General features: G+C 43.9%; 78 protein-coding genes, 1 pseudogene and 1 riboswitch (2 of these 80 only partly in view). Of the genes and pseudogenes, 26 read left to right on the forward strand and 53 right to left on the reverse strand.

Annotated elements, in window-relative coordinates; genetic code table 11:
* Nucleotides 1-191, forward strand: partial view of a hypothetical protein gene (locus dnm_RS25410; protein WP_207679689.1) — the 3' portion only. It extends 451 nt beyond the left edge of the window; only the last 191 of its 642 coding nucleotides appear in the window; the start codon falls outside the window, past its left edge; the stop codon is at nt 189-191.
* Nucleotides 192-488: 297 nt separating this feature from the next.
* On the forward strand, nt 489-1,808 hold the full coding sequence (locus dnm_RS25415; protein WP_207679690.1) for a phthiocerol/phthiodiolone dimycocerosyl transferase family protein: 1,320 nt from the start codon (nt 489-491) through the stop codon (nt 1,806-1,808).
* Nucleotides 1,809-1,827: 19 nt separating this feature from the next.
* Here the strand turns inward: dnm_RS25415 and dnm_RS25420 are convergent, their stop codons facing one another.
* The 10 genes and pseudogenes from dnm_RS25420 to dnm_RS25470 all read right to left on the reverse strand — a co-directional run bounded on the left by dnm_RS25420 (nt 1,828) and on the right by dnm_RS25470 (nt 27,374).
* Nucleotides 1,828-2,298, reverse strand: a complete 471-nt coding sequence (locus tag dnm_RS25420; protein ID WP_207679691.1) for a hypothetical protein — start codon at nt 2,296-2,298, stop codon at nt 1,828-1,830.
* Between the two features lie 491 nt (nt 2,299-2,789).
* On the reverse strand, nt 2,790-3,818 hold the full coding sequence (gene pspF / locus dnm_RS25425; RefSeq protein ID WP_246556089.1) for a phage shock protein operon transcriptional activator: 1,029 nt from the start codon (nt 3,816-3,818) through the stop codon (nt 2,790-2,792).
* Nucleotides 3,819-3,877: 59 nt separating this feature from the next.
* Nucleotides 3,878-8,725, reverse strand: a complete 4,848-nt coding sequence (locus tag dnm_RS25430; RefSeq protein WP_207679692.1) for an SMP-30/gluconolactonase/LRE family protein — start codon at nt 8,723-8,725, stop codon at nt 3,878-3,880.
* A 139-nt stretch (nt 8,726-8,864) separates the two neighbouring features.
* A complete protein-coding gene (locus dnm_RS25435) occupies nt 8,865-9,770 on the reverse strand; it encodes a hypothetical protein (protein ID WP_207679693.1) in 906 nt (301 codons plus the stop codon).
* 115 nt (nt 9,771-9,885) lie between these two features.
* Nucleotides 9,886-10,323 (reverse strand): annotated as a pseudogene (locus tag dnm_RS31035) (DUF29 domain-containing protein).
* A 13-nt stretch (nt 10,324-10,336) separates the two neighbouring features.
* Complete coding sequence (locus tag dnm_RS25450; protein WP_207679696.1) at nt 10,337-12,919, reverse strand: IPT/TIG domain-containing protein; 2,583 nt, start codon at nt 12,917-12,919, stop codon at nt 10,337-10,339.
* Between the two features lie 176 nt (nt 12,920-13,095).
* Complete coding sequence (locus tag dnm_RS25455; protein ID WP_207679697.1) at nt 13,096-16,596, reverse strand: IPT/TIG domain-containing protein; 3,501 nt, start codon at nt 16,594-16,596, stop codon at nt 13,096-13,098.
* Nucleotides 16,597-16,832: 236 nt separating this feature from the next.
* Nucleotides 16,833-24,137, reverse strand: coding sequence for an IPT/TIG domain-containing protein (locus tag dnm_RS25460; RefSeq protein WP_207679698.1), 7,305 nt, complete (start codon nt 24,135-24,137; stop codon nt 16,833-16,835).
* Nucleotides 24,138-24,163: 26 nt separating this feature from the next.
* Nucleotides 24,164-25,522 (reverse strand): OmpP1/FadL family transporter, encoded by a 1,359-nt coding sequence (locus dnm_RS25465; protein WP_207679699.1) that lies wholly within the window; start codon nt 25,520-25,522, stop codon nt 24,164-24,166.
* 187 nt (nt 25,523-25,709) lie between these two features.
* A riboswitch (cyclic di-GMP riboswitch) is annotated at nt 25,710-25,790 on the reverse strand.
* A gap of 1,104 nt (nt 25,791-26,894) precedes the next feature.
* A complete protein-coding gene (locus dnm_RS25470) occupies nt 26,895-27,374 on the reverse strand; it encodes a hypothetical protein (RefSeq protein WP_207679700.1) in 480 nt (159 codons plus the stop codon).
* A 248-nt stretch (nt 27,375-27,622) separates the two neighbouring features.
* Here dnm_RS25470 and dnm_RS25475 point away from each other — a divergent pair, with 248 nt between their 5' ends.
* A complete protein-coding gene (locus dnm_RS25475; RefSeq protein ID WP_207679701.1) occupies nt 27,623-29,290 on the forward strand; it encodes a hypothetical protein in 1,668 nt (555 codons plus the stop codon).
* On the opposite strand, the gene dnm_RS25480 is transcribed toward dnm_RS25475, so the two are convergent.
* Together dnm_RS25480 and dnm_RS25485 are read right to left on the reverse strand one after the other, a co-directional pair.
* Nucleotides 29,291-31,981, reverse strand: a complete 2,691-nt coding sequence (locus dnm_RS25480) for a tetratricopeptide repeat protein (protein WP_207679702.1) — start codon at nt 31,979-31,981, stop codon at nt 29,291-29,293.
* Nucleotides 31,982-32,571: 590 nt separating this feature from the next.
* Nucleotides 32,572-33,465 carry a hypothetical protein gene (locus dnm_RS25485; RefSeq protein ID WP_207679703.1) on the reverse strand — a complete coding sequence of 298 codons (894 nt, stop codon included), beginning with the start codon at nt 33,463-33,465 and terminating at the stop codon, nt 32,572-32,574.
* 850 nt (nt 33,466-34,315) lie between these two features.
* Here dnm_RS25485 and dnm_RS25490 point away from each other — a divergent pair.
* The 4 genes from dnm_RS25490 to dnm_RS25505 all read left to right on the forward strand — a co-directional run bounded on the left by dnm_RS25490 (nt 34,316) and on the right by dnm_RS25505 (nt 37,399).
* Nucleotides 34,316-34,687: a response regulator gene (locus dnm_RS25490; RefSeq protein WP_207679704.1), complete on the forward strand. Its 372-nt coding sequence runs from the start codon at nt 34,316-34,318 to the stop codon at nt 34,685-34,687.
* Between the two features lie 78 nt (nt 34,688-34,765).
* Nucleotides 34,766-36,445 (forward strand): sensor histidine kinase, encoded by a 1,680-nt coding sequence (locus dnm_RS25495; protein WP_207679705.1) that lies wholly within the window; start codon nt 34,766-34,768, stop codon nt 36,443-36,445.
* 116 nt (nt 36,446-36,561) lie between these two features.
* Nucleotides 36,562-36,996, forward strand: a complete 435-nt coding sequence (locus dnm_RS25500) for a response regulator (RefSeq protein WP_207679706.1) — start codon at nt 36,562-36,564, stop codon at nt 36,994-36,996.
* A gap of 10 nt (nt 36,997-37,006) precedes the next feature.
* A complete protein-coding gene (locus dnm_RS25505; RefSeq protein WP_207679707.1) occupies nt 37,007-37,399 on the forward strand; it encodes a response regulator in 393 nt (130 codons plus the stop codon).
* A 316-nt stretch (nt 37,400-37,715) separates the two neighbouring features.
* Here dnm_RS25505 and dnm_RS25510 read toward each other — a convergent pair whose 3' ends face one another.
* The 6 genes from dnm_RS25510 to dnm_RS25535 all read right to left on the reverse strand — a co-directional run bounded on the left by dnm_RS25510 (nt 37,716) and on the right by dnm_RS25535 (nt 46,061).
* Nucleotides 37,716-40,013, reverse strand: coding sequence for a FecR domain-containing protein (locus dnm_RS25510; RefSeq protein WP_207679708.1), 2,298 nt, complete (start codon nt 40,011-40,013; stop codon nt 37,716-37,718).
* A gap of 100 nt (nt 40,014-40,113) precedes the next feature.
* Nucleotides 40,114-41,916, reverse strand: coding sequence for an adenylate/guanylate cyclase domain-containing protein (locus tag dnm_RS25515; protein WP_207679709.1), 1,803 nt, complete (start codon nt 41,914-41,916; stop codon nt 40,114-40,116).
* A 53-nt stretch (nt 41,917-41,969) separates the two neighbouring features.
* The gene (locus dnm_RS25520; RefSeq protein WP_207679710.1) at nt 41,970-42,983 is read right to left on the reverse strand and encodes a ribonuclease Z; all 1,014 of its coding nucleotides are present in this window, start codon (nt 42,981-42,983) and stop codon (nt 41,970-41,972) included.
* A gap of 250 nt (nt 42,984-43,233) precedes the next feature.
* Nucleotides 43,234-43,650, reverse strand: coding sequence for a hypothetical protein (locus dnm_RS25525; protein WP_207679711.1), 417 nt, complete (start codon nt 43,648-43,650; stop codon nt 43,234-43,236).
* 140 nt (nt 43,651-43,790) lie between these two features.
* Nucleotides 43,791-45,467: a single-stranded-DNA-specific exonuclease RecJ gene (recJ, locus tag dnm_RS25530; protein ID WP_207679712.1), complete on the reverse strand. Its 1,677-nt coding sequence runs from the start codon at nt 45,465-45,467 to the stop codon at nt 43,791-43,793.
* A 327-nt stretch (nt 45,468-45,794) separates the two neighbouring features.
* Nucleotides 45,795-46,061: a hypothetical protein gene (locus dnm_RS25535; protein WP_207679713.1), complete on the reverse strand. Its 267-nt coding sequence runs from the start codon at nt 46,059-46,061 to the stop codon at nt 45,795-45,797.
* A gap of 585 nt (nt 46,062-46,646) precedes the next feature.
* Between dnm_RS25535 and dnm_RS25540 the strand changes: the two genes are divergently transcribed.
* The 3 genes from dnm_RS25540 to dnm_RS25550 are packed head-to-tail and all read left to right on the forward strand — an operon-like array spanning nt 46,647 to nt 48,842.
* Nucleotides 46,647-46,904 carry a DUF4911 domain-containing protein gene (locus dnm_RS25540; RefSeq protein ID WP_207679714.1) on the forward strand — a complete coding sequence of 86 codons (258 nt, stop codon included), beginning with the start codon at nt 46,647-46,649 and terminating at the stop codon, nt 46,902-46,904.
* Between the two features lie 26 nt (nt 46,905-46,930).
* Entirely contained in the window at nt 46,931-48,355 is a 1,425-nt protein-coding gene (gene miaB / locus dnm_RS25545; RefSeq protein ID WP_207679715.1) for a tRNA (N6-isopentenyl adenosine(37)-C2)-methylthiotransferase MiaB, read from the forward strand.
* Nucleotides 48,345-48,842 (forward strand): bifunctional nuclease family protein, encoded by a 498-nt coding sequence (locus dnm_RS25550; RefSeq protein WP_207679716.1) that lies wholly within the window; start codon nt 48,345-48,347, stop codon nt 48,840-48,842. The genes miaB and dnm_RS25550 overlap by 11 nt, the downstream gene beginning before the upstream one ends.
* On the opposite strand, the gene dnm_RS25555 is transcribed toward dnm_RS25550, so the two are convergent.
* The 8 genes from dnm_RS25555 to dnm_RS25590 all read right to left on the reverse strand — a co-directional run bounded on the left by dnm_RS25555 (nt 48,839) and on the right by dnm_RS25590 (nt 57,233).
* Complete coding sequence (locus dnm_RS25555; RefSeq protein ID WP_207679717.1) at nt 48,839-49,072, reverse strand: hypothetical protein; 234 nt, start codon at nt 49,070-49,072, stop codon at nt 48,839-48,841. The genes dnm_RS25550 and dnm_RS25555 overlap by 4 nt on opposite strands.
* A 561-nt stretch (nt 49,073-49,633) precedes the next feature.
* Nucleotides 49,634-50,062, reverse strand: coding sequence for a response regulator (locus dnm_RS25560; RefSeq protein ID WP_207679718.1), 429 nt, complete (start codon nt 50,060-50,062; stop codon nt 49,634-49,636).
* Nucleotides 50,063-50,197: 135 nt separating this feature from the next.
* Nucleotides 50,198-50,872 carry a histidine kinase dimerization/phospho-acceptor domain-containing protein gene (locus dnm_RS25565; RefSeq protein ID WP_207679719.1) on the reverse strand — a complete coding sequence of 225 codons (675 nt, stop codon included), beginning with the start codon at nt 50,870-50,872 and terminating at the stop codon, nt 50,198-50,200.
* 51 nt (nt 50,873-50,923) lie between these two features.
* Nucleotides 50,924-51,289: a response regulator gene (locus tag dnm_RS25570; protein ID WP_207679720.1), complete on the reverse strand. Its 366-nt coding sequence runs from the start codon at nt 51,287-51,289 to the stop codon at nt 50,924-50,926.
* Between the two features lie 129 nt (nt 51,290-51,418).
* A complete protein-coding gene (locus dnm_RS25575; RefSeq protein ID WP_207679721.1) occupies nt 51,419-53,140 on the reverse strand; it encodes a sensor histidine kinase in 1,722 nt (573 codons plus the stop codon).
* A gap of 35 nt (nt 53,141-53,175) precedes the next feature.
* The gene (locus dnm_RS25580) at nt 53,176-54,393 is read right to left on the reverse strand and encodes a response regulator (protein WP_207679722.1); all 1,218 of its coding nucleotides are present in this window, start codon (nt 54,391-54,393) and stop codon (nt 53,176-53,178) included.
* 14 nt (nt 54,394-54,407) lie between these two features.
* Nucleotides 54,408-56,534 carry a SulP family inorganic anion transporter gene (locus dnm_RS25585; RefSeq protein ID WP_207679723.1) on the reverse strand — a complete coding sequence of 709 codons (2,127 nt, stop codon included), beginning with the start codon at nt 56,532-56,534 and terminating at the stop codon, nt 54,408-54,410.
* 99 nt (nt 56,535-56,633) lie between these two features.
* Entirely contained in the window at nt 56,634-57,233 is a 600-nt protein-coding gene (locus dnm_RS25590; protein WP_207679724.1) for a TetR/AcrR family transcriptional regulator, read from the reverse strand.
* Between the two features lie 425 nt (nt 57,234-57,658).
* On the opposite strand from dnm_RS25590, the gene dnm_RS31400 reads away from it, so the two are divergent.
* Nucleotides 57,659-57,784, forward strand: coding sequence for a hypothetical protein (locus dnm_RS31400; protein WP_276571829.1), 126 nt, complete (start codon nt 57,659-57,661; stop codon nt 57,782-57,784).
* Here dnm_RS31400 and dnm_RS25595 read toward each other — a convergent pair.
* The 9 genes from dnm_RS25595 to dnm_RS25635 all read right to left on the reverse strand — a co-directional run bounded on the left by dnm_RS25595 (nt 57,781) and on the right by dnm_RS25635 (nt 63,722).
* A complete protein-coding gene (locus tag dnm_RS25595; RefSeq protein WP_207679725.1) occupies nt 57,781-58,371 on the reverse strand; it encodes an HD domain-containing protein in 591 nt (196 codons plus the stop codon). The genes dnm_RS31400 and dnm_RS25595 overlap by 4 nt on opposite strands.
* Nucleotides 58,372-58,419: 48 nt before the next feature.
* Nucleotides 58,420-59,175: an SIR2 family NAD-dependent protein deacylase gene (locus tag dnm_RS25600; protein WP_207679726.1), complete on the reverse strand. Its 756-nt coding sequence runs from the start codon at nt 59,173-59,175 to the stop codon at nt 58,420-58,422.
* Nucleotides 59,176-59,396: 221 nt separating this feature from the next.
* The gene (locus tag dnm_RS25605) at nt 59,397-60,011 is read right to left on the reverse strand and encodes a Uma2 family endonuclease (RefSeq protein WP_207679727.1); all 615 of its coding nucleotides are present in this window, start codon (nt 60,009-60,011) and stop codon (nt 59,397-59,399) included.
* 332 nt (nt 60,012-60,343) lie between these two features.
* Nucleotides 60,344-60,736 carry a toxin-antitoxin system TumE family protein gene (locus tag dnm_RS25610; RefSeq protein WP_207679728.1) on the reverse strand — a complete coding sequence of 131 codons (393 nt, stop codon included), beginning with the start codon at nt 60,734-60,736 and terminating at the stop codon, nt 60,344-60,346.
* A complete protein-coding gene (locus tag dnm_RS25615; RefSeq protein WP_207679729.1) occupies nt 60,724-61,026 on the reverse strand; it encodes a hypothetical protein in 303 nt (100 codons plus the stop codon). Before dnm_RS25615 ends, dnm_RS25610 begins: the two co-directional genes overlap by 13 nt.
* 365 nt (nt 61,027-61,391) lie before the next feature.
* Nucleotides 61,392-61,694 (reverse strand): hypothetical protein, encoded by a 303-nt coding sequence (locus tag dnm_RS25620; protein WP_207679730.1) that lies wholly within the window; start codon nt 61,692-61,694, stop codon nt 61,392-61,394.
* Nucleotides 61,675-61,959: a BrnT family toxin gene (locus tag dnm_RS25625; RefSeq protein WP_207679731.1), complete on the reverse strand. Its 285-nt coding sequence runs from the start codon at nt 61,957-61,959 to the stop codon at nt 61,675-61,677. Before dnm_RS25625 ends, dnm_RS25620 begins: the two co-directional genes overlap by 20 nt.
* 115 nt (nt 61,960-62,074) lie before the next feature.
* A complete protein-coding gene (locus dnm_RS25630) occupies nt 62,075-62,284 on the reverse strand; it encodes a hypothetical protein (RefSeq protein ID WP_207679732.1) in 210 nt (69 codons plus the stop codon).
* Entirely contained in the window at nt 62,274-63,722 is a 1,449-nt protein-coding gene (locus dnm_RS25635; protein ID WP_207679733.1) for a DUF11 domain-containing protein, read from the reverse strand. The genes dnm_RS25630 and dnm_RS25635 overlap by 11 nt, the downstream gene beginning before the upstream one ends.
* 729 nt (nt 63,723-64,451) lie before the next feature.
* Here dnm_RS25635 and dnm_RS25640 point away from each other — a divergent pair.
* The 6 genes from dnm_RS25640 to dnm_RS25665 all read left to right on the forward strand — a co-directional run bounded on the left by dnm_RS25640 (nt 64,452) and on the right by dnm_RS25665 (nt 72,673).
* Nucleotides 64,452-65,123: a DUF8196 domain-containing protein gene (locus dnm_RS25640; RefSeq protein WP_207679734.1), complete on the forward strand. Its 672-nt coding sequence runs from the start codon at nt 64,452-64,454 to the stop codon at nt 65,121-65,123.
* Nucleotides 65,124-65,403: 280 nt separating this feature from the next.
* Complete coding sequence (locus tag dnm_RS25645; RefSeq protein WP_207679735.1) at nt 65,404-67,443, forward strand: 3-hydroxybutyrate oligomer hydrolase family protein; 2,040 nt, start codon at nt 65,404-65,406, stop codon at nt 67,441-67,443.
* A gap of 660 nt (nt 67,444-68,103) precedes the next feature.
* The gene (gene metF / locus dnm_RS25650) at nt 68,104-68,982 is read left to right on the forward strand and encodes a methylenetetrahydrofolate reductase [NAD(P)H] (protein ID WP_207679736.1); all 879 of its coding nucleotides are present in this window, start codon (nt 68,104-68,106) and stop codon (nt 68,980-68,982) included.
* A gap of 110 nt (nt 68,983-69,092) precedes the next feature.
* Nucleotides 69,093-69,536, forward strand: coding sequence for an iron-sulfur cluster assembly scaffold protein (locus tag dnm_RS25655; protein WP_207679737.1), 444 nt, complete (start codon nt 69,093-69,095; stop codon nt 69,534-69,536).
* A 103-nt stretch (nt 69,537-69,639) separates the two neighbouring features.
* The gene (locus tag dnm_RS25660) at nt 69,640-70,023 is read left to right on the forward strand and encodes a CGGC domain-containing protein (protein ID WP_337833588.1); all 384 of its coding nucleotides are present in this window, start codon (nt 69,640-69,642) and stop codon (nt 70,021-70,023) included.
* Nucleotides 70,024-71,362: 1,339 nt separating this feature from the next.
* A complete protein-coding gene (locus dnm_RS25665; RefSeq protein ID WP_207679738.1) occupies nt 71,363-72,673 on the forward strand; it encodes an alginate export family protein in 1,311 nt (436 codons plus the stop codon).
* Nucleotides 72,674-72,965: 292 nt separating this feature from the next.
* On the opposite strand, the gene dnm_RS25670 is transcribed toward dnm_RS25665, so the two are convergent.
* Nucleotides 72,966-74,354 (reverse strand): hypothetical protein, encoded by a 1,389-nt coding sequence (locus dnm_RS25670; RefSeq protein WP_246556091.1) that lies wholly within the window; start codon nt 74,352-74,354, stop codon nt 72,966-72,968.
* A gap of 1,155 nt (nt 74,355-75,509) precedes the next feature.
* Between dnm_RS25670 and dnm_RS25675 the strand changes: the two genes are divergently transcribed.
* From dnm_RS25675 to dnm_RS25685, 3 genes are all read left to right on the forward strand, one after another.
* Nucleotides 75,510-75,947, forward strand: a complete 438-nt coding sequence (locus dnm_RS25675; protein ID WP_207679740.1) for an iron-sulfur cluster assembly scaffold protein — start codon at nt 75,510-75,512, stop codon at nt 75,945-75,947.
* 70 nt (nt 75,948-76,017) lie between these two features.
* The gene (locus dnm_RS25680) at nt 76,018-76,872 is read left to right on the forward strand and encodes an ATP-binding protein (protein ID WP_207679741.1); all 855 of its coding nucleotides are present in this window, start codon (nt 76,018-76,020) and stop codon (nt 76,870-76,872) included.
* A complete protein-coding gene (locus tag dnm_RS25685; RefSeq protein WP_207679742.1) occupies nt 76,869-77,735 on the forward strand; it encodes a P-loop NTPase in 867 nt (288 codons plus the stop codon). The genes dnm_RS25680 and dnm_RS25685 overlap by 4 nt, the downstream gene beginning before the upstream one ends.
* Before the next feature lie 443 nt (nt 77,736-78,178).
* Here the strand turns inward: dnm_RS25685 and dnm_RS25690 are convergent, their stop codons facing one another.
* From dnm_RS25690 to dnm_RS25700, 3 genes are all read right to left on the reverse strand, one after another.
* The gene (locus dnm_RS25690; RefSeq protein ID WP_207679743.1) at nt 78,179-80,470 is read right to left on the reverse strand and encodes a C13 family peptidase; all 2,292 of its coding nucleotides are present in this window, start codon (nt 80,468-80,470) and stop codon (nt 78,179-78,181) included.
* A gap of 100 nt (nt 80,471-80,570) precedes the next feature.
* Complete coding sequence (locus tag dnm_RS25695; protein WP_207679744.1) at nt 80,571-81,527, reverse strand: PEGA domain-containing protein; 957 nt, start codon at nt 81,525-81,527, stop codon at nt 80,571-80,573.
* 453 nt (nt 81,528-81,980) lie between these two features.
* Nucleotides 81,981-83,312: an OmpP1/FadL family transporter gene (locus tag dnm_RS25700; RefSeq protein ID WP_207679745.1), complete on the reverse strand. Its 1,332-nt coding sequence runs from the start codon at nt 83,310-83,312 to the stop codon at nt 81,981-81,983.
* A 629-nt stretch (nt 83,313-83,941) separates the two neighbouring features.
* Between dnm_RS25700 and dnm_RS25705 the strand changes: the two genes are divergently transcribed.
* Together dnm_RS25705 and dnm_RS25710 are read left to right on the forward strand one after the other, a co-directional pair.
* Nucleotides 83,942-84,247 (forward strand): integration host factor subunit alpha, encoded by a 306-nt coding sequence (locus dnm_RS25705; protein ID WP_207679746.1) that lies wholly within the window; start codon nt 83,942-83,944, stop codon nt 84,245-84,247.
* 2 nt (nt 84,248-84,249) lie between these two features.
* Entirely contained in the window at nt 84,250-84,858 is a 609-nt protein-coding gene (locus tag dnm_RS25710) for a hypothetical protein (RefSeq protein ID WP_207679747.1), read from the forward strand.
* A gap of 303 nt (nt 84,859-85,161) precedes the next feature.
* On the opposite strand, the gene dnm_RS25715 is transcribed toward dnm_RS25710, so the two are convergent.
* From dnm_RS25715 to dnm_RS25725, 4 genes are all read right to left on the reverse strand, one after another.
* Nucleotides 85,162-86,070, reverse strand: a complete 909-nt coding sequence (locus dnm_RS25715; protein WP_207679748.1) for a substrate-binding domain-containing protein — start codon at nt 86,068-86,070, stop codon at nt 85,162-85,164.
* Between the two features lie 283 nt (nt 86,071-86,353).
* Entirely contained in the window at nt 86,354-86,479 is a 126-nt protein-coding gene (locus dnm_RS31405; protein ID WP_276571830.1) for a hypothetical protein, read from the reverse strand.
* A 59-nt stretch (nt 86,480-86,538) separates the two neighbouring features.
* The gene (locus tag dnm_RS25720) at nt 86,539-92,469 is read right to left on the reverse strand and encodes an AAA family ATPase (RefSeq protein ID WP_207679749.1); all 5,931 of its coding nucleotides are present in this window, start codon (nt 92,467-92,469) and stop codon (nt 86,539-86,541) included.
* Nucleotides 92,470-92,530: 61 nt separating this feature from the next.
* Nucleotides 92,531-92,674 (reverse strand): hypothetical protein, encoded by a 144-nt coding sequence (locus dnm_RS25725; protein WP_207679750.1) that lies wholly within the window; start codon nt 92,672-92,674, stop codon nt 92,531-92,533.
* Between the two features lie 641 nt (nt 92,675-93,315).
* Between dnm_RS25725 and dnm_RS25730 the strand changes: the two genes are divergently transcribed.
* Complete coding sequence (locus dnm_RS25730; RefSeq protein WP_207679751.1) at nt 93,316-95,190, forward strand: GNAT family N-acetyltransferase; 1,875 nt, start codon at nt 93,316-93,318, stop codon at nt 95,188-95,190.
* Nucleotides 95,191-95,636: 446 nt separating this feature from the next.
* Here the strand turns inward: dnm_RS25730 and dnm_RS25735 are convergent, their stop codons facing one another.
* From dnm_RS25735 to dnm_RS25780, 10 genes are all read right to left on the reverse strand, one after another.
* Nucleotides 95,637-96,638: a stage II sporulation protein M gene (locus dnm_RS25735; protein ID WP_207679752.1), complete on the reverse strand. Its 1,002-nt coding sequence runs from the start codon at nt 96,636-96,638 to the stop codon at nt 95,637-95,639.
* A 51-nt stretch (nt 96,639-96,689) separates the two neighbouring features.
* Nucleotides 96,690-97,319, reverse strand: a complete 630-nt coding sequence (locus dnm_RS25740) for a 2Fe-2S iron-sulfur cluster-binding protein (protein ID WP_207679753.1) — start codon at nt 97,317-97,319, stop codon at nt 96,690-96,692.
* A gap of 64 nt (nt 97,320-97,383) precedes the next feature.
* Entirely contained in the window at nt 97,384-99,957 is a 2,574-nt protein-coding gene (locus dnm_RS25745) for a methyl-accepting chemotaxis protein (protein ID WP_207679754.1), read from the reverse strand.
* Nucleotides 99,958-100,107: 150 nt separating this feature from the next.
* Nucleotides 100,108-102,030: an NADH-quinone oxidoreductase subunit NuoF gene (locus dnm_RS25750; protein ID WP_207679755.1), complete on the reverse strand. Its 1,923-nt coding sequence runs from the start codon at nt 102,028-102,030 to the stop codon at nt 100,108-100,110.
* Nucleotides 102,031-102,047: 17 nt separating this feature from the next.
* Entirely contained in the window at nt 102,048-102,581 is a 534-nt protein-coding gene (nuoE, locus tag dnm_RS25755; RefSeq protein WP_207679756.1) for an NADH-quinone oxidoreductase subunit NuoE, read from the reverse strand.
* A 191-nt stretch (nt 102,582-102,772) separates the two neighbouring features.
* Nucleotides 102,773-103,240: a Crp/Fnr family transcriptional regulator gene (locus dnm_RS25760; RefSeq protein WP_207679757.1), complete on the reverse strand. Its 468-nt coding sequence runs from the start codon at nt 103,238-103,240 to the stop codon at nt 102,773-102,775.
* 63 nt (nt 103,241-103,303) lie between these two features.
* Nucleotides 103,304-104,692: a UTP--glucose-1-phosphate uridylyltransferase gene (locus dnm_RS25765; protein ID WP_207679758.1), complete on the reverse strand. Its 1,389-nt coding sequence runs from the start codon at nt 104,690-104,692 to the stop codon at nt 103,304-103,306.
* Nucleotides 104,693-104,822: 130 nt separating this feature from the next.
* A complete protein-coding gene (locus tag dnm_RS25770; RefSeq protein WP_207679759.1) occupies nt 104,823-105,884 on the reverse strand; it encodes a branched-chain amino acid aminotransferase in 1,062 nt (353 codons plus the stop codon).
* A 34-nt stretch (nt 105,885-105,918) separates the two neighbouring features.
* Nucleotides 105,919-106,356: a PPC domain-containing DNA-binding protein gene (locus dnm_RS25775; protein WP_207679760.1), complete on the reverse strand. Its 438-nt coding sequence runs from the start codon at nt 106,354-106,356 to the stop codon at nt 105,919-105,921.
* Nucleotides 106,357-106,950: 594 nt separating this feature from the next.
* Nucleotides 106,951-107,358 carry a threonyl-tRNA synthetase editing domain-containing protein gene (locus tag dnm_RS25780; protein WP_207679761.1) on the reverse strand — a complete coding sequence of 136 codons (408 nt, stop codon included), beginning with the start codon at nt 107,356-107,358 and terminating at the stop codon, nt 106,951-106,953.
* 1,271 nt (nt 107,359-108,629) lie between these two features.
* Here dnm_RS25780 and dnm_RS25785 point away from each other — a divergent pair.
* From dnm_RS25785 to dnm_RS25795, 3 genes are all read left to right on the forward strand, one after another.
* Nucleotides 108,630-109,340 carry a carboxypeptidase-like regulatory domain-containing protein gene (locus dnm_RS25785; protein WP_207679762.1) on the forward strand — a complete coding sequence of 237 codons (711 nt, stop codon included), beginning with the start codon at nt 108,630-108,632 and terminating at the stop codon, nt 109,338-109,340.
* 874 nt (nt 109,341-110,214) lie between these two features.
* On the forward strand, nt 110,215-110,586 hold the full coding sequence (locus dnm_RS25790; RefSeq protein ID WP_246556092.1) for a response regulator: 372 nt from the start codon (nt 110,215-110,217) through the stop codon (nt 110,584-110,586).
* Nucleotides 110,587-110,977: 391 nt separating this feature from the next.
* Nucleotides 110,978-115,343 carry the 5' portion of a response regulator gene (locus dnm_RS25795; RefSeq protein WP_207679763.1) on the forward strand. It continues 2,828 nt past the right edge of the window, so 4,366 of the gene's 7,194 nt are visible here — the first part of the coding sequence; the start codon lies at nt 110,978-110,980; the stop codon falls past the right edge of the window.

Here is a 115,343-nt window from a genome sequence, read left to right on the forward strand (position 1 = left end):
TTTTTGCTAATTATCTGCTCAGAAAAATGATTGTCGAACCAGAGGAATATATCTATTGGATTCCCGCGTTAAAAGTATTTTACACCTTTTTATATGAAAAAGGCTATCTTGAAAATCCTGATCCCATTATCCGCCTGATTGATGAGATTGAGCCTTATTTTATTAAAATTCTCAAAAAAAAATTCGGATAAACTAAAATTTTTCGACCTGTGCGGTTACAATTTTTGTAGGGTGGGTTCCGCTTCGCTCCACCCACCCTACAGATTTTTTTAAATTTCAACCGGAAAAAAAAGCCGGGTTTCTTTTCCGGACAGATATTAAAAACTTATGGTTAGGTACTGATGAGATGACATATTTCAGCCGTCTGCGTTCAGAAAAATTCCGGGATTTCGGCTCTGAAACTTTCCAAAAGAAGGCGTTTTGCAGAACCGGCTGAATTCGGAGTTTCCTCCAAATTCGTTATAATCGGAAATAAGGAAAGGAGAACGATGTTTCAGTCAGACCCGCGGCGTTTTGCCTCCACAATGAACGACCAGGGCATTTTCTGCGGCCGCGTGATCGGTGACATGCTCATCCATTGTGTTGTCTCATTTGACAACGGAATTGATGAGAACCGCATGAAAAAAGCCGTGAGGCTGTCTCTCGATGCTGAACCGATCCTCGGATGCCGGTGTGTGACAGGCTGGTGGCGAATGTACTGGGAGCGTCGAACCGACTTGGATAATATCGGGCTGTTCAGATTCGCAGCGGCTGAGGACACGGAAAAGGAAGTTATCCGCTTTCTGACGGCTCCGGCGGATCCATGCGAAGATCCTCAGATACAGCTTTTGCTCATTCGTTCTGAGAGAGACACGCTTTGCATAAAGGTAAATCATGTGGCCGCAGATGCGGGGGCAGTGAAGGCTTATGCGTATCTGCTTGCGTCCGTGTATCAGAAACTCGGTGACAATCCAGGATACACACCGGAAATCAACCTCAGCGGCACCCGAAGTATGCGTCAGATCAGCAGCCGCTTTGGCTTTTCAGACAAATTCAGGATGCTCCGCCGGGGGCTTCGTGATCTGAAAAATATCTTTCTCCCCCGCATGAACTACAGTTTTTCCCTCACCAAAGGCAGCGTTTCTGACCGGACGTTCCTCCTCCGCAGAATTCAATCAGAACAGTTTCGCAGACTCAGGGATTATGGCCGTCAACACGGGGCTACAATTAACGATCTCCTTCTCACGGCGATTTACCGGGCATTTTTTGAGCTTATTCGTCCTGAGCCAGGTATTCCTCTGCGTCTGGTGACCACAGCGGACCTTCGCCGCTACCTTCCGACAAAGAAAGCCGGGGCGGTCTGCAATCTATCCGGTCTTGTTTATCTGAATATGACCCGGAAATCCGGTTCAGCTTTCAATGATACCTTGTCAGAAATCCGCGACAGGATGAATTTTATCAAAAAGGATTTCATCGGACTGGGGCAGCCTCCCTTATTTGTGATACCTTCCAAGATACTTCCTGCCGCGTGGAATCAGTGGCTGGGGAATCGGATGTTCAGGCAGTCGCTGAGTATCGGAAAAAACATCACTCATGCTTTCACAAACATGGGGATCATTGACACGGAACAGCTTGTGTTTGGCAGTGTCAAAGTGAGCGACGCTTTTCTCACTGCCCCTGTGGTCTTTTCTCCCTTTTTCCTTATCGGCCTGAGCGGCTTTGGCGAGTCCCTCACAATGAGCGCAGGCTTCTGCGATACCGCGGTCAACAAACCTGTTGTTGAACATCTTCTCAGCCTTATCGAAAATGAACTGCAACAGATACGATGAACTGCCGGAAACACGGCGTTTATTCAAACAGAAAAGCTGGTTCGTCGTCTTCCAAAACTTTTTCCTCTATCATTGATGTATCAACAGGCACCGGTGGGTAGTCTCCCCATACTTCAACGGTTTCGCATAATACAGCTCTTTTGATTTGCAGGTCAAAATCGTTGAGCAGCGAATAGAAATCTTTATAAACAGGGGGGCGTGTCTGAAGAAAAATTCTATATTTTTCAGACACATGGCAGCATTTGGCAAAATGATGTATCAGAAGATAAAAACATGCGGCTGAGAGATATTTTGATTCAGTCTGTTTCGCGAGTTCCGGGTAAAACTTTGCCACATTAATTTGGTTTGAATAGCGATTTAAAGATAAAACTAGGGCGCGGGAAATATTTTCATGGGTGATTTTGTCCGTAATGAAATATTCAATACAGTCTCCTTCTTTATGGTAAGAAAGTGCGTATCTTCGCAAAAGAAGCGGGACATTCTTCTTCATGAACGCTGATTCTGCGGAATTAATCGGGGAGTCTTCCATATAATGACCGTCCTTTCATGTTCCTTGCTTAATTTGGGTACTGTCAGAATCTGCAGGGTAACACGGCCTCAGTATTGGGGGGCGTCACAGAGAGATTGAGAAAAGCGGAAATGACATTAAAAAAAGACTTTTTAAATCATAAATTTATTTGTGTCAAGGGATTTGTGATTTGTGATTCGTCATCTTTTTGGTTCTTAATTTCCAAAGCTTTTTTCTGATTATAACGGATTCAGGGGATGCCCCCGCCATTCCGGAAAATCGTGATATTTTCAAATGCCGGACCATGTGCAATTTTTTTTAACCGAAAAGACAATGCCACAAAGACACGAAGACACAAAGACACAAAGAGCCTTCGTGGCATTGCAAGTCGCACATCGCTCCGGTTTTCCCCGGAATGATATCCGTGACATAATAATTTCAGCATGCCGCGCCCTTCCCTGAATCCTTTATAATCAGGCTTTTTTGTATTTACGATGCAATCCCCGAAACTGATGATATGTCAGGCCCAAAATCCGGGCTGCTTTTTTCTGATTGTATTTTGATTCTTTAAGCGCATTGTTCAGGAGAAGAATCTCCAATTCTTTCACCGCCTCTTTTAAAGGCTTTCGCATAAGCTGATCCGTGGATAGCATATTGGTTTCAATTTTCGGAAAATTTTCTTTTGAAAAAGGCTGTTTCGCATATGGAGAATCAAACGGGTCAAAGACAATATTTGTAATCAGAGAAGAATCTGACCGATATACCGCACGTTCAACCACATTTTTCAATTCTCGTATGTTCCCTTTCCAGGGACAGGTTTCCAGAGCAGTGACAGCTTCGGGGCTGAACTGAGGAATGTCCTCTCTGCCCAGTTCAAATGCCATTCGGGCTGCAAAATGATTCGCCAGCAAAAGAATGTCTTCTCCGCGTTCTCTCAGCGGCGGCAGAAAAAGCACCTCAAATGAAATGCGATCCAGCAAATCCGGTTTGAACAGACTTTTAGCCACTTTTTCCCTGAGATCAGCATTGGTCGCGGAAATGATTCTCACATCAACGTCAATACGTTCCGAACTCCCCACCCGTTCAAATGTGCCGTATTCCACGACCCGCAGTATTTTCTCCTGAACCTCCGTTGGGATGGTGCCGATTTCATCTAAAAAGAGAGTTCCGCCATCCGCAGTCTCAAATCTTCCGGTACGCCGTCGTTCTGCTCCGGTAAACGCCCCTTTTTCATAGCCGAAAAGTTCCGCTCCGATAAGCGAAGGGGTAAGGGCTGCGCAATTGAGCGCCACCAAAGGGCCTTGCCACCGGTCCGAGAGAAAATGGAGTCTGGAGGCTGCCAGCTCCTTGCCAGTTCCCCGTTCGCCAATTAAAAGCACTGGCCGGTTAATCCGCGCGACCCTGGAAAGGCGTTCCTGAAATTCCAGAAACGCTTCTGACTGTCCCAATGCCTCGGCCATTCCCACAGAAGATTTCTGAGCATGTTGTTTGGAAATACGCAAAATATGCCCTCATGATAAAATGAAATGATGAGTTACGAGTTTTTGTAATTGGTGAAACATTACTTTGCCGGAGCAAACCCATCCACTCCGGTTGGATCCGTGCGATATCCGCCAGTATTGTAAAACTCGATTGCTCGTAACAGTTCACTAAGATCAATGATCCAATCCTTCCTGCATCCGGTATTCTGGTCATCATAGTCCGAATTATGGGGAATACAATTGTAATCATATTCTGTATATACAACGCCGTCTTCATTAGGCGCAAATCCGTCAATTCCTGTGTCATTACAATGATAGCCACCTGCATTATAAAGCTGTATGACACGGTTTAATTCATCAAAATCAATATCATCGTCTCTATCAGTATCTGCGGTATGATATTTTCGACGTAATTCAAAATAGATATCGGGTGTTATTCCGCCATTACTGATGAAAATTTCATTCGGTGCAGGTGATTCATAGCCGACAGCTTCAACTTTAATTTTAGATGCTCCGACAACATGGGGAATAATAAGATAGCTTTCTTTATTTTTATTGGGAGGGGTATAGGCCGGCACCTCGGTATTATCAATCATAAACTTTGCATTTTCAATTTTCTTTCCAGAATCAGTATCTGTTACAATACAGGTCAGTGTTCCGGTCAGTTCAGTAGCTTCGGGAAGATATATTTGAAGATCATATCGCGTGTCTGAACATGAGCCTGACGAACTGAGTTTGACATAATAAAACCCTTCCTTATCTTCAGGGCATCGCCAGTCCGTCGTATTTCTTCCATCAGCTTCTAATGTTACACCATCAGCAGCATAAACTTCAATAAAGACATCACACCCCTCTTCTCTGTTGCGTGTCTCAATCGTATAAGTTTTACCGGCAATGCCGTAAAACATTACCCAGTCACTCTCATCTCCGTCGTAAAAATTGTGCTGATGAGGTTTATCACCTGAAAGAAAAAAACTTGCGCGGCTGAAGTCATCATCCTGTTCATAGCTATCCTGCCCGGCTGACTGATAAACAGGAATTTTTTGACACAGTGATATGTTACCTGATGAGTCTTCGGCATAAATAAGTACCTGATAAGTACCAAAAGCATTAAAACATTCCTCGCAGATTCCTTCGTATCTGTCTTTGCTTAATGAAAATTTCTGTAAACCTGCCGCGGATTCATTAACCTCACAGGAATTATAATTAGGAGGAATGACAACTCCCCATATGCTTTTTATTGTTCCGCTGGTTGTCATATTTTTTACTTTTATGGTGGCTGAGGTTTCTCCTCTGTTTAATTCAATAGGTTCTGCTGCTTTGGCAATGGTTTCATCTCGTACCATTCTGATTCCTGCACCAATGGTATAATTCATGGCAATCTGTCCGTCTGATCTTTCATTGGCCGTACCATTACCGTTATCATCCAGTCGGGAGGTTTTATAGCGGGAACTGGAGAAAAAATTTAACGCATTTCTGGCGTTAAGGAATGCATCACGAACATTTACACCGTTTGAGATGCTTTTCCAAAAAAAAGCAGAAAATGAAATGGCATCCTGTGAAGAAAAAATGGCTGGCTGATCTCCTGATGTACCGGAGATAACAATACGGTCTTTATCCTGAGGAGAGGTCAGTGATGAAATAAAACTTCCTGAATAGTCCGCATCATAAATAACCGTCACCTTACCCGGAATACCCGCCTGAAAATCATCAAGCCATTTATCCAGGTCTGTAACTGACAGAGCCTCATCTTCATTCATATGAAATTTTCCTGGTTTACCGTTTCCCACCAGATAAAGAACAAGGTCATAGGTATTCTCCTGGTTTGCCCATCTCTCAATCACGTCATGCAGATTATCCGGACTGGGCATTTCGGTTTCAACACCTGTGAGAAAGGCTTCCGTGGCCATAAGGTAGATCGCATCATCCGTGTAATATTGCATTTTCAGAGCGTTGTAAGCCATCTCAGCATTTTTCTTTATAACCGGCATATGGGATTGGGATTCTCCGGCAACAATGATTGCCCTGCGTATCATTGGTTCTCCGACTGATACCTTAATCGGCGATTTCAGCACAGATGTATTTCCATTGCTGTCTCTGGCATGAATAATCACCTGATATGTGCCCTGGATGTTGAATTGATCGTAAGCAGCTTCGTAACGCCCTTCATTTCCATTATATGCCAAATCAACACAAGGGAATTCCAGAACAGGATTGCCTGATGATTCTCTGTCACCATAAGAAGGAGGAATGATCATTGCCCACACATGATCAACAGTATCGCCGTCATTATCCCTCACCTTTGCATATAAGCGGGCAGAGGAACTGTTGACGGAATATTCGGAAGGCGTGCCATATATTTCCGGCCCCTCCCAGTTCATTTGCGTGCCGCTGCCGAGAAAAATCTCATCGGTCTGATCATTGTCAGAAGGATACATCAGCGGAATCTGTTCAGATTCCGTAGCCCTTTTGACAGCTTTTCGAGCTTGTTTAAACGCATTTTTCAGATCATCACCGTTGAAGATGTTTGTCCAAAAAAAGCCGGAGAAAGAAACCGATCCCTGAGCCATAAAATAGGCACTCTCTTTGTCAGATGTGCTGGTGATAACGATGTGCTTTCCCTCTGTAAGTTTTTTCAGGGAAGAATGAAAAGTTCCGGATTCACATGCGTCATAAACCACAAATATCGTACCGGAAATTTTATCTGCGAATTTTTTTAACTCTGACCGTAGTTTGTAAGCAGAGAGAATCTGAGTCTCATTCATACGAAATATCTTTTCTCCGCCATGATTCACAAGATAAACAACAATATTTTTTATATCTTCTTCTTCACTTTGATTCAAGATATGTGATATGATCTGATAAAAGTTATTTTTTGTGGCCTCTCCGTTTATATCTGGTTCACCGTCACCGTCCAGATCAAGTTTCGCCACATCTGGTTCGCCGTCGCCATCTAAATCAAGTTCGGTGTCGGCAGTCAGATAATAAATGTCGTCTTTGCCAAATCCCTGATAATTCAGCACCCGGTAGGCATAACTCGCAGACATTCTGGTGGCATTCCACAAATTGTTGCCAGGATACGGCCCGCCCCCCGCGATGATAATGGCTTTTGAAATTCCCTCTGACGAATCTGTTTGCCTGAATACCTGAATGCGGTTGTTCAGGGTATCCGCGACATAGACACTGCCATTGGTGTCCGTACATAAATAAGTCGGTGAATTCAACTGTCCAAGTCCTGATCCGGATTCTCCCAAGCTTGTCACAAAACTTCCGTCCGGTCCGAACTTCTGAATGCGATGAGTCAGAGGATCCGAAACATAGACAAAGCCGTCATTGTCAACAGTCACTCCCACAGGATTTGCAAATACCCCGTTTCCGGAGAAGCCGAATGTCCCCCACATCTCAGAACTGCCGTCAGCATTGCGTTTCTGAATACGGCTGTTTTCCGTGTCTGTCACATATATTATTCCCTTGTGAACCGCCACTCCCGAAGGTTGGGAAAATGTCTCTTTAAATCCTTCCCATTTCTGATTAAAACTGCCGTCCGGATTAAATTTCCAGACAAGATCATTTTGCGTATCTGTCACATAGATGGAATCATCTTCACCGATCGCAACATCTGAGGGACCGTCAAATGCTTCCTGCTCAATATCAGAACTTGCCCACCTGACAAAATTACCGTCTGAATCGAATTTCAGAATCCTGTCTTTATTTATGTCTGCCACATAGACAAAGCCCTGAGAATCAACAGCCATCCCGTAAGGCCAGGCAAAAGTATCTTCTTTGCCATCATTTTTCCATGATTCCCATTTTCCTTCAAATTTCCCTTCCATGCTGAACTTGAGAATACGCTTGTTCTCCGTATCTGCCACATAAACATGCTTGTTGATGTGATCAATTGTCACACCAAAAGGACGGTGAAATTCCTGGTTTCCATTGCCAAAACTTCCCCATTTGACAATAAATCTTCCAGTATCCGAGGTCAGTTTGTGGATACAGTGATAGTTCCAATCCGCGACATAAAGAAAGCCTTCACGATTTGCCGTGATTCCGGCGATGTCGTAGAAATATTCTTTGCCGCTGTTTTCATTTCTCCAGTTCTCTACAGGATCGCCCTCTGAGGTGAATTTCAGGATGTTTCGATCTGCCGCATTTGTCACATAGACAAAACCGGCTTCATCAACAGCCACTCCGGAAGGCAAGGCCGTTGTTCCGTCTTCTCCGGAACTAAGTGACCACTTCTTTTGAAATTCGCCTGTTGTGTCGAATTTTTGAATTCGGCTTCTTTCGGTGTCCGCGACATAGATAAAGCCCTTATTGTCAACCGCTATGTCAGAATAAATCCCTTCGTCAGAAACTTCCTCCGCGCTGCCTTTAATATTCCAATCTTTTTTCACAACCTGTCCGTCTGTGGTGAATTTCAATATCTGGCGTTTCTCCGGGATGAAAACATAAACAAAGTCTTCGTTATCAACCGCGATCCCGGGAACTCGGGAGTAACCTTCGCTACCCTCTTTTTCTTCATACCGCCATTTTTGCTTAAACTGGCCGTCTGAATCGAATTTTTGAATACCGTATGTATCTGTGACATAAACATAGCCTTTATCATCAACCGCGATCCCGGCAATTTCCGGTATGATTCTTTTTCCTCCGATTTTCCACGGTTCAATCTTCCATTTGGCTACAAATTGTCCGTCTCTTGTAAATTTCTGAACACTGTGGCTTCCGCTGTCTGAAATATAAACATATCCGTCCCTGTCCGCTGCCACGTCCTTTGGCTTGCTGAAATACCAGGGGTGCTGCAACGTGGGCCACATGCGTTCGAATGTATATGTTTCTTCAAAATCTTCCTCAGCCATTAAGGAGGAAACAGGTAAGGACAGTAAAAAAATAAGACTGACAACAGCAAGCAGGACAGGCTTTGACATATTCTTTTTTCCGAATTTCACTTTGCGTATTTCCTTTCTTTGGTGATTCCCAATCACATTCCCAACAGCAGAAAAATGATCTGTAAAATTACTCTGATTTTTTCATAATTATGGGCTTTTCTGAAATATTAAAAGCAGTTCAATGCTTCGGAAAAAGTCGGGTTTCGATTTCGGACAAAGCTGCTTTCAATTCATCAAGGGTTTTTGTTTCCAGTTCCTCCTGAGAATACAGGTTTCGTTTCAACAGACGTTGAGCCATAACGATTTCACCGATTACTTTGCCTCTTGCTTCTCCTTCAGCCTTGCCCCTTGCCTCACCTTCAGCTTTTGCGGCCTGAATTTTATCATACCATTCGGGATAATGATCTTTTATAAACATTTCTTGTGTATATGGCATATCAATTCCCTCCAACGCGTAATATTTATAAAGCTTCTCAATATACGAGCTGACTTCCCCAAGCAGCCATCCATCCTTTTCAAGTTTGTTCCGGCTTTTTACGATCTGATCCGCATTGTCGGAAAACAGGCCAAGAATCGGATGATTGGTATCCCGGGTGATAATAAAACGCACAGGTGTCAGCACGTTGAAATCATAAATTGTTTCAGTGATACGGTCAATAAGATTTTTCCCCTCGAACCGGGAAAACAAATCTTTCGGAAAATGATGGGTTACGACATACAGATTCACTGTACTTTTGGAGTGTTCTCCAATAGTTTTCATTTTTCTGTAATTGGTGAAATGTCCGTATAACTCTTCAAGTGCTGTCATATTAAACACTTCCCGGAATGACTTGAATGAGATGAGATTATGTTCGTTCAGTTGCTCAAAGCCCTCATAATAATTCGGATCAGCAAGCACATCATAGCGAATTTTTTCTTTTCTTCTGACCACCACCATATCAAGCCGCTGGACTTTGGCGGATAAATCCATTTCCACCACGGTTTCACATCCCAGTCGTTCGAACAGGGGTGTCATCATCAGACCCCACAGACGATGCCAGTCTGTGCGGTCAGGTTTCTCTGAAAGTTTTCGAGTATTCATCATTGTTCCCTATCGTAATCCGCCCAGCTTCAAAATATAAATCGCATCTGCTAACCCGATCTTTAACTTTTGGCAATCCTGTCCCTTCTTTTCATTTTCCGCTTTTCGCTAAAATTCATCAGGATAAAAATCTCTTGTCCAAAGCCTGTTCCATGGAATAGGGACAGGTTCGGGGAAAATCAGCTTGGGGAATACCTGTTTCGAGCGCGGCATATTCCACGGCATTTGCATAGGCTTTTTTCACTTTTTCGTCAATTCCGTGCTTCAGGCTCGGACTGGTTTCCAGCAACTGGATGATCTGCTGTCTCTGTTCCACAATGCTTCTTTTCCAGGTTTTTGAACGCTAATCCGGTTCAAATTCCCACCTGAGCAGATGGGCAAACAATATTTTCAGGCGATTGGTCAGTTCCCGATGCTGGCTTTTTCCCATTGTCTCAAGTTCCTCTGCTATGTTCTCCGTGTCAATTTCAGATACCCTGCCCTGCCTCAGAAGCCCTGGGTTGCGCTCAAGCCATGCACAAAAATCATTTTCGTATTCGGTTGTCAGATTATTCATAAGAAACCTCTCCTTATTCTGCTCCTGCCACTTTTTTCAGAATATAAATGATATCCGCCAAACTAATCTTTTCATCCCCGCCGACTTCGATATTTGAGTCAATATAATCCGGGCGGATTGTCAGAGAATCGTTTGTTCCGGCCAGCAGTTTTAATACAATAACAGCATCCCGCAGGTCAACACTGTTATCTCCGTTCACCTCACCTTTGCAGGTTTGAATAACTGTGCTTTCAACAGGTGAAGCCTGATCTCCTTTCTCATCTTTAAGATAAATGAAAATTTTATAAATCCCTGTCTGGGTAAAATTTTCATAATCAGCTTCATAAGTTCCGTCATTGTTGTCGTCGGTCAGATCCACCGAAGGCATATCTGTTATCGGAATCGTGGGATCATCTGAAGCTTGAGGAGGGATGATGATTGCCCATAGTCTTTGAATGGGATTCAGAAAAGCAATGTCACTGGCCCAGAGTGTTATGGAATTTTCACCGCACCCCAGCGTTTCTTTTTCAAAGACCTTTCCAATATGGGGAAGCTCGGTTCTCACAGATCGCCCCAGCCCCACCATTCGCTTTTCAATCTGGTTTTTGTCAGTGTCTTCGTTTCCAATCCCGTTTCCATCTGAATCAAGCATTGCTGTCTGATCAGCCTTCATTGTTTCCTTAGCGTTGACAAAAGCAGAATAAAGATTACCGGTGACTCGCAATGTTTCCCAAAAAACATAAGAAAAAGACGTTTTGCCGTCATTTAGAAACCATGCCCGTTCCGTGGCAGAAGAACTGCTGATGAAAATTCGTTTTTTTTCCGATGGCGGTGTCATCAGAGGAAGAAAGCTCCCTGACATGGCAGAATCATAGATGAGTATGACTTTTCCATCTCTGGTTTGTTGAAATGTGTCCAACCAGCCATCCAGTTCGCCAGCGTTCAATATATCCATCGTTGTGGTCGAGTTAAGATTGAAGGTATTGTCTCCGCCGTGTCCTGTCATATAAAGCAAAAGTTCGTCAGCGTCTTCAGCCCAGTTCTTTATGGCTTCGGACAAATTTTCCAGCGTGGTATCCCCGTCAACGTCTGTCACGCCATCTCCTGTAATATCAATACCAGTTTCCGGGTTCAGATAGCAAATGGTATCATCTGTATATCCCTGATTGATGAGCGTGTGGTAAGCTTTGTTCGCGCATGTGAGCGTGGCGTTCCAAAGTGCATTCCCGGAATAGGGGCCGCTTCCCGCGATAATGATTGCCTTTTTTTGTTTCTGTTTTTCCATATCTTCGGAAGCTTCAAAAACAAGGGCATCAGATAATTCGCAGGTTTCACTTTCTGCGGATATTTTCAGGGAATATGCTCCTGGTTCTGAAATATCAGCAAGTGTCAGCCCAAGTTCTGTTTCACTGACAAGATTTATATCCGTGATCTCCTTCTCATCTCCGACCAGTTCCCCGTTCTCATCTTTTCGGAACACCGCAGCACTTGCATTCTCACCAAACCCCGTGCCTGTCAGCGTTATGTCGAGATTTTCATTGGTCACTCCGATTTCCGTGTGGACCGAACTGACGCTCAGGCTCATGTCTTGGGAAACACAGCAATTTCTCTGACTGCCTTCCCATTCTTCACCGATTTGTTTGCTGCTGAGAAAATCCCGCACATCGCTGTCTTTTGCCCAGAGACAGTTTCCGCGGAAATCACTTTGCCTGTCCGCAAGATTGAGAAGATTTGATATTTCTTTGGGAACAGAACCGCTCAGATAGTTGGTCTTTAAGGAAATAACCTGAAGTTCGGACAAATTTCCCAGGGCTGCGGGAAGTTTTCCTTCAAGGTGATTGTTGTCCAGACGAATTTCAACGATATGGGTTCGTTCCTCATTGCAGGTGATGCCTTTCCATGAGCATTCAGTTCCGCGGTCTCCGAGCCAGTTGATGTTGTCGTACCAGTTTTCTCCGTCAGTATTGTTGTAAAGTTCCATCAGGGCTTCTCTTTCAGACAAAGGGCAGCCAGTAAAATAAGTGTAGCATTGCTCGCAGATGTCTGCCTCCTCGTCCGGATGGCTGACAATGACATCCACGGTACCTTTTTCATGTTCCGGAGTTTTGCAGTTTATTTCCGCGTCTGATACAATTTTAACCTCCGTGGCCTGAATCCCATCAAAAGTAACGCTTGCTCCTTTTTTAAAATTGGCTCCTTTTAGCGTCACCAATGTGTTGCCGGAAATATGTCCCTCATCCGGAACCAGGGGCGGTATGATGACGGGCGTTCTCACAGCTTTATATAGGAATCCTTCGTCCGAGTCTGTCACGGCGGACTGTCCCTCCGGATTGATCACCGTCACTTCTGCCTTGCCTGCTGTATTTCCAGGAACGATGCAATCTATGCCAGAAGCACTCCTGAATATTACCACCGTTGCCGCTATGCTGCCAAAGAACACTTCTGCCCCCTCGGCAAAATTTTTTCCAATAATTGTCACCTCTGTTCCGCCGGACGCTGGTCCCTGATTTGGAACAATCACGTTTATATCCGGAACGGCGGCAGCATGGGCATTGTCCCTTATAAAAGCTCCTATTGTCAATAAAACAAGACCAGCCATGATGATTTTTTTTGCCATTTTTTCCTCAATGTTTTATTGTCTCTGAAATTATAGAACTCCCTTTTCAAAAGTACAGGGAAAGCAGATAAGAAAAGGAAAATGCGCCTTCCCTTTCTTATCTGATTTCCCTGTACTTTTTCAACAAAATCCGTTACAATCACATAAATCCGGCAGAGATGGTTCGGATTTGCCAATCAGCGCAAACCCGCCAGCGACTGCAAAAGATAAATTCCATCTTCCAATCCGATTTTATCATCTCCGTTCACGTCAACAAAGGGCAGATATCGTTCTATGGATGAATCTGTGATGGTCATTCCTCCTGTTATTTTCAACACAAACAGTATATCGCTGAGTCCAATATTCCCGTTTCCGTCAATATCGCCTTTGCATTGTTTGGTGATCGTGATTTCTTTGGGCAGGGATTCGTTAAGCCCTGTATCAACCGCATATACGATAGCCCGGTACATCCCCAGTTCGGTCAATCCTTCATAAGTGGCTTCATAAGTGTCATCTTTCCCCTCAGCAGGAGAAAGTTTGATGGAAGGAAGATACGTGACTTCTTGTTCAGGCAATTTTCCCTCAACATAGGAAGGCGGGATGATTCTGCCCCATACAACAAAAATATCGTTCAGACTGCTAAGGGCGCTGACCGAAATCGTTGCAGAAGTTTCTCCGCAACTCAGAGTGATATTTTCAGATACAACATTTTCGATCACAGGATAACTAACGGCCGCCACACGTCCCCTGCCGATAATGATATCGTCAGATATTATCAATTCACCTTTGTCGTCGCTAATGATATTTATCTCGCCATCACCGTCAATATCAATAAGGGAAGTCTGCCCAATCATCATATTTTTGCCGTCAACAAAGGAACTGTAAAGTCTTCCTTTGTTTTCGACAGCATTCCAGAAATGATAGGAAAATGAAAATTCACCGTCATCCAGAAACCACGTCCGCTCCTCCGCGCTCGTGCTGGCAATCACATAGCGTTCTTTTCCGGCTTCAGGTGTAAGAAGGGAAAGAAAACTGCCGGAAACACAGGCATCATAAATAAAAATCAGCTTGCCGGGCATAGTTTGCTGAAGATCATTCAGCCATCCGTTCAGCACCGTTGCTTCGAGGATTTCCCCATCTCTCAGCTCGAAAGTGCCGTCTCCGCCGTGTCCGGTCATGTAGATCAGCAGTTCGTCAGCACCAGGCTCGATGGTTTTGGCCCATATTTTTATGGTATTTTCAAGATTTTTTTGCGTGGGTTCTGCATCCACATCACTCACACCGTCACCGTCCACGTCAATGTATATTTCCGGGCTGAGATATTTGATGCTGTCATGCGAATAGCCCTGAGACATGAGTGCGAGATAGGCACGGTTCGCACAGTTTTTCGTGGCGGTCCAAAGGACATTGGCGGAATATGAACCGCCGCCTGCGATAATGATCGCCTTCTTCTTTTCCTGATCATCAACCTCGCTTTGATAAGCTTTTATGGTTATTGCCCCCTCCAGCACATCATTTTCATCATTGGAAACCTTCAGGGCATATTGCCCTTCTTCCTTCTGCGCGGGAATGGTCAGTGTTATTTCCGTGCTGCTGACCACCGTAATCATTGTAATCTCAGTTTTCTGTGACTCGTCCCCGGATTTGAAGATATAAACCTTTGTGGCTCCGTCAAATCCGGTTCCTTTCAGGGTTGCGGTAAATTCCTTGTTTGTTGTCCCGATATTGGGATAAATGCCGGTGATGCTCACGCCCTGATCAGTGTCAGATACGAACACGGTTACGTCTTCCGGGTTCACATTATTGAAATTTCCGTCCGAACTGATTGCCGGGGCAGTCAGAATTGTACAGGTCTGCAATCCGTCAGCAATTTCGTCTTTTTCGGGAATCACATAAGCCTTTGCGCCATGGTTCCAATTCTCGGCACTGAGTGTGACAGAGGCAGGATATACGTTGCACTCACTGAGGTTTGAACTGTAAAGTTTCACGATGACATCGCTCTTGTATTCAAGACCAGGAGCGGGCTTCACAGTGAAAGAAAAAAAGAGATCGTCTAGCTGGCTTTCATCTTCAGGAATCTCGGCATATTGGGATTCATCCACATTAAGACTGGCCGGTATCACGAGAAGAGATGTTTCCGGGAGCTTACAAAACGATCCGTCCTCCTTTTGCTGGACAAACCGGAAATCTTTGTTGCCTAACTGCTTCTGGTTGAGGAATTCCGTGAGCGGTTCTCCGTCGTCGATGCAAAGATGATTCCATGAGAAATCACTCTGCCCGTCTTTCAGATTGAGATCGAGTATTGTTTCCGGAATCGGCGTTCTCGCCTTGTTGTTTTTTATTGAAATCACCTGAAGATTTGAAAGGTCTGCAATGCTTTCGGGAAGTGTTCCGTCAAGGTTGTTGTTGTCCAGAATCAGTTTTTCCACATGCTCCTGCCCCGCGTCGCAGACCACGCCTTTCCATGTGCATTCGGTGTACTTATTGCCGAGCCAGCCTGTTTTGTCTGTCCAGTTCTGACCGTTTGTGTTGGTGTAAAAATCAATCAGTGCCTGCCTTTCTGCGTCAGAAATGCAGGTATATTTGTAGCAGTCCGAGCAGGTGAAAGACTGGCTGCTGTTGTTTACCACCACGTCGGCAATCCCGATATCCGAAGCCAGAGGCGTCGTGCAGATAATCTTATCGGGGTAAACACTGACATCGCTCGCGGAAATACCGCTGAAAGTAACTGTTGTTGTCCCGCCTGTGAGAAAACTCACAGATTCATCTCCTGGTTCAATTGTCACTGTTGTGCCGCCGTATGCCGGTCCCTGGGCAGGACTCAATTGAAGGGGGATGACAAGATAGGTATAAGTGCTTATGTCGCATTGCCCGTCAGCGTTTCTCACCTCCACATCCACCTCAATCTTTCCATCCGGATCGCTGGGATCACATCCTTGGCATAAAGGGGTCGGACAGGTTATCGTTGTATCTGAAACTACATTGATATTTGTGGCTTTCTCACCGCCAAACGTCACCATGGCTCCCTCAAAAAAGTTGGCTCCGTTTATGGTCACAAATATCCCTCCGGAGATAGGCCCCTTGGAGGGTTCTATTGCCATTATTGCCGGTGGGGGCTGTAGAATATAATAAAAACCTCTCTCGTAAGTGGCTGTTTGTCCGTCCGGATTGGTTACAACGATATCAGTTGAGCCGTTCTCATTCGGAGGAGTTGTACAACTTATCTCCGTGGATGACAGGACTTGAACATTTGTGGCTAGAATGCCATCGAAAGCCACTATGGCTCCGTCAGTGAAGTTATTGCCTGTGATTGTTATGTCATCACCGCCAAATTCGTAGCCATTGTCAGGATTCACTGTGTTTATTGTGGGCGGCGGATCATAAGTGTAAGACACGCTGCCGGATGAAGAGTCATCCGGGTTTGTCACAATCACCTGGACCACCCCCGGAATATGGGCGGGCGTGGTGCAAAACAGCTTTGTTTCGCTGACCATCACCTCTGTGCCTTCGATTCCTCCGAATGTCACACGGGTTCCCACTTCAAAATTGGAACCGGTGATTGTGATTTGAATGCCGCCGGATGCGGGGCCGTGCCCTGGGTCAATTGAACTGATGATGGGTGTGGCTGCATGAGCATTTCCGAAAATACTTACTGACACTGCTAACAAGATAAGAAAAATACTGATCATTCTTTTCATGAAGTTGTTCCTTTTGATTTAGAGGTCTTGGATATCCGGACATCCTTTTCTGACCTGTAAAACAATTTTGCTGATTGTAACGGATTTCGGGAAGGTCAGTATGACAGCGGATTTTAGGATTGACCGGATACCCCAGGTCGGGATCGGCCCGAAATATCCGTTTCATCCTCTTATCCGATGTCATATTCCCGGGCCTCCCCGAAATCCGTTATAATCAGGCAATTTTTATGTTGCTACTACATCTCCCCTGCCAGCTTTTTCAGAATATAGACCGCATCCGCCAGACCGATTTTTCCATCCCCGTCTGCGTCGGTTCCATTGTTGTTGATCAGGGATTGATCAGAAACATCAGCTCCGGCTGCCATTCGCAAAAGGATAATCGCATCTGCCAGTTCAACCGTTCCGTTTCCGTCAAAATCGCCTTTGCAGTAATTTCTGACAATTTTTGTATCTTTGGGAATAGATTCATATAATCCCGTATCAATTGCATAAACGGCAACCTTGTAAGTTCCAGGTTTGCTAAAGTCCTCATATATACCTTCATAGTTATCGGAATCATCTCCTAGTGTAAGCTTTATGGAAGGAAGATGGGTAACTTCTTTTTTAAGCTCTTCTTCAGACAAATTTTCAGAAAAATAAGGCGGTATAATCTTTCCCCATACTACAAAAATATCGTTCAGCGATTTGGCAACATTTGCGCGGATACCTGAAGATGTTTCGCTACAAGACAGAACTTCTTTGTCCGCAAGCAAACTGACTATTTGGGGACGCTGTCCGCCGCTAGCAGCCACACGTCCCCTGCCGATAATGATATTGTCAGATATTATCAATTCCCCCTTGTCGTTGGTAATAACATTTATCTCGCCATCACCATCAATATCAATAAGGGAAGTCTGCCCAACCATCATATCTTTGCCGTCAACAAAGGAACTGTAAAGCCTTCCTTTGTTTTCGACTGCATCCCAAAAATGATAAGAAAAGGAAAATTCACCGTCATCCAGAAACCATGCCCGCTCATCCGCACTGGCGCTGGCAATCACATAGCGTTCTTTTCCGGCTTCGGGTGTAAGACGTGAAATAAAACTGCCGGAAACACAGGCATCGTAAACAAAGATCAGCTTGCCGGGCATTTCGGTCTGGAGATCATTCAGCCATCCGTTCAGCACTGTTGCCTCAATGGTTTCCCCCTCTCTCAATTCGAACCTGCCGTTTCCGCCGTGTCCGGTCATGTAGATCAGCAATTCGTCAGCAAGAGGCTCACTGGTCTTGGCCCATTCCTTTATAGCATTTTCGAGATTCTTTTGCGTGAGTTCTTCGTCCACATCACTCACACCGTCACCGTCCACGTCAATATATTTTTCTGGATTCAAATAGTTGATGCTGTCATGCGAATACCCCTGAGACATGAGTACGAGATAAGCCCTGTTCGCACAGTTCTTTGTGGCTGTCCACAGGACATTGCCGGAATATGAGCCGCCGCCTGCGACAATGATCGCCTTCTTTTTTTCCTGTTCATCAACCTCGTCTTGGCTGGCTTTAATGCTTATTGCTCCTTCCAGCACATCATTTTCATTTTTTTCATCATCGGAAACTTTCAGGGTATATTGCCCTTTTTCCGTCTGAGCGGGAATGGTCAGCGCTATTTCTGTGCTGCTGACTGATGATATCTGCGTAATCTCTGTTTTGTTCGAATCATCTTTATCTTTGAATATATAAACTTTTGTACTACTCTTATCAAACCCGGTTCCCCTAAGTGTTGCTGAGAGTTCCTGGTTGATGACACCAAGATTGGGATAAACCTGCGTAAGCGTCAGCCCCTGATCGCTGTCACTTACGAATACGGTCACATCTTCGGGATTCTCGTTATTGAAATTGCCGTCCGAACTGATTGCCGGGGCAGTCAGAATTGTACAGGTCTGCAATCCGTCAGGAATTCCGTCTTTTTCGGGAATCACATAAGCCTTTGCGCCATCGTTCCAGTTTTCCGAATTGAGCGTGACAGACGCAGGATATACGTTGCACTCACTGACGTTTGAACTGTAAAGTTTGATGGTGACATCGTTCTTGTATTCAAGACCAGGAGCGGGGGTCACAGTGAAAGAGGAAAACAACGTGTCCAGCTCGTTTTCATCTTCGGGAATCTCGGCATATTGGGATTCATCCACATTAAGGCTCGCCGGCATCACGATAAGAGATGTTTCCGGGAGCTTACAAAATGACCCGTCCTCCTTTTGCTGAAAATAGCGGAAATCTTCGCTGCCCACCTGCTTTTGTTTGAGGAAGTCCGTGATCGCATCCCCGTCTTCCGTGCAGAGATAATTCCATGAAAAATCACTCTGCCCGTCTTTCAGATTGAGATCGAGTATTGTTTCGGGAATTGGCGTTCTCATCTTGTTGTTTTTTATCGAAATCACCTGAAGGCTTGACAAGTCAGAAATGCTTTCGGGAAATGTTCCAACAAGGTTGTTGTTGTCCAGAATCAGCTTTTCCACATGCTCCTGCCCCGCGTCGCAGAACACGCCTTTCCATGTGCATTCAGTGTACTCATTGCCGAGCCAGCCAGTTGTGTCCGTCCAGCCACCTCCGTTTGTCTTGGTGTAAAGATCAATCAGGGCCTGTCTTTCCGTGTCAGGAATGCCAGTATATTTGTAGCACTCTGAGCAGGTGAAAGACTGGCTGCTGTTGTTCACCACCACATCAGCAAGCCCGGGTTCCAAAACTGCGAGGGTCGTGCAGATGATCTTATCGGGGTAAACGCTGATATCGCTGGCAGAAACACCATCGAAAGTCACCGTTGTCGTACCACTTTTAAGAAAACTCACAGAGTCATCCCCCGGTCTGATTGTCACTGTTGTGCCGCCGTATGCAGGCCCTTGAGCAGGAGTCAGTCTGAGGGGGATGACAATAAAGGGATAAGGTTCTGTGTCGAACTGCCCATCAGTATTTTTCACCTCCACATCCACGTCAATTTTTCCGTCCGCATCGTTGGGATCACATCCTTTGCACAAAGGGGTCAGGCAGGTTATGGTTGTCTCTGAAACCGGATTGACATTTGTGGCTTTTTCACCGCCGAAAGTGACCGTGGCTCCTTCGAAAAAGTTGCGTCCTGTTATTGTCAGAAATACACCGCCGAACATGCTGCTTTCTTCAGGATCGAAAGAGATTATCTCAGGTTTGGGGTTGGCCATGTAATAAAATTGACCGCAGGTATCTCCATCTTCACATGATTGTCCGTCAGGATTTGTTACAACGACTTTGGCAGAACCATTATCATTTGGAGGATTTTTACAGGTTATCTTCGTGGATGACAGGACTTGAACAACTGTAGCTGATATCCCACCAAAAGTCACTGTGGCTCCGTCAACAAAATTCTCCCCGGTAATTGTTACGTCGTCACCACCGAATTCGTAGCCGCTGTCAGGTTGCACCCCCTTCTCGTTTATCGAAGGCGGCGAGTCATAGGTGTATGTGGTGACGGGAGTGCAGTCTCCGCCTGCGTTGCTTACAACAACATTTACCTTCCCTGCTGCATGAGCAGGAGTTTCACATTCTATGCCTTTGATTATTCTTGATTCCAAAATATACTTGATATGCTCAATCTTTGTACCTCCGAAGCTGACTGTGGAACCATTGAAACCGGTTCCTGTTATTATGACTGTTGTGCCACCAGTAGCAGGCCCATTGGAAGGGTCTATTCCGGTAACTGAACAGTCTATAGGACAATCGTATTGGAAATAGCCGCTGTCATCATATTGACCATCTTCATTTGTCACCTTTACATCAACTTCTCCTGGAGCATTGGAGGGAATCTGGCAGGTGATTAATGTAGCTGACTTGCTTATAATTTTCTGAACTGGAGATATGCCGAACAAAACAGAAGTGTTATCCTTAATATCGAAATATTTACCTGTTATCTCTACTTTGTCACCAGCACCGGCACAATCATCACCTGGTGTTAAGACGCGAGTTATGCTTTTAATTTTAGGCGGCGGGTTGTAAGTGAATGAAAGAGCCTCTGAAGTTTGCTTGTCCGGATTAGTCACTATGACTTTGACTTTACATGCTGGCTTGCTGGGATCATCACATGCTATATTGACGGGAGCAGTGCATGTTATTATTCCTCCGGAGCCGCTTGATCTGACAGGATCGTTTTCGCCGAAAACAACTGTCGCCCCGGAGACAAAGTTGCTTCCTGTTATCTTTACGTTTTTGCCAAGAGATGCAGGACCAAAGTTAGGTTCTATGCTGGAGGCAATTGGTGGAGGGTTGTAGGTGTAACATTCTGTAGGGCATGGCTCGCCTTGACTGTCCTCATCCATGGCCCGCACATAAACCTCACCTGCCGAATGAGCAGGAGTTATCACCTCTTCTATTTTTGTCTCGGAGGTGATAAAATTGCCAGTAGCCTTCGTGCTGCCAAACCTAACTTCCACGACATTGCTAAGGTTTTCTCCAATTATGGTTACTGCTTCTCCGCCACATGCAGGTCCGTTATCTTTTTCTACTCGTATTACAATGGGAACAGGTTTGGTTGTTGAGGCAGAAACTTTTTTTGTAGGCTTACTGATAAGCGTATTCCCTTCATCTCCGTCATACCTTTTATAAAAAGAAACGGCTTGAAGGTAAAACCAGTATGCCGTATCAGGTGTCAAACCTTTCACTGTAATTCTCTCTTCTTGCAGGCTTTCTGTTGCCGGGAAGGGGGAATCCTCTGAGAAACGAGGAAAGTCCGGATTTTGGGGATCATAGAGTTTATAACCACCTAATTCAGAAGTGGAATAATACACCTCGTAGCCCCCGTTGCCAAAATCGTATTTTATAGCATCCCATGCTAAAGAAATAGATGTGGAGGTTGTTTTCGTTTCATCTACAAAAAAATTGGCATCTACCGGGGCAACAGTTTGGGTATTTTCCCAGTTACCGCCGATTTGTTGGCTCGTAAGAAAATTATGAGTACCACCATCACCAATATTCGTATAAAGTTTATTGAACCGAAAATCGCTGCTCGGTGTCTTCGCCAGACTGTCTTGGAGACGTTGTAAATCCGAAGGCACTGGACCTTCCAACATATTACCATTTACCCATATAACTCGCAATGCCGGGAGATCACCTAATTCCGCCGGAATGGTCCCCTCCATATGATTATTATCCAGTTTGAGTTCTGTCAGTCTTGTTATTTTTTCTAACTCTGGAGGAATTTTACCAGTCAGTTCGTTATTACTGAGATAGAGCAAAAAACCACCCTCTCCAGCTTCTTGATCAATAAAAACATCTCTTGCAAGAATTCCCGATCCCAACTCCACAGGAATTTTACCTGTCAAACCACAGTCATTCAACCGAAGTTCTGTTAATTCCGATAACTGATTTAATTCTGAAGGAATACCGCCTGTCAAATTTTTATTGTCGGACAAATTAAGCTTTGTCAGTTCTGAAAAATTTCCGATGGATGTAGCAGGAATTGATCCGCTTAGAGTTTGGGAAGACAAATCAATTTCTGTGACATGATTTTCTTTGCCAGCCTCACCGTCATTATTATCACAAGTTACGCCCGGCCAATTGCATTCTTCCCCAGGGTCGCCGAGTTCACCGGCGATTTGATCAGATTTGCCCGTGCTGTTGAAAAGATTAATCAGAGCATTTCTTTCATCAAGCGGGATACACGAAGTGCTGAAAGTAACTACTTTAGTATATTCACTTTCGATAAGATTTGAGTTGGAAGGGTGAGAATTTGCTATTGTGCGGATCCGAAAAGAATACTCTGTACATGCTTCCAAACCATCTGTACCGGTAAGTGGAAGAGAAACAGTGTTTAAATCCGTTGTCTCTTTATACCAAGAGGTATCAGCAGGATTGGTATATTCAATTTCATACTTCCCACCTCCGGAACCGTCAAAGGGAATTTTATTCCATTTTAAAGTAATCTTATATGGCTCCGTCAATGCGCCACTTTCATTGGCTCTTAATTCCTGGGGGGCAAAAGATTGATAATTTCTCCATTGATCCCCATACTTGAAATTGCTTGCAATCCATCCATCTAAACTGTCATCCAATTTATAAAGAGCATTCCACCGAATATTACTTTCTGTGGCGTTTAGATCGAGCACACTCAAGTCAGAAGATATTTCTTCTGTGAGTTTATTTGAAGCAACATTAAGGATATCCAGATTGGAAAGGGTTTCAAATTCTTTGGGAATACCACCTGTCAGGCGATTATCGTTGAGATAAAGCTCGGTCAAACTTGAAAGGTTTCCAAGGTCTGATGGAATATCGCCTGTCAACTGGTTGTTAGACAAGTTAAGCTTCTGCAAATTGGGCAGATTACCCAAATCAGGAGGAATCCCGGAATCATTATCGCCCAACTGATTATTGTTGAGATAAAGCTCGGTCAAACTTTCGAGGTTTCCAAGCTCTGGTGGGATATCACCTGTCAGCCCGCATCCCGATAGATTAAGCGTCAAAAGTTTTTGAAGATTCCATGTTCCTGAAGGAATACTCCCTGAGATATCCGGATTTTCCGATAGATCAAGGCGTTGTAATTTCTCAAACTTATTAATAACATCAGTTCCGGGAATGGTTCCGTTAAGGCCGCTTCCATTTAAATTGATTTCCACAACATGCTTTTTATTATCATCTTCAATACAGCTAATTCCCTGCCAGCCACCATCACATTCGCCTCCGGCCTTATCAATATCCCAGTCAGTCCACTCTGTTCCGCCGCCTGTGCTGGTGTAAAGAGCTTCCAACGCTTCCCTCTCGTCGGGAACAATACCTTCCGTTATCACATCTACAGTGTTAGAGTCATCACTTATCAAATCAACATCAGCAGTGAGGACGGTGCGAACTGTGAAAGAATACTCTGTGCCTTGTGTTAAACCACTTATCTTTGTTTGTATTTTATCTGCTATCGGAGTAATATTAATATCATCCTGACAAACGTCTTCACCATTATTGAAATATTGATAGGTTATATTATCGTAGCTATCACCCGGCCATTCCAGCGTTATTGAGTCTGCTTTAGCTGCCACAGTTATATTATCAGGTGCAGAGACAGATAAAGAGGGACAATCAGACAAAGATAAATCAGCAATATTCCCTAACGTCAACGGAATGCTTGTCAAACCTGTATTTTTAGACAAATCCAGCTTTGTCAGATTTGGCAGTTCCCCTATTTCAGCAGGAATGCTTGTCAAATCTGTGTTTTCAGACAAATCCATCTCTGTGAGATTTATAAGCTTGCTTATAGAAGAAGGAATTGAACCGGTGAGATTATTTTTGGATAACTTAATTTTTGTAACTTTAGTTTTAAAAACATCGCAGGTTATGCCATACCATCCACAACAATTACTGCTGAGATTGACGATATCCCAAACATCTTGGCCCTGAGTAGTGTTAGTCCAATTACTGCCCCCGGTGCTGTTATAAATCTCGACCAAGGCTTCTCTTTCATCACTTGAAATAGCTGCGTGGGCGTTTAATAAAACACCTCCCCCGAATACCAGTAAAAAAACAAGTACGAGTACGGTTAAATCTTTCCTTATCATTTTACTCTCCTTTCCCCTTTTGGGTTTTAAAAATGTATAATCACAGACGAATAAACTGTATGTTCTTCAACATCCTGTGAAAAATCAAAATCCCTGAGCATATATTCTCCGGTGTCATTTCCGAATCTGTATTGATAGGCAATATCAAAGATAAACCAGTCTATCCCGAATCCGGTTCCGACACTGAAACCGAAAAAGTCATCCGGGCTTCCCTGGGCCGGAGCAGGATCATAAAAAATTCCAAGCCTTAGCGGAATCACATAGCTGTGAGGCTGAATAAAAAGATATTCCACCCCCACTCGTATTTGATGGGTCGGATCAACATCACATTCATCAATATCCAGCCCCGTGACTGCTGATTTTTCTTCTTGTTTTTCTTCATTATGTATAATAAAATCATCCCATTCAGTTCGATAAAAATCTGCGGCGATTGTCAGCCTGTCAGAATGTCTGTAAGCAATGCCAATGCCGTAAGACATGGGCATATCTATGGTTTCCTTACAATTAGAAGAGTTGCATACTTCATCCTCCGGTTCTGATCCGACATACTGGAAAGATGTGCAAAATAATCGGTCATGCTCCAAATCCGCCTCAAAAGGAGTCTTGAAAACTGCTCCGAGAGTGAACTCCTTGTCATTTTTAGAAAAAAGCTTCCACATCACCCCAAAATTCATATTAAACCCTTTAAACGAATATTGGTCCTCTCTTTCTATTTTGTGGGTAAACATGGCACCTTCATGGAATCCGTTTCGCTGTTCAACTAATTTTTGTTCCCATTCATTTTTGCCCACATCATTATCCCAGAAATTTAATGTAAATCCAAAAGAAAGCTGGCGTCCGAGCATCACACTGTAAGCAATTCCCAAAGCAGTCAGACGTCCCTCCTGTTGGTAATCCATATATTTATTCATGGATAAACGCTCTGATTCCAGGTCAAAAGAAAAATCAAATTCACGGGTAAAATCATAGAGATGCTGATGATTCAGCGAAATGATCATAGGAAATTTTCCCAAATTGAAAGGATAGGCAGCGCTGAGGTAGTTCAACTGGAATTCAGACACACTGTCATGTCCGTTTCCTTCGGAGTGAGTGCCGAAAGACTTGTCTTCAATACGATGAAACCCGGCCCCCACCATTGAAATCTCCCGAAAATCCAACTGAATAAGTCCGCCCGGATTCCATGATGCGGCTGTTGCATCGTCTGCAATTGCGATAAAAGCGCCTCCCATTCCAAGTGCCCTGGCACCTGAACCCACAGGGTTGGGAGATGACGCAATCTCAATTTCTCCCTGAGCAAAAGAATTCAGACAACTCGTGCAGATTATGATCATAAAATACGCAGTGAAAACAGTAACCTTTTGGATTGATTCAGCATGTTGTTTCATTAATCAAAACTTTTCTTTTTAGTGGTTAAACAGATTTTAAGTTTTTGGTAATTATGGTGTGAAAGAAATGGAAGATAACACGGAGAGTATAATGAGGATAATTTTTATCTGAAATCAGGCACATCTCACACCTATCTCCTGCACGAAATGGAGCAGGCTCCGGAAGAAGCACCTGCAAACCATTTCATCCGGCAACCCGCCATCCAAAGATAATTTTGGACCGAAAGCTTTGCGTCCCAATCTTACGATTGGTTTGCCTTTTACGAACAATCTGGTTTAATAGAACTTATATTTTATCTTTATTAATATATCTCATAAAGCTTTGTCAAGCCTAAAACCTTGAATTTCACAACGCATATATTTTATTTTTTAAACGCAACACTATGTTTTTTACATAAAAAATCGAAAACGCCTGCACTGTCAAATCAAATTTTGACATCCTTCATAGAAGCTAATAAGCAGTTTGCACTTTCCGGCCTGTAGAACAATTTTGCAAATTGTTCTACAAAAAAGTGTGAACTGGCAAATGAAAGAAGCTCAATTTTCAACCCCCCTTATTTATGAATATGCAAGGGGGTCTTATTTTCTTATAAAATAAATTTAAAAAAGTTATCAAAAGGATTGGTTTTGGATTATAATTGTCTGTAAGAATTGAGAATATTTTTTTTTAAAACGGGTCTGATTTTTTGTATCTGAGAGGGGGGTTGAAAAGTCCCGTATGGACGGGTATCTTTGTAGCAATGACATATCCCCGTGTTTCCGAGTTCCGTGGGGACGGCATATTTACAGCAAATGACAGATTTTGTGTTTCCGAATCCCGTGGGGACGGTATATTTGTAGCAATGACATATCCTCGTGTTTCCGAATCCCGTAAGGATGGCATATTTGTGACAATGATATTATGAATAAATATGCCGTCCCTACGGGACTCGGACAGGGGCAGACATCTTTATACTACAAATATGCCGTCCCTACGGGACTCGGGAACTGGCTTTAAGAAAAAATTCTGATTATAACGGATTTGGGGGAGGCTGGCCAAGCCCCGTAGGGGCGGCATATTTGTAGTAATTCATTATCCCGGGCCGGTCAAGCCCCGTAGGGGCGGCATATTTGTAGTAATTCATTATCCTAGGCTGGTCAAGCCCCGTAGGGGCGGTATATTTGTAGCGAATATGCCGCCCCTACATGGCTTGGCGGGGGCTTGCAAACCTGCTGCTACAAATATGCCGCCCTTACAGGGCTTGACCGGCCTCCCCCAAATCCGTTATAATTAGAAAAAATTAATTGTTGAGGGAAATATTACCCACTGTTGTGAAGGATACCTGAAGGGATATTTGGAAAGGAAAAGCCCAATAACTGATGTTGGCGGAAGTTATGTCTGACTATTTATAAACCGCTTGAATGCGCTGATAAAGCACATTGTGATTATACCTAAAATAGCCCATAGCAATTGCCCTATCTTTTCTTTGGCCACGGAGAATACAGTGAATTGTAATGTTATTATCACTATCATCAGTATAAACGCCCCAAGAGATGTTAAAATCCATTGATTTTTTAGCGGGGTATTTTTCGGCTGATCTTTTCGGCCATTCTCCGGAGTGAGTCCGTACAATCCTGAACCTATAGCAAAAAAGCCTATTTCCGGATAATCCTTTAATGTCGTCAGACCCCCCATAAAAAGTACAGCAAAAAAAATTCTCTGATACAGTTTTTCTTTCTTCTGACCTTGCTTTTCCTGGTCTTGTTCGAGGATTTTATGCTTTAGATCCTTATCCTTTTTATCCTGATCAATTTCATTTTTCAGTTGATCGTGACCCAGGTCCCAGTAACGTATATGTTGCCAAAATTTCATCAGGTTTGCCGAAAATAAGTAAAGTTGGTTAGCGGTTTGTTAATGCTTTGTCTGAAGAGTGTTAATTTTGAAAAAAAATTAACACTGAAGATTTGAAATGTCAATGTCAAACAATATCTTTATATTTCAGCAGGATTCATTTTTAAAAAATAGTTGAAATCAAGAGGAATATAGAGTAACAGAGAAGAATGTGTCTGAATATCTGAATTTGGAAAAATTTCTTATCTATGTGTTAATTTAAGGTAAAAATGAATAATAACGATATAGAATCAAAATTAAAAAAAATTACAGAAGATGAACTTATTATTCTTGCTCAGATGCTTGGTATAAAAATAAATTTTCCTTTCTTTCCGAAAAAACCAGACCTTATTAAAGCGATTCTTGGCAAAAATAAAAAAGAAGTTGAAAAATGTTTAAATCTGATTTTTATATTAAGAGCAGCAGATACGCACTGGCTCACGAAAACATTTGAGTTTGAACTGGGTATAAGAAAGGAAACTTCTGCTGAGAAAGCCTCGGAAATTTTTTCAAAAGAAAATATAAAAGTCATTAAAAGGATTGCAAAAGAGGTTGAATATGAAAAAATTCCTAAAAAAATATTCCCCAAAAATTTAAGCGAGATTATCATTGGCGGATGTTTAATTACTTTTATACTATCATTTTATTCAGACTTTGCTTATCTGGCAGCTATTGTAAGCGTCAGTGCACTCGGATTTGTTTTGTTTACAGCCGCATATACCTCTCCGTCAGCTATAAAAAAACAAATAACCATTGAGCATTGGCAGCTTATATCTATAGCCATAGCTGTCAGTATTGTATTATTATTATTTGATACATTATTTAGTAATTATCCTAAATTTGAACAGAAAGATTTTATTAGTAACTGGGCAGGAAATGTGGCAACTGTTATTGGTTTTTTATTTGGTTCCATATTATATTTTTGTGACAGGCAGAAGCTAGAAAATTGGTGGAGAAAACATTCTGGAAAAATTATGTGGAGTATCATTTTTACGGTAGTCTTAAGCTATCTTTATGTTGATAACGGTATAATTGCCGGAAGACTTTCTTCTAATGAAGATGATACAAGTATGGGCAATGTGACAATAAAACTAAGAGGAGCTTCGAGATTTCAGGATTGGCTTTGTTATGATGAACCTTCCCCTGAAGAGATTCGTAAAATTTGTAATATAATCAAAATGGAAGATGGCTTAAATAATAACTGTGATGCTGATTGGTTAAAAAGTGATGAGCTTTATAATAAACTGAAAGAAAAATATGCTAAACGACTCCCTGCATATATTGAAAAAGAATCTGATCCTGGCAAAAAAAACAGATTGATGTTAGAACTAATTTATCCAGATAAAATTCCTATGAAAGAAAAGAGCGGCTGGTTTTATGAAAATTTTGTTAAACCAAATAAGCTATGTGTGACAGAAACGAAAAGCACTGAAAAAGAAGACAACGAACCTAATTTTTCCTTCCGAGCGTTTTTTTTAAAAGAAAAATATGTCACATTTCAGACCAGCTATGAAGGAAAAAATTATTCTGAAGTTAAATCTGTAAAGTTCGGTGGGAAAGATATAAAGATCGAAATTCGGAAAAAACCGTTACAGGGTGAATGGATGTTTGATGGTGGCGATGTTCTTTGGAAAATTGTTCAAGGGGATAAAGATATAACTATCACCCAACTCAAAGGAGATAAAGTCAACGGCTACCATTTTCACGAAAAAAAATTTGATTTAAAAGAAGATAATATTTTCTCATATCAGCCAGGATTAATAGATCAAGGTTATATTTATGACAGAGTGACTATTCGGGGTAACGAAAAAGGTGATATGCTATATGTAGACTTTTATTCTAATGAAAAAAAAGACAACGATCTGTCTTTTACTTGCGAAAGACAAGGCAGTCCTTAATTATTCGGTTATAGTTTGGCTCCAAATTCTTTCCGCTTTTTTTGGTTCAATCAATATTGCCTTATTATTTTTTGGCTCAATGATTCGAGCTAAAGCAAATTCCTTCCCAGTTGTCTCCTCGGAATCGAAAAAAGTTATTACTCTATAGTTTTTTCTGAGCTTAGGATGTTGAAGATCAGTGATTATTACATTATCTTTTTCAACTCCAACAACATTGCCAACCAGCAAAGGGAATTCTACACTGAATTTGTTAGCGATATCTTGGGCCAGCCTGTCTAAATCGTTACCACGAATATAAGTGTCTATAGATGGCATTTTTTCAATAGACAAATCCGTTTTAGCCGTGTCAACCACATTTATTATGACCTCAGTGAAAAGGTGGCCTTTTTTCCTTTCTTTTTTAAAACTCCCTCTGACAAAACATCTGATACCTTTGTCTCTGCAAATATTTTTGAATTCTTGCACTTCTTTCCCATTTTTTTCGTCAGATGTTGTTATTTTATGGTACAAAACCTCATCAATATTCTCCCTACTTATATTGAATCGACACTTTTCCTCTGTACCAAACATACGAAAGCATGAAAGTTTTTCCTTTAATTTTGTCTTAAAATTGGAATCATTCCTCTTCAAATTCAAAGGCAAAATAAAAACACTATATCTCATATTCTCATTATAAGGTTCACATTCTTCTTGCTTAACTGTAACTGATTCACCATTGAATTCAATTTCAGCTTTATCATCAAAGATGCCAGATATAACTTCTTTTGATGTAATCGTGTTGTTTTTTTCTTTTACTTTAACAATTTTAGAAACCTTGCCACCCTTGGGCAAATCAATATAATAAGGAAACTCAACAGCTTGATAATTTTTCTTGAAATCAACGTCTGTATCCCATCTCTTATTAAAACATACTTCATCAAAGCATATTTCTTTTATAAAATTCTGAGCCTTATCCACTACTATCTTAACATCTATTTTATTCAGACGTGATTTTATCTCTTGACACTCGGTCAGATTTATATACAATCCCCTTGATTTGGGGACATATTCTGAGTAAATTTCCTCTAAAATCAGTCTGTTGAGTTTTTTTATTATTTTTTGCTCGTTATCGCTGAGATTTGAAAGTTTTTTATAGTATTTAGAAAACTTACCATTTTTATCTATTTGCTTATAAAGCTGGGCATCTATTAACAGTTTATTAAGAAATTGAATATTATCAATATGTTCAAAATGAATATCTTTCATATCTTTCTTAATTTCGTCAACTAAAATTTGCTCTGATTTACCGTCAACTTTAAATTCCTCCTTACAAAAATCCAAATAATCTCCGGTGTCACATAATTTGCAATCTTCCCTCAATACCTTGATTTCAATGGATGGAGACTTTTTAGCAGGTTGACCAACGAGGCGGTTATCTGCCATCACACCTGCACTGGCGAGTAAAGGAGGTGAACTCTGAGTGGCAGACGGCATCTGAGTAGATATCATCCGATTTCCAAGCCGATCATAAGCTATTAATTCAAGTCGCCGATCAGAGCTGGCTATTGTTGCACTGAAGAAAGCCCTGTTGCCGTCATGCTGGATAGGAATATTTTTTCCATTAATGAAAAGATCAGAAATCCCTGATTCATCCTCAAGAAGACCATTAATGATGATTTTTTCATCAGATGACTGGGCATATCGGATTTCTTCAACTGCAAGAGACGGTCCATAATTATCAACTTTAGCTCTTATCATCTCCGGGACAGCAGATTCCCCCATTATATTCTTCGCCTCCACTTTAACTGTATGCTGTCCCTGTGGAAGATATAATTGTTTTTTAAAAGGCACTTTTCTGTTAAACTGCTCATATAATTCTCTGTCTTCCAAGCTGTTCAACAAAAATACCGGCTCCCCATTAACGCTTATTGACTTTATATAGTTCTCATCTTTAACATAACCGGAGATCGTTACAATATTGTTTCGGGTTTTTGATAAAAGGATTTTATCCTGAGCATCTGTTCCCTTTTGAACAGCATCCATTTCAATTATCGGTTTTGATATTTTTATAGAATTCAGGCCCAGTTTAGTCAGCTTTTCCTGCCCTATTCCATTTTCAAGCAACTCGTTTTTATACTCAACCAAATTTTTATAGACAGGCTCAATGTAAAACAATGCTTTTGCACTGGGCTGTCCATCTGTTTTTTTGCTCTTGTCACCTTCCAAGGATATCATCAGTTCATCCAATGCGTGTTTCATTTTCAGAATTGCCTGATTTTTTTTAGTTTCATTTTCTGCCTGATCATAGTCCTCCTGAGCATGATAATAATAAGCAATCCCCAACTCCCGATGTGGAAAATAATCTATAAAGTGCATTCCATAAGTCCGGGCATCCCACTGATCCTTATACCGCTGTCTGATTGCCTCTGTCAGATCGTTTTCAGCCTCTTCCCAGCATCCGTTTTCCGCAAAAAACAAAGCACGGTTATAATAATGCCACCACCTGTGGCGAAAAGGCCCTTTATATTCAATCAGACCCTTATCGGTCTGAACACAGTCTCTATCCTCGGCTGATTTATCATCACGAATTAGTTCAGCATTTGTTTTCTGGCATTTTGGGGAAGCCGGCAATTTTATCCATTCACATCCTGCTAGGCATAATACTGCTCCTAAAAACACAATAACTGATAAATAAAGCACATTACGAAACATTTGGACACCTCCTGTAAAAAGCATTTTCAGCGAAAAGATCAAATTATAAGTTATAATTATATCAACTTCTGACCAACAGAGCAACAAAAATTTTTTTTATGTTCTTCCTCATGGGCATGATTGAAAAAATGAAACCATTCCAGCGGGAATTTTGTTCCCGCACTTCTCTAACATCCGCCTCATCTTGGGAAGCTCGAAAATGTGCAGACACATGCCTTCTGTCAGGCGGAGGTCAGGGAGATTCCGTTCTCTCAGTTCGAACGGCTATAGTGCCTGACCGCATTAATAATGTAGTGGATTCCTGCTTTCGCAGACTTCGGCGTGAGCTCAGATTTCGGCGAGTTCAGTCGAGTCGTCGAACGGAATGACAGAAAAAAAACTGACCGTTGAGTTAAAACAAAATGTGAACAAAGCGTCTGGCGGAGAAGCTGAGGAATGAACTGGATAAAACAGGAAGTCAGGATGATTGGAGAGTCTCCTGAACAGGATGAGGAGCATGAGAATGCTGAACATGAAACACAGTGCGAAAAAATATCTGTTTCGCCCATTATGTGAGCGAATCTGAAATTCTTCACTCAGTTTGCTTTGAATTATTCCGCAATCAGGTTTTTCCCTGAAAGCAGGTCTATGCCGAGATAGTCGGCGAGCTGATGGATGCCGGGCGTTATCATCACTGCGCAGTCTCGTACAATCTGCACCTGTTCATCTCTGGTGAGGACACGGCCCAGCTTTCTCATTTTATGGCTGGCAGCGGATTCGTACAGAGAGATGCCTTGCAGCGCGAGTTCGCTCAGATGATCACGGAGCTTTCTGGCCTGGGATTTGGTGAGGCCCAGTGTTTTTACGATTTCGGCTTTTACCATGTCAAAGAGTTCTTTGTAACCCGCATTGGTTGCCCCTGCAAAATCTGGCCGGGTCTTACAGGTATCCGCCAAAGTGCTGCTGAAGATCAGACGGTGGCCGACACCTTTCAGACGCATGTCAATCCACCTGTCATCACGCTGTTGTTTCCGATATCCGGCAACAGCCTCTTCCATGGCCTTATCCGGGTTTTCCGCGTTCAGTTCTTCTCGCAGTCTGTCCCGTGCGCCGTCCTTGTTGGTCCGCAGATGATCAGCAAACACACCTGCCTTGGCGAGATAGTCCTTTATCGCCCGGAGCGCGGGGCGATTTTTAGTGACACGGAGGTTCTGAGCGATCAGGTAAAGGCCGTGGTCGTCGGTATGATCTTTCTGATACACACGCCCATTCGGCGCAGTATGAGACAATTGTTGATTTGAAATCAACAGTTGCTTTTGAAGTTTTGCCCATGAGAGTTGGGCTTTCCGTACATCGCATCCTGTGATCCCGACAATCCAATCCTCAATAGCATAAAAATGTTCCCCTTCCACAACATGGAAATTCAGCCTGAACTCCCATTTTTCCGCAACAACAAGAGGCAGAGGGGTACTGTCTGATTTGGCTGTGACATTCTGATCTTTCATAATAAAATCCTTTTTATTTTGAAGGTTGTCCGCTGTGAGGTGGGTGGGGCAGGCCGCACTGGTTTCCAGCTTTTCGGGGACATCTTCCCTAACCCTACAAAACGGATATTTATCATTATCTGTTTTGGATGTCAAATATAACTGATATGAGAAAGAGATGTGAGTTTCAAACTCACATCTCTTTTTCGGAAATCCCGCCAGGCAATCTGAGCTTTGCGGGCAGTGCATCCTGTAATTCCTGTAATCCAATCCTCAATAGCATAAATGAGTCAGGTTATTTTACGGCCAGATAAAATGATTCAAAAAATAATGAAAATTTATTTCCGTTTTTTTTACAACCTGTAAAAAAATGATTCAAAAATGATGAAGATTTATTTCCGTTTTTTTTACAACCTGTAAAAAAAGCTGACACCATTCTGCTGACATTTTTTTTGAATTTTTTGTTTTGCCAGAATTATTAATAATTATTTCAATTTTTTATTAATAATTATGGTCAAATTCCTATCCTGGCACACGGATTGCAATAATTTTGACAGAACTATTTTTTATTAAGGGAATCCCAAAAATTAATATGCCCGTAAAGCAGCCCTGACCCCCCTGAGGGGGTCAGGCAATGCTGTTGACTTAAGAGTAAGCGGGGTTTTCCGATATTTTTTCCGGAGTGCGAAAAATGCTTTTTCGCAGGCGCAAAAATAAAATTTTTGCACTCCGGATTCGCTCGGAATTACCTAAGTCAACAGCATTGAGGGGGTCAGGGAGGCCCGCGTGGATAAATGATTTGTTGGAACATTCCTCAATAAACCAAAGGTTATCTAAACATGACGCGGTCCGTTTAATTAAAAGGAAGGCCGTGAAAAAAGAATTTGAAATACTAATTGCAGATCGAAATCCGCATGTCAGGGAATTTCTCAGACGTGAGATGACAGCAGAAGGTTATCATGTCCGACTGGCAGAAAACAGCCGTCAGGTCATTGAATGGGTGTATCAGCATGAATCACTTGACCTTCTGATCCTGGACCCGGATATGCCCGATGCGGATGAATCGTTCCTGCTGAGGAAGCTGCACAATCGGATTCCTTATCTGCCAGTGGTTATCCATACCTTTCTATCCGATTACACATCAGATAGTCTGAATGCATCCGCTCTTGTGGAAAAGAAAGGAAACAGTATTGAACACCTGAAACAAGTTGTTTTTGATATTTTAAAGAAATCTGAAATCTAATTTACTTAAATCGGGACATCAAATTATTGCTTAATCATATAGTTGAATATCCCTGCCAGACATCTGTCTTAATTCATTATGGAGCAAAATAAAAGTTTAAATACATCGTATTACAGATCCCTGACCAGAAACATGGTTCTGATTGTCATCATTGTGTCATTTACACCTATGATCCTTGTGGGAGGCGTTATCTATGATCAGTTTCATGAATCTTATCATGAAAAAGTTTATGCTCATCTCGAGGTGTTGGTCAAAAAGCATAAACAAAATATAGATGCTTTTCTGAAAGAAAAACTGAGTGACATTCGTTTTTTTTCCGCGGCGTTCAATTTTCAGGAATTAAGCAATGAAGCTTTTTTAGAGGAAAAATTATTAACGCTTCGGGAGGAATATAATGAGGTTTTCGAAGACCTCGGGGTTGTCAATGATCAGGGAATTCAGACCGCTTATGCCGGACCCTTTAAGCTGGTAAAAGCAGATTATTCTGAAGCTGACTGGTTTAAAAGAGCGGTGAAAAGCGAATACTTTATCAGTGATGTTTTCCTGGGCCTGCGAGGTATGCCCCACTTTATCGTGGCTGTTCGGCGCACATGGGAGGGAAAACACTGGATATTAAGGGCTACCATCAATTTTATGGCTTTTAATTCGATTGTGGAAAACCTTCGTATTGGTAAAACCGGCATCGCCTTTATACTGAACAGAGAGGGACAGTTTCAGACAAAACTGCATTCAGGAATTGTATCAACAGAGGGCTGTGTGAATTTTTTAAGGAGCCTGAAAAGAAACGGAGATAAAATACATATTATTGAGAAATGCGCTGATTCCGGAAAAGCAACTATTTATGTGACAGCGTTTTTAAAAGGCGGAGACTGGCTGCTGATATATAAGCAGGACAGGCTGGACGCTTTTTCTGACCTGAAACACTCTCAGATGACCGCAATCCTGATTTTCATCATCGGCGGTTTGTGCATTATTACCATGGCAATTGTATTGTCCAGAGGAATGGTGAGCCGTATGGCAAATGCTGACCAGGAAAAAGAAATGATGAATCAGCAAGTGATCGAAACCGGAAAATTGGCGTCCATCGGGCAACTGGCCGCCGGAATAGCCCATGAGATCAATAATCCTGTTGCCATTATGGTTGAGGAAGCAGGGTGGATACAAGATTTGCTGGAGGAAGAAGACCTTAAGGAAACTGAAAATCTCAATGAATTTCAAAGAGCGCTGAAACAGATTAACACTCAGGGCAAACGTTGCAAGGAAATTACCCATAAATTGCTGAGTTTTGCAAGGAAAACAGATTCCACTGTTCATGATGTTCATATAAATGAGATGATTGAGGATGTTGTCGGACTATCCGCACAGAGCGCAAGCTATAGTAAAGTTGTTATAGATACAAAAATTCAAAAGGACATGCCTTCTGTACGGATGTCTCAGACAGAGATGCAACAAGTGCTGCTTAACCTGATCAACAATGCGCTTGATGCCATGAATAAAAAAGGCGGAACCATTGATATCAGTAGCTGGTCAGAAAATAAACACGTTATAATTGAAGTGTCAGATGACGGCCCCGGCATTCCCGGTGCCAATCTCGCAAGGATATTTGATCCGTTTTTTACGACCAAACCAGTGGGCAAAGGAACAGGTCTGGGATTGTCTATTTGTTACGGTATCATCAAAAGAATGAATGGGGAAATAGATGTGAATAGCGTGGTAGATAAAGGAACCACGTTTCGTATCCGGATTCCCCTTAGTTGAAACTTGAAACTCGAAACTCGAAACTTGAAACTCGAAACTCGAAACTTGAAACTTGAAACTCGAAACTTGAAACCGAAAACTGGAAATTTGTTTTAAATAAGAAAGGAGAACTTAAAATGACTATCGCAAATGTGCTTTTGGTGGATGATGAGGTCCCCTTTGTGGAAACCATGACAAAACGTCTGAATAAGAGAGAACTTGATATTGTATCTGCTTTCACCGGAGAAGAGGCGTTGCAGAAATTGGAAAAAGGCCACAGTATTGAGGTTGTTATTCTTGATGTCAAGATGCCGGGGATGGACGGTGTTGAAACGCTGAGAGAGATAAAAAAAAGATTTCCTTTGGTAGAGGTTATCATGCTTACGGGTCATGCCACTGTTGAAACCGGTATCGAAGGAATGAAACTGGGGGCCTTTGACTATCTGATGAAACCCTGTGATATCGGAGACCTTGTTTCCAAAGTGGGAGAGGCCGCAGCCAAAAAGCGAAGCCATGAAGAAAAGATCATCAATGCACGCATGAAGGAAATTACCAGCCGTCGTGCTTATTAGGGAGGATGTGATGGCCGGGAAGGAGGAGGGTCAGACGGGCCGCATTCAGCTTCTTCTTGTTGATGATGAAGAAGGTTTTGTGAATGTTGTCGCAAAACGAATGGCTAAGAGAGGCATTGACGCTACAAAGTCTTACGGCGGGTCTGAGTCCATTCAGGCCCTCCGAAAACAGGAGTTTGATGTGGCGGTTCTGGACCTGAAAATGGAGGATATGGATGGCATTGAAGTTCTTAAAATATTCAAAAAAATGGATCCGGAGATGCCTGTGATAATGCTCACGGGACATGGCTCGGAGCAGGCAGCAAAAGAAGGGATGGAATACGGAGCCTTCGACTATCTGACAAAACCATGCAGATTGGAGGAACTGATTGAAAAAATCAGAGAGGCGGTTGCCAAGGAATAAATCCGAAAACCTGAATCGTCTGTTTTTATAATAATAAAAATGTTTTTCATTGGTTCTGATGCTTTTTAAATTATGAGAAATAAACATCATATAAAAAATCTTATTGTTTTATATAACATACAAAAAGAGTGAGTTTCAAATGTCGGAATCTGACTTTCACCACATACTCCCTCTGTTCCGGTAATGCGTCAGTTTCCCGCCTCTGTAAGAAGAAGCTGAGAAAACCGAAACAATATCCCCTTTTTGTACAATCTCAGTTTGTTACATTTGTGAAACAGCGTCATTGGGACACAGGCTGTTTATCTTGGAGAAAAGCCTAAAAATCATATTCTTTTTCATTTCCGTAGTAATCTGACAGTTTCACATAACTCAGTGCGATTTTACCTTTGGCCTTTTCAGGCAGATTGATCGTTCCCTGATAGGTTCGCGTGATCTTATTTAATTTTAAAAATCCGGTATGGACATATTCCCCGGCCCGAATTTTAAACTCAGCCGCCTCTTTCAGACCGGACTCGTCTTCGGCCGATATGCTGATTTTTAAGCGTTCCCCGCCGGATGCGGCTCCGGAAGACAATTCAGACTTTATGAACTTCGGGGGGAACTGGTCAAAAATAACTTTCCGGTCTAAAAAGGAAATATTTCCAACCTGATCCCACGCGGTCAGATGAATTGAATTCACTCCGGGACTGAGTTCGACTGTTCCGTCAAACAATGCCTTGGCTTTCTTTTTTGCTGAGAGATTAAGGGCGAGATCACACTGAATCCTTGTACCGTTTAACGAAACAAAACTTTTTTCAGAAACACTTCCGTAGAGATGAATATTCTTGACATCAGATACCGCGGGGGATTCGTTTGTGAGACGGATTTCAGGAGGCTGTTTGTCAATCTCTACAGTAAAGCTGTCCCGCGTGACATGACCGCCGAGGGATGTGACAAGAAGCCTGCATTTTGTTTTGGCTTTTTTCAGCGACAGATTAAGCCGGAACCGGCCGTCATCATCAGCAAAACAACGCGGGCTGAGACTTCCGGGGACTTTGCCATCCGACCGGACGGTAATAACTGTGCCAGGCTCAGTCTGACCGGACAGGGTAAATCCTGATTCTCTCGTAATAAAATGTTTCGGAGCAATCTGAGGTAAATTTGAATCATAACGGATTTCCACATCTCTGTTCGGAGAAAAAATAACCGAACGGCTCAGTTTTGTGATGTTACCTGCTTTGTCAGTTGCTTCCAATGAAATTTTGTTCACCCCTTTTGTCAGGGGACAGTCAAACTTAAATGAGCCATATTCCGAAATCCTGACAGGCTTTCCTTGAAAAGATATGGCCGCGTCCTGTTCAATTTCTCCTGTCACGCTGACAGGACTGTTCACTAATATGGCATCTGTCCGGGGGGAGTGAATGACCACATAAGGGGGTTTGTCATCATTGGTGACTTTGAAAAAGCGTACTTTGCTGTTCTTGCCTGGAAAACCGACGCTATTAACGGCTGATACGCGCCAATAATAAATCCCGTCTTTCAGATGTTCCTGCCTGAAAGCGGTTTTTCTGAGGTTTTTCTGATTGAGAATCACCTTTTTAAATCCCCGGTCCGCGGCAATTTCCACCCAGTAACCGCTGGCATCAGTGACCGGTTCCCATTTTAAAATAATATGATTCTGATCTGATCTGAAAAGAGCAGTTGTCCCATTTACAGGGGAAACAAGAGATGGTCGCGACAGGAGTTTCCCTGATATTGCGGATGATTTCTCACCTTTGCCCGGAACAAAGAATTGGCGATTACCATTTAACAGAATATAGGCATCCCCTTTTGTCAGGCTGACAGTCGGAGATTCTGTGTTTTTTAACACCGTCATCTGCACTTTGCTGATAACGATCTGAGAATTTTCATTGAGACGGACTCGCTTGTTGTCTTTAAACTGAATCTCAGCATATGACTCCGACAAGGTGCGAACTTTTTCACCCTCCATCAATGTGGCGTTCACAGCCAAATCCTTCCAAATCAGATCCGATGGTTTACGGCCCTGAACGCTGCCTTTTCGGTCCTTCAGGAATGCCTCTCCGGCTTCAGCACTTTGGGTCAGACTTTTTTGGATAGCATCTTTGGCTTTTTCCGATGCAGCACGGGCCAGTTGAAAACAGTCATCCCAGTCCCCGCTTTTTCGTCTGGACATCGCCTCGCTATGTAAGTCAATGGCTTTGGCAATAATATCAGGCGCAAAAACCTGAGCCCCGATCTTTGACGCGTTGTCTATTGTCTCCCGAGCTGCTTTAAGTTCGGTTTTGGCTTTGTTGATAATTGTCGGTAATTTTAAAGTCATATTCGGTCTGACATCAGCAGGTGAGTTCAGATTATTTTTTCTCAGAATCTCCATCCAGAGATTCGGATCATTTAAATATTCATCTGCCAAGTCCCTGACATTCTGGCCTTCCCTGACAATAATCGTTTTTATTTCCTGATGTTCTTCCGACGCTGGTTCTCTGACATTCCGGCCTTCCGTGACAACAATCTCTTTTACCGTGTCATTCTGTTCTGACGCGCATAAAAAAAGCGGGAAAAACAGAACCATTAAAAAAAAGCAAAATGCTAAAAACTTCTCGTGTAACATTTTCATAAGTCACTCCTTTTTTGAATTGAGAATTAGAAAATAGCCTGATTTCAAATCCCGAATCTCAAATCCCAAATCTCAAATCTCAAATCTCAAATCCCAAATCTCAATTTTCCACCCTATAGACCTGGATGCGTTTTGATTTTCCTTTCACCTGAATTCTCTGATGTTTCACAATGGACAGAAAACGGGTTTTTAATAAAAATTCAGTTTGTTCAGCAGTGATATGAGAATAGGAATTTTCTGACAGAATGATCTCGCTCGGGCCTGCGTAGGAACACAAACGAGCGCCCAGATTAACACTGTCCCCTAAAATCGTATAATCCATCCGTTCTTCGCTTCCCATGGCCCCCATGACCATTTCGCCTGTATTAATGCCGATCCCTACACGTATGTCCCATTCCGGATGATTTTCATTTAACACTTCAATGGCCTGATGAATATCAACTGCACAAAGAACGGCATTTTTAACCATATCCGGGTCCTGAAAAACAGCAATTAACTCATCACCGACATATTTATCAATATCGCCTCCGTACTGACGGACAATTTTTGCCTGGCTGCGAAGATATGTATTGATCATATTAATTACGATTTCAGGCTCATTTTTTTCCGAAAACGATGTAAAGCCCCGAATATCTGAAAAAAATACCGTTGCAGTTTTGCGTTCGCCCCCGAGCCGGATTCCGCCATTATCAGCCCGTTTGATTGCATCCATGGTCTGATCGGAGACAAATTTTTCCAGTTGGAAACGCTCACGCAGCCCTTCTGTCATTTTATTTATCCGTTCTCCCAACTCACTGATCTCATCCTTTAAAAAACGCTTTGAAACTCGCTCTGATACTTGGGTATTGAAATTCCCCTCTCCGACATCCCGGGCCACTTTCCCGATTTCAAGAACAGGCTGACTTATGCGCTTGGAAAAGATGACAGACACGATGACCGCAATTACCAATCCGATCACGGCCAGCCCAAAGAGCGTATTCTGCATTTTGCTGACAGCGATGTAAGCTTTTAGCATGTCCTTTTCCACGATCACTGTCCAGTTAAAATTTGAGGGAAATGTATAACCGGCCAACATTTTTTTTCCAGAAGGAGTGACATAAGGGGTCACACCCGTAATCGGTGTTCCCGCGTTTAAAAGGTTTTTGGTGATCTGAACAATTTTATAATCACTTAAAGTGGTCTGATTCTCGTCAAATATGCGCATTCCCCGGCTGTTCAGCAGTATGATATTTCCATTCTTATTGAAAGGATGGCGATCAATATTTTCTTTGATTCGGTCAAGTTTGATTCTGGCGGATAATATAGCTTTCCGGTCGGAAATTTTTTTCAGAGGAATAATGACAGAAATCAGCCACACCCCGATTTCAGGAATATATTCCGGATCGCTGGTGATAATCCCGCTATCCGGTTCTTTCCGGAGCGATGACGGATCACAAGACAAAACAGTCTGGTGGTCTGACTTTTGTTTTTGAAGGCTTCTGATTTGTTCAGGTGTCAGGGTAAGAACAGTCACAGGATCCAATGCCGCCTCATATAACCGGGACGTAAAACTGTCCTGGGTAATTAAAGCAGGAGCTGCGGTTCCTTCAATCGTAACTTGCAGGGATACAATATCAGCAACATCTCCTATGTTTGAAAGAACCGACATTTTTTCCGAGGACCCGAGTTCCTCACTCTCCACAACCCGTTTCATCATTAACAACGGAGACAACCATGTATGGGTACAGAGGTTGTCAATGCTTTGAGCAAGCTGTTCAGCAGTTACAATCAGCTCATCATTGAGAAAACTCTTCAGTTCATCCCGGGTAATACGGATCATAAAATGACCGGCAAATACCAGGGGAATCAATGCCAGAATAACGGAAAAAAAGAGCAGTTTTTTGCGTAAGGTAAATTTTAACATAATTTTTTTATCAACAGTCAGTTGTCATCTGTGATTTGACAGTTGACAGCTGACTACTGGTAACGGGTCTCTGAAGCTGCTTGTTCTGCCTCTTTTCGTAAAATATGTTCCAGGCCGGTATGTCTCGGAGAGAAATGGAATAACGTGAATTGCTTTACATTTGCCCTGGCTGCGATGACACCTGCCTGCCAGGCGGTGAGATGATATTTCTGCCTTGCGATATCTCTGTCTTTTTCAAGAAACGTCCCTTCAATAAACAGTTGATCCGAATCCTTCGCGAACTCAGTTATTTTCGCGGCATTGGACGGGTTATAAACAACATCTGTGATATATGTGATTTTCTGACCCGGGGTGATGATGGCGATTCGGTCCGTAAGTTCACCAAGGAGAAATTTTTTTTTCAGGATATTTTTTTTTCCGATCCTGACCTCAAACACCGAATCAGGATCCTGACTGTTAAACAATGCCTGTTTAAAAACTTTCAGCCAGGGACCGATATCAAGTCCCAAATCAGCAAGATTTTCTTTTATGATATTCACATGAAACCGCTCTTTCATGCTGAATCCGAGGCAGGGAATCCGGTGATCAAGTATCACCGTGGAAACAGACAATGCAGGTTCTTTAAGCAAAATCTTGTCAAACGGATGCCTTACGGCTTCCCGGACGGGCTGGAATTTATTATGAAGCAGGTATTCCTGTGTCATAAGACCGGTCGGATGAATCTCCGTGGCCCGCAGGACAAGATGGTTGGTGAAATTTTCCACAAGATTCCACGAATACCCGGCAAGTTTTCCCTCGACATTTTTCAAAAAGTCTTCGGGGCCGTATAAATGAATCTTTTTTTCGCGGCCAAGAAACAGACGCAGTAATCTGTCAAATCCCCCGAAATGATCCATATGCGTATGGCTGACAAACACATGGCTTATTTTGAGAATATCCCTGGCCGAAAGAGAATAAATATCGCCCAGGTCAAAAAGTATGGCACGATTCTCAAAAAGAAAGGAGATGAATAATCCGGGATCGTCAAAAGGTCCGTTAACCAGTCTGGGATAAAAGGAAGGGCGCATTTCGTTGTTAATTTGTTTAAGATTTTTTAATAATAGGAAAAAATATCAGTTGGTAAGCCCTGAGTCCGAAATTTATCCGGACAGGACAGCCCGGTTCCTGATTTGCAGAGGGGTAATGACACAAGGCCGCAACTTCCCCTCTCCGCAGGCTCAGTAATCCCGTGGAACTCAGAAGCATTATATGTTTGTCATGCTGAAAGAAAATTCAGGCATATTTTCGTTACCTGTATTTGCCGCGGGAATTTTTGCCTCAGAGATAATGAACAACCTGCTGATTTATACAAAAATATATATCTTCGTCAGAACCGAAAATATCAATGATATCTCTGTGATTGATAAGCTCTTCCACAACAAATGCCGTAAGATAAAGGCTTACCACGTGCGGTTGCTTCAGAAGATTTCTGAACGGTGCCACCTGATAATCAATGTCAAAGTCTTCAGCATGGCTTAATTTATCCAGGCATCGCCATATCTGTTCCTCAAGACCGTTTTTATTGTGAGTTTCCACAAGATCATTTTCAAGCAGTTTCATGGCGACGGCATTGCTTAACGGATCAATACAATCTTTAATTCCTTTGATCGCCTTACGTCGCGCATGTTCTTTTGATGATTCGATTTTTGACAAAATACTTGCTTCGCGTGTGCTTGGCCGGAATACCTTTGCCATAGCCCCCCCTTTTTTTTTCTCAATGAAATTAGGTGAATGTGTTAAAAAACAATTTTATTCCTGATTAAGTACAATATAATCTTATTGGGTTGCAAGAAAATTTATTTGTGATTTGTGATTTGTGATTTGTGATTTATCACTTATATTTCTTCAACAATAAGTTGTGCTGTTTTTCTGCCGTTCCAGCGGTTCCAGCCCAGCCGGAATGCCATTTGGTCAAAATGCTGTCTGAGCCCCTTGTCTGTGTCAATGTTGAAATGAATCGCGTTAATGGCTTTGGTGGATCTGCCTGAAACCTGCTGTCTTAACGTCATACGTCTGTGGTTTTCACCGACAATTTTTGAAGATGCGACGCTGATATTTCTGGCAATAAAAAGCGGTTCCGGATTGCCTTCGCCATAAGGAGCCAGAGATTCCAGCTCGTCAATGAGTTCATCTGAAATATTATCAAAATCAAGTTCATAATCAATTGAAATGGTCTGTAAAAAATCACCAGGTTCGCTTGCTTCCCGAACAGCGGTCTCAAAATGTTCCTGAAACTGACTGACATTATCCGCTTTTATTGTCAGTCCGGCCGCCATTGAATGCCCTCCGAAAAATTGCAGATCATCTGAACACGCCACAAGCCCTGCATGAAGATCAATCCCGGGGATACTCCTGCCTGACCCTTTTCCAAGACCGTTTCTTGTTGAAATCAGAATCACAGGCCGGTAATATCTTTCCACAATCTTGGATGCGACAATTCCGAGGACCCCTTCATGCCATCCGGGATGTGACAAAACCAGCGAATGCTGCCGGAGCAGATGCGGGTATTCTTTTAAGTATTCAAGGATTTCCTCAACCATGTCTTTTTCGATTTCCTGCCGTTTCTGGTTCATTTGGTTGAGTGTCCGGGCGATTTGTTTTGCAGTCTCAGCATCGTCTGTTGTCAGGAGTCTGACAGCGGTTTTGGCATGGCCCATCCTGCCTGCGGCATTTAACCGGGGCCCCAGTCTGAAGGCAATGTCTTCGGTACGCACAACATTATTGCTGATGCCGCATGCCTTGATGAGCGCATTGACACCGGGCCGGCGGCCGGAACTGATGACTTCGAGTCCTGTTTTTGAAAGTATTCGGTTTTCATCAACAAGGGGAACCACATCCGCGACCGTTCCGATGGCAACAAGGTCACAAAAGTTTTTCAGATTCGGTTCTGAGCGATTCTGCCAGAAATTCATCTCACGCAGATATTTTCGAAGACAGACCAGGAGAAAAAAAGCCACTCCCACACCGGCAAGGTTATTAAACCCTGCGTCACAATCCGGGCGTTTGGGATTGACAATGGCAATGGCTCCGGGCGGGCCGTCGGATATGTTGTGATGATCTGTGATAATGACATCTGTTCCGGAATCCTGCGCCAACTTGACAGCCTCATGGCTTTTGGAACCACAGTCAACTGTGATAATCAGCTTTATCTTATTTGGTACTGCGTAATCTGAAATATGCCCGGACTGAAGACTGTATCCTTCTTTTATCCGATGGGGAATGTAAAAAGACACGTCTGCCCCGGTATAACGTAAAAATTCAAGCAGGACAGTCGTGGCAGTGACACCGTCCGCGTCATAATCCCCGAAAATGAGTATTTTTTCGTTATTTTTTATGGCAGCATAAATACGACGAACCGCGACATCCATATCTTTCATGGAAAAAGGGGGGCGTAAATTGCTGAGTGAGGCATTACGAAAACGTAAGATATCCGATTCGGAAAGCATATTCCGATTTGCCAAAATTGCTGCAACTACAGGACTGCAATTGAGAATATCTCGGATTTTTTTCACAGAATTTATATCCGGTTGCAGGATTTTCCAATTTTTATTCATTATGATATAAGAAATTATAAAATTTTCCCCTGCCTGCTTCGGATTGACAAATCTGAATTTCGGAGATTTGTCAATTCCCTGAGAGTGCGGGGAAATCAGATTTTGTTCTTGTATAAGAAATTAACGCTATGTGCAACTTATAATGCCACGAAGGCACAAAGGCACGAAGTCCCACGAAGGTTCTCTGGGTGTCTTTGTGTCTTCGTGGCATTGTCTGTCCATGTTCTCTCCGGTTAAAAAAAGTTGCACATGGCGTAAATTATAAAACAGGCTTTTAACTCTGAACTAACCGCATTCAGGATCACCTGTGAGCATAACCATAGATTTCAGGCGGAGATTGCCAGTAAATATCATTTCAAGCTCCGGCACTTCTCCGCTAATGCTAATGCTTTCGATCAAAGAGCCTTCATTGAGACCCCGGTCTATTTGAGGGCCGCTATTAGAACTGCCGAACAGAATTTTTTTGTCCTTTTCTATGCGCCAATCCCAATCTGCTGATATACATGCTTCTCCGTTTTCATGATGCTGGCGGACATTTTCTAATGGGGTCAATCTGCCGATTTCCAAATAAATTTGTGAGCCGTACCCTTTCCATGCCAGAGAAACCGGCAGGTTTATCAGTCCATTAATATAAGGTCGAATATTTTTTATTAATTTTTCCATAAATTAATGTTCAATATACAACATCTATGCAGGCTGGGTTTGCAACCCCGTCCTGCAAAAATTCTGAATGAAATTCAGCAGATGGAAAAATTCAGATACATCCTCGTTCCCATGCTTGGTGTGGGATGCCTTTCGGACGCTTCGCGTCCCGTGCGGCAGGCGGATTCGTGACGCGAAGCGTCTGTTCTGCATTCCCACGCGAAGCGTGGGAACGAGACCAATTTACTTCAACATTAACATAGAGAGTTGGCTGTGGACATGCCCACAAATTTATTATATATCCTATAATAATAATTTGAACAATAGCAAATTATATGTTTTTCAATTTCACAGAACAAAAAAATCCCAAATAGCAAATCCCGAATCCCAAATCCCAAATCCCAAATCCCAAATCCCAAATCATTTTCATAATTTTTTTATTGAAAAAGAAACAGAGATGATGATACTGAATAATATATAAAAAAAAGGATAGGTTTGAAAACAATAAAAAAATATTACCGTGTTGACCGGAGAGAAATCTGTTTTTTGAGATTTATTTTTGAAGCCTATGATGGCATTGCAATGCTGAGTACCGTTGATTCGGATCTGGGGTTGGTTGTTATCCGTATTTCCCCCGGATGTGAAGCTGATGTGGAAATGGTCTTGCAGGATTTTAAAAATGATATTATGATTGAACCTGTCAGTGATCTGTCATCTGTGGTGAGAATGGAAAAAGTTAATGACGGATTCTGACTTCCGGCCAACCAGCAACGGACAACATGACTAAGAACTTATATATTCATACCATCGGATGTCAGATGAATGTTTATGACGCCGAACAGATGGCAGGCGGCTTAATGCCCCTGGGCTACCAGCTTGTTTCATCCCCTGAAATGGCGGACCTGATTCTTGTGAACACCTGTGCGATTCGGGAAAAGGCAGAACAGAAAGTTTTCAGCTTCCTGGGACGCCTTGCCAAATTGAAAAAAAAAAAACCAGGACTTATTATCGGCGTGGGAGGATGCGTGGCCCAGCAGGAAGGGAAAAAAATCCTGGAGCGTGTGCCGTACATTGATGTTGTTTTCGGGACACATGCGGTGGGCCGTCTGCCGAAAATCATTCAGCAGATCGAATCAGACAGAGGCCGGATAATTGATATTGAAATGTCGGACGAAATTCAGGAGCGTGAATTTGCCATGACCTCGCAGCATGAGGGAAAGGTCACCAGCTTTGTAACCATCATACAGGGATGTGACAATTATTGCACCTATTGTGTGGTGCCTTATGTCCGGGGAAGGGAAATGAGCAGATCACCTGAGAATATCATTCAGGAAATCCGGCAGCTTGTCAAAGCCGGGGTACGGGAGGTGACGCTGCTGGGTCAGAATGTGAACAGCTATGGAAAAAAAGAGGGATTGTGTTCATTTTCCGAACTGCTGTCACAGGTGAATGATATTGAGGGACTTCTGAGAATCAGATTCACCACTTCCCATCCCAAAGACCTTTCAGAAGAGCTGATTCATGCGTTCAGACGCCTGGACAAGTTATGCAAGCATATTCATCTGCCTGTTCAGTCCGGTTCGAACAGGGTTTTAAAAAGAATGAACCGGAAATATACCAGGGAACTGTATCTTGAGAAAGTGGAAAAACTGCGTGATGTATGCCCGGATATCGCTATTACCTCTGATATGATCGTGGGATTTCCCGGGGAAACCAGGGCGGATTTTGAAGACACTCTGAATCTGATCAGAACAGTGGAATACGACAGTTTGTTCGCGTTTAAATATTCTGACCGCCCCAACGCGTCCGCGGCCCGTTTTTCAGATAAACTTTCAGAACAGGAAAAAAAAGAACGCTTACAAATTTTGCTGGATTTGCAAAAACATTTCACAATAAAGAAAAATGAAGACTTGGTGGGAAAAACAGAGGAGATACTTGTTGACGGTCTGAGCAAGAGGCAGACATCCAGCGAATCTCGCCAGATATCTCTCAACCCGGAATCCGATATCCAGTGGGCAGGACGAACATCAGCAAATAAGATTGTAAACTTTATACAGGGTAATGACTGTCGTTCGAATGATAAAATTTTAACAGGTCAGCTCATTCGTGTGAGAATTGATAAAGCGCTTTCCCATTCACTCTGGGGAGAACCTGTCAAACTTGAACCTTTGGGTTCGGAAGGAGAAAAAAGTTATGCTGCATAAAGTGAACATAGCAGGCATGACCATGGATCCGTCATCAAACACCCCCATTATTATCCTGAAATCGGAAAAAGATGACCAGGCGATTCCCATCTGGATTGGTCTGCTTGAGGCAACATCCATCGCGTCGGCACTTCAGAATATTCATTTTGACCGGCCCATGACCCATGATCTTTTCAAAAATTTTACGGAAATGCTGAATATCATGGTATCAAAGGTTGAGGTCTGTGATTTAAAAAACAACACCTTTTACGCGAGAATATATTTTCTTTCCAATGAAAGAGAATTCAGCATGGATGCCCGCCCAAGTGATGCGATTGCCATTGCGCTCCGATTTCAGGCACCGATTTATGTGGATGACAAGGTGATTGAAAAATCAAAAACAGGAGACGAGGTGGGCGAACCTCAGGACAACAGCGAAGAAGGGAAAAAATGGGCCGAATATCTTGAAAAACTTTCTCCGGAAGATTTTGGTAAATACAAAGTCTAGTCTGACAGGGCTTCGTGATACGCTGAAATTTCATCGGCACAATCTTCAGGTATGACAGTGCCGAGTTCTCCGGGAGAAAAGGGCATATAGCTGAAGATTCTGTCTTCCTGCTGTTTTGTTTTTTTCCCGAGCCAGCGAATACGCTCCCGGAGTTCCGGCTTGTTTCCGTATTTAATTATAGGTTCCCCAAAGGTGTTTTTTTGAAAACTTGTGTCAGGTGCTGGCAACAAGGAAATAAATATGTCTTCTGTTTTTGATTTGGTAAGTTTCAGGCGTGAGAATTTTTCAGATAGGAAGCCGCCACAAAATAGGTAGACATTTTTCTGTCTGAATCCCGGTTTTCCAAAGTTGAGGAATTCGAATAGAGAAGATTTGGAATCGAACTATGCTGACAGACTGATTTGTCGCAAAATAAGTCAGAAATATATGATAGTCAGCAGATCAGAAACTTTCTAATTCATCCGGAAAGCTCAAAGTTCCGCCATCAGGTTCTTCTTTGTGAAAACAGATACTCCTGCCTGTATGACAGACCGCCTGAAGGCGGAATCTCGAACTTTTTTGATCTGCTGATACTGAGTCACCAATCACTGTTTGAGGTGCAAAAATAAAGTAAAGTGCGACGGAGCGTTTTTTTCTGTATATTTATATATTAAAACCATAAAATTAAGCAGAAATGACACGCTTTTTCTGTTTTTCAGAAAGCTGATTTCAAGAGTCTTCCAAGGGCGGAAAACTTATCGTTTCCAATTTTCTTAATAAATCATTTCAGCAACCCGGTTTGACTCCGAAACCTACCAACTTTTCTCCATGATGATTTGTTTGATCTTCTCCTCAGTCCGCTTTTCCACAAGGATCATCTTTTTTGCCTGAGCTTTTTTTATCTTTTCGCTCAGGACTTTCAAATCAATGGGCTTTTCAAGAAAGTCCATGGCCCCCAGTTTCATGGCTTCAATGCCTTTTTCCACCGTGGCATGACCTGTGAGCAGAATGATCTGTAATTCCGGTCTCTTCTCTTTTAAGGCCGCAAGCGTTTCAAGTCCGTCCATTTCCGGCATCATCAGATCCAGAACAATGGCATCATAGGATTCTTCCTCCACTTTTTTGATCGCCTCCAGCGGAGAGGTTGTTGAAGAAACATCTATCCCCCGGTTTTTCATACGCTCTGCCAGAGGTACCACAAAATCTTTCTCGTCATCAATCAATAAAACTTTTTCGGACATAACTCTCCTCCTTTCTTATTTCAGCAGATTTTAAAAAAATAGTGATCCGCAAGTTTTTCCAAATTAAATTATGATTCGGCAGCTTAAAAATTTTAACTGCTGTCAGAAACACAGTTTTTTTACTCAAAAAAACAATCAAGTATTTTCAGATTCAGATATTTTTTCAGGCAGATACAGAATTATTTCCCCGGCATCTGTCTCTGTTGCAAGTTCAGCATTGAGATAAGCCAGCAGAGACATTTCCCTCCCTGTGGGGAAGTCGGTCTGAACTTCCCCAAGTCGTTTAAGCCCTGTGAATCTGAGGCACACACTGTTTTCTGTCTTACCAGTGATAATGCCTATTGTTTTTTTTTCTCCGACCGCATCCATGGCAAAATCAAGACACAGAAAAATCAGGGTTTCCAAAAGAAAAGGATGGGTCAGAATCATTATCGGAGTTTCAGGAAGCTTCGTGTCCAGGGTGATGCTTCGAATAGCAGCGAATCTTTCTGAGATTGTTGCCATAAATTTTGTCATCTCACCCAGTTCCAGCATTTTTAAGGATTTGTCCGTGCTGTGAGAAAACTGGTTCATCCGTTTGACAATCTCATTTGCCCGCTGAATCTGCTTTGCGATATTTTCCGCAGGAAATCTGAGCCGCTCCGGATCAATAGGAATCCCTTTTTCTGCCATTAATGTAAAATCATCTAAAAGTCCCGCGTTTTCATTGATAATTGCCAGAGCATTCTTGAACTCATGGGAGATGGACGCGGATATTTTGCCAAAAAACTGAATTCCTGTCTCGCCGATGATATCCAATTGTTGAGTCATAATACACCTCTCTTGAAGATCAGATGACTGATACAGTAAAAAACAAATTTTCTACTCATGCTCTCCGAGTGCCGCATGTATCTTCTCAATAAGCGCTTCGATTTTCACTGGCTTCACAAGATAATACGCGACACCTGCCTCCACAGTTCCTGCCTTGAAATCATCTTCGGATCCGTGACCTGTGAGAAAAATAAATTTCATATCAGGGTATTTTTCATGCAATATTTTCTTGAGTTTGAATCCGCCGATTTTGGGCATTTTCACATCCAGCACAGCAAGATCATAGGACTGAGTTTCTGTTTTTTTCAGCGCATCCTCGCCGTTGCTTACCCACTCCGCTTCAATCCCTCTGATCTCAAGCCGCTCCGCAAGGGTGGAAACCAGTTCTGTCTCGTCGTCAACTAACAATATTTTCATAGGTATTCCCTCTGTTTTATATTTTAAATATTACAGATTCATCTTTTCCAAATACTCGTGCGGGATTCATAAATCCCAATCAGTTGCCGGGAAACTATCCGAATCTCCTAAAAGCGGTTCGGACGCATTTTAATCGCTGTACCTGAGCGGCAAAGTGACAGTGAATGTCGTTCCCTTTCCAATTTCGCTTTGCACCTCGATTTTTCCTCCGAGTTCTTGTACAAGACCGTAAGTAATGGATAATCCAAGTCCGGTCCCGCCCTCTTTTGCCCTGGTGGTGAAAAATGGCTCAAAAATTCGTTCCAGATCTGCCCGAGGAATGCCACAGCCGTCATCTGCAAAAGTGGCACACACAAAATGCGTATTTTTGCGTTTGACAGCGATGTTCAGGAGTCCTCCGTCGTCCAGAGCTGAGAAGGCATTGGTGAGGAGATTGAGAAAAATCTGCTGAAGCTTTCCCTTGTCGCTTTCAAACGGAGGAATGTCCTCATCAACGTCCAAAGCAACCTGAATGCTTCTGTAGTTCGCCTCTTTGTTCAGAAAACCGAGAACTTCCCGGATAACCTCATGGGGACGAAGCAGTTGGATGTTCATATCCACATGCCGTGCAAAATTCAGCAGCCGCTTAGTGATGGTTCCGCATCGTTCCACTGAGGAGATAATTGATTCCACCGTCTCTCTCAGCTTCTGATCTTCCTTGTATTCCTTTTTAAAGGTGAAGATATCTTTGATCAGCCCGGCTTTTTCATTGATAATCGCCAGCGGATTGTTAATCTCATGGGCAACCCCCGCTGCCAGACGCCCCACAGATGCCATCTTATCAGAATGTTCCGCATGGTGCAATGCGATCATGCGTTTCTGATCTGCCATATAAAGACTGCTGACCAGATAAGTCACCACACACAGAATCACCACGATGATCGTTGTGATGCTTGCAATCAGAAATCCCACCAGTTTCATTCGGGTGTCATACCAGGAACCCATCAGCTCATTCTTCTGCTTGATCACCATGAGAATAAAAGGAGTTTCCTGAATATATGCATATCCCACGAGAATTGGCTCGTCATCTGTCCCCAGCGTTTCAAGCACCTGAGTCCTTTCGGAATACATCGGAACAGGAATATGTATTTTTTCAAGCACATTTCCGTTATACAAGGAGGGAGTCTGGAGGATGCCTTCTCCGTTAATAATAAAGGCATCTCCCTTACCGCCCACCTCAAGCTGCGAAAACAAGTCGTTAAACTGTTCAATGCTCAGGCTGGCCCGAAGCACATAAAAAGAGCCGTCCGCCAGATCATGTTTGACAGCGATTACCAGATGGGGGAAATTCCGGTATCCCATAAATACATCGCTGACATACATTCCCCAGTCTCTGACTTCTCTGAACCATTCCTGTTTGCTGTAATCAATATCTTTGGACGGATAAGGCCCCACATATGTCCGTTGAATGCCCTTTGCGTCAATAACACCAAGGTCGCTAAATCCACCAATGGTTTTTTTCAGATGTTCAAGAATCGCGGCAAGCCGCTTCGAATCCATGAGTGATTCAAACGAATTATCATGGATAATAAAATCAAGGGCGGAACGCCGTTCAAACAGAAAAAAGGAAACCCTGCGCCGCGTATTGGAAACCAGCCGGGAGGTACGCAGAAGGTTTTCGGATTCTACCGAACTCTGCGTGACCTGATAATCCACTATCGCCAGAAGAATCAGAGGAATAAGCGCGACTCCGGCTGTGATCAGCACTGTCTTTTTCCAGATACGGGGAAAGTTGAACATATGTCTGTGCCTGGTTTCAGCAAGATTTCCCTCTTCCCAGAATTTTGGTTTCAGTCTTTCCTGTAGTGACATGGCTCAAATCCCGTGTTTGAAAATCGAAAAAATCTTCATTTTCCATCTGTTGCTTTTTGCATTTTTTCTTTGGCTTTTTTAAACGTCTCACTCAGCACATCAATGGTGACAGGTTTCTGGAGATAGGCAAACGCGCCAAGCTCCATACATATTTTTTTATCATCTTCGGATCCATGACCGGTCAGAATGATCACCTCGATTTCCGGACGGGTCTGTTTCACTCGCCGAAGAACTTCGATACCGTCAATTCCGGGCATTTTCAGATCAAGGATCATCACCTCGGGTTCATCTTCGTTGACCATATCGAGCGCGGATTCTCCATCATAAGCCACTGCCGCCACCACATCACGAATCAGCAGTCTTTCAGAAAGGGTCTGAACAAATTCACGCTCATCATCCACAAGAAGCAGCTTGGGCAGTTCAAAATCGTATTTCCGATAAATGTCGGCCTGATGATAGCCTTTGCCCACACGAGTCTCAACAGATTCTACTCCGGGAACTTTGGTGACAATGGCTTTGAGTTCCTCCTCAAGCCGGTTCAGCATGAGAACATGCTTGTTTATAGTCAGGGTGACAGCACCGTCCCTGGCACTCACTCCGGCTGAATGTCCTTCTTTTGCCAGCGCGACTTCCACATCTGCTGAAAGAATGAAATCCTGAGCCGCTTTTTGGGAAGCTGCGGTAGGTCTGATCACTTCGCTGCGAAGGTTCTCCGAAATAAGCGTAACGATTTCATCTTCCTTCATTTTGTCTGTGGGAATGATGATGTCATAAAGCGATGTGTCCCAGGGATCCTTGATCCTGAACAATGTATGAGCCCACGAGGCCCGGTCTTCATCCTGGCTGTGAATAAGGGCAAAGGCTTCCTTTTCAGATAGTTTCTGCGCTTTCATGGCAGCGGCGCTTCTGAATTTCATATCCGCGATCAGACAAATCCGAAGCACATGGCTGATTTCCCTGGGAATAAGCTGTCCGGTAAATCCTGCAATCAGGACATTTTCCGAAAGCATTTCAGCGAGCGCAAGTCTGAGCCAGGCCACGGCCCGCTCTTTTTCATGGGTGAATTTGTTAAAGACCGAGGTTTTTGCGGAAAACGCATTTTTAATTTTATTTTCGGCCATTCCTGAAATTACGGATGCCCGGGCAGCGATATCTTCATCTGTGAGCAGCTTGTAGCCTGTATGTTTCGCAACTTCTCTGATAAGCAGACTCTCGTTACAAAAGGTTCCACAAAATATTGTAATAACAGACATCTTTCTGTTCTCCTTTATATATTCTCTTGTTTGACAACACGGCAGACCGTTGTAAGGGGACATCGGTCTTCCTGTTCCTCTTGGTGAGTATGTTCATGAACCGCACATATGGCTTTTTCCATGGTAGGATAAACATGATCCTGACCAATTTCTTCCAGCAGATGTGTGCGCCTGAGAACTGCCATGACTGACTCATTTACGCCGCTGAGGGAGATATCTACCCCGGTGCTTCTGGTGTTATCAATAATAAGAGACAGGGCTTCTTCCCCTGATGCATCTATATCATTAATACCGTTGGATGCAATAATAATATGTTTCAGATCTTTCTTATTTATAATGCGCTCATTGATGATATCTTCCAGATAACTGGCATTGGCAAAGAAAAGAGGTCCGTCAAAACGAATGAGATCAACATATCTGCATTCCATAAGGTCATGGAGAAAAGCATCGCGCAGTGCCTCATCATCATGTCTGGAAAGAGACGAAACCTTAGGCCGCATGCTTTTATAAAGGAAAACCCCCAGGGACAGCACCACCCCGACCATGATGCCTTTGTCCAGATGTGGAGCAAACCCGAGGGTGCAGACAAACGAAATCACAGAGATAAGCCCGTCATACCATTGCGCACGCCAGGCATGGACAAAGCCTGTGACATTTATCAGACCGATCACCGCCATCATAATGACCGCAGCAAGCACGGACTGGGGCAGATGATAGAGCAAAGGGGTGAAGAAAAGCAACACAATAACCACTGCCAGACTGGTAAAGACACTGGATAATCCGGAGACCGAGCCAGTCTGAAGATTGACCGCTGATCTGGAAAAGGAACCTGAAGTGGGATAGCTTTTGCCAATGGATCCGAAAATATTGGCCAAACCCTGACCGATAAGCTCCTGATTAGGATCCAGACGCTGGCCTGTTCTGGCGGCCATGGCCTTGGCAATGGAGATTGCTTCCATAAATCCCAAAAGTGAAATGATGGCAGCATATGGCAGAAGATGCAAGATAATTTTAAAATCAATTTTGGGAACTGTCAAAGCGGGAAGTCCTTTTGGAATCATTCCGACCACCGCACCGCCCCCTGTCATAAGCAATTTTTCCAGGTCAAGGGGTTTGTTTCCGATTTTGATCCGCCATGTCCGGTCGCCTTCGGATTTGTCTTTGGAATAAAATTTGAGGGAACCATCAGGGGTTTTCATTTGTTCAAATAATACTTCCCGAATATGTTCACGCTTTACATGCGCCTCGTGTTTGAGACGCTCAATTTTGATGGTCAGAACATTCATGTCATGTTCCGCGTCAAGGACCGCGATGTTGTCACGCGAACTTTTGGCCTTATCCAGCGTCTCACTCACCTGAGTCCGTTCATCTGCCAGTGGCGGAATAGCATTTACCGCGTTATTGAATTCAGTTATCCATTCTCTGACCTGCGGCGATTCAATTGCTGATATATCCACCGTGGTGTTATGCTCAAACCCTGTGTACCATGAAATCAGCGTAGTCACCATGACCGCCACAAGCACGTTGGGTATTTTCGGTGCAATCCGACGGAGTCCGTACATAATGCCGAACGCTGCTATTCCCATGAAAAGCGTGGGCCAGTGAGTATAATAGATCGCTGCCTCACATACCCGGATAATGGTTTCATAGTGATGTTCAGACTTGTCCACATAAACACCGAACATTTTGGACAACTGAGAAGAAGCGATAATAATTGCCGCCGCGTTGGTAAAACCGTTCACCACCGGGTGGGAAAGGAAATTGACCACCAGACCAAGCCGGAGGATTCCCAGTGAAAGCTGAAACACACCGACAATAAGCGCTAGTAAAATGGCATAAGCGATGTATCCTTCGCTTCCAGCAGTTGCCAGAGGTTCAAGCGATGCGGAAGTCATCAGCGATACCACTGCCACCGGACCGGTTGCCAACTGGCGGCTTGAGCCGAACAAGGCAGCGATCATGGGCGGCAGAAACGAGGCATAAAGTCCGTAATATGGAGGCAAACCTGCCAATTGGGCATATGCCATAGACTGCGGGATCAGAACCAGCGCGACGGTCAGACCTGAAATGGCATCAATTCTCGCATCATCAAGACCATAGTTTCTGAACCAGTCAAGAAAAGGAAAAAACTTTTTCAGCATTAGTTAGTGTCTCCTATCCATTTGGGTTAATAATAGTTGTAATTATGTTTTATACTTATAAAATTCCATATTCGTTCCCTCAAAGGGAGGCTGCATCCTCTATTTTTTACATTCGTCACTTTCTCGGAGTATTTTGTGACAAGATGCAATAAGTTCGTTATACAACGCACCCGCCTCATAAAGATGATGGAGCTTGAACCACACCAGGCCGTTGACCATGGCAAAAATGATCATCGCCGTCTTTCTGCTTGGCACCCCGTTGTCTATTGAAGCATCCTTCTGACCGCGCGAAATCGCCTCTTCAAAAATATCAACCAAACAGGTGTAGATACCTTCGAGATACTCCCGGCAGACAGGATTGTCCATGGCAAGCTCATAAGGATAATGGCGGTGCAAAAGAAGAAACCATTCTTCCATGCGTCCGGCCAGATAAAGATAAAAGGAAATCACGCCTTCCATCATATCCAAACCATTGTCAAAGGCTCTGGTATGGATATACTCCTCAAATTCTTCAATGATGCCTTCTTTCACATTTTTCAAAATGGAGAGAAATATATCTTCCTTTGTTTTAAAATGATGAAAAATTGTGCCTTCGGCCGCGCCCGTCACTTTGGAAAGCTCTGCAACAGAGGTTTCTTTGAACCCTTTTTCTGAAAAGAGTCTTGTCGCAGCTTTGATGATAATTTGTTTTTTAGACATATTTAAAATTCCGTTTCCTTTTTATAAAAACCAACCGGGTACTCACTCGGTTTTTCTTATAAAAATAACCGCTCTTTTAAATATCAATTAATTTATTGATATTTAAATAATATTTCTGTTTATAATAGGGAACATGCTGATATTGCTTGAACTGAGTTTGTTTTTTTAATTTAACACTCTTTTTTTACTAATAATTTTTTTAATATATCCATATTACCCATAAACCCAACCGAGTACTCACTCGGTTTTTTTAAACTCTACAAACTTCTTTTTGGAATGTCAAGAAAAAAAATACAAAAAATAATATATTGATATTAATCAGTATATAAAAATTTTAGGAAAAACAGATAGCAAAAACAGGTCTGACTGTTACACCAAATTATCATCACACCCGATTTCAGGCACCGATTTATGTGGATGACAAGGTGATTGAAAAATCAAAAACAGGAGACGAGGCGGGCGAAGCGCTGGACAACAGCGAAGAAGGGAAAAAATGGGCAGAATATCTTGAAAAACTTTCTCCCGAAGATTTTGGTAAATACAAAGTCTAGTCTGACAGGGCTTCGTGATACGCTGAAATTTCATCGGCACAATCTTCAGGTATGACAGTGCCGAGTTCTCCGGGAGAAAAGGGCATATAGCTGAAGATTCTGTCTTCCTGCTGTTTTGTTTTTTTCCCGAGCCAGCGAATACGCTCCCGGAGTTCCGGCTTGTTTCCGTATTTTTCCAGAATGTAATTCATCCGCTCCTCAAGCAAAGCCACTTTGTCATGAAGCACCCGCTTGTCCGCATAATTGACAATTTCCGCCTCTGTGGGGGTTTCGGACTCAAAATACGCGTCCAATACAACATGCTGTCCGATGATGTCCCCGACTTCGGGATATCCCATACCAGTAAGAAGCTCTTTTCCTGTGAGGGCATGGTTTTCGCCAGTTTTGAAACTTCTGGTTTTGGTAATATCGTGAAGCAGGGCTGATGCCTGAATCAGCTCCGGGTTCAGATATACCTCATGTTTGGTAATGTGGTCTGTCAGAAAAGAGGCCACCCGCCAGACTTGTATGGAATGCGCCACAATATGCTCCATCATCTCCATCTCATGGATAAGCTCATAACATTGTTTTTTTGAGGGAATCCGCATTTTAATTCCTCTTGATTTTTCTAATCATTTTTCTGAAAATCGAACGGGTTATCTCTGTTTTATCTGACTGACAATTTCCGTGAGTACTTCCCCTGCCTTGCCCTGAATTAACACATCACACATCTTGTCACACGGGGTTTCAGACAGATTGACAATCGCCAGGAAAGCCCCGCCCTGCTTGGCATAGTACGGCATGGACGCGGCCGGCTGAACCAGCAGGGTTGATCCCACCACCATAAAAAAATCACAGTGTTGTGAAAGTTCCGTGGCTTTTGCGACCTCTGCCACCGGCATTGCCTGTCCGAAGGAAATGGTATCTGGTTTGAGATACCCCCCGCATTCGCATTCAGGCGCAAGGTCACCGGCCTCAACTCGCTTCTGGGCCTCATCTTCGGAAGAAATCTTCCCGCAGCTCATACAGCGTATCCGGCGGGTGTTGCCGTGCAGTTCAATGACTTTCTCATCAGGTAAGCCGGAAGCCTGGTGCAGCCCGTCAATGTTCTGAGTGATAACAGCTTCGAGCAGTCCCATGTTGTGAAGTTCAAAAATTGACATATGGGCCGGGTTGGGTTCGGCCTGTCTGAGATCGTAATAAAGTTTCGTTTTCTGCCGCCAATATTCTATGCGGGCCTCTTTGGAGGACATGAATTCATCAAAATACACGGGACGGAATTTGTCCCAGATCCCGCCCTGGCTGCGATAGTCAGGAATGCCGCTTTCTGTGGATATGCCTGCACCAGTAAAAATGACATTTCTGCTGCTTTCCGCAATTTTTTGGGCAATAAGGGGAATTTTGTCTTTCATAACCGGATGTCCTTTCACTTGGATCAGTTTTATTACCATATCTGATGTGACAACTGATGAAAAATGACAAATAATTATGGATTAGTCAAGAGTTAAGTCTGTTTTAGCGAGTAGGGATTTCCCCAAAAACAAAATACCCGAAACGTAGGGTGAGTGCAGCGAAGCGGAACCCACCGTTTGCAGGCTGAACCGGGGTATGTTATTTATTTGGAGTTCCCTTATTAAAACTTGGGTTCCCATATTTCGTCCAATGCAAGTATAAACTTTGGCAAAACAGATTCGCCGGAAATTTCTTTCGGATTCTCAAGACATTCCGGGTCCCTGTCAGGACGGTAGATAAAAATTTTCTTCTGAACCGGGTCAATAAGCCATCCCAGTTTTGCGCCGTTATCCATGTACTCCTGCATTTTCTCCTGAAGGATGCTCAGACTGTCCGAAGACGAACGGAGTTCGATTACAAAATCAGGACACAGGGGAATGAATTTTTCTTTCTGTTTCCGGGTCAGACCCGCCAGCCTTGACCGTGTCACCCAGGCAGCATCAGGAGAACGTGTCGCGCCGTTCGGAAGGACAAAGCCTCCTGATGAGTCAAACACAACCCCTGTCTTGTCTTTTTTTGCCCAGTTTCCCAGTTCGATAATGAGTTCCGAATTTCTCCGGCTTGTCTCGCCACCTGTAGGTGACATAATCAGCATATCTCCTTTGTCAGTTTTTTCGATTCGCAGTTCACGGTTGATCTGACAAAAATCATAAAACTGATCATCTGTCAGCGTAATCGCGGGATAAAAACGGAGCCGCATTTGCCGGGTGCTGTCCGTAAAATGGTCCTTATACATTTTTGCCTCCGACTGAGCTTTTTGGGGATGTTTTCGATTTACTGAGAGCATGTTTGAAATGTCCCGGTAGGGACGGTATATTTGTAGTTGATATTTTTCAAACACGCTCTGAATCTTCATAAACCATGTCAGAGATTCAGATTCTTTGAAATCATTATAAATAATCATATAATCCGGACAAAGCGGATGTCAAGCTGAAAACGTCTGATACTTGTTCGGATAATCAGGTTAATATCAGACAGAGCAGGGATTCAGAGCCGATTCAGACAGTCCGTTTGGTCAGATTCAGAGGAAGGAATGAGAATCATGTCTCACGGTCGAATTTCGCTGGCTCAAAGCACATCTTTCAGAATGTCATCCAGTTCCGCAAGCAGTTTCGGGATATCCATTTCCGGTGATGAAACTGTCTGTCCGTCTTTACAATGTCTGTGAAACGGATAAGTGGGGAGTTCGGAATGATGGGGAGCGTTATCCCATCGTGCTATCAGGGCGTTATTACGATCCTGAAGCTGATAACGGTATTTCAGCCTTTTTATAATACCTGAGGAATCTGTGGTCACATATTCGGCCATATGCAGGATAAAACCGCCGTGAAGGTGAAGCTCCCCTCTGACATATGCCTCTTTCTCACTGATCTGGCGGAAAGAGATGTTCTGGCAGATTATCCAGTTATTTTTATTTGTTATGTCAGAGAACTGACTGAAATATCCGGTTATGCTTTCCATGATATTCCCCTGAGAATGCTGTGTTTTTTTTCCCACAGGGTTTTTCCTCTGAGAGCGGCATACCAGTCAAACCAGTGCAGATCGTCCCCCAGTTCTCCGGACTCGAATTTTTTCAGAAATTCCTCCGAGTTCATTTCATATTTTGTCTCATAGACCCGGCATTCTTTCTCAAACCCCAGAAAACGTGTGTAGGCGAAATCCGCCTGCTCTTTCAGCGCCTCATTAATCACAGGCATGATTTCTTCGTGAGAATGTCTGCCCGAAAGAGTAAATATAGTAGTATTCTCCATGCTTCCCTCCGATAACAGTTTATGAAAGCTTTTCATTCCGTAATTATGATAAATTTGAACTGAACACATGTCAAACAAAAAGTCCGACCCCCGGGAATAAATTGGCGGGACTTCGGCGTGAAACTTCGGTGTGAGTTCAATCGAACGCTCATTCGAACACCATTCTCAGCCGTCCCTCCGGGATTTGAAAAAAACTGCTCCCCAAAAAAACAATTTTTTTTTAACCGGAGGTTGGCTGATAAAAATACAGGATAAATCAGCCATGTTTTGCTTCTGACCTGGAATTTTTGGGTGGTGTTCTAAAACTGGACTTGATCCGATATTTGCTAAATTGATTCAAGGGGTTAAAAAGTTTAAGTCCAGTTTTAGAACACTACCGAATTTTTGTTCAGAAGAGGAATCAGGCAGCGCAGGGCATGATTTACGGATTCCGAATCAGGAAAATATTTGCGCACATCCGGGTCAAGGCTGACAGTGCCGTCTTCAGGTGTAAAATGTCGCACAAGCGTTGTTCCGTCACTTTTATGAATCCTGACCGTATGGCCGTTGCGGTAGGCTTTACAGTACTTCCCTCGGATGCCTCCTGTCATGTTTTCAAAATCATATTCGGGTTTCATCTCATCATCATCCGGCAGATGATCTGTATGCTCAGAAATCTCCTTGTTCATATATCCTCCGTTCTTTCGGGGTTGCCTTACTGCAACTGATAATTCTTATATTTTCATTCCGTTCCGTATGAATGAGAACCAGAATCCGTGCGTTTGCCGAACAGCCGATGCTAATATGGCGTTTTTCATTATAAAAATGTTCCAAGTCGGGATATGTCATTAAAAATGAGTCATTGAAGACGGTTTTCGCTTCCTCAAAGCTGACACCATGTTTTCTGAGATTTTTATCGGCTTTTTCCTCATCCCATTCAAATGTCAGATTCATTACAAAAATTTTGCTCCTTTCGGATATGATTGTAAAGTCAGATATAAATCTTATATTTTTTATATCACAAAACAGGCAAAAAAGAAACCGGATTTTTTGAAAAAATCCGGTTTCATCAACAGACAGATTCCCACATCACAAATGATTTCCCATCTGTGTCATCCATGTCATCTGTGCAAATCCGTGGTGCAACCCCTGCGATCAGTCCGCTGCCGGAAGGGATGTATAAAAAATTTTTGCTCAGGTATTTAAGACCTGCGAGGTTTCTGAAGCCTCGCAGGTCTTCGGATATCGAAAAACTTTTGGCAGCGTGCTTATTTCGCAAGTTTTTTCAGAATATAAATTAGTTCCTCGGGGCCGGTCTTTTCATCGCCGTTTGCATCTGATTCGGGACAGATTTTTCCGATGTCCGTTCCTGACAGCGTCCGCATCACCCGCACGGCATCTTTCATGTCGATAATTCCGTCGGCATCGGTGTCGCCCGGCAGACAGCCTTCCACGGTGATCCTGACCTCCGAATCCGCTGACCCGTCTCCGATCCCGCCGGTGTTCCGGGTGATGTCGCTGATGCCGTCGCCGTCCGTGTCATACGCCACGGTTCCTCCGAAAGACACGGCCTCGCCGGACGCTGTTCCGGGTCTCACCCTGAGATCAAAGGAGATTTCCGCACTTTCGTCCATAGCAATATCACCTGTCCACTCAAGCTGATTCAGTTCGCCGTCATACACGGGATCCGATGCCTTTTCTGAGATCGTCCTCAGAGCCGACCGGATCACAGCACCGGCAGTGTCCGCCGAATATTCGGTGTTTCCGGGAAGGGGAAGCGCAAACCTCACGCCTTCCGCAGCCCTGTCCCCGGTGTTGGAGATCGCCGCTGTGTAACGCAGAACTCCGCCCGGAGCCACTGTGTCTCCGCCATCACTTTCAAGTCGGGCTTCGGCGCTGAGTTCGGGTCCCGTGGTCACGTTCAGCGCGAAATCTGTCTCCGCTGTCGTGCTTCCGTCGCTCACGGACACGGTGACATTTGCCGTGCCGGACATGCCTTTTACTGGCGTGAGAGTGACAGTGCGGGTCTCGCCAGTTCCGCCGAATCTGATATTTTCCGCGGGCACCAGATCAGGATTGTCCGACGCGGCCGAGAATCTCAGGGCGGATAAGGCCGTGGCATTGGCTCCGGTCATGGTGACAGTGATCCACGGGGACATGCTGTCCGTGCGCTCTATTCTGAAACCATCCTCATTGTCGTTGCTGTCTCTCCAGGTGAGCCTGACCTGAGTGGCGGAAATTACCGTGCCTGTCAGGCCGGTCGGGATGTCAGGAATATCTTCGCTCGGTGGGGCAGGCGGCACAGCGTACACGCCACACATATGGTCATGTCCCAGGCCGTGAGCCGTGGTTTTGTTGGTGAAACTGCTTCCCCCGTCTGCGGAAACCGACAATCCGCCATTGGTTGCCGCATAAACTGTTGAGCCGGCCGCATACACGCCCCGCACACGGTCATCTCCCAGGCCGTGAGCCGTGGTTTTGTTGATGAAAGTGTTTCCCCCGTCTATGGAAACCGACAATCCGCCATTGGTTGCCGCATAAACCGTTGAACCGGCTGCATACACGCCCCGCACACAGTCATCTCCCAGGCCGTGAGCCGTGGTTTTGTTGGTGAAAGTGTCTCCCCCGTCTGCGGAAACTGACAACCCGCCAGACGTTGCCGTATATATAACATCGGCGACACGGACATGTGCCTCGGAAAACAGAATAGCGAACATCAGACATGCTGAACAGACTTTTTGGTCGAACCGGGTCAAAAAAACCTGATCATCAAGTATATTATAAAATCAGATAGCTGTAAAGCAGGTGTGTAGCTCCCGAATCGGGTTGAAAAGTTGTTTGTCACACTCCGGCGTGTCAAACGGTAAGATTAACACCTCCTTAAACTGTAATGATTTAACTTGAAGAGAACAATTTGTCTGATTATAACGGATTCAGGGGAGGCTCCGATTTCGGGAGGCTGTGCGCGACCTTCCGTTTTCGCAGAAAGCCGGACATTCCCGGAAAACGTCGGTTTCCGGGAAAACAAATATCCTGAATTTCCGGTTCCCGGAACCCCGTGACGGACAGATTTTCCATTCTGACATATAGTCATTTCAGGATGTTGTGCCCTCCCCTAAATCCGTTATAATCAGCAATTTGTAAATAATTATTTTGCAAAAAATCGGTTTTTTTAAAAAAACTTAAGAACTTAAATTATCATAAAATTTGTTATTAAAAATGAAAATATTTTTTTATGGTAATGTTCTAAAAGTGGAGCTAAACTTTTTAAGCCTCTGAATCAATTTGGCAAATATCGGAACAAGTCCAGTTTTAGAACACCACCTTTTTTATTTTCCGAACACCGACCTAGCTTCTGCTTCCGCATGACAGAGGATGTTGCTGTTGACAAGGGAGCGGTTCCGGCGTATTCTGATAACAGAAAATAATGAAAAGGAGGGGCTGTGATGAGCGCAAATTTGCAGAAGCAGGTTGACGGACTGGAAAAACGGACGGATTCGCTGGAGAACATACTGGGGCAGTTCATTTCTTCGATGAACAGCACGCTGACCCGCATGGAGGCGGATACAAGGGCATTCAGAGAGGAAATCAGAGCGGACACAAAAGCATTCAGGGAGGAAATCAGGGCCGATACAAAGGCGCTGAAGAACGAGATGAAAACATTAAAAAAGGAGACAAACAAAAGATGGGGCGAGCTTGCCAACAAGATGGGGACCCTGGTGGAGGACATTGCCGCCCCGAACATACCGGGCATCGCGGCCGAATATTTCGGAGACAGATATCTCACTTTTTTCGGAATCCGCATCAGAAAGCCGAGAGGGGACAGCCTCTCTGATCAGCGGGAATTTGACGTTGTGGCCGTGTCGGAAAAAAATTTTTATATTAACGAAACAAAGTCGAAGCCGAGACCCGAGGACGTCCGGGATTTTGTCAGCGTGCTGGAGGAGCTTCCAGATTATTTCCCGGAGTGCCGGGGCAGGAAAGTCATCCCTGTTTTCTCATCGCTGTATATTCCCGAAGAGATAGTCATACATCTCAGCCGGAACGGAATCTACGCCATGGCGATGCGGGAGGATACCATGGACCTGCTGAATTTTGACGAAGTGGTCGGGAAATAAGAAAAACAAAGAAAACAGAAGAAAGGAGGTCTGAAGATGCAAAGCCGAAGTTTTGCGTTCCCGGACCAGAGTTCCGGAGTGCCAAACTTACAGTTTGGCAACACTTGCTAAACTCCCGATGATCGAGTTTTTTGACCCGGTTCGACTAAAAAGCCTGTCATTCCTGCGAAAGCAGGAATCCAATTTTTGCCAACTTTACGAATCCGAAAGCAGTGGATTCCTGCTTTCGCAGGAATGACAGAAAAAAAGTCGAACATCGACTATAAGGACACAATTTATCATGAACGTGAGACCTGATTTTATAAAAGGCGAAATCCGAAAAAAAGAATATGACGGAATTAGCAATGACTTGCTGACCGGCGGTTTGGGAAAGACAGGGCTGGAAGGCCCGCCACCTGTTTTTGAGAACTTCGGACCCGAAGAATTACGCGCTCTCGCCATTTATACCAATTACAGGGCACTGGCTGATTTCACCCCGGGCGGCGGCTACGGAGTCTTTTACGGCCCTGGCGTGAACATTGACGGGACACCGGGAACCGGAGAAGGCAGGATCGCGGGCAAGGAATATCTCGCGTATGCTGATGACGGAACCGGCAGTCAGAATGTCACGCTGATGGTGCAGATTCCGGACACCTTTGATCCGAATCATTCGTGTATTGTCACTGCCCCTTCTTCCGGGTCCCGGGGCGTTTATGGTGCGATTGCGACCGTGGGAGAATGGGCTTTAAAGCGAGGATTTGCCGTTGCCTACACAGATAAGGGCACAGGAACAGGCGCACATGATCTTGATTCCGATACGGTCTGCTTAATCACAGGGGAGCGGGAAGATGCGATCCTCGCAGGAAACGAGTCTAATTTCACAGCAAAAATTGACAGACAATTTGTTCAGGATAATCCTCATCAGATTGCCTTTAAACACGCTCATTCCCGGCAAAATCCTGAGAAGGACTGGGGAACATATGTGCTGCAATCTGTCAAATTTGCTTTTTACATTCTCAATCTTGAAGAAAATTTTGGCGAGCTTCAGCGTGACAGCAGTATTATGAGAACCCTCACGCCTGAAAATACCATTGTAATCGCCTCCAGCATTTCAAACGGCGGAGACGCATCCATCCGGGCCGCGGAGCAGGACACCGAACATCTTATTCATGGCGTAGCTGTATCCGAACCAAATGTGATGCCGACCGAGAATGAATCTCTGGTCATCCGGCAGGGAGACAAAAAATGGACATCCCCGGCGCATATCAGGACGATGTTTGATTATTATACCCTGCTGAATCTTTATCAGCCTTGTGCGAATCTGGACCCGAAAATCAGAGATATTGCGCCGATGAATCTGGTGGATGAGGAACTTGGCGTAAGTCGCTGCAACGCACTCGCGGAAAGAGGACTGCTTACAAAATGCTCAACCGAGGAAAGAGCCGCGGAAGCTCAGGACATTATAAACAGTTACGGGATTCTCACGGAACAAAATCTGCTTCAGCCCTGCAAACATGCGATACAGATTGTCGAAGGAATTGCCGTGACTTACGCCAATGCCTATGGCAGATTCAGTGTTGAAGATAATCTTTGCGGTTTCAGTTTCGCTGCTGCTGACCCGGAGACAAAATCACCAACCGCCATGACAAAAGAACAGAGCGCACGCGTGTTCGGAGAAGCAAATGGCATCCCGCCCACAGCAGGCGTGGAACTGATCAGCACGCATTCCAATGGCGGACCGAGATTAAGCCGGGATTCTGTTTCCGCTTCAGGGGTTAAAGATCAGAATCTGGAAGGAGCGATTTGTCTGCGTCGCCTTGCAACAGGTAAGGACGAGTTGGGAAAACCGCTTACAGGTGATGCGCTTGAACAGCACAAAAGGATGATGAAGGGGATATCCGAGGTTCGTGCGTCCGGCAACCTGAGAGGACTGCCGACAATCATCGTGCATGGAAGAGATGATGCCATATTGCCGCCGAATCACAGCTCACGGGCTTATGCTGCCCTGAACAGTCTGGCGGAAAAAGCGGAGAGTAATTTGAGATATTACGAAGTCACCCACGCACATCATTTAGATATGCTGAATGCGTTTCCCGGATTCAGTTCAAGGTACATTCCTCTGGTTTATTACTTCACTCAGGCCCTTGATCTGCTGCACGACCACCTGAAAAACGGAACACCTTTGCCGCCCAGCCAGGTGGTGAGAACGGTTCCCAGGGGCATTTCTGAGGACGGATCTGTTCCTGATATTACGCGGGATAATGTTCCGCCAATTTCTGAGAATCCCCCAGCCGAAGACAGAATTTCAATTGCAAATGGAAAAATTGAAATTCCTGAATAATGGTTTTTCTGATTATAAGTACCTGAGCAAAAGTTTTTTATATTTGCCCGGGAAGAAACCCGGCTTTTTTCCCGAAATGACCCGCCGCCCGTGAAGGAAAAAGCCGGGTTTCTCCGCAGTTCGCAGAAAAAAGATATATAAAAACTTTTGCACAGGTACTTAACAGTGATGATTTCCCCGTTACAATGACAAATCAAAATCAGTGCTAATCGTTCATAAAAAATAGCCAATCCCCAATCCCCAATCACAGTTTTACGGATATGTCCCGGCACCAATACTGTTGACTTAAACGTAAGCCGATTTTCCGGTATTTTATCCGGAGTGCGAAAAATGCTTTTTCGCAGGTGCAAAAATAAAATTTTTGCACTCCGGGTCCGTTCGGAACTGCCTGAGTCAACAGCATTGTGTCCCGGCACAGGCTGGGATGCTTTGGCCCGCGCGGTGTCCTCTTTATGTGATTCAATAATTTCAAGAAGTTGTCCTGTCATCAGAATTTATCACAATCAGAAATTTTGGCTTGTCAGAAAAATTTTTATAATTTTTCATTGCATTTTTTATGTTTTGAGTTATTACTTAAAACTATCTGTCATCTGGCTGAGATTGTGCCGGATCAGATGCTTATGGATCAATTGTTTAACAGTTTAACACACGGAGAATAATATGAGAGTTGGAAATTTGTATGAAAATAAAGAAAAAACAAGACTTTCCTTTGAATTTTTCCCCCCGAGGGATGAGAAAGCTGAGGCAGGCTTTTATAAGGTAGTGGATGATCTTACAAAGCTTTCGCCTGATTATATGTCAGTTACCTTCGGAGCCGGCGGGTCCACTAAGGAAGGATCATATCAGGCTGTGAAGAAAATGATTACTGAAAAAAATCTTCCCACAGTTGCTTATATTGCGGGTTTTGGTCTGGGGCCGGATGAAATTACCACTGTGCTGGACAAATACAAAGAACTGGGAGTTGAAACCATTTTTGTCATCCGGGGAGATGAACCCAGAACAGATGATTTTACGCCCCATCCGGATAGTTTCAGTTACGCGTCAGATATGCTTTCTTTTATTCGTGAACGTTACGATTTTGATCTCGGATGTGCGGGGTATCCCGAAGGACATATTCAGGCAGAAAGCCTTGATAAAGACATTGAATATCTCAAACTCAAAGTAGCCAACGGGGCAAAATATGTTGTTGCCCAGTACTGCTATGACAATACTCTTTTTTTTAAGTATGTTGAAAAATGCAGGGCCGCGGGCATCGCAGTTCCGATCATTCCCGGAATCATGCCTGTTTACAGTATCAAACTGACCAATATGCTTTGCAAACTTTGCGGTGCCATGATTCCGGAAGAAATGGCAGCCAAACTTGACTCGCTGGCAGAGGCTGATAAAAGTGAAGTTGCTGCATTTGGTGTTGATTTTGCGATAAAGCAATGTTCGGAATTGTTGAAACATGGCGTGGATGGGCTGCATTTTTACACCATGGACCGTAGCAAATCCGTGACAGAGATTGTCAACCGTTTACGCGAGGATAACCTTTTGTAAATTTTAAGTTTACATGACAATGGCGTGGGGCTGATATCTGTTTTTGCCCCATGCCATGCTGATTTTAACTAACTTTTTGTTATTTTTATTTTTTGGGGAGAAAATGTTTTATGACCGATCCTTTGGATGCTTTTATTGACTCACTTCAGGAAAAGATATTTGACGAAGCAAGGCATACTTTTGGTAAATCAGGGTTTGAGCGATGGCGTAATCCCCGTTACAGAGGAAGGCTCGATAATTTCGATGTCCACGCCCGGGTAACAGGAGATTGCGGAGATACAATGGAAATTTTTCTTAAAATTGACAATGACAGAGTGTCAGAAGCGTCATATATGACTGACGGCTGCGGAACAAGTAATGTGTGCGGCTCCTTTGCAGCCGAACTTGCCATTGATAAAACAATTGATGAACTTGCAGATATTACAGGAGAAAGCATTCTGGCAAACTTGGGGCATCTGGCGGATGATGAGCAGCATTGCGCTTTTCTTGCAGCAGGCACGGTACAGGAAGCTGTGAGAATCCATATGACAAAACCAGTTGTCAGTTGTCAGTAAACAATTGTCAGTTGTCACCCGCGGACCGGACATATACCCAGGAAAATCTGAAAAATAACTGGAATTTAAAATCCATAATTACATAGGGTTATATAGGAGATAAATGATGTCGGGAATAGGTATTATACGGTGTGAAAAAAATATGAACAGATGCCCTTTGACGGGTTGTCTCCGTTGTCTTACAGAAAGGAAAGAAGGGTTTGTAGGATATGAAGATACTGAAATAACCGGTTTTTTTACTTGCCAATGTCCGGGTGACGACGTGGTTAATCTTGCGAAAATATTGAAATCCAAAGGTGCTGAAGCCATTCATTTCTGTACCTGTCTTTTTGCCAAAAAAGGGGAGAACGGCTGGGATATGGCAGAGGGAGGATTTTGTGACAAACTTGAAACTATTATTGAAAAGGTTCACCAGGAGACCCAGCTTCCATGTGTAAAGGGGACTGCCCATCTCCCCAAAGGATATGAGCCTTTGGTATGGAAATAAAGAAACCCTGTGATACCTGCCAGTTGGCAGTATAACAGGGCATGAAATCATCTGGTGTTCAGATGCTTTTCCAAAAGCAGCCGGTTTCGGCTGAATATGATTACAAGGATGGCTTATAAAACCAGAGGACGGTTTCTTGTTTTTATAAGCTATCCATGTAGTTAATTACCTGTCCATAAATTTTTTGATATTCGATCCGGGGCAAAAAACTTGATTGTCGAGTATGACAAAATTTTATACTCAGCAGATCGAGACGTTTTCAGAATAAAAGGAACGCAAAAAATCGCTTCGCTTAATTTTTGCACTCCGGAGAAGATTTTCGATCTGGGGCAGAAGCTCATGTATGGCCGTGCAGTGAAGATTGCACGGGTCTGTTAGTGTCAAATTCCCGCATGTTTATTCTCCTGACTTCAATTTTTAATCTGGGTATGACCATCTGAATACCCATATGCTTTCAGAATGAAAAAAGATGAAAAATCAGTGAGTTATTCTTGTCGATGGCGAATTGGGTTATATAAGTACCTGAGCAAAAGTTTTTTATATACTTTTTTCTTCGAGCGGCGGAGAAACCCGGCTTTTTCCTTTATCCGAAACGCATCATCCGAAAAAAAAGCCGGGTTTCTTCCCCGGACAGATATTAAAAATTTATGATTAGGTACTTATGTTAAGATAACAATATAAGGGGCTGATCACAGAAATACTGACTCAGGGTCTTAACGAAAGAGGAGTGTGAGTGCTGCCGACAGGTCCGTTCGAATTGCGCGCTGTTACCAATTATCCTGTGATATCAGATGATATTGACCATATGCTGGGTATTTGTAACAACCCATTGAAGTAATAAGAAAATTATCTGTTTATTACGACAGATTGCATATTTTTCCCCGCGGTTTTTAAGAAGCCTCTTATGATAATGACCTTCATCATTGCCTGCTTGCTAAACTTCAAAAAAATCTTGACATATTGAAAGCATACTGTTAGCAAATCAATTATACGAAGCGGTTAATCATAATGGTTATGGGAAAAAGATCAAAAATATAAAACGTATTGATAAAATAACGTTTTTAATAAATGAAATGTTGTCCGACCATTGTTTACTGGTTCCGTGGTTGAATATTTTTAAAAAAGGTCTGTACGGATAAGGGGTGTAATTGCCTGTGTCATTATGGATAGTTATTTGAATTTATTATGTATGAGAGGCATACATCTGAACACTTTTGCGTATAAAGGCAGAAGGTTTTGAAAGGGGGTGAAAAGAAGGGGCATTCGTTCACTTTTTCAATTATTAGGTTTTTTAATTATTGGGTTTGCTTTTTAATTTAAGTTAAGGAGGACTTGAAAGATGAAAAAATTTGGGATATTGGTATTGGCGGGTTTGCTGATAGCTGTTTTTGCCATTCCGGCATCAGCAATGGAGCATGTATTCGGGGGCTACTGGGATACAAGAGCCTGGATGCAGGAAAATTTTGACGGCAATGATGATGATACAAGTGAGGAAGGCGAAGTCACAGCGGTAGAAACCAGGGGAAGACTTTATTATACTGCCATATTTCATGATGACCTCAAGTTTGTGACCAAGCTTGAAATGGACGCGGTATATGGCAGTAATGACGGGAAAGGAACCGGAGGCTATGGTGATATTGGCGCTGACGGTGTGAACCTTGAGGTAAAGAATTCCTATGCTGATTTTAACCTCGGCTCCGTAAATGCCAAAATAGGTGTCCAGACATTGACATTAGGACGCGGTCTTCTCTTTGATGATGATTTCGCAGGTGCTGTTGTCGGCTATCAGAGTGACATGATGACGCTTCCTTTTATATGGATGAAATCGTATGAAGGCGGTAAAGGCCTAAATAAACGGGATGTTGACTATTTTGGTGTTGCGCCCTCATTCACCCCGAGTGATATGTTTTCCCTCACACCTTATTTTATGTTTGTTTATTCGGAAAGAGCCAAAGATTGGGAACCTACCGAGAATTATGAGGATGTGAAGATGTACTATGCTGGTCTTGATTTGGATGCCAATTTTGGCCCGGCTTCCATATGGCTTACAGGTATCTATCAGGGCGGCGAAGCTGAATTGTACAAGGATCCCGATACAACCCATGATTTTAAAGCATATTTAGGGGCAGTGGGAGCCAGTGTGGATATGGGTTTTGCAGATATTCACTTAGAGGCATTCTATGCATCGGGCGATGACGACACCAGTGATAATGACCAAGAAAAATTTTTTGTTCCCGCGGGCCAGTCTTATTACTGGGGCAATATTATGGGCTTTGGCAAGAGAGGACCTGGTTTAGGGGATAGAAATTATGACAACGTCGTAAACGGCTCACCCGGAGATCAGATTGGAAACATCATGGCAGCCAATGTAGGAACAACCATCAAACCGACGTCTGATCTTTCAATAACCCTTGACGCATGGTATGCCAAGCTTGCAGAAGAAGCTGAGAAAGATGATCCTAACGGCGCTGTTGAAGGAGAAGATGAACTAGGTATTGAAGCAGATGTGATCATTACATATCAGCTGGTAAAAGGTTTACAGCTTGATTTGGTCGGTGCGTATCTGTTCGCAGGCGACGCAGTTTATAAGGGAGATGACGGAGAGGAAGATCCCTACGAAATCGGTACAAGTTTGTCTCTCAGTTTCTAAAGAAACAACATTTTCTGTAATGTAAAACAAACTCATAACAAAAAAAAGCCGGAAGCGATGATTGGACGCTTCCGGCTTTTTTGTTTGGTCCTGTCGGCATTTCTTTATCCTTTATCTACACGGATTAGTGATAAGCAGGGATTAAGTCGGGCCGGTACCCAAAAATCCCTGCTTATCTCCAATCCATGTAGAGGTATATAGGAAATCATAAGAAAGAATTGAAATATCAATTTCTTATATAAAATCCTTATAGCAAACTTCGGAAGCCTGGCAAGGACAAATTTAAGTCATCTTAGAATTTCCATACAAGTTCTATGGTGTTTAAGATAGCGGTGTCATCAGTTCCCAACCGCTCCTCTATTGCATCTCCCGGTAAAAACACAGCGCATGTATTTCCCAGAGAAAAATGCTGGTTGAAATTATATGTCAGCCGAAGATCAACCTCTGTTCCGACCTCATCATCAATCTCATCGAGACCGAGAGCCGCTGCCGCAGCATCTTCTTCAGCAAACATAAAGTGCATTCCCTGTAATTGATAAGCAAAGTTACCAACACTGCCCTTTACACCGACACCTCCCATGATCATACCCGGACCGTCACCCATGGAAGAATTGCTGATGCCGCCGTATCCTGATTTGGTTCCGATCATCGCAAAATTATTGCTGTAAAGATGAGTACTGAGTCCCGGAACATAGCGATAGATAAAGGCGTTCTCAATTCCAAAGGCGGGAGTGTAACGGGAAATATTGCTAATTCCGTTAAATGCACCCAGTTCGTCATCGTCAGCAGAGAGATCATCATCTCCCGTAAGGTAATAGCCGCCGAAATAGGGGGTAAATGCTTTGCTGATATTGAGGTCAACAGAGGCATACGCTCCCCATGCGTTTATGTCAAATTCCTGATCGCCAATATCTTTATCGCCCATAGCATAGATAAACTCCAAACGCGGTGTGATGAACCCGAGCTTACCATAGGCTTCAAGACCGGCATAATGAACTTCTGCGTTTCGTGCATCATTGTCGCTGAATGCGTACATCGGCGCAATAGTAAAACCGCCCAGATCAAAACCGGCCCGGAAGGTATATACCCGCCAGTCCAGTTCTTCTCCGTCCAGAATGCCGCTGTTTTTGTCGGTGCTGATTTCATCAAATATGATCAGATAAAGGGCTTCCCATTTCATGGGCCCTGCGGAGCCTGCCAATCCGATATAAGGATGGTCATCCCCGTAGAGAATTCCGCCGGAGTGGATGTCAAGGGCTTTGGTGTTCCATCCGGTATTTATCTTAAAAGAAGGACAGAAGCTGTACCCAAAATTAACTTTTTCCACACCAAAATCTTCACCGGTCATGCCTGCATCCATCGGATCGGTGCTGGGATTTCCGCCTCTGTCTCCGTTGGGCTTGTTCAGTGTGAAATCAGATTCCAGAATCACCATAAAATCCCAGTTATCACCGCCGCCCTTCATGCCAATTCGGACTTCATTGCGGACAGCATGGTCTGCCATAAAACCATTTTCATCCAGTATCTTATCCATGCTGGTATCATCATCATTAAAATCCACATTACTCATAAACGTGGGGTAAGTTTTAAGACTTCCGAAGAATTCAACTTCCTCAGCCATCAGTCCTGCCGGGAGCAATGCGATACTCAGCGCCATCAACCCAATAATAACCTTTTTCATCAATTTTTTTCTCCTTTTTTTCTTCATCTTTAAGTTGTCTTAACTCGTTAACGTCTGACCGATTTTAATTATATTTCACCTCCTTTCTTGAACATTTCCTTCATTTTTTTGTATTAGACTTTATCGGAAATAAAAAACATCGGTCAAAACCGGACATCCGGAGTGCCAAACTTGCAGTTTGGCAATATTCCGGGATTCCCGGGGGACAGGTGTTTTGCCAAACTGCAAGTTTGGCACTCCGGATTGTCTGGCCGCTTATTTCCGATAATGTCTATTACGATGATCTTCCGCTAACATTTTGATTGTAACTGAGAGTCTTTTTTCTTATTGAAATTTATAATAGAAGTATTAGCGGAAATAAAGAATTTTGGCAGATATACATTTTCTGATTATAATTAGAAAATTGATAATACCCAAAATTTTAGCAAAGTCAATAAAAAATACCGCTGACGCGTGTGTATTTTAAACATAATGTCAAATATCTGTCACAAATCAAAAAAATTACTATTATATTGGATGTATTCCCACTTTTTATACACTGTCAGCAAACTCTCCGGTTTGATCTCATATCTATGAGAAGTGTGGGAAGTTTGCAGGACGGGGGCGGGTATTGAAAGCCCCGCCCGTTGAGCCTGTCGAAACGGGCAATTCCCCCTTCGGCAGGCTCAGGGGGCTGTTGCGGGGGCGGGTACAGATGGCCTGCGGGTATTAACAAAAAATATCAGGCCCCTTCCCGTAATAAACGCTTCCAAAGAGATCGGTTTTGAAAAATATACAATAAAATAAAAAAAACTGTTGCATAGTTGTATTTATTTTTCTATAAGATTAATGAGAATAATCCTGTTAAGCTGAATCACGAATTAAATAAGACTTGCATACTCTCGATTCGGAATTGAAAAATCTGACAGTTTCGGGTTTGTCAATCCAGACCAGATGTTTCAGGAGTGAACAAAGCGTTTTCATATTCCCGACCGGAATCAGGATGGTTCAGGGAACACATGATTACCGTTGAAACCGGGTGGCGGATGTTGTAGGGTATAATTTAAAAGTGTCAGGCTGAAGACCTGTTTCAAACACTTTTGATTCTCGTTGTCACGCTCCGCGCGGGAAAGAGAAAATTAAATTTTTTAATCTGAGATGAGAGGGAGAATTGATATGAGTGACAGTCTTAATGATTTTGTAGATCAGTTACAGGAGCAGATTTATGAGGAAACAAGAGAGGATTTCGGAGAGATAGCCTATCAACGCTGGCGAAATCCCCTTTACATGGAAATTATGAATGATCCTGACGGACATGCAAAAGTGAGAGGGGATTGCGGAGACAGCATTGAAATTTTTCTTAAATTTGAAAATGACCGGGTAAAAAAAGCCACATTTCAGACAGACGGCTGCGGATCAAGTCTTGTGTGCGGGTCTTTTGCGGCTGAAATGGCTGGCGGAAAAAATCCTGATGAACTTTTTGAAATCACCGGTCAAACTATTTTGGAAAAACTGGGAGGACTTCCTGAAGAAAATGAACATTGCGCTTTTCTTGCGGCAGAGTCTTTGCATCAGGCGTTGAATGACTACATGATTAAACAAACAAAAAAATAACAGCCAGGCCAGATTTCCGAAGTGTCCGAAACTTCGGAAGTCTTACATGGTAACTTACGGAGTTTTTACAATGATTATCAGTGTTGCCAGTGGAAAAGGCGGAACCGGTAAGACAACAGTGGCGACCAATCTGGCGCTCTCTATTGATGCGGAGGAGGTTGAACTGTTGGACTGTGATGTGGAGGAGCCAAATGCCCATCTCTTTATTCATCCGGTATTTGAAAAAACCGAGACGGTGTTCACCGCTGTCCCTCAGATAGATGAAGAAAAATGTACTTATTGCGGAAAGTGCGGCGAGATATGCCAGTTCAAGGCGATTGTCGTTATCAGTGACAGTATTTTGCCCTTTACTGAACTGTGCCATAGCTGCGGCGGGTGCGTGGAGGTCTGTCCCGAACATGCCATTACGGAAACAGGCCGGGAACTGGGCGTTGTCGAAGAGGGTCATAGTAACGGACTGAGATTTGTTCACGGAAAATCAAGAATAGGCGAGGCCATGTCTCCGCCGCTGATCAAAAAAGTCCGTTCCCATACCAATCCTGACAAATTTACCATCATTGACGCTCCCCCGGGAACCTCCTGCCCGGTCATTGCGGCCATGAAAGATACGGATTTTGTTCTGATGGTCACAGAACCCACGCCATTTGGCCTGCATGACCTGAAGCTGGCCGTGGGGGCCGTGGATATACTTAATATTCCCAGGGGCCTGGTCATTAACCGCTCAGATATGGGAGACGACAAGGTCAGGGAATATGCAAAAGAGGTGGGGCTGCCGATTCTTATGGAAATCCCCTTTGACCGAAAAATTGCAGAAGCCTATTCACGCGGGGATATGCTGGTGGAAGTCATCCCTGAACTGAAAGAAAAATTTCTGGAATTATACCGCCGTATCAAAGAAATCACAGGGCAGGAGGAGGCAAAATGAAAGAACTGATTGTCATCAGCGGCAAAGGGGGAACCGGTAAAACCAGTCTGATGTCGGCGTTTGCGTCATTGGCTGAAAATAAAATATTGTGTGACGCGGACGTGGATGCCGCGGATCTTCATCTGATAACGGCCCCTGATGTCAGGCAACAACATGCGTTTCAAAGCGGAAATGAGGCAATGATTAACCCGGACAAATGCACCCAGTGCGGCTTATGCCGGGAGTTGTGCAGATGGGACGCCATTAGTGAGGAGTTTGAGATAGACGCTATCGAGTGCGAGGGGTGCGGAGTCTGCGTGTATTTCTGCCCTGAAAAGGCCATAGACTTTCCAGTGAGAACCTGCGGGGAGTGGTTTATTTCTGATACACGGTTCGGACCCATGGTCCATGCCAGGCTCGGGATTGCAGAGGAAAATTCAGGAAGACTGGTCAGTCTGATACGAAAAGAGGCCAGGGACCTTGCCCAGAACAAGAACCTTGATCTGATTCTCACGGACGGCCCTCCGGGAGTGGGCTGTCCTGTGATTGCCTCCATCGGGGGAGCCGATGCGGTGCTGGTTGTCACGGAACCCACGGTTTCCGGCAAGCATGATATGGAACGGGTGATTGAATTGGCCGCTCATTTTAAAATACCGGTGATGCTTTGTGTAAATAAGTCTGATCTTAATCCGGATACTACCGAAGAGATCGAAGCCTTTGCCAAAGAAAAAGGGGCGGACTGTCTGGGACGTATCCCCTTTGATGTGATTTTCACCAAATCCATGGTCAAAGGCCAGACTATTTTTGAATATGAGGGGAATTCCGAAGCGGGAAACGCTGTTAAGGCGATTTGGGAAAATGTTTTAAAAAGGCTCAGTGCCTGAAACCGGAAATAAACAGCCGGACATCCGGAGTGCCAAACTTACAGTTTGGCAATATTCTCTGCCTCCGGCAGAGACACGCATTGCCAAACTGTAAGTTTGGCACTCCTTGTTTTCGGGTGTTTCCGGAAGCGATATGACTCGCCAAACTGCAAGTTTTGCACTCCTTGTTTTCAGGTGTTTCCGGGAGCGATATGACTCGCCAAACTGCAAGTTTTGCACTCCTTGTTTTCAGGTGTTTCCGGGAGCGATATGACTCGCCAAACTGCAAGTTTGGCACTCCTTTTAACTCGATGTTCAAGTTTTTTGACCTGATTCGAACAAAAAGTGTGTCATTCCTGCGAAAGCAGGAATCCGTTTTTTACAGATTTTACGAATCCGGAGGCAGTGGATTCCTGCTTTCGCAGGAATGACAAAAAAAACTTGAACATCAAGTTTAAGGACTGTTATTTATCGGGAGGCTCGGACGCAGCCAAATTTCTGAGAATATAAATTGCTTCTTCCATTCCGATCTTTTTATCCCCGTTCACATCAATAAGTGCCATGCTGTCCTCTGACAGGGGCGGCACGCTGTTGCTTATTCCTGTTATCACCTTTAATGCCATAATCGCATCCCCCAGGTCAGTTTCTCCGTTTCCGTTGATGTCAGCGCCTTTTGCCCGGGTCTGGACAATCTGTGTTTGTTTTGGCAGGGAAGAGGTGTCTTTTGTATCTGCGGCATAGATATTGACCGTATAAGTGCCTTTCATGTTAAAATGTTCATAAGCTCCCTCGTAAATTCCGTCATCGTCAGTATCCAGAAGTTTCACGGTGGGAAGTTCGAGAACAGGCGTATCCGCGGAACCAGCACTGTGGCCCGGGGGAGTGATCACCCCCCATACTTCGCTGATACCGTCAGCATCCGTCACAGGACCGGCCCAGAGTGTGGCATCGCTTTCACCTTGAAGGGTCTGTGTTTCAGATACATTTTCAATCACCGGAATATCCGAAGCCACTTTATATTTTTTACCGATTGTGATGCTCTCTGCCAGTTTCATATCATTATGTTCATTACCAATTCCGTTTCCGTCAGCATCAAGCAGGGCTGTCTGAAAATCTCCCATCATATCTTTGGCAAAGAAAAACGCTTCATCCAATTTTGCGCCATAGTCAATATGCGACCAGAACTGAAAAGAGAATGAGAGACCTCCTGCCCCTTTTCCCATGGGCATAAAATATGCGGATTCATCAGACGCGCTGGTGATGACGATTCGTTCCTTTCCTTCGGGGGGACGCATCCGGGGTTCAAGACACTCGGGAGAACGTCCGTTGCTGTCATAGGTTTTGCAAAGGAAGGTTCCTGACTGGCACGCGTCATAGATAAATATCAGCCTTCCGGGCATGGTTTCCTGAAGATCATCCAGCCATTTGTCCAGTTCTTCCACCTTAAGCGTTTCAGTGGGATTCAGGCGGAAGGTTCCGTCTCCGCCGTGGTCCGTTATATAGATCAGGAGTTCATAAACAGGCGCGTCAGGGGTTTTGACCCAGGTGTTTATGGCTTGAAATAAATTCTCATATGTGGCATCTCCGTAAACATCATCAGATAAACCATTGCCGTCAGCATCAGTATCTTTATCGGAACTGAGATAACAGATATTTTCTTTGGAATATCCTCGCTCAATAAGAATGTCATAGGCATAATTAGTACATAGCATCGTATCTTCCCAGAGATTATTCCCGGGATACGGCCCTCCGCCGGCCACGATGATCGCTTTTGAGATATCAAGTATGTAGTCAGTAAATGGCTCTGTCAGACCAACCGGGTCATCTTCGTCAGTTCTGACTTTTCCCGGGACAATACCGTCCGCCAGTTTTCTGTCATCGTAGTCATTACCAATCCCGTTTCCGTTGGCATCAAGCAGGGCTGTCTGAAAATCTTCCATCATATCTTTTGCAAAGAAAAACGCGTCATCCAGTTCTGAGCCATAATAAAAGCCGGACCAGAACTGGAAAGAAAATGAAAGTCCCCCTGGAAGCCTTCCCATGGGCATAAAATACGCGGATTCGTCAGACGCGCTGGTGATGACAATCCGCTCCTTTCCTTCAGGCGGACTCATGAGAGGTTCGGAACAGCCGGTGTCATCGTTGCTTTTACAAAGGAATGTCCCTGACTTGGAAGCATCATATATGAATATTAATCTTCCGGTCATGGTTTTCTGCAAATCATCCAGCCAGCTATCCAACTCCCGAGCCTCTATCACTTCATCAGAGCCGATTTGGAGGATTCTGTTTCCTCCGTGACCTGTCATATAAATCATAAGATCATGGGCAGGATTGTCAGATCGCCTGGCCCAGATATTTATCGCGTCGGATAAATTCTGATATGTGGCTGTTTCATCCACATCATCCGGCTGGCCATTATCATCCGCGTCAATACTTGTATCCGAACTGAGATAATAAATATTTTCTTTGAGGTATCCCCGATAGAGAAGGGCCCGATACGCGTAATTTGCACACATCTGGGTGGATTCCCAGAGTGTGTCATCAAAAGTGCCGCCGCCTCCGGCTACGATAATTGCTTTTGAAACAGATGAGGCTCTGGTAAAACCGGACACTTTATAGCTGTCATTCATAATCTGATGATCCTGTTTCGGCATCGGAGCCGGAGATTCCCATGCCGATGCCATTCCAAGGGATGAGAAAAAAACAAAAAAGATCGTCAGTACCATGTACATCAAATGTGTTTTTTCAAAGTGCATAAAGTTAATTTCCGTGCTGTATTTTCCAGAGGGGGGATTTGCCGCGGGATGCATATGCGATTTTGAGCAGATCAGATCAGCAGCATTGCCGCATTGAAGTCTACTCCGGTATCATTTCTATATCCACCAAAGTGGTTTCCAATTGCCGGACAGTCACTTCCGTTGAAAATGTCTTATACCCGGAAGCCTCGACCGTCAGAGTAAAAGTGCCTGCCGGATGAAAATATATACAGAAGTCGCGTCGGCAGTAAAAATAGCAGTAACAATAATTACTGATGGCGGATCGGTTGGCATTTGTCTTAATTCTTGCTCCCAGCACTTTTTTCTCAGAATAGGGATCAAATATGTTGCCGATAATATCACCTGGAAAAGTAGCTTCAGGATTATATACTGTCAGTTCATATGCGGTGTCTTCTCCAAAAGCATCAGGGCTGAAACTTCTCAGTCTTACATAGTAGATATCATCCCGGGAACAGTCTTTCCAGAGGAGGGTCTCATTTTTGCCCTCTATTCCGTCATTCTTTGATTTCAGCAGTGTCACACCGTCTGTGTCATAAAGCTCAATTACAGGATCACAGTTGCTTCCCAGACTCTCAGTCTCGGCATGAACGGTGTAAATCTGTCCGGCGATTCCGTAAAACATCATCCAGTCTTCATCTCCGGCATCATGAAAATTATGGGGCTGAACAGAGTCACCGTTTTTTGCGCTGTCCGCGCTGTTATTTATGACAATCACACGCGCCTGGCTGAATTTATCATCTTCTTCATATTCATCATAGTTGTCAGGCTCAGGTCTCAGATGAGCCGTCTTTCTCAAAATGTCAGTGATCTCTTTCACTCCGATGTTTTTAGTCCCGTTTATGACCGGGTTTTCCCCGGTCAGAACCCTCATGCCCAGAATCGCATCTGTCAGGTCAACAGCACAGTCTCCGTTGAAATCCAGTTCCGGTATCATGTATGTATGCTGAGAAGATGCGAAAGAAGCCAGAGAGAACAGGAATATCAGACAGAAAATAAAGACTTTCAAAAGTCTCAATAGTTTTTTTTCTAATTTCATTTGTCATGTCCTCTTCAGATGTTCAGAACTTTCTTGAATTGACTTGTTTTTTTATTTAGTTCTTTCATAAAACATAGGAAAAGGCAATGGGGTGAAGGATGTATTCCGGGGGGGAAAATTGCTACTTTCAGACGAGATATTTTGCTATCTGATTCTAAGATATTGGAAAAAGGTAATAAAATATGTTAAGGGACTGTCTCTGATTTTAGCGGATTTTGTTGAAAGGCCGGTGTTTCTGAGGATGCGGACCTGTAGTTTTGGGGGACGCTGCTCAAAGTACAAGGAAAAGGAATAAGAAGGGGAAGGGAATTTTCCTTTTCTTATCTGCTTTCCCTGTACTTTTTGGGAGCTTTGATTAAGGATAGAAAATGACAGACAGATAAGGCGTGTGTTCAAAGTCCCCCTTTGAAGGGGGGATTCAGGGGGATGTCCGCTTTCATACATGAACTTTGATTAAGGATAGAAAATTACAGAGAGATAAACCGTGTGTTCGTCCACATCCTGGGAAAATTGGAGGTTTTCAAACATTGATTCTCCCACATCATTGCCACGGCGGTACTGGTAGGCAATATCCAGGGAGAACCGGTCATTCCGGGTCAGCCCCAGACCAAGACTGAAGCCATAGAAATCATCCGGATTTCCCTCCGCAGGGGCAGGGTCGTAAAATATTCCTCCTCTGATCGGAATGACATACCCTTTTTCTGCGTTGATGAAGCGGTACTCCGCACCGATTCTTATCTGATTGGTAGGGCTGACATCGGATTCACTGATAGCTCGTCCGCTGATGGGACTTGTCTCATTGCCCTGATTATCTCTGTAAATAAAATCATCCCATTCGGTTCTGTAATAATCTGCTGACATGAAAAAACTGTCCGAAAATTTATAGGCAAAGCCAATCCCGTAAGACATGGGCATTTCTATCTCCTCATCTCTGCTGTCAGAGATTACTATATCTTCGGGCATATATTCGGAAGCCTGCTTTTCCTGAGATTTGTGTTCCACATCTGCATTAAAAGGTGTTTTCAGAACTGCTCCCAGTGTCAGTTTGTAATTAATACGCCAGAGCATTCCGAGGTTGGCGTTAATACCGCTAAAGGAATACGCTTTCTCAGAAGTAAAAGCAAGCGGCGAAGCATTTATCTCCTTTGCCGAACGTGTTAAATGGTATTTTTGCTCCCAGTGATTGTCAGTCAGATCATCATCCCACAAGTTTAAAGTGAAACCGAATGAGAGTTGCGGAATAACCTGAATGCAATAGGAGAGTCCCAGGGCCGAAAGACTTCCGGTTTGCTGGTAATCCCAATGATCTTCAAATGGTCGTTCCGGCATGCTGAAAGCAAATTTCCAGTCACGATTAAGATCATAAAGTCGCTGATAACTTAATGACACAATCATATTACGATTGAAAAGGCCAAACGGATAAGCTGCACTGAAATAGTTAATATCTCCTTCGGACACCGAATGGGATCCCGCAGCCTCGGGATAATCTTCCCCGAAATCAATCTCCTCTCCCCGATGAAGATAGGAAGTGACAAGGGAGAACTCGGGCAATGTCAGTTGGACAAGACCCCCGGGATTCCATGATGCGGCGGTAGCATCATCTGCCACAGCAATAAAAGCCCCGCCCATTCCGATGGCTCTCGCACCCGAACCAACCGGATTGAATGAGGACGGAATTTCCATCAGGTTAACGAATACTCCGTTTCCAAAGACCGATGTCGTGGGGTACATAAAAACTCCCATGAGCAATATTAAATAAATGATAAAAGATTTTTTAGTTGACATATCATGTCCTTTCATTGCATAGAGAAAATTGTCATAAGCTTTGACACATTTTTCGGGATTCGCCGCGGGATAAGACGGGCCTCTTTCGTATATTTTTTCAGACACAGATCCCGAAAGATTTTTAGCGGATTATTCATTCAGAATCTCTGATACTGAGTCCTGCGTAAGGGAACTCGAAATAAATAATATACCCTACATTCCTACATTCCGGGTATTTTATTTTTGGGGAAATCCCTAATTACGCGACAAATTAAATATAACTCAGACTTTCTAAAAAAGTCAACTGCTCTTTCCGAAAAACGGAGAAAGCAGACTGCTGAAACCGATTTTTCTCGTTCCCACCCTCCCGCGTGAGAACCGACAGGTGAAGGCCTGCGAGGTTTTGGAAACCTCGCAGGTCTGATGTCTGAAAGGTGGGAACAAGGAGAAAGCGGATTACTGAAAGCGAATTATATATAATTTAAGAAAAAGATTGTCAAGCCGCGGCTGAGAGATAAATATTTTTCTCTCATTTCTAATAACAAATTTTGCTTCCCTGTAATACCTATAAATCCTTGACAAAACAAAAATATGAGGATAAGGGTAAACAATATCTGAATTTTAACCAGGAGAAAGGGATATATTTCTAAATGGCTCTGACAAAAGCTCATATAGTAAACAATATTCAAAACCGGCTTTGCTTCTCCAGAAAAAAAAGCATAGAGTTGGTTGAGACCCTTTTGGAAATCATGAAAAAGTCACTGGAGAACGGAGAAAATGTTTTGATAACCGGTTTCGGAAAGTTTTGTGTGAATGAGAAACGGGAGCGAAGAGGAAGGAATCCTGCTACCGGTGAACCAATGACGCTGGCACCAAGAAGGGTTGTGACATTCAAATGTTCCGGTAAGCTGAGGGATAAGATTGACAAAAAAGAACAGAGAAAACAGACGAGGTGATTATGAAAAAGAAAAAAGCGGACAAGAGTAACGCACAGTTGATTATAGGCGCACTGCTATCAGGAAAGTCTCTGAGGTCCCGGGAAATCTCCGAAATGGTTCTGGAAGATTCGGGAAAAGAAATCAAAGTCCAGGATGTCGCAAGTATGCTCTCCAAATTAAGTGACAGCCAAAAATGCGACCTTGGTTTTTTTATCGAGAGAAAGAAGATTGGCACGGGTTTTGTTTACAACATGGTCAAAGAAGCGCTGAAGCTTTCTGAAAAACAGGCATACAACTTGTCGCTGAAAACAGGTAAGGACAGATATAAACTTGAGCAGGCGCTGAAAGATTTCCCGGGATTAAAGAAATACACCAAACCGTCCACACCGAAATCCAAACCAAGCCCTGCTAAAACTGTTGCTAAAAAGGCCCCCAAGAGCGTCAAGCCGTCCAAACCTGTAAAAGCCAAGCCTTCGCCGGCCAAGGCGAAAAAAGAGACGAAAATACCTCCTGTGATATTGTCAGATGAGAAAGTTATTGAAGAGGCAGCCGCGAAGATCATTCAGAAAATCGCTGATCTTGAAGGTCTGAATATGAATGTAACCGTATCTTTCAAATTAGAGGACTAGGACTTGGCTTTTTTAATATTCTGTAAAATTTCAGGATATTATTAATATATGGATGCCGTGAATTGTAGAGACGTGTCCCTGACACATCTCTACTGGGGTGATGAAAATGTCACAAACCGGGCTGACAATTGCGATCCCATTTTTATTCCGCAAATTTTTTATGACTTAAAAATCAGGCAGTTAAAAAATGCGGGGAACAAAAACGGGATCAGCTTTTTCAGAGCCTTGGAAACATTTTCATCCCCCCACATCTCTACTCCGGCAACAAAAAACAATGAAGATTTTTGAACTTGGGAGATCATCCTATTCATAAGGAAAAACCATTTTTCCGCTCAGACTGATATCATATCCCTCAAATTGTTTTGCAGCGTCAGCAAAAACCTGATCGTGGAGAAGCCCTATAAAAAGCTGCACTCCCTGGTCAAAAAACCTTTCCTTTAAAATGAGAAGATCATAACGCTCCCAGCGAAGCGGAATAAAGTCCGTACCGAGGAGAGAAGCCACTGCCCGTATCCCGGGACCTGCATCCGCACGGTCAGATAATATTTCAATACCGACATCAAGATGCTTATGAATTTCGTGATGATATCCCTCAATGTTTTCACCGTTAATCTCAGCCTTACTCAGCTCCCGGTCAAATAAGAGGCGGGTTCCGGTACTGAGGGGCCGGTTTACAATTCGCACACCAGGTTTGGCAAGATCAGCAATTCCTCTGATATTCTTTGGATTTTTTTTCTTCACCAGCAAGCCTTGCTCCCGTCGGCAAAAATTAACCACCGCAGGCATTCTTTCAAGTTCCCGCGTGGCAAAATCAAAGTTATACTCTTTTTCATTTTCCTCAAGCAGATGACTTGAGGCGATATGACACAAATTCTGTCTCAGCGCGCTGATCCCTCCAAGGCTTCCTATATTTCCAAACACCGCGATATGATCGGAACGGAGGCTGTTAAAAAGCGAAATTGTCCGATCCAGAAGCGGATCATTACTGCCAGTTAAGATGAGTAATCCCTGGTAAGGCGGCAGAGAAACCGATGGTTCAGGATAATTAATGGTATTGGCCTCAATCCATTGCTCCACCAAGTGCCGGGGAAAGAGCCATTTCCCTGTGATTTTTGTCGCGGGCAACCCCTTCTCAGAAATCAGGGAATACACCATCTTTTCGTTTATATCCAGAAATTTTGCGACTTCTTTTGTAGAAAATAATTCTTTCATTTTACCGTTCCAAGTCCCAAGTTTCGAGTTTCGAGTTTCGAGTTTCGAGTTTCCTGATTATAAGGGATTCAGGGGAGGCCCCCGCCATTCCGGAAAATCGTGATATTTTCAAATGTCGGATCAGGTGCTATTTTTTTTAACCGAAAAGACAATGCCACAAAGACACGAAGACACAAAGAGACACAAAGAGCCTTCGCACTTTCGCGGCATCGCAGGCCGCACATCGCGCCGGTTTTCCCCGGAATGACGTTTGGGGAGGACGGCGTCCTGTGACATAATAATTTCAGCATGCCGCGTCCTCCCCTGAATCCGTTATAATCAGCAAGTTCCAAGTTTCAAGTTTCAAGTTTCGAGTTTCGAGTTTCAAGTTTCGAGTTTCAAGTTTCAAGTCCCAAGTTTCAAGTCCCAAGTTTCAAGTCCCAAGTTTCAAATTTCAAGTTTCAAGTTTCAAGTTTCAAATTTCAAATTTCAAATTTCAAATTTAATGATAAATTTTGAGCCGTTATTTCGTACAAATTTCAACTCTCCGTCAAGCTGATGCACAGCAAATCCTCTGACAAGTTTTAATCCTAAGGATGAAGTGTTGCCAATATCTGTGTTTTCAGGAATTCCCACCCCGTTATCGCTGACAATCAGTTCAACTTTAGCTGTATCAGCAAAACGAAATGAAACACTGATCTCACCCTTCCTGTTCTCCGGGAAAGCGTGTTTCAGGGCATTGGAAATGAGTTCATTCAGAATCAGACCACAGGGAATGGCGATGTCAATTTCCACGGAAATATCCTCAATATCTGTTTTCAAGGCAATCTGTGCGGAACTGATGCCGTAAGACCTGAACAGGGTCTTTGCCAGTTCATTCAGGTACGTCCTGAAATCAATTTGCGACAGGCTTTCGGACTGATAAAGTTTTTCATGAATCAGGGACATGGCCCGGATACGGTCCTTGTTCTCAGTCAGTATCTTAATAATTCTCTCATCCTCGGTCTTCATGCACTGAAGTTCGAGCAGACTGGAGACCACCTGCATGTTGTTTTTCACCCGGTGATGAATTTCCCTGAGAAGCACGACTTTCTCACTGAGGGATACCCTGAGCTGTTCTTCATTACGTTTTCGGTCTGAGATATCGGTTATCATTGCCAAGCTCCCGATGAACTGACCGGTTTCATCACAAATTGAATTGGTACTGACAATTGTCCAGAGATCGGTTCCGTCCTTCCGACGGAACCTGAAGTCATGCTGCTCCGAAATTCCCTGCCTGCGTCTTTCAAAATTTCGCTCTGCCTCGGTCAGGGCTGCCGCATCCATAAAATCAAAAAAAGGGCATCCCAGCATCTCTGGCTCTGAATATCCCAGCATTTCTGTTATTCGCCGGTTCACATATGTTGTTTTGCCCTCAGCGTCAATCATCCATATGCCCTCCCGGGCGGTTTCAATAATTCTGCGGTATCGTTCCTCACTTTTCCGAAGCGACTCTGTGACCCGGTTTTTTTCAGTCATATCTGCCAGCACACCGACAATCCCTGCAATATTTCCCTCATCATCGTTGAAAGTGGCTCTGCTGACAATGAATTCTCGCCGCACATTGTCCGCACATTGCATACAGGTTTCATAAACCTGTACTCCCGGATGACAAAACAGTTCCATATCTTTTTCATGGGACATGTCTGCAAGTTCCCGGGAAAATTGGGAGATATCATAAATTCCTCGGCCGATGATTTTTTCACGAGGCAGGCCCACGATCTGGTCGGCAAAGGCATTGTTGCATCCGAGATAAAGACCCTCTGCATTTTTATAGAAAATGGGGTTGGGAATTGTATTCATAAGGGTTTCATGGAACTGTAAGAGGCTGCGCAATTCCTTTTCTGACCGCGTGTGTTCTTCTATTTCAGCTTGCAGGTCCCAGTTCAGACGCAGCGTGTCCGAATAAAGCGTGGCGTTTCTGAGGGAAATGGCGACCTGGGCGAGCAGGATATGAAGGGTTTCTATTCGGTTTTCTGTAAATGCGCCGGACATCAGATTATTTTCCAGGTACAATCCGCCGGTGATTTTATTTTTATAGCGGATCGGCGTGCAAAGGACGGATTTTGCCCGGGTGCTGATGATATAAGGTTCCTGGGTAAACATTCCTTTATTTGCAGCGTCATGAAGTATCACATTTTCATTGGTTCGGATTGCATAGCGGACAATGGTTTCCGAAAGTTCCTGATTTTCTTCAATGGGAACGGATTGCAAAACCCGGACGTTGTCCGAATCCGCGACCGCGGACGCTTCGATTCGCAGACTGTCATTTTGTTTCAGGATCAGAAATCCTTTTTGTGCGCCCGCGTTTTCAATGATGATTTTCATAATCTTGATCAGGAATTTCTCCAGATTGATTTCATCAGAAATGATCTGGGAGGCTTTGGTTATGGCTGCCATATCCAGATAGGCCGAGGAAGAAGAATCCGAACTGGCCTGAATGTCTTCCGTAATCGTTACGTCCGGGAACTGAACTGCCCGTATCATATCCGGGTATTTTTCGTATATGTCTTCTGCTTTGCGTTTGGCTCCCAACCGTTCATACGCATGATATGCATCTGTTATGTGGATTTTCGCATATCGCTCCTTACCTTTGTCTAACCAGAATTTGCCAAACAGCTCATTTGCAAGACTTTCATTCTGGATGAATTTATTTTCACAGGCTGAGGCTATGGCTTGGTCATACAAATCCATTGCTTCCGAATCTCTGCCGGAGATATGGGCCATTTCAGCTTCAACCAGGAGATATTTATGCAGAAAATTCTCCGGGCAGTTGTTCGCCCAGATTTTCATCTGTTTCTGATGAGTTTGTAACTGTTCCCAGTACGCGGCCTGTTCATTTGCCGAAGCATCAGAATAAAGTGCGGTGAGTATCAGAGAGTGGTAAAAATTATGATCGGCCGCGGGAAGTGTTCCCAGAACAAACGTCAGCCAGTTTTCCGCTTTCCTGATACAATGCATCGCTTTTTCAGGCTCTCCATACAAATAAAGCACCTGGGATTTGAAAATGTAAAAACGGCATAATCCGTTGAAGCTCCCATGTTTTTCACATTGTTCCAGATACGCTGATTCACTGATGCTGTCATTGTGAAAAGAAAACTTGTCTTTGGTCCGGCCTGTCAGATTTAAAAGAACAAGTTCCTGGGCCGTTATCAGATCCGTTGCCCACTGATTTTTTGTTTTTTTAGTAAATTTTAACCCTTCTGACACATCTCCCAAAAGTTTTGTCAGATTTTTCCCTTCAAAGAACAAATCTGATAATTTATAAAGAAGACTGATGCCTGCGAACTGAAGTTCACCGGACTGCAATCCGGCCTGACAGCTCTCATCATACACGGCCGCTGTATGCCTGACATGGCCTACCCAGGGAAGCAGGCCGCATCCGAGTGCGGCGTAAGATGTGCATTTCTGCGCCAGTGTGTTGAATTTTCCGCTCAGTTTCACAGCCAGTTGCCCGAATTCATAGCCCCTCTGATATTCTCCGAAAACAGAACCCAGGATGATTCCGTAAACAGCAAGCGAATAGGACCCCTCGGGCGCGTTGCCATATCTGAGTATAAGATTGACTGATTTTGCGATCACGATGGGAAACAATTCCTGATCTGAATTATATGTCAGTGACCCCATTTTTCCTAACAATCTGATGGCGCTTCTTTTCTCCGCCGACGTCATCCGCGGTTCATCAAGTAATGAGGCAATATTCCTGTTTCCCAGATTTTTTTTAGCCCGGGCAAATTCATCCTCAAACGCTGTTTTCAGATGATCCGAAGGCAGTTCAACGCCCAGCAGTTTCAATGCCTTTCGTCCGGTCCGAATGGCCGCCTCATAGTTCGCTGTCACGGTGTATTGCTCAATCAGCAGGATGTATGCCTCAGCTTTTTCAACATCTGATGTTGCCTGTTCCAAAATCAGGCAGATCAGTTTTTCCGAGCGTTCAAAATTGCCGTTCAGATACTCAAGCAGCGCGAGTTCTTTATACACTTCAAAAGCCAGTTCATCATGATTTGTCATGCAGCGGGACAGGACTTCACTGCTGATGGTCAGATAGTTCAGGGCCGAAGCGTAAGCTGTGGCGTTTCTGGCTTTTTGGCCGGCTTGCAGATTCAGCCGGATCAGACTGAGTTGTTCCTGAGAATTGGTGATCAGGTTCCGCCCGATATTCAGGTGGTCAACAACTTCAAAGAGTTTTTCCTGCTGATCTTGTATTCGTGTGTTCGCCAAAAGCAGGCGGCCGATGTCAAGATGAACAGATGCTTTCTGTCTGTCAGGTATGAGAGAATAGGCAGCTTCCTGCACCCGGTCATGTGCAAATCTGTAAGTCGGAGCCGATGAGACAAGCATGCCCGTGTTCAACGCAGACTGAAGTTTTATAATTATTTCCTCTCGTGTTTTTTGAAGAACTGCCATTAAGGTTTCAATTGTAAAAATATTTCCGATACAGGCCGCTGTCTTGAGTATTTCACGGGTGTCAGAAGGTAAACGGCTTATCCTTTTTAACATGAACTCCGCGACATTGTCTGTCACCTGCGCCAGACGAATTTTCTCCATGTCCCAGTGCCAGGTTTGAAACTTGAAACTTGAAACTTGAAACTTGAAATTTGAAACTGGAAACTTGAAACTGGAAACTGGAAACTTGAAACTGGAAACTGGAAACTGGAATGTCAGCAAATGCTCATCATAGAGGGATTGCAGGAACATTTTTACAAAAAACGGATTTCCTTGTGTTTTGCTGAAAATCAGCGCTGACAATGATTCGGATGCTTCCGGATGACAATTCAGAATATCAGCAATCCACTGATTTACTGTTATAATTCCTAATGGAGACAGGGAAATGTGACGGACCGGAACACCGGTTTTTTTTATTTCATCAATTGCCATGATCACGGGGTGAGAGGCACTGACTTCATTCTCTCTGTATGCCCCGATAATTAACATGGCCCTGATTTCATCATCCGTTGCCAGGAGATGAATCAGATTCAGGCTCGCGGAGTCTGCCCATTGCAGATCATCTAAGAACAGTACAAGCGGATGTTCTTTTTGTGCAAACACACTGACGAAGTTACGGAAAATCAGCTCAAACCGGTTCCGGGCTTCGGCTCCGGTCAGTTCCTGAACAGGGGCCGGCTTTCCAATAATTTTCTCAACTTCCGGGATCATGTCTGTAATGATTTCCGAGTTGGGTCCCAGGGCCGTCAGGAGACGTTCTTTCCAGAACTGTATTTTGGATTTGCTTTTTCCCAGTATCTGCCTGATCAGTTTTCGAAATGCCTGTGAGATTCCGCTGTAAGCAATATTTCTGTTCACTTGGTCAAACTTTCCGGATAAGAAACAGCTTCCCCGCGTCATGACTGGCTTCCGAAGTTCTCTGACCAGGACGGTTTTGCCAACTCCGGAATAGCCCGACACCAAGGCCATCTCTTTTCTGCCCCGGGCGACGCGTTCAAATATTTTTATGATGCTCCTGATTTCTTCAGATCGTCCGTAAACTTTTTGGGGAATTTGAAATTTGTCAGAAAAATCCTGCCGTCCCAACTGAAAAGGAACAATTTTTCCCTCGTGTTTCAGTTGGCTGAGGCATGTTTCCAAATCCGCTTTCAGACCTGACGCGCTCTGATACCGGTCTTCCGCATTTTTTTCCAAAAGTTTCATAACAATGTCAGAGACCGCCCGGGGAACTGCCGGTCTCACATCCCGAGGTGTTTCCGGGGTTTTCGCAATGTGATAGTGAATGATTTTCATGGGGTCTTTTGTGTCAAAGGGAAGCCTGCCACATAACAGTTTATAAAAAACAAGTCCCAGGGAGTAAAAATCGGTCCGGTAATCCAGGGGCTGATTCATCCGCCCGGTTTGTTCCGGGGACATGTAGGCCAGGGTTCCGATAAGATTTTTCGGGGAGACAGCCTCCTGAGTTTCCTGTGTGAACCAGCATGAAATTCCAAAATCAATGAATTTGACAGCATCTGTTCCCGGCCGAATCACGATGTTCCGGGGATTGATATCTTTGTGAATAACATTCTGCTGATGAATCACACGGAGACCCTCTGCCAGCTGAACCGCGATGTTTAAAAATGGTAAAATGCCCAGGCCATCCTCCGGAATGACCTCTGCCAGGGCCACTGCTCCGAAATCCTCTTGGATCAGTGCCAGAGCGTGACGATACGATTCGGTCGCGTAATATCGGATAATGTGGTCATCACGGAACAGGCTTCCGATATCAAATTCCCGACGGAATCTGTCCATATCCCCGACTGTGGGGTATTCGTCACGATGAACTTTTATAATGACGGGTATGCCATCTTCGCTCCTTTGGCCCTGGTAAATCACCGAATGTCTTCCTGTACGGAGTTCCTTATTAATTTTGTAACCTGGTATGGTCATCATTGCCTGACCTCTGATCAGAAAAAGATTATGCAGGATGGATAAAAACTGTCGGATCTTTATCCTAAATACCGGTCTGCGCTTTTGACAGATAAAAATTTTCCTGAAACTCGATGTTCAAGTTTTTGTTGTCATTCTGTTCGACTGAGTTTACGCCGAAGCCTGCGAAAGCAGGAATCCACAGCTCCCGGAACGCCGCGTCTGCCAAAAACAGATTCCTGCTTTCGCAGGAATGACAAACTTTTTGTCCGAACCGGGTCAGAAAACCTCAGTAGATCGAAAAGTTTTCGGGCTGTCACCGGGCAGACACGGCGGACGGGGGAGAAACCCGGCTTTTTCCAGCGGGGGAGAGCGTCCCGTCCTGAAAAAAAAGCCGGGTTTCTTTGCCGCACCGCTCATAGTCCGAATCTGCCGGACGGGGTTTGCAACCCCGTCCGAAATATTTTCCGACCCCCGAAAACAAACGTTTCGGACGGGGTTGCAAACCCCGTCCGGCAGTCTGGTCTGTATTATGAGTGCAACTATCTGTTTTTACAAAGGTTCCATAAACACGAAACCACAAACATGGTCTGAATTTTCAGTTAGTTCTGATCTGTTGATTCTTTTCTTTGTATGATAATTTTTGTCTTATTTCAAATGTTTTATTAAAAATCCTGATCCTGACGGATAAAATTTTATGGCTGCATAAAGTCAGCACCGAGAAACTCAGTCCCGGATTTATTTTTGTATCAGCCATATCTTCTTCTTGCTAATTCTTATCGGAATTGGTAATTGATGATTGAAATTCGAATTTTTGCTTAAAGATAATTTTATCCAAATTAATTTCAGAGGAAAAAAAAGGAGTTAATTATGGCTATGGCAGATTATTGGGCAGACAGTTATGTTGAGAAGAAACGAACTGTAAAAGAGGCAATGGGTTTAATCAGACCGGGGCAGAGGGTTTTTATCGGATCGTCCTGCGGTGAACCTCAGCATCTTGTAAGGGCGCTTTCGGAAACATCAAGCTATTTTACGGACCTCGAAATTGTCCGCCTGCTGGCCCTGGAAAGCACTCCCCTGACACTGATTGCAAATAAAACAAAGAATCAGAGTCTTAATATCCGATCCTTTTACCTGGGCTCCGCGAGCCCGAAAAGTATTGAAGCGCAAAAACGCTTTATCACACCAATAAATCTCTCTGCTGTTCCCCGGCTGTTCAAAAGCAGGAGTCTTCCCATACACGTCGCGCTGATTCAGGTGACGCCTCCGGATGATTTCGGGTGGATGAGTCTGGGAATTTCCGTGGATATCACCCTTTCAGCGGCCTGGTCCGCTGATTTGGTCATTGCCCAAGTGAATCCCAGAATGCCCCGGGTTCTTGGTCAGAGCTTTATTCATGTCAATGATGTGGATGTTATTGTGGAACACGAGGAACCCCTGATTACTGTCGGGGACCCCCCGAAACTGGAGTCTGCCAATACCATTGCAAAACTTATTGCCAGGCTGGTGGACGATGGTTCCACGATTCAGATCAGCCCCGGGGCAACCACTCGGGCAACGCTTGTAGCCCTTTCCGATAAAAATGATCTGGGCATCCATTCCGAATATCTGACCAAAGGAATTATGCGGCTTGTTTCAATGGGAGTGGTCACCAACCGAAAGAAGGGATTCAACGATGGGAAATTGGTGGCAAGCGCTGCAATAGGGTCTGAGAACCTCTATGAATTTTTGGATGATAATCCGTCTATTGAATTCCATCCTTCGGATTATGTCAATGATCCCGGAATCATTCGCCGTCATAACAAGATGACATCCCTGAACGTGGCACTGGCAATGGATCTCACGGGTCAGGTTGCGGCTGACGCCCTTCCTTATAACCATTTTTCCGGTATCACCGGCATGTTGGATTTTATCAGAGGCTCGGCCCGGGCAGAGAAAGGGAAATCGGTTCTGATGCTTCCTTCGACAAACGTGGACGGCACAAAGAGCCGCATTGTTCCTATCTTAAAGAATACCTCAGTCGTTGTTCCGAGAGGTGATGTGCATTATGTGGTCACTGAATACGGAGCGTTTAACATGTTCGGAAAAACGCTTCAGGAAAGAGCCATGGGCATGATCAGCATTGCCCATCCTGATTTTCGGGATGAGTTGTTTTTTGAGGCTCAGAAAATGGGCCTGCTCGGGCCTGAACGCACATTGAAAGAATCTATCCACGGCGTGTATCCGCTGAAACTTGAGGAAACCATAGAAATTGACGGTGAGCAGGTCGTCATCAGACCTGCCAAACCAGTGGATGAGCGAAGGATACAGGAGCATTTCTACACTCTGAATAAAGATGATATTATTTCAAGATTTTTTCATGAAAAAACCACCTTTGTTCGTGATGATGTGGAGGGAATGTTTCAGACAGATTATATTAAAAACCTCACTATCCTTGCTGTTGTGGGAGAATTTGGTTTTGGAAAGGTTGTGGGAGTGGGAGAATATCTCATTAACCCGGCCAACAACATGGCAGAGGTTGCTTTTTCTGTGAGTAAGGAATTTCAGGGAAAAAAGCTCGGCAAGATATTAATAAAAAAACTGGCTCAGGCCGCACAGGAAAATGCAATATCCGGTCTGTTCGCGGTCACTTCCCCCACAAATCGGGGAATGATAGGCTTGTTTAAGACATTGCCTTACAAAATCAAGACAGTATTTGAAGAGGATATGATTGTGTTAAGCCTTAAATTTGATGAGTTAGCATAATTAGTTGTCGCTCGATGATCAGGTTTTTTTTTGTCATTCCTCTTTCGCGGGCTTCGGCGTGAATTCAGTTGACGGAATGACAGGCTTTTTACTCGAACCCAGTCAGAAAACCTGATTATCGACTATCAGTTTCAAGTTCCGAGTTTCAAGTTTCAAGTTTCAAGTTCCGAGTTTCAAGTTCCGAGTTTCAAGTTTCAAGTTTCAAGTTTCAAGTTTCAAGTTTCAAGTTTCAAGTTTCAAGTTTCAAGTTTCAAGTTTCAAGTTTCAAGTTTCAAGTTCCGAGTTTCAAGTTTCAAGTTTCAAGTTCCGAGTTTCAAGTTTCAAGTTCCGAGTTTCAAGTTCCGAGTTTCAAGTTTCAAGTTTCAAGTTCCGAGTTTCAAGTTTCAAGTTTCAAGTTTCAAGTTTCAAGTTTCAAGTTTCGAGTTTCAAGTTTCAAGTTTCAAGTTTCAAGTTTCAAGTTTCAAGTTTCCGGACCTCAGAAGAAACAGTGTCAGCAGAATGATTTCGATAATTCCGAATCCGATTTTAACCGCATACGGAATAACAGGTTCATGATACTGGGAAAAAAAAGCCTCAATAAAACCTGCCCATATCAGCATAATCCCTACACCGAAAATCAGCGTGACCAGGTCCCGGGATATTTTTCTGAGCCGGGTTTTCAATGATACTGATTTTGTTCCCCATCCGATAATGGCACTGGCCAGTAACAAACCCGCCTGACCGGCAAGCAGGATAGCCGGAATTTCCACTGCCCCGTGAGGCAGAAGCCAGCCTGCTAAAAATTTACTTTCTCCTGCCAGAATATAGTCCAGAACAACTGCCCCCAGAATAACGCCATTATAAAATAAAAGGATCACGGTTCCAATTCCCCAGGTCATGCCCAATGCCATAGCGAAAATAGATACTTTGGTGTTATGTGTCATCAGATAAGAAGAAAATGCGGCTTTTTCACCTCTCATCCGATCTCTGTCCGCACTCTCCTCCCGGGCCACGCGTTCTGAGGGGTTCATTTGAAGATGGGAAAAAGGCATGAAAACGCCCTTTGCCTCGGAATCGAAACTGATTGCAATCCCCCCGAAAGCCCCTCCTGCAATCATGATCACAAGAGATATCCAGAATGCCCGGATATGGCGACGAAATGTCTGAGGAAAAGTATAAAAAAACCAGCGCATCAGGCCAAGACGACGCGAGGAGGGGCGAGTTTCATGAATTTCTCCGTAAGCTCTTCCCACAAGGGATTCGAGATATCCTCGAATCTTTTGTTCCGAAGAAAAGGTCATAATTTTCGCCAGATCAGCAGATGTCCGCTGATAGAGATAATGAAATCGCCTGACCTGCTCAAGATTCAGCCGGCGTTCCGGGTCTTTCTCTAATGTATCAAGGATATGCTCCAGATCGCTCCAGGAGTTTCTTTCCTCGGTTATAAATTTTTTCAGGTCAATAATCATAATTGAGAATTGAGAATTGAGAATTGAGAATTATTAATTTTCAATTCTCAATTATTTTAGGGTAATGGCTTTCACCGGACAAACCTCGACGCAGGCAATACATTTCTCACCGGGAAGCCTCGACATATCTTCTTCGCCATAAAAACTGATGACCGTATCAATCCCTCGTTTGGCAAAGGTCAGAAGAGCTTTGCCATGTTCTCTTTTACAGGCATGAATACATCTGCCGCACAGGATGCAACGGTTGGGATAATAATTAAACACGGGATGGCTCTTGTCTGTCTCTGTTTCTTTCAGATGACGGTCCAGATTTTTCGGCCTGAGACCGACTTTCAAAAATTTGGCAAGTCGTTGCAATTCACATTTTTTATTGGCAGGGCATTCCTTACATTTTACATGATGCGTTGACAGGAGAAACCGGAGGGCTGTCCGCTGCAAACGCCTGACAGCCTCTGTGTCAGTTTTCACCACCATGTTATCCCTGACCTCAACGGTACATGAAGTGACAGGTCTGTCTTCCCCCTCAATTTCAACAAAACACAGTCTGCATGACGCCTGAGGCTTCGTTCCTTCAAGATAACAGAGATTAGGGACATAAATATCATTGCTAAGACACACCTGAAGCAGAGGGGTTCCCGCTTCCGCTTCAATTTCTTTATTGTCTATAAAAAGTCTGACCATAATATTATTTCCTATTTGTAATTACTTGAATCGTTAACTCGTTGCGTTTTATACTGATCAGGAGTTATTGTTTTTTTACAATTTCTCCGATCAGTGCCGCCAGTTCGTTCACAAATTCTTTCATTACAAGAGCCTGGGCTGAAAGTTCCTCGGAAGAAGCAGCGGTTTCCTGAGAACCGGCTGCGACTTCCTGACTCGACCTTTCCATATCATTTACAGCGAACCGGACCTGTTCGATTTTTAGGTTCAGTTCCTTATTTGCCTTGGTAAGAGAGGCCATTTGCTCGCTCATTATCGAGGCTGAGTCAATAATGCCTTTAAAGTCGGTGTTGACATTTTTAATTGAGTGTGTGGCCTGGCTGACTCGTCCCACAGTCTCGTCCAGAAGTTTCTGGGTATTCTTTGCTGCTTCCGCTGTCCTCAGCGCCAGATTTCTTACCTCCTCGGCAACAACCGCAAACCCTGTTCCTGCCTCGCCCGCGCGTGCGGCTTCCACTGCGGCATTCAGGGCAAGGAGATTGGTTTGAAAGGCAATGTCGTCAATCGTCTTAATAATCTCTCCCATCTGACCGCTGTCCAATTCGATCTGACTCATTTCCCGGGTCAGTTCATCAAGTGCTTTTAAAGAATGAGCGGATTTTTCGATATTTTCGTTCATTAACTGCTCAGCTCCCCCCGTCAGTTCCAATGTTTCCTGGCTCATGACGATCATGGCGTCCAGCGCGGATGCGGATTCTTCCGATGACCCGGCCTGTTCTGCTGCATTCCCGGATTGTAACTGACTGGTGACAGATATTTCGTTGGCAGCGGAAGCGACCTGATAAGCGCTTTCAATAAGACCGGAGATAACCTGACTGACAGGTTTCACAATATAGCTGCTAAATAGAAGGGAAACAGCAATGATGGCTATGACAGAAATAACTGTCACGATCCCTGTCAGTCGCAGAATATCCCTGACCGGGCCCAGCGCTTCTGCCTCATCAATCTCAGCGATCAGCGCCCATCTGGTATCCCATACCTTTAAGGGGGTATAAGCCGAAAGAACCTGCCTGCCATTGTAGTTTCTGGTAAGCTTCCGGCCTGCTTTACCGGAAAGGGCTTCCTGGCTTGCTTCGGTAGAAATGCGGCGCTTTTCCGGATGTTCAAAAACTGCCTTCACTGAATAATTTTCCGGGTCAGTATAGGAATCCGAGCGCATGAGTTTGTCCGTTCCCACCAGATACGTTTCTTCGGTTTCTCCCATTCCGGAGCGTTCCTGCATTACGTCATTGATTACCTCAATCGGAAGCTGTAAAGCTACCACCAGTTCAACTTCTCCATTATAAAGCACAGGACGGGCGATAAAAGCGGCAGGTTCCCCGCCCGAAGGGGCATAAGACGCAACATCGGCAAATCCGAATGTCTTGGTTTCCAATACCTTCCGAACCAGTTTGCCCAGTCCTGAATCAGCGTATTCACCAGTGAGAATGTTGGAGCCGTAATCCGCTTCACGGGCGGCCGAGTAAATGACATCACCTCCGGAGTGGATCAGGAAAATGTCATGGTATCCGTATTTGTGTATATATTTGGTGAAATAATCTTCATCTTCTCCTTTGCTCTTGGGAACCACCGCTTCTTCCAAGCTCACTGTGGTAACCATTGCCCAGTTCAGACCGGGAATTTTTATCGGAACATAGCTGACGATCTCCATCGTTCCGGTGCTTCCGATCGTCACCATATCACCAGTCTGGCCGGATAAGGCTCTGTTATCAAATTCATTGTCTGATTTAGCTTGGCCTATGTTTCCTTTTTTAACGATCCTGTCACTACGATAGCTGATTGTGTTATCTGATTTGCCCACAAGATAGGTCTCAGCTGTTTTTTCCATGCCGCCGCGTCGTTGTATGATTGCGTTGACAGGGTCTTTGTTTAATTTCAGAACAACGACACCTACGACTTCCTCATATTGTAAGATGGGGGCCGCTATAAAAGATATCTGCTGATTATTCGAAAAAGGGTAGGCATCAAAATCCTGGATCGTCACTTCCTTGAGACCTTTTTGAAAGCACTTGCCGAGCGCACTGTTTTTTAAGGGGCTGAACAGATTTTGTCCGAGGTCTGATTCCTTGTTTAAAGTATAAACAATATGTCCGTGTTTTGTTATGAGCAGGAGGTCATAGTAGCCGTATTCTTCTTTGAACCGCATCAGAGATTTTCCATAGATATCTTCCTCAAGAAAATTATACATGCTTTCGTTCAGACGTCCGTCTTCATCAAACACCCCCTCAAATCTGTCCAGAGCATTCGCGATCATAACATTTTCAGATATGACTCTTATATCACTCAGACATTTTTTGAAATATTCTTCCACCTGGGCTTTTTTGATTTCCTGAACCGTATGCAATTTTTCAAGAGCCGCCTGCCTGAGCGTGACCACTGTTTCTATGGGAATGTCCATGCTTCGCTCACATTCTGCAAAAAAATTTATGATCTGAGCCTTTTTAACCTCCCGCATGGCTTCAAGTTTGCCAAAAGCCTGTTCTGACAAAGCGCTGGCAGAATTCATTACTGAAATCCCCCCGATGATTGCAAAGGGAATGACACCCACAGCCAGAAAGGCTGCCAGGAGTTTGGTTCTGATTTTCATTTTTTTTAACATTGTGTTTCTCCTCGCACGGGATTTGTTCAGAAAAATAGCCAACAGACAGCGAACGCATGGATTTTTAATGGCGGCCTATTTTTTTTCATACCACGGTGGAAGAATAAAGTGTGAAAATTATTTTTCGCACTTAGGATTTCATGGGTTTAATTATATTTTTGGAGGACGTTCAATGAAAGGGGCCAGACTCGGAGGCGATACCTTCTTCACAGCCTGGTAGTCCGGAGGACAGGCCACCTTGCATTCTCCGCATTTCACACAACGGGTCTGGTCAATGGCCTTTTTTCGATTTTTGGTGGAAAAAACAGCATCAACCGGACAGCATCCGCCGCAGATGTCGCATCCCCGGGCGCATTTGTCCAAGTCAATATAAAAAGCAGTCAGCGCACGGCAAATCTTTCCCGGACACCGTTTTTCACTGACATGAGCTTCGTATTCATCTCTGAAATAGCGAAGAGAAGTGAGTACCGGATTCGGAGCGGTTTTCCCCAGTCCGCAGAGAGAACCGTTTTTTATGTCCAGGCTGAGATTCTCCAATTGTTCCAGGTCTCCCTCTTTGCCCTCTCCTTTTGTCAGACGCTCCAATATTGAAAGCAGGTGATACGTGCCGACCCTGCAAAACGTGCATTTGCCGCAGGATTCCTTTTGTGTGAAATCAAGAAAATATCGGGACACATCCACCACACAGCTATCCTCATCCATGACCACCATGCCGCCGGACCCCATCATGGCCCCTGCTTCCGTCAGCGAGTCAAAGTCAATGGGGGTATCCAGGAAATCCGCAGGCAGACACCCTCCCGAAGGGCCTCCGATCTGAACGGCCTTGAATTTCTTTTTATTGGGAATTCCGCCGCAGATATCAAAAATAAGGGTTCGCAACGTCACCCCCATTGGGATTTCCACCAGTCCCGGGTGCACAACACTTCCCACCACCGAAAAAATGGCAGTTCCCGGGCTGCTTTCCGTGCCGATACTTCTGTACCACGCCGCGCCGTGATTCAGAATCTGGGGAACAGATGCCAGTGTTTTCACATTGTTGATGACTGTGGGTTGTCCTCGGAGACCCCTTTCGACAGGATAAGGCGGGCGATGCTGAGGCGTGCCTCTGTGTCCTTCAATGGACTGAATCAGGGCGGTTTCCTCTCCGCACACAAACGCGCCTGACCCTCGAAACACATTGATCTCCAAATCAAAGTCCGTTCCCAGGATGCCTTTCCCCAGAAGCCTCAGTTCTTTTGCCTGCTGTATGGCCCTTGTAACCGTTTTCACGGCAAGGGGATATTCCGCCCGGACATACACCGTGGCGTTTCCGGCTCCGACCGCGTAAGCGCATAAAATCATTCCTTCGAGAACCTGATGCGGATTACTCTCCAGAATGGTCCTGTCCATGTAAGCTCCGGGGTCTCCTTCATCCGCATTGCAAATGATGATTTTATTCTCTCCCCGGGCCTGTCTTGCCAATTCCCACTTTCTGCCAGTGGGGAATCCTGCTCCGCCTCTTCCTCGCAGACCGGATTCCTGAACTTCCCGGATGATTTCTTCTGGTTTCAGTTGCAGTGCTTTGACAAGACTTGAATATCCGCTTTCGGCAATATAATCATAAATATCTTCCGGATCAATCCGTCCGCACTTTTCCATCACCACCCGCTTTTCCTGGTTAAACCGGGGAAATTCCATGACCGAGGGAATCAGTTCGTTTTCTTCGGTTGCGCCATACACATGCTCAAACCGGGGATCACCTTCTGCCAAAAAAAGTTTTGTGAGCATTTTTGCTTTGCCGGCAGTGACTTCATGATAGAAAACAGGCGGAAAACCCGAAGCAGGATGATCAATGATAACAATTGGCTCCGCGTAGCAATGTCCGACACATCCGACCGTATGAATCTGAGCCTCAATATTCTGTTCTGCCAGGGCCTCTTCAAATGCCTTTTTTGTTTCAATGGCCCCGGAAGCGATGCCGCATGTTGCCATACCAATATGTATCTTAGGAACCGGAGCCTCTCTGAACGCATTCCGCCGTTTTTCAGCCTCTTCCCGGATAGCGTTGAATAACTGATGTATTTCTTCTGTCATTTGTCAAGTCTCAATTCTCAATTATTACCAGATATTGTAAGCTTTTCTCTTTCCTGTTTTTCTTTTTCTATCCGGATACGCAGCAGAAGCCCTTCCACCTTGCTGGGAGCCATATGTCCGTGTACGGTTTCGCCGACAATAGCCACAGGAGCCAGCGCGCAGCACCCCACACACGCGACTCTTTCAATACTGAATTCTCTGTCAGGAGTGGTTTCTCCTTCTTTAATCTCAAGCTTTCGTTCAAAATTTTCAAGAATGATATCTCCTGATCTCACATGACAGGCGGTTCCCAGACAAACCTTGATGGGATATTTGCCCGGAGGATGAAAACGGAACTGGTTATAAAATGTTGCAACGCCATAAACCTCGCACACAGGAATTTCCAGATATTCCGCCACCAGTTTTATCGCTTCACGCGGGATATAGGCATGTTTTTCCTGGATCATCTGGAGAATAGGAATAAGATTGCCTCTTTCTTTTTCAAATGTCGTAAGATGAGAACGAATATCATTCAGTATCAAGGCTTCTTCAGTGAGAATCTCTTCATCCATAACATACTCCTTTTGTTAGGTGTTAGGGTGTTAGGTGTTAGGTGTTAGCTGTTAAGAGAAAATTAGTCCAAATGATCTAAAGCCCGATACCTAACACTAACACCTAACACTAACACCTAACACCTAACACCCTAACACCTAACACCCTAACACCTAACACCCTAACACCTAACACCCTGACACCTAACCCCCTAAATCTTTTCCAAAGCCCCATATGCAGCCTGTATTCTGTCTCGCAATAAAAAGCAAAATCTTTCCAATATATTGAATCCGAGATCAATGTTCGAAAGCATCATTTCTCTTAAATCTGATCCTTTTATAACCACAACTTTAGTCGGTTTTTCACATGTGGCTGAGGACATGAGAAAATGAGATTCCCCCAGGAGCGTTGACCAGCAGCCCATAACTCTTCCTTTGCCAAGTACGTCAATCACCACTTTTCCCTTGCGTTCACCCAGGTCCCTTAATCTTTCTAAAAATATACGTCCTTCGGCGATGATATAAATATGTTGTCCGAAATCATGCTGTTGAAACACATATTCTCCGGTATCAAATGACTTCACCTCACACAGCTTGGCGATCTTCTCAATTTCACTTTTTTCCAGTCCCTTGAAAAATTCACATCTTTCCAGGATGGTTCCAATTTCCGGATAGTCCATACATCACCTCTTAACCTTCATTTAAGAATTAAAAAATAAAAATCCTTTCTCAATTTTCAATTCTCACAAGACCATATCATCGGTGATAACCGTTCCTTCTTTAATAACCGCCCGGGACCCGCCGGTGTTTTTTATCCTGACACATCCCTTTATTGTCACATTTTTTTCAAAAAAGACATCGCCTTCTATCGTCAGGCAATCACACTCCAACAAGGAAGGAATGTTTGCAAATCTTTTGTCAAACATATCTGTTTTTCCATAATATTCCGGGTCAAGACGGATCGTTATTCTGTCTGACTTCCCTTTCGGGTTCAAAACCAGATTATTGTCTTCTGAAAACACAAACCGGTCAGACCGAATGGACAAAAGCTCATTACATTTTTTAACAGGAAAAAAACGGGTTCGGGGCACTCTGACGGCCGTGGCACCTTCAAAAAGAGACACTGCCGCACCCATGGCGGTTTCCACCTGAAAGACGTTCGGGCTGTTTTTATTTCTCGGATCCAGAGTTTTCGGGTTCAGAATCATGGGCAGGCGGACCGTTTTATGTTTCTCTATAAGGTCTTCTAAAAATTTCAGGTTGATCCAGAGATTATTGGTATTGAAAAACCCGTAGCAGCGAATATCTCTGAAAGCTTCCAGTTCGGATGCCGGGCATTGGGCGACTTCGCGCAGAATCAGCCGGCCGTTTTTATGACGAGCCAAATGACCTCCCTTTAGATCCGCCGGTGTTCTCTCTGCCACCTCCATCATAAAAGGGAATTTTTTTTCGGAAAAATACCCCAGAAGTGACGCGTCCATTGAAGCTCCCAGGTTATCAGAATTGGATATAAAGGCATATCGGATGTCATGATCAAGGAGTTCCCGGAGCATTCCGGATGTAAGCAGAGCAGTATAAATATCTCCGTGTCCCGGGGGATTCCATTCCAAAGCCGGGTTTTCAGGACAGGCCGCGGGCGCAAATCCTTGTTGCAGTATCTTTGGAAATTTGTGCTGAAGAAATGTCAGGGGAAATTCAGACGGATTGATCTTTGACAGAGCGGAGAGGGTGGCTTCATGAGTATTGAAGCTGTTCATCAGTGCCAGTTTTACATCGGCCTTTTTTGTCTGCTCAATGATGATTTCGAGAAAGCTTTTGCCGTTTTTTACTTCAAGAAGCGATTTGGGACAGGTAAGGCCCATGCTCGTGCCAAGACCGCCGTTCAGTGTGATTCTGACTGCATTTTTAAATACTTTTTCTCCGGCATCAGCATAGCGTCCGAGGTTGTCCAAGCCCTCAATCTCATGGGGACTGACAGGGCTGATATCAGAGTCGGACAACAGTCCTGTTTCACCTGTGAAGACTTTGTCATAGTAGTAGGAAAACGTATCAATAACAACTTGCGGAAGTTTTTCAGCTTCCATTTTTGAGATAAAAGACTGAAGATGATTCGGTATATCAGATTGCTTCACTTTAAATCTCCTGTAATGAGAAACCAGGTTTTTCAAAAAAATTGGTTTTCAAACCAGCTTCGGCGTGATATTTTTTTATGCACTGCAAGCTTTTTTTTAAAAAACCTGGTTCCCAAAGCCATTAAATATGTCAGACAGTTTCAATCCATGACATGGGATCTTCTGCTTTGCCATACTGAATGTCTTGTATTGTCTTGAAGAGTTTGTTTGCTATGGGACCGACTTTTCCGTCACTTACGGTGATCACCTTATCTCCGTATTTCATTTCTCCCACCGGCGAAATCACCGCGGCGGTTCCGGATCCGAAGATTTCCTGAAGTTTTCCGGATTCGTGCGCCTGCATGACCTCATCAATGGTGATTTTTCGTTCTGAAACCTTCATCCCCCAGTGCTTTGCAAGCGCAAGCACCGAGTTTCTGGTTATCCCGGGAAGAATGCTTCCGTTCAGCATGGGCGTGGTGATTTCATCATCAATCACGAAGAAGATGTTCATAGAACCGACTTCTTCGATATATTTTTGCTCAACCCCGTCGAGCCACAGGACCTGGGCATAACCGCTTTTGGTGGCCTGCTCACCTGCGTAGAGGCTTGCTGCATAATTTGCAGGGGTCTTGGCTTCCCCCACGCCCCCGCGCACGGCCCGGACATGGCTTTTGGTTACCCATATTTTTACAGGATTAAAACCTGCTGCATAATAGGCACCCACCGGAGACAAAATAACAAAATAACGGTAAGTATTTGAAGCACGCACGCCCAGATAAGGATCTGTGGCGATAATTGTAGGTCTTACATACAGGGAAGTGCCGGGAGCTTTTGGTATCCAGTCCTTTTCAATCTCTAATAATTGCTTCAGTGAATCCATAAGAAATGCCTCATCAATCTCAGGAATACAGAGAGACCGTGAAGATTGGTTCAGCCTGGTAAAATTATCTTTTGCCCTGAAAAGTTGAACAGATCCCGAGGCTGTCCGATAGGCTTTGAGTCCTTCAAAAACAGCCTGACCGTAGTGAAGAACCATTGTGGCCGGGTCCATCTCAAAAGGGGCATAAGGCTCAATCCGGGGATTATGCCATCCTTTTTCCGGTTCGTAATCCACATTCAACATATGATCTGTAAAAATTGAACCAAAACCGAGTTTGGAATCATCCGGTTTTGGTTTTAACACTTTTGTTTTTGTAATGGTTATTTCCATGTTACCTCCTGATGTCAATATTAAAAATCTAGGTTTATAAATTCCACAGCATCAGACCTGTTGTTTTGTCAGTAACTCTTTCCAGGGGCTTTCCGGTGAATTCCTGAAGATCAATTTCTCCGGCAAAGATAAGGGTTTCAGAAAAAAGATGTCCGCCAAAAGTTTTACCCTGTTCATCACCTAGTACAATATGTGCATGTATAAAAGGGGTGCCATCTTTTAATGAAACATTTCCCGTGCAGGTTACGATTTCAAGAGGAGCTTTTTCTGTAAACGTGACGTAAACCTGCTGTTTCTGATCATACGCGCCTATGGTAAAAGACGTAACAGCGCCGATAAGTGAAAAAGTTGCCATTTGGATCGAATTTTCTTTGCAGAAGTCTTCGAGCGATGTAATGATATCTTTGTTGTGGGGAAGACATCCTATAAAACGACGTCCGGGGCTGAATTCTTTGCAAGTCAGCTTTTCCATTTCAAACACCTCAGAGTGAATTGATTTTTCAATTTAAATTTTATTTAAAATGATATATCAGATTTATTTTTTTATCAAGATTTAAGTTCATTAACCTCAGAGAATCCGATGTGTCAGACAATGTCCGAGGATCAGACCGTTTTGACATTGCACTGTGACCGCTGTTTTTGCATAGCGAATTTTCAGAGATTAAAACGTTCTGATACTCAGTAGATCGAAAAGTTTCCGGACTATGAGCGGTGCGGCAAAAAAACTCGGCTTTTTTTCAGGACGGGACGCTCTCCCCCGCCGGAAAAAGCCGGGTTTCTCCCCATATGCATCAGGCTAAGATTACAACCTACTGTTTTTATTAACTCTGATTTTGCCGGACGGGGTTTGCAACCCCGTCCGGAATATTTTCCGGATCGCCGCCCGCAAACGTTTCGGACGGGGTTGCAAACCCCGTCCGGCAGCCGTCCCGCATTCTTAGCCTGATGCATATGGGGTTTCTCCCCCGTCCGCCGTGTCTGCCCGGTGACAGCCCGAAAACTTTTCGATCTACTGATACTCGATGATCTGATCTGGTCTGTGACATTTCAGCAATCTCCGGGCCAGTTAAAATTCTTTGTAAACTCGCGCCAGCGGATGTCCCTGGGTTTTTATTTCAAGATTTAGAAAATATCCGTAAGGGGTCTGAACGGTTGAATAACCTGCTTTTTCCAGACGATCCTGCGCGCTGTCCAATAAGGCTTTTGCCAGGTCCGGTTCTGCTTTTTCTTCTCCCAGGTGAGTGAAAGAATGCAGGATAACATGGGAAATTTCCCATTTGCGGGCCAGCCATTTTGCGTTTTTTATCAGCTTGGTCTCTGCCGAACTCTTTTCATCCAAATCTTTTGGCTCAATGTGGACAAAAGCCACCACTGTATTTTTGTTTTCAGCAGGCTTGGCTTCGGGAGCGTCATCCAGCGTTTTCATGGCAGGGTTCCAGTCAAATTGATCGCAATACCAAAATAAGACTCGCATGAATTTTTAAATTCCTCCTTCGTAACTTGAAATTTGTGAAACCTGAAATCCGAAGGCTCGGTCGAGCTTCATGTACGCGTATGTAAGTGTTCTGAGTTTCAGCTTTCAATTTTCAAATTTTATCTGTGTTCTTTTGTGAAGTATAAGAATCTTTTAGGAATATTTCCTTAGCATAGTTAAGTGATTTATTTCAAGCCATTTTTTATATGAAAGTGTCAGGTGTTAGGTGTTAGGTGTTAAGTGTTAGGAAAAAATGCAAAACTTTCATCGTTCGTTGTGACCGGCAGATCATGGCCGTTTATATGAAAGTGATTTGTGATTTGTGATTTGTTTCGCCGGACAGGGTTGCAAACCCCGTTCGGTGAAAACAAAAATCTCATCTGTTTTCATTTTCTTAACTTTTTTCTTGACAATATAAATTGAATTATTAGATAATTATCTAATTTTTTACATAAGTTAAAGGAAAAATAATTACAGATTAATAAAATGTTTTTCGATCCGGAGTGCCAAACTTACAGTTTGGCAGTATCCCCGATATCCGAAAACCGGGACAGCTTTGCCAAACTGTAAGTTTCAGCAGATCGAAAAAGTTCGTAGTTTTATCCTGAGGCGGTCTTGCTATGCCAGTAGCAAGTCTCTGATTTCACAAAGACCGCCTCAGGGCGGAACTGGGGTGATGAAAATGTCAGTAGATCGAAAAGTTTCCGGACTGTGTGCGGCATGGCAGAGAAACCCGGCTTTTTTTCCCGGACAGAAGACTCCCCCCCGCCGGAAAAAGCCGGGTTTCTCCCCATATGCATCAGGCTAAGAATGCGGGACGGCTGCCGGACGGGGTTTGCAACCCCGTCCGAAACGTTTGCGGGCGGCGATCCGGAAAATATTCCGGACGGGGTTGCAAACCCCGTCCGGCAAAATCAGAGTTAATAAAAACAATGAGTTACGATCTTAGCCTGATGCGTATGGGGTTTCTCCCCCGTTCGCCGTGTCTGTCCCGCGACGGCCCGAAAACTTTTCGATCTACTGAATGTTGCTGATGCACTTAAACAACTCATTCCGTTTTTATTTTCTGTGTTTTATAATTATTTGATTTTTAAGTAAAAAATATACAAAATAAAAAATGCCGCAATTATCAGCTCAGTTTGTGACATTTTCATCAGTCCGGAGCGGAACTAGGAACAGGGCCTGAATTTTGAGTCGTTTTCGATCCACCGAGTTTGGCATGAAGGATACGTTTTTTTTCTTAAAACCTTTTATCTGGAGGTAAAAAAATTATGATTAAAAAGAGATTGAAATTTTCGAGTTTGTTTGTCGTTATTTTATTTATCGCTGCCGTTGTGAGTATTCCCCTGGCCACGGTGGCAGCCGAAGACAGGGCAAAAGCCCTGGACCCCTGTTGGTGGCCGGGCGGCTGTGACAATGAAGAAGAAGAGACAACAACAACATTAATTTATGGTGTTATTAGTGACAGAACAACTGGTAATCCTATTGACAATGCCATTGTCAATGCCGTGTCCGACGGGACTGTCTCCCATGAAACCGAGACCGATGAGAGGGGAAATTACTGGCTCAACGACCTCAGAAGCGGCAAATGGAAACTGACAGTTACAGCAGAGGGTTACTCTTCGCAAACTTATACCTTTAATCTTTCAGGACAAGAGGTCGTGGTGAATTTGGCCTTGAAACCTGAGAGGAGTCTGCCGGCGGATTTGTCGGAGTCCGCTGAGGACACAGAAACGATAGTTCACGGTGTCGTTACTAAGAAAAATGGCAAGCCCATTAAAAAAGCCAAAGTCAAATTAAAAGGTACGGACAAGAAGACAACCAAGACAGATGCTTCAGGATACTATGAATTCAGAGATATTGAAGACGGGGAATGGAAATTGGTTGTTAAAGCCGAAGGCTACAAAAAAGCAACGATTTTTATCAATATATCAGGAGGCGTTTACGAAGAGGATTTTGTTTTGAAGAAAAAAAAGAAGTGATAAGTACCTAATCACTCGATGATCAAGTTTTTTGACCCGATTCGAATAAAAAGCCTGTCATTCCTGCGAAAGCAGGAATGACAGAAAAGAACTTGAACATCGAGTAATCATAAGTTTTTTTATATTTATCCGGTGAAGAAACCCGGCTTTTTTTCACGGCGTCAGTTCCTTCTCCGGCCAGAAAAAAGCCGGGTTTCTCTGCCGCTCACAGAAAAAAATATATATAAAATTTTTTGCTCAGGTATTTACTAACCTGTCCGCAGCCGCCGATTCTCTCGGAGTCGGCGGAGCTTGCACATGAATTCAGACATTCTCCGCTCTGAATCTTTTTTTTCCATACATACCCCGCATCACCCCTTTTAAGCCTGATTCCAATTAATAAAGAACCATCCTGCTCTTTCTTGCCCTGTTCGGGTCGGCAAATCCGAACCATCTCGCCGAACTTGTCAATCCATCAGGAGCAAAATGGGAAAGTTATTTAATTCCTATAATTCCAATACAGCTTACCCCCTGCGTTTCGATTGTGCAATTCATTCACATTTTTTTCTGAATCCTGCTCCGACACATAAAAATCCGCATAAGGGTCATATCATTTCATTTTTAAAATACTGTAATGGGAAATGTATGGAATTCCTTGAACTTAAATTATGATTAAAAGTTTAGTCTATGATTGCGTATAATTTTAATGTGACTCGTTGTAATAGGAATACAGAACTCATATTGTCGGACTCAGCCCGCTTAAATCTGGCGTGGTACACAAAAAGCGAGTTTTTTGGAGCAAGAAAAATTTATGCCGGATTTCACTGCCGAAATCCTTTAAAAGAGTTGTGAACGAACGAAGGAATCATTGACAGCAGGCAGAAAGGAATAAATTTTGAAACGTATTCTTATAATTGATGACGAATATCAGGTTCGATCCATGCTTCGGATGATGCTGGAACACGCGGGGTACGAAGTCGAAGATGCGCCTGACGGCGAGATAGGTATAAAGCTTTATCGTAAAAGTCCCACGGACCTTGTCATTACCGATATTCTGATGCCGAAAAAGGAGGGCATCGAAACCATCATGGAGATTCGAAGGGATTTCCCAAATGCCAGAATTATTGCCATATCCTGTGGCGGACGCTTGAAAACCCCGGATATATTTCTTAGTATGGCTGAAAGATTTGGTGCGGCGCGAGTTTTTGCCAAACCTCTGGACAAAAACAAACTTTTGGACGCAGTGCGTGAACTCGCAGGTGCATAGAAATTGGGAATTGAAAAATTTACGGTCTTCAATTTCTGACCTCCGGTTTTATAATTTCCCATATTACAAAATAATTACAAATTTAACAGATGCTCATTCCTGCCACTGCCCCTGCTGGCGACGGCACTCTCCATGACTCACCTTTCTTTGTCCTTGCAAAACCCATCCGAATTTCTTATAAAGGAACTTGAAATAAATAATATACCTGTTTCAGGAGAATGCACAAAATGTAGGGTGGGTTTCGCTTCGCTTCACCCACCCTACATTTCTTTCATATAAACAGACATGTCCTTCGGTCACAACGAACCATGAAAGCCGGCCCCCGGCCCCTTTATCAATTACCAATTATCAATTATCAATCATAAATTATCACTTTCATATAAGGGAGAAAATGATTAGAATTCCGGGCCATCAGCCCCTTGTTAAAATCTATGAAAGCGTCAGTTCTTTAATTTATCAGGGACAACGGGACCAAGACGGAAAATCTGTCATTCTGAAGGTTTTAAAAGCATCCGAAAGCAAGAATGGAATTGTTGCACTGAAACAATCTGACAGATATTTCCATGAATATGAAATTATTTCTGCCCTGGAGAATTTGTCAGGGGTTATCAGCGTATATGGCCTGGAAAAATATGAGAACACCGTGGTGATGATACTGGAAGATTTTGGCGCCCGGGATTTAAAAACATTGATGATCTCCGAAAAGCTTACTCCGGATACTGACGCCTTGGAAACTTTCCTGACCATGGCCAGCCGGATTGTCGAAATATTGGGGGAGATTCATGGGGCCAATATCATCCACAAAGCCATCAGCCCTTCCAACATTGTTTTTAATCCCGGCACCGGCCAACTGAAACTCATTGATTTTGGCAATGCAACGATTTTTTCCCGTGAAAATTCCAGAGAACAAAAACCAATTTTTTCTGAAAAACCGGAAAACATTTCCGCGTATATGTCACCGGAACAAACGGGCAGAATGAACCGATCCGTTGATTTTCGCACGGATTATTATTCCTTCGGAGTTACCTTTTATGAACTGCTCACCCGGAAACGCCCTTTTGACACGACTGATCCGAGGAAACTGGTCCATTGTCATATTGCTGAGACACCTCTCCCGCCTCATAAATTAAAAATCGGATCAGAAGATTCCATACCTCGGTTCCCGATCCCCGGAGCTGTTTCAGATATTGTGATGAAACTGTTGGCAAAGACACCGGAGGAAAGATATCAGAGTGCCCGGGGAATCAGAGCAGATTTGGAAGAATGTCTCAACCAGTTGCGGGCCGACAGTAAGATTTCAAATTTTGTTCTTGCACATGAGGATGTTCCTGAAAGGCTTCATATCTCGGAAAAACTATATGCAAGAGAGCAGGAAATCGAAAATTTATTCAAGGCTTATGACCGGGTTGGCCAAGGACACCGGGAAATGGTGCTGGTATCAGGAATGGCCGGTATGGGTAAAACCAGTCTGGTGCGAGAAATTTATAAACCTATGGCCCGTAACCAGGCTCAGGGACTGAACCCTGTTTTCATTTCCGGCAGATTTGACCGGCTTTACCAGCATATTCCCTATCATGCGCTGGTCAGCGCATTTCAGAAATGGCTGCGAGAACTCCTCACCGGAAAAGAGACAGAATTCGAATACTGGCGGAGTAAAATCGCAGATGCTTTCGGGGCTGACAGCTATGTGATGACGGACATCATTCCTGAACTGGAAAAATTTCTGACGGTTCAGCCTGTTTTTCAGGAGCTTGAACCTGCTGAATCCCGGACCCGATTTTATTTGGTTTTTCAAAAATTTATCCGGATATTTTGTCAGCCGGAGAATCCCCTGATTCTCTTTCTTGATGATTTACAATGGGCCGACGCTGCTACGCTCGGACTGATGGAGCGGATAATCACGGATGAAGATACGCAATATCTGTTTTTTATCGGGACCTGTAGTGAAGATGACATCACTGATGATCATCCCCTGATCCCCATTGAAGCAATAAAAAAAAGCGGGGTTGTTGTCAATCATATGGCCCTGTCTCACCTGAAACCTGAAGACATTGAAGACCTTGTCACGGATACCTTTGGGAAACTGGAAACTGGAAACTGGAAACTGGAAACTGGAAATTTGAAACTGGAAACTGGAAACTTGAAACCCTCACCCGGCACTCCGCATCCTGTTTCAAGTCTTGTGTTTCAGAATACTGGCGGTAATCCCTTATTGATCCGTCAGTTTCTGAAAACTTTGTATCGGAAAAAGCTGATTGTCTTCAATTCTGAAGAAAGAAAGTGGGATATGTCAGCTCTTAGTTATCAGTCATCAGTTATCAGTGAGGAACTGTCACCAACGCCAGGACTGACAACTGACAACAAAGCAGCTCATCTCAGGATTGGCAGACAGCTGTTGGCTGCACAATCTGAGTTGTCAGTCACATATTTGAATCTGGGGCATGAGCTGATCAGGGATATTCAGGAAAAGATTCAGTTGGCGGAGCTGAACCTCAGGGCAGGTAAAAAGGCAAAACATATAGCTGCTTATTCAGAATCGCTGCATTATTTTCGTATGGGATGCGATCTCATCGAACCGTATATTCGGCAGCGTCCAGGGCCCGGTTTGCGGACAGGCCACGATGAACTGGTTTTTGACTTGTACAAGGAACGGGCGGAACTTGAATATTTAAATAAAAATTTTGAGCAATCAGAAGCATGTATTCAAACACTTTTGGACTGGGCAAAGTCACCTGTTAAAAAAGCTGAACTCTATAATATTTTGATTATACAAAAAAAATTGCAAGACAGATATGAAGATGCGATTCACGCCGGGAGAACAGGTCTTTATCTCTTAGGTATCAAGCTGCCTGAAGATGATTTGCAAACAGCCATCCGTACAGAACTCGCCGAAGTTCACGACAACCTTAAAGGCAGGGATATCGCTTCGTTGATTGATATGCCGGAAATGACGGTACCGGAAAAGAAAGCGGCGATGAAATTACTTATGAATTTAAGCAGACCAGCTTATTTTTATCACTCGGATATCTGTTCATGGACAGTCATAAAAATGGTGAATATCTCTCTCCGATATGGCCATGTCCCTGAATCATCAGTTGGCTATGCCGGATATGCACAGCTGTCGGCTCCCAGTTTCCAGTTTCCAGTTTCCAGTTTCCAGTTTCCAGTTTCCAGTTTCCAGTTTCCAGTTTCCAGTTTCCAGTTTCCAGTTTCCAGTTTCCAGTTTCCAGTTTCCAGTTTCCAGACCGGATATGCGTTTGCTCTCCTGGGCCTGAGACTCAGTGAAAAGTTTTATCAGTTAGCTTATAAATCCGAGTGTTGTTTTTTAATCAGTGCGTTTTTAAATCACTGGGTGAAACATATTAAATGGTCAGAATCCTTTAACACTGAGGGGTATGAAGCGGGGCTGGCATCCGGTGATTTGGAATGTGCGGGGTATATTCTGGCTTTTAATAAGTCTCTTCAGTCATTCTGCCGGGGCAAAAACATAGGGCGCATACTTGCTGACCTTGAAAAATTTTTACGGTTCGCCCGAAAAACAAAAAATCAGTTAGCATATGATGTCATTTTGGGATGTCATAATGTGGTACTGAATCTGAGCGGTCTGATCGCTGAAAAATTTTCTTTTGATACTGCCGAAATCACAGAGCATCAGTATCTGTCTGACTGCCATTCTCATGGAAGTTTCGCAGCCCTGGCCAATTATCACATTCTTAAATCCCAGGTCCTCTGGCTCTATGGAAAACCTGATCTGGCCCTTGAATCCGCCCACAGCGCCGAAGAATCTCTCAGCTTTGTCAGAGGCACAATTCTGATTGCCGAACATAATTTTTACACCTCGCTTATTCTGACGAGCCTTTATCCATATACCTCAGGAGAGAAGCAGAAACAATATCAGATAAAAATAGAAGCCAATCAGAAGCAGATGAAGGTCTGGTCGGACGAGTGTCCGGAAAATTTTCTTCACAAATATCTTATGATTCAGGCGGAAACACTTCGTATTTCCGGCAAACTGGAAGAGGCGGTGCTTTTATACGACAAGGCAATTGAATCTGCCGGTGAAAATGAATTCACTCAGAATGAAGCCCTGGCAAACGAACTCGCGTCAAAATTCTGGCTTGCAAGAGGCAAGACCGACATAGCCAAGCTTTATATGAAAATGGCCCATTACGGATACCGTCTATGGGGAGCAAAGCGCAAGGCAGAGGATTTGGAAAAAGAACATTCCTGTATTCTGGCTGACCCGGCTCCGCAGGCCCGGTCCGAGACTGAGGAAATCAGTGCCGCGTCCAGATATGCTGTGGGAGATTCTTCGGTATTTCTTGATATGGCCACTGTTATGAAAGCATCTCAGGCGATTTCAGGCGAGATCGTTCTGGAGAACCTGCTGAAAAAACTGATGGACATCGTAATGGAGAACGCGGGGGCTGAAAAAGGATTTCTGATATTGAAATCAGATACCCAGCCAGTGTCTGACACAAGATTTAAAAGCCGCGGAGAACTCATGGCCGAGGCCTATGTGTCCTCAGACAAACATAAAGAGGCCATGTTTGAACCTGTTTCCATTGAAGAATGTAAAGAATTATCGTCTGCCATTGTCCGTCATGTGGCAAAAACCCATAAGAATGTTGTTCTGAACGACGCGTCAGGCGAGGGCATTTTTACCCGGGATCCATATGTGATAAAAAAGAAGCCTCGTTCAGTTCTTTGTATTCCCATTATCCGGCCCCCTCATCATGAGACCGAGGGAAGAATAA

Origin of the sequence: Desulfonema magnum (assembly GCF_017377395.1) — a bacterium.
GTDB lineage: Bacteria > Desulfobacterota > Desulfobacteria > Desulfobacterales > 4be13 > Desulfonema_C > Desulfonema_C magnum.

What these genes read in the sequence shown, in the direction of transcription:
- dnm_RS25655 (WP_207679737.1), top strand. Translation starts at nt 69,093, where the DNA reads ATGACCGATCCTTTGGATGCTTTTATTGACTCACTTCAGGAAAAGATA.
- dnm_RS25770 (WP_207679759.1), bottom strand. Translation starts at nt 105,884, where the DNA reads ATGGAAATAACCATTACAAAAACAAAAGTGTTAAAACCAAAACCGGAT.
- dnm_RS25605 (WP_207679727.1), bottom strand. Translation starts at nt 60,011, where the DNA reads ATGTATAAGGACCATTTTACGGACAGCACCCGGCAAATGCGGCTCCGT.
- miaB (WP_207679715.1), top strand. Translation starts at nt 46,931, where the DNA reads ATGACTAAGAACTTATATATTCATACCATCGGATGTCAGATGAATGTT.
- dnm_RS25610 (WP_207679728.1), bottom strand. Translation starts at nt 60,736, where the DNA reads ATGGAAAGCATAACCGGATATTTCAGTCAGTTCTCTGACATAACAAAT.
- dnm_RS25525 (WP_207679711.1), bottom strand. Translation starts at nt 43,650, where the DNA reads ATGGCAAAGGTATTCCGGCCAAGCACACGCGAAGCAAGTATTTTGTCA.
- dnm_RS25590 (WP_207679724.1), bottom strand. Translation starts at nt 57,233, where the DNA reads ATGTCTAAAAAACAAATTATCATCAAAGCTGCGACAAGACTCTTTTCA.
- dnm_RS25670 (WP_246556091.1), bottom strand. Translation starts at nt 74,354, where the DNA reads ATGAAAAAGGTTATTATTGGGTTGATGGCGCTGAGTATCGCATTGCTC.
- dnm_RS25625 (WP_207679731.1), bottom strand. Translation starts at nt 61,959, where the DNA reads ATGAATCTGACATTTGAATGGGATGAGGAAAAAGCCGATAAAAATCTC.
- dnm_RS25570 (WP_207679720.1), bottom strand. Translation starts at nt 51,289, where the DNA reads ATGAAAATATTGTTAGTTGACGACGAGACAGAACTGGTTTCCACCCTT.
- dnm_RS25495 (WP_207679705.1), top strand. Translation starts at nt 34,766, where the DNA reads ATGGAGCAAAATAAAAGTTTAAATACATCGTATTACAGATCCCTGACC.
- dnm_RS25480 (WP_207679702.1), bottom strand. Translation starts at nt 31,981, where the DNA reads ATGTTTCGTAATGTGCTTTATTTATCAGTTATTGTGTTTTTAGGAGCA.
- dnm_RS25470 (WP_207679700.1), bottom strand. Translation starts at nt 27,374, where the DNA reads ATGAAATTTTGGCAACATATACGTTACTGGGACCTGGGTCACGATCAA.
- dnm_RS25640 (WP_207679734.1), top strand. Translation starts at nt 64,452, where the DNA reads ATGAGCGCAAATTTGCAGAAGCAGGTTGACGGACTGGAAAAACGGACG.
- dnm_RS25450 (WP_207679696.1), bottom strand. Translation starts at nt 12,919, where the DNA reads ATGGCAAAAAAAATCATCATGGCTGGTCTTGTTTTATTGACAATAGGA.
- dnm_RS25720 (WP_207679749.1), bottom strand. Translation starts at nt 92,469, where the DNA reads ATGATGACCATACCAGGTTACAAAATTAATAAGGAACTCCGTACAGGA.
- dnm_RS25680 (WP_207679741.1), top strand. Translation starts at nt 76,018, where the DNA reads ATGATTATCAGTGTTGCCAGTGGAAAAGGCGGAACCGGTAAGACAACA.
- dnm_RS25435 (WP_207679693.1), bottom strand. Translation starts at nt 9,770, where the DNA reads ATGATGAATACTCGAAAACTTTCAGAGAAACCTGACCGCACAGACTGG.
- dnm_RS25645 (WP_207679735.1), top strand. Translation starts at nt 65,404, where the DNA reads ATGAACGTGAGACCTGATTTTATAAAAGGCGAAATCCGAAAAAAAGAA.
- dnm_RS25705 (WP_207679746.1), top strand. Translation starts at nt 83,942, where the DNA reads ATGGCTCTGACAAAAGCTCATATAGTAAACAATATTCAAAACCGGCTT.
- dnm_RS25500 (WP_207679706.1), top strand. Translation starts at nt 36,562, where the DNA reads ATGACTATCGCAAATGTGCTTTTGGTGGATGATGAGGTCCCCTTTGTG.
- dnm_RS25660 (WP_337833588.1), top strand. Translation starts at nt 69,640, where the DNA reads ATGATGTCGGGAATAGGTATTATACGGTGTGAAAAAAATATGAACAGA.
- dnm_RS25780 (WP_207679761.1), bottom strand. Translation starts at nt 107,358, where the DNA reads ATGCGAGTCTTATTTTGGTATTGCGATCAATTTGACTGGAACCCTGCC.
- dnm_RS25745 (WP_207679754.1), bottom strand. Translation starts at nt 99,957, where the DNA reads ATGTTAAAAAAAATGAAAATCAGAACCAAACTCCTGGCAGCCTTTCTG.
- dnm_RS25430 (WP_207679692.1), bottom strand. Translation starts at nt 8,725, where the DNA reads ATGTCAAAGCCTGTCCTGCTTGCTGTTGTCAGTCTTATTTTTTTACTG.
- dnm_RS25690 (WP_207679743.1), bottom strand. Translation starts at nt 80,470, where the DNA reads ATGCACTTTGAAAAAACACATTTGATGTACATGGTACTGACGATCTTT.
- dnm_RS25730 (WP_207679751.1), top strand. Translation starts at nt 93,316, where the DNA reads ATGGCTATGGCAGATTATTGGGCAGACAGTTATGTTGAGAAGAAACGA.
- dnm_RS25750 (WP_207679755.1), bottom strand. Translation starts at nt 102,030, where the DNA reads ATGACAGAAGAAATACATCAGTTATTCAACGCTATCCGGGAAGAGGCT.
- dnm_RS25595 (WP_207679725.1), bottom strand. Translation starts at nt 58,371, where the DNA reads ATGCGGATTCCCTCAAAAAAACAATGTTATGAGCTTATCCATGAGATG.
- dnm_RS25560 (WP_207679718.1), bottom strand. Translation starts at nt 50,062, where the DNA reads ATGTCCGAAAAAGTTTTATTGATTGATGACGAGAAAGATTTTGTGGTA.
- dnm_RS25785 (WP_207679762.1), top strand. Translation starts at nt 108,630, where the DNA reads ATGATTAAAAAGAGATTGAAATTTTCGAGTTTGTTTGTCGTTATTTTA.
- dnm_RS25475 (WP_207679701.1), top strand. Translation starts at nt 27,623, where the DNA reads ATGAATAATAACGATATAGAATCAAAATTAAAAAAAATTACAGAAGAT.
- dnm_RS25635 (WP_207679733.1), bottom strand. Translation starts at nt 63,722, where the DNA reads ATGTTCGCTATTCTGTTTTCCGAGGCACATGTCCGTGTCGCCGATGTT.
- dnm_RS25575 (WP_207679721.1), bottom strand. Translation starts at nt 53,140, where the DNA reads ATGTCACTACAGGAAAGACTGAAACCAAAATTCTGGGAAGAGGGAAAT.
- dnm_RS25760 (WP_207679757.1), bottom strand. Translation starts at nt 103,240, where the DNA reads ATGGACTATCCGGAAATTGGAACCATCCTGGAAAGATGTGAATTTTTC.
- dnm_RS25415 (WP_207679690.1), top strand. Translation starts at nt 489, where the DNA reads ATGTTTCAGTCAGACCCGCGGCGTTTTGCCTCCACAATGAACGACCAG.
- dnm_RS25510 (WP_207679708.1), bottom strand. Translation starts at nt 40,013, where the DNA reads ATGAAAATGTTACACGAGAAGTTTTTAGCATTTTGCTTTTTTTTAATG.
- dnm_RS25565 (WP_207679719.1), bottom strand. Translation starts at nt 50,872, where the DNA reads ATGACTCAACAATTGGATATCATCGGCGAGACAGGAATTCAGTTTTTT.
- dnm_RS25515 (WP_207679709.1), bottom strand. Translation starts at nt 41,916, where the DNA reads ATGTTAAAATTTACCTTACGCAAAAAACTGCTCTTTTTTTCCGTTATT.
- nuoE (WP_207679756.1), bottom strand. Translation starts at nt 102,581, where the DNA reads ATGGATGAAGAGATTCTCACTGAAGAAGCCTTGATACTGAATGATATT.
- dnm_RS25695 (WP_207679744.1), bottom strand. Translation starts at nt 81,527, where the DNA reads ATGAAATTAGAAAAAAAACTATTGAGACTTTTGAAAGTCTTTATTTTC.
- dnm_RS25420 (WP_207679691.1), bottom strand. Translation starts at nt 2,298, where the DNA reads ATGAAGAAGAATGTCCCGCTTCTTTTGCGAAGATACGCACTTTCTTAC.
- dnm_RS25775 (WP_207679760.1), bottom strand. Translation starts at nt 106,356, where the DNA reads ATGGAAAAGCTGACTTGCAAAGAATTCAGCCCCGGACGTCGTTTTATA.
- dnm_RS25460 (WP_207679698.1), bottom strand. Translation starts at nt 24,137, where the DNA reads ATGATAAGGAAAGATTTAACCGTACTCGTACTTGTTTTTTTACTGGTA.
- dnm_RS25735 (WP_207679752.1), bottom strand. Translation starts at nt 96,638, where the DNA reads ATGATTATTGACCTGAAAAAATTTATAACCGAGGAAAGAAACTCCTGG.
- dnm_RS25585 (WP_207679723.1), bottom strand. Translation starts at nt 56,534, where the DNA reads ATGCTGAAAAAGTTTTTTCCTTTTCTTGACTGGTTCAGAAACTATGGT.
- dnm_RS25675 (WP_207679740.1), top strand. Translation starts at nt 75,510, where the DNA reads ATGAGTGACAGTCTTAATGATTTTGTAGATCAGTTACAGGAGCAGATT.
- dnm_RS25455 (WP_207679697.1), bottom strand. Translation starts at nt 16,596, where the DNA reads ATGAAAAGAATGATCAGTATTTTTCTTATCTTGTTAGCAGTGTCAGTA.
- dnm_RS25485 (WP_207679703.1), bottom strand. Translation starts at nt 33,465, where the DNA reads ATGAAAGATCAGAATGTCACAGCCAAATCAGACAGTACCCCTCTGCCT.
- metF (WP_207679736.1), top strand. Translation starts at nt 68,104, where the DNA reads ATGAGAGTTGGAAATTTGTATGAAAATAAAGAAAAAACAAGACTTTCC.
- dnm_RS25520 (WP_207679710.1), bottom strand. Translation starts at nt 42,983, where the DNA reads ATGCGCCCTTCCTTTTATCCCAGACTGGTTAACGGACCTTTTGACGAT.
- dnm_RS25665 (WP_207679738.1), top strand. Translation starts at nt 71,363, where the DNA reads ATGAAAAAATTTGGGATATTGGTATTGGCGGGTTTGCTGATAGCTGTT.
- dnm_RS25685 (WP_207679742.1), top strand. Translation starts at nt 76,869, where the DNA reads ATGAAAGAACTGATTGTCATCAGCGGCAAAGGGGGAACCGGTAAAACC.
- dnm_RS25600 (WP_207679726.1), bottom strand. Translation starts at nt 59,175, where the DNA reads ATGAAAGACAAAATTCCCCTTATTGCCCAAAAAATTGCGGAAAGCAGC.
- dnm_RS25710 (WP_207679747.1), top strand. Translation starts at nt 84,250, where the DNA reads ATGAAAAAGAAAAAAGCGGACAAGAGTAACGCACAGTTGATTATAGGC.
- dnm_RS25550 (WP_207679716.1), top strand. Translation starts at nt 48,345, where the DNA reads ATGCTGCATAAAGTGAACATAGCAGGCATGACCATGGATCCGTCATCA.
- dnm_RS25505 (WP_207679707.1), top strand. Translation starts at nt 37,007, where the DNA reads ATGGCCGGGAAGGAGGAGGGTCAGACGGGCCGCATTCAGCTTCTTCTT.
- dnm_RS25715 (WP_207679748.1), bottom strand. Translation starts at nt 86,070, where the DNA reads ATGAAAGAATTATTTTCTACAAAAGAAGTCGCAAAATTTCTGGATATA.
- dnm_RS25580 (WP_207679722.1), bottom strand. Translation starts at nt 54,393, where the DNA reads ATGTCTGTTATTACAATATTTTGTGGAACCTTTTGTAACGAGAGTCTG.
- dnm_RS25465 (WP_207679699.1), bottom strand. Translation starts at nt 25,522, where the DNA reads ATGAAACAACATGCTGAATCAATCCAAAAGGTTACTGTTTTCACTGCG.
- dnm_RS25620 (WP_207679730.1), bottom strand. Translation starts at nt 61,694, where the DNA reads ATGAACAAGGAGATTTCTGAGCATACAGATCATCTGCCGGATGATGAT.
- dnm_RS25740 (WP_207679753.1), bottom strand. Translation starts at nt 97,319, where the DNA reads ATGGTCAGACTTTTTATAGACAATAAAGAAATTGAAGCGGAAGCGGGA.
- dnm_RS25700 (WP_207679745.1), bottom strand. Translation starts at nt 83,312, where the DNA reads ATGTCAACTAAAAAATCTTTTATCATTTATTTAATATTGCTCATGGGA.
- dnm_RS25615 (WP_207679729.1), bottom strand. Translation starts at nt 61,026, where the DNA reads ATGGAGAATACTACTATATTTACTCTTTCGGGCAGACATTCTCACGAA.